Source organism: Dyella sp. GSA-30 (assembly GCF_027924605.1).
Lineage (GTDB): Bacteria > Pseudomonadota > Gammaproteobacteria > Xanthomonadales > Rhodanobacteraceae > GSA-30.
In genome coordinates, this window is sequence record NZ_AP027042.1 from 5,093,567 (window position 1) to 5,208,909 (window position 115,343).

101 protein-coding genes (2 of these 101 running past the window's edge) are annotated in these 115,343 nt (G+C 61.7%); 55 read left to right on the forward strand and 46 right to left on the reverse strand.

Annotation, left to right across the window (positions count from 1 at the left end; all coding sequences use genetic code 11):
• Positions 1-595: the 5' portion of a phospholipase effector Tle1 domain-containing protein gene (locus QMG46_RS22010; protein ID WP_281850037.1), read on the reverse strand. The gene continues 3,707 nt to the left of window position 1, outside the view; only the first 595 of its 4,302 coding nucleotides appear in the window; the start codon lies at positions 593-595; its stop codon lies beyond the left edge, outside the window.
• Positions 596-615: 20 nt separating this feature from the next.
• A complete protein-coding gene (locus QMG46_RS22015) occupies positions 616-1,170 on the reverse strand; it encodes a hypothetical protein (protein ID WP_281850038.1) in 555 nt (184 codons plus the stop codon).
• A 174-nt stretch (positions 1,171-1,344) separates the two neighbouring features.
• Between QMG46_RS22015 and QMG46_RS22020 the strand changes: the two genes are divergently transcribed.
• Positions 1,345-1,800 carry a hypothetical protein gene (locus QMG46_RS22020; protein WP_281850039.1) on the forward strand — a complete coding sequence of 152 codons (456 nt, stop codon included), beginning with the start codon at positions 1,345-1,347 and terminating at the stop codon, positions 1,798-1,800.
• Here QMG46_RS22020 and QMG46_RS22025 read toward each other — a convergent pair.
• From QMG46_RS22025 to QMG46_RS22035, 3 genes are all read right to left on the reverse strand, one after another.
• Positions 1,781-3,397: an MASE1 domain-containing protein gene (locus tag QMG46_RS22025; RefSeq protein WP_281850040.1), complete on the reverse strand. Its 1,617-nt coding sequence runs from the start codon at positions 3,395-3,397 to the stop codon at positions 1,781-1,783. The genes QMG46_RS22020 and QMG46_RS22025 overlap by 20 nt on opposite strands.
• Positions 3,398-3,671: 274 nt before the next feature.
• The gene (locus QMG46_RS22030; RefSeq protein ID WP_281850041.1) at positions 3,672-5,393 is read right to left on the reverse strand and encodes a MobA/MobL family protein; all 1,722 of its coding nucleotides are present in this window, start codon (positions 5,391-5,393) and stop codon (positions 3,672-3,674) included.
• A 458-nt stretch (positions 5,394-5,851) separates the two neighbouring features.
• Positions 5,852-6,100 carry a hypothetical protein gene (locus QMG46_RS22035; RefSeq protein WP_281850042.1) on the reverse strand — a complete coding sequence of 83 codons (249 nt, stop codon included), beginning with the start codon at positions 6,098-6,100 and terminating at the stop codon, positions 5,852-5,854.
• Between the two features lie 353 nt (positions 6,101-6,453).
• Between QMG46_RS22035 and QMG46_RS22040 the strand changes: the two genes are divergently transcribed.
• On the forward strand, positions 6,454-7,506 hold the full coding sequence (locus tag QMG46_RS22040) for a hypothetical protein (RefSeq protein WP_281850043.1): 1,053 nt from the start codon (positions 6,454-6,456) through the stop codon (positions 7,504-7,506).
• Here the strand turns inward: QMG46_RS22040 and QMG46_RS22045 are convergent.
• Both QMG46_RS22045 and QMG46_RS22050 read right to left on the reverse strand, forming a co-directional pair.
• The gene (locus QMG46_RS22045; RefSeq protein ID WP_281850044.1) at positions 7,499-7,747 is read right to left on the reverse strand and encodes a hypothetical protein; all 249 of its coding nucleotides are present in this window, start codon (positions 7,745-7,747) and stop codon (positions 7,499-7,501) included. The two genes, QMG46_RS22040 and QMG46_RS22045, sit on opposite strands and share 8 nt — an antisense overlap.
• A gap of 255 nt (positions 7,748-8,002) precedes the next feature.
• A complete protein-coding gene (locus QMG46_RS22050; protein WP_281850045.1) occupies positions 8,003-9,571 on the reverse strand; it encodes an integrase family protein in 1,569 nt (522 codons plus the stop codon).
• A 376-nt stretch (positions 9,572-9,947) separates the two neighbouring features.
• On the opposite strand from QMG46_RS22050, the gene QMG46_RS22055 reads away from it, so the two are divergent.
• From QMG46_RS22055 to QMG46_RS22065, 3 genes are all read left to right on the forward strand, one after another.
• Entirely contained in the window at positions 9,948-10,478 is a 531-nt protein-coding gene (locus QMG46_RS22055; RefSeq protein ID WP_281850046.1) for a type II toxin-antitoxin system HicB family antitoxin, read from the forward strand.
• 1,254 nt (positions 10,479-11,732) lie between these two features.
• On the forward strand, positions 11,733-12,074 hold the full coding sequence (locus tag QMG46_RS22060) for a hypothetical protein (protein ID WP_281850047.1): 342 nt from the start codon (positions 11,733-11,735) through the stop codon (positions 12,072-12,074).
• Positions 12,075-12,236: 162 nt separating this feature from the next.
• Entirely contained in the window at positions 12,237-12,518 is a 282-nt protein-coding gene (locus QMG46_RS22065) for a DUF3892 domain-containing protein (protein ID WP_281850048.1), read from the forward strand.
• A 368-nt stretch (positions 12,519-12,886) separates the two neighbouring features.
• Here QMG46_RS22065 and QMG46_RS22070 read toward each other — a convergent pair whose 3' ends face one another.
• The 3 genes from QMG46_RS22070 to QMG46_RS22080 all read right to left on the reverse strand — a co-directional run bounded on the left by QMG46_RS22070 (position 12,887) and on the right by QMG46_RS22080 (position 15,925).
• A complete protein-coding gene (locus QMG46_RS22070; protein ID WP_281850049.1) occupies positions 12,887-14,611 on the reverse strand; it encodes an aspartyl protease family protein in 1,725 nt (574 codons plus the stop codon).
• A 217-nt stretch (positions 14,612-14,828) separates the two neighbouring features.
• Positions 14,829-15,227, reverse strand: coding sequence for a GNAT family N-acetyltransferase (locus QMG46_RS22075; RefSeq protein WP_281850050.1), 399 nt, complete (start codon positions 15,225-15,227; stop codon positions 14,829-14,831).
• Positions 15,228-15,340: 113 nt separating this feature from the next.
• Complete coding sequence (locus QMG46_RS22080; protein ID WP_281850051.1) at positions 15,341-15,925, reverse strand: TetR/AcrR family transcriptional regulator; 585 nt, start codon at positions 15,923-15,925, stop codon at positions 15,341-15,343.
• Between the two features lie 113 nt (positions 15,926-16,038).
• Between QMG46_RS22080 and QMG46_RS22085 the strand changes: the two genes are divergently transcribed.
• Positions 16,039-16,665, forward strand: coding sequence for an FMN-dependent NADH-azoreductase (locus tag QMG46_RS22085; RefSeq protein ID WP_281850052.1), 627 nt, complete (start codon positions 16,039-16,041; stop codon positions 16,663-16,665).
• Between the two features lie 202 nt (positions 16,666-16,867).
• On the opposite strand, the gene QMG46_RS22090 is transcribed toward QMG46_RS22085, so the two are convergent.
• Positions 16,868-17,275: an MAPEG family protein gene (locus QMG46_RS22090; protein ID WP_281850053.1), complete on the reverse strand. Its 408-nt coding sequence runs from the start codon at positions 17,273-17,275 to the stop codon at positions 16,868-16,870.
• Positions 17,276-17,494: 219 nt separating this feature from the next.
• Here QMG46_RS22090 and QMG46_RS22095 point away from each other — a divergent pair, with 219 nt between their 5' ends.
• Positions 17,495-17,869, forward strand: coding sequence for a BlaI/MecI/CopY family transcriptional regulator (locus QMG46_RS22095; RefSeq protein ID WP_281850055.1), 375 nt, complete (start codon positions 17,495-17,497; stop codon positions 17,867-17,869).
• A complete protein-coding gene (locus QMG46_RS22100; RefSeq protein ID WP_281850056.1) occupies positions 17,869-19,461 on the forward strand; it encodes a M56 family metallopeptidase in 1,593 nt (530 codons plus the stop codon). Before QMG46_RS22095 ends, QMG46_RS22100 begins: the two co-directional genes overlap by 1 nt.
• 38 nt (positions 19,462-19,499) lie before the next feature.
• Here QMG46_RS22100 and QMG46_RS22105 read toward each other — a convergent pair whose 3' ends face one another.
• Both QMG46_RS22105 and QMG46_RS22110 read right to left on the reverse strand, forming a co-directional pair.
• Entirely contained in the window at positions 19,500-20,354 is an 855-nt protein-coding gene (locus QMG46_RS22105; protein ID WP_281850057.1) for a DUF4952 domain-containing protein, read from the reverse strand.
• A gap of 233 nt (positions 20,355-20,587) precedes the next feature.
• Positions 20,588-22,489 (reverse strand): hypothetical protein, encoded by a 1,902-nt coding sequence (locus QMG46_RS22110; RefSeq protein WP_281850058.1) that lies wholly within the window; start codon positions 22,487-22,489, stop codon positions 20,588-20,590.
• A gap of 571 nt (positions 22,490-23,060) precedes the next feature.
• On the opposite strand from QMG46_RS22110, the gene QMG46_RS22115 reads away from it, so the two are divergent.
• Positions 23,061-25,193 (forward strand): TonB-dependent receptor, encoded by a 2,133-nt coding sequence (locus QMG46_RS22115; protein WP_281850059.1) that lies wholly within the window; start codon positions 23,061-23,063, stop codon positions 25,191-25,193.
• Positions 25,194-25,253: 60 nt separating this feature from the next.
• Here the strand turns inward: QMG46_RS22115 and QMG46_RS22120 are convergent, their stop codons facing one another.
• The gene (locus QMG46_RS22120; protein WP_281850060.1) at positions 25,254-26,867 is read right to left on the reverse strand and encodes an ABC-F family ATP-binding cassette domain-containing protein; all 1,614 of its coding nucleotides are present in this window, start codon (positions 26,865-26,867) and stop codon (positions 25,254-25,256) included.
• A 478-nt stretch (positions 26,868-27,345) separates the two neighbouring features.
• Here QMG46_RS22120 and QMG46_RS22125 point away from each other — a divergent pair, with 478 nt between their 5' ends.
• Positions 27,346-27,732 (forward strand): hypothetical protein, encoded by a 387-nt coding sequence (locus QMG46_RS22125; RefSeq protein WP_281850062.1) that lies wholly within the window; start codon positions 27,346-27,348, stop codon positions 27,730-27,732.
• A 27-nt stretch (positions 27,733-27,759) separates the two neighbouring features.
• Here QMG46_RS22125 and QMG46_RS22130 read toward each other — a convergent pair whose 3' ends face one another.
• The 4 genes from QMG46_RS22130 to QMG46_RS22145 form a co-directional block, all read right to left on the reverse strand.
• The gene (locus QMG46_RS22130) at positions 27,760-27,972 is read right to left on the reverse strand and encodes a hypothetical protein (RefSeq protein WP_281850063.1); all 213 of its coding nucleotides are present in this window, start codon (positions 27,970-27,972) and stop codon (positions 27,760-27,762) included.
• A 423-nt stretch (positions 27,973-28,395) separates the two neighbouring features.
• Positions 28,396-28,740 (reverse strand): hypothetical protein, encoded by a 345-nt coding sequence (locus QMG46_RS22135; protein ID WP_281850064.1) that lies wholly within the window; start codon positions 28,738-28,740, stop codon positions 28,396-28,398.
• Between the two features lie 66 nt (positions 28,741-28,806).
• The gene (locus QMG46_RS22140; protein WP_281850065.1) at positions 28,807-29,028 is read right to left on the reverse strand and encodes a hypothetical protein; all 222 of its coding nucleotides are present in this window, start codon (positions 29,026-29,028) and stop codon (positions 28,807-28,809) included.
• 384 nt (positions 29,029-29,412) lie between these two features.
• The gene (locus QMG46_RS22145; RefSeq protein WP_281850066.1) at positions 29,413-29,607 is read right to left on the reverse strand and encodes a hypothetical protein; all 195 of its coding nucleotides are present in this window, start codon (positions 29,605-29,607) and stop codon (positions 29,413-29,415) included.
• Positions 29,608-29,891: 284 nt separating this feature from the next.
• Between QMG46_RS22145 and QMG46_RS22150 the strand changes: the two genes are divergently transcribed.
• Positions 29,892-30,344 carry a hypothetical protein gene (locus QMG46_RS22150; protein ID WP_281850067.1) on the forward strand — a complete coding sequence of 151 codons (453 nt, stop codon included), beginning with the start codon at positions 29,892-29,894 and terminating at the stop codon, positions 30,342-30,344.
• A 425-nt stretch (positions 30,345-30,769) separates the two neighbouring features.
• Here QMG46_RS22150 and QMG46_RS22155 read toward each other — a convergent pair whose 3' ends face one another.
• On the reverse strand, positions 30,770-37,957 hold the full coding sequence (locus QMG46_RS22155; RefSeq protein WP_281850068.1) for a beta-1,3-glucanase family protein: 7,188 nt from the start codon (positions 37,955-37,957) through the stop codon (positions 30,770-30,772).
• Positions 37,958-38,371: 414 nt separating this feature from the next.
• Between QMG46_RS22155 and QMG46_RS22160 the strand changes: the two genes are divergently transcribed.
• The 10 genes from QMG46_RS22160 (at position 38,372) to QMG46_RS22205 (ending at position 47,913) form a co-directional block, all read left to right on the forward strand.
• A complete protein-coding gene (locus tag QMG46_RS22160) occupies positions 38,372-38,788 on the forward strand; it encodes a PepSY domain-containing protein (protein ID WP_281850069.1) in 417 nt (138 codons plus the stop codon).
• 166 nt (positions 38,789-38,954) lie between these two features.
• On the forward strand, positions 38,955-39,110 hold the full coding sequence (locus QMG46_RS22165; protein WP_281850070.1) for a periplasmic nitrate reductase, NapE protein: 156 nt from the start codon (positions 38,955-38,957) through the stop codon (positions 39,108-39,110).
• 2 nt (positions 39,111-39,112) lie between these two features.
• A complete protein-coding gene (gene napF / locus QMG46_RS22170; protein ID WP_281850072.1) occupies positions 39,113-39,637 on the forward strand; it encodes a ferredoxin-type protein NapF in 525 nt (174 codons plus the stop codon).
• On the forward strand, positions 39,627-39,920 hold the full coding sequence (locus QMG46_RS22175; RefSeq protein WP_281850073.1) for a chaperone NapD: 294 nt from the start codon (positions 39,627-39,629) through the stop codon (positions 39,918-39,920). Before napF ends, QMG46_RS22175 begins: the two co-directional genes overlap by 11 nt.
• Positions 39,917-42,412: a periplasmic nitrate reductase subunit alpha gene (gene napA / locus QMG46_RS22180; protein ID WP_281850074.1), complete on the forward strand. Its 2,496-nt coding sequence runs from the start codon at positions 39,917-39,919 to the stop codon at positions 42,410-42,412. The genes QMG46_RS22175 and napA overlap by 4 nt, the downstream gene beginning before the upstream one ends.
• Positions 42,413-42,422: 10 nt before the next feature.
• Positions 42,423-42,983 carry a nitrate reductase cytochrome c-type subunit gene (locus tag QMG46_RS22185; protein ID WP_281850075.1) on the forward strand — a complete coding sequence of 187 codons (561 nt, stop codon included), beginning with the start codon at positions 42,423-42,425 and terminating at the stop codon, positions 42,981-42,983.
• Between the two features lies 1 nt (position 42,984).
• Positions 42,985-43,584, forward strand: coding sequence for a cytochrome c3 family protein (locus tag QMG46_RS22190; protein WP_281850076.1), 600 nt, complete (start codon positions 42,985-42,987; stop codon positions 43,582-43,584).
• A gap of 98 nt (positions 43,585-43,682) precedes the next feature.
• On the forward strand, positions 43,683-44,612 hold the full coding sequence (locus QMG46_RS22195; RefSeq protein ID WP_281850077.1) for an alpha/beta fold hydrolase: 930 nt from the start codon (positions 43,683-43,685) through the stop codon (positions 44,610-44,612).
• Between the two features lie 214 nt (positions 44,613-44,826).
• Positions 44,827-46,479, forward strand: coding sequence for a M28 family metallopeptidase (locus QMG46_RS22200; RefSeq protein ID WP_281850078.1), 1,653 nt, complete (start codon positions 44,827-44,829; stop codon positions 46,477-46,479).
• A 138-nt stretch (positions 46,480-46,617) separates the two neighbouring features.
• Complete coding sequence (locus QMG46_RS22205; protein ID WP_281850079.1) at positions 46,618-47,913, forward strand: DUF5690 family protein; 1,296 nt, start codon at positions 46,618-46,620, stop codon at positions 47,911-47,913.
• Between the two features lie 215 nt (positions 47,914-48,128).
• Here the strand turns inward: QMG46_RS22205 and phnN are convergent, their stop codons facing one another.
• Genes phnN through phnF form a run of 3 tightly spaced genes read right to left on the reverse strand, consistent with a single transcriptional unit; the run spans position 48,129 to position 50,067 of the window.
• Entirely contained in the window at positions 48,129-48,680 is a 552-nt protein-coding gene (phnN, locus tag QMG46_RS22210; protein WP_281850080.1) for a phosphonate metabolism protein/1,5-bisphosphokinase (PRPP-forming) PhnN, read from the reverse strand.
• Positions 48,677-49,336 carry a DUF1045 domain-containing protein gene (locus QMG46_RS22215; RefSeq protein ID WP_281850081.1) on the reverse strand — a complete coding sequence of 220 codons (660 nt, stop codon included), beginning with the start codon at positions 49,334-49,336 and terminating at the stop codon, positions 48,677-48,679. The genes phnN and QMG46_RS22215 overlap by 4 nt, the downstream gene beginning before the upstream one ends.
• Positions 49,336-50,067, reverse strand: coding sequence for a phosphonate metabolism transcriptional regulator PhnF (gene phnF / locus QMG46_RS22220; RefSeq protein WP_281850082.1), 732 nt, complete (start codon positions 50,065-50,067; stop codon positions 49,336-49,338). The genes QMG46_RS22215 and phnF overlap by 1 nt, the downstream gene beginning before the upstream one ends.
• 128 nt (positions 50,068-50,195) lie before the next feature.
• Between phnF and phnG the strand changes: the two genes are divergently transcribed.
• From phnG to QMG46_RS22260, 8 genes are all read left to right on the forward strand, one after another.
• Complete coding sequence (phnG, locus tag QMG46_RS22225) at positions 50,196-50,642, forward strand: phosphonate C-P lyase system protein PhnG (RefSeq protein WP_281850083.1); 447 nt, start codon at positions 50,196-50,198, stop codon at positions 50,640-50,642.
• On the forward strand, positions 50,642-51,217 hold the full coding sequence (gene phnH, locus QMG46_RS22230; RefSeq protein WP_281850084.1) for a phosphonate C-P lyase system protein PhnH: 576 nt from the start codon (positions 50,642-50,644) through the stop codon (positions 51,215-51,217). The genes phnG and phnH overlap by 1 nt, the downstream gene beginning before the upstream one ends.
• The gene (locus tag QMG46_RS22235) at positions 51,218-52,333 is read left to right on the forward strand and encodes a carbon-phosphorus lyase complex subunit (RefSeq protein ID WP_281850085.1); all 1,116 of its coding nucleotides are present in this window, start codon (positions 51,218-51,220) and stop codon (positions 52,331-52,333) included.
• Positions 52,330-53,169: an alpha-D-ribose 1-methylphosphonate 5-phosphate C-P-lyase PhnJ gene (locus QMG46_RS22240; RefSeq protein ID WP_281850086.1), complete on the forward strand. Its 840-nt coding sequence runs from the start codon at positions 52,330-52,332 to the stop codon at positions 53,167-53,169. The genes QMG46_RS22235 and QMG46_RS22240 overlap by 4 nt, the downstream gene beginning before the upstream one ends.
• The gene (gene phnK / locus QMG46_RS22245; RefSeq protein WP_281850087.1) at positions 53,166-53,936 is read left to right on the forward strand and encodes a phosphonate C-P lyase system protein PhnK; all 771 of its coding nucleotides are present in this window, start codon (positions 53,166-53,168) and stop codon (positions 53,934-53,936) included. Before QMG46_RS22240 ends, phnK begins: the two co-directional genes overlap by 4 nt.
• Positions 53,933-54,637 (forward strand): phosphonate C-P lyase system protein PhnL, encoded by a 705-nt coding sequence (phnL, locus tag QMG46_RS22250; protein WP_281850088.1) that lies wholly within the window; start codon positions 53,933-53,935, stop codon positions 54,635-54,637. The genes phnK and phnL overlap by 4 nt, the downstream gene beginning before the upstream one ends.
• Positions 54,638-54,660: 23 nt before the next feature.
• Complete coding sequence (locus QMG46_RS22255) at positions 54,661-55,803, forward strand: alpha-D-ribose 1-methylphosphonate 5-triphosphate diphosphatase (protein WP_281850089.1); 1,143 nt, start codon at positions 54,661-54,663, stop codon at positions 55,801-55,803.
• Between the two features lie 649 nt (positions 55,804-56,452).
• Positions 56,453-58,705, forward strand: a complete 2,253-nt coding sequence (locus QMG46_RS22260; protein ID WP_281850090.1) for a TonB-dependent receptor — start codon at positions 56,453-56,455, stop codon at positions 58,703-58,705.
• A gap of 50 nt (positions 58,706-58,755) precedes the next feature.
• Here QMG46_RS22260 and QMG46_RS22265 read toward each other — a convergent pair whose 3' ends face one another.
• Together QMG46_RS22265 and QMG46_RS22270 are read right to left on the reverse strand one after the other, a co-directional pair.
• Complete coding sequence (locus QMG46_RS22265) at positions 58,756-59,544, reverse strand: TorF family putative porin (protein ID WP_281850091.1); 789 nt, start codon at positions 59,542-59,544, stop codon at positions 58,756-58,758.
• Positions 59,541-61,091 (reverse strand): BCCT family transporter, encoded by a 1,551-nt coding sequence (locus tag QMG46_RS22270; protein ID WP_281850092.1) that lies wholly within the window; start codon positions 61,089-61,091, stop codon positions 59,541-59,543. Before QMG46_RS22270 ends, QMG46_RS22265 begins: the two co-directional genes overlap by 4 nt.
• 213 nt (positions 61,092-61,304) lie before the next feature.
• Here QMG46_RS22270 and betI point away from each other — a divergent pair, with 213 nt between their 5' ends.
• From betI to QMG46_RS22290, 4 genes are all read left to right on the forward strand, one after another.
• Positions 61,305-61,895, forward strand: a complete 591-nt coding sequence (gene betI / locus QMG46_RS22275; RefSeq protein WP_281850093.1) for a transcriptional regulator BetI — start codon at positions 61,305-61,307, stop codon at positions 61,893-61,895.
• A 44-nt stretch (positions 61,896-61,939) separates the two neighbouring features.
• On the forward strand, positions 61,940-63,412 hold the full coding sequence (gene betB / locus QMG46_RS22280; protein WP_281850094.1) for a betaine-aldehyde dehydrogenase: 1,473 nt from the start codon (positions 61,940-61,942) through the stop codon (positions 63,410-63,412).
• 72 nt (positions 63,413-63,484) lie between these two features.
• On the forward strand, positions 63,485-65,182 hold the full coding sequence (gene betA, locus QMG46_RS22285) for a choline dehydrogenase (RefSeq protein ID WP_281850095.1): 1,698 nt from the start codon (positions 63,485-63,487) through the stop codon (positions 65,180-65,182).
• Between the two features lie 154 nt (positions 65,183-65,336).
• Positions 65,337-65,597, forward strand: a complete 261-nt coding sequence (locus QMG46_RS22290; protein ID WP_281850096.1) for a hypothetical protein — start codon at positions 65,337-65,339, stop codon at positions 65,595-65,597.
• A gap of 257 nt (positions 65,598-65,854) precedes the next feature.
• Here the strand turns inward: QMG46_RS22290 and ybaL are convergent, their stop codons facing one another.
• From ybaL to QMG46_RS22305, 3 genes are all read right to left on the reverse strand, one after another.
• Positions 65,855-67,537: a cation:proton antiporter domain-containing protein gene (ybaL, locus tag QMG46_RS22295; RefSeq protein WP_281850097.1), complete on the reverse strand. Its 1,683-nt coding sequence runs from the start codon at positions 67,535-67,537 to the stop codon at positions 65,855-65,857.
• A 158-nt stretch (positions 67,538-67,695) separates the two neighbouring features.
• The gene (recQ, locus tag QMG46_RS22300; protein ID WP_281852950.1) at positions 67,696-69,513 is read right to left on the reverse strand and encodes a DNA helicase RecQ; all 1,818 of its coding nucleotides are present in this window, start codon (positions 69,511-69,513) and stop codon (positions 67,696-67,698) included.
• 63 nt (positions 69,514-69,576) lie between these two features.
• Positions 69,577-69,915, reverse strand: coding sequence for an MGMT family protein (locus QMG46_RS22305; RefSeq protein ID WP_281850098.1), 339 nt, complete (start codon positions 69,913-69,915; stop codon positions 69,577-69,579).
• A gap of 117 nt (positions 69,916-70,032) precedes the next feature.
• On the opposite strand from QMG46_RS22305, the gene QMG46_RS22310 reads away from it, so the two are divergent.
• Positions 70,033-70,437: a hypothetical protein gene (locus QMG46_RS22310; protein ID WP_281850099.1), complete on the forward strand. Its 405-nt coding sequence runs from the start codon at positions 70,033-70,035 to the stop codon at positions 70,435-70,437.
• Between the two features lie 269 nt (positions 70,438-70,706).
• Here QMG46_RS22310 and QMG46_RS22315 read toward each other — a convergent pair whose 3' ends face one another.
• Positions 70,707-71,828 (reverse strand): inorganic phosphate transporter, encoded by a 1,122-nt coding sequence (locus QMG46_RS22315; RefSeq protein WP_281850100.1) that lies wholly within the window; start codon positions 71,826-71,828, stop codon positions 70,707-70,709.
• Positions 71,829-71,884: 56 nt separating this feature from the next.
• A complete protein-coding gene (locus QMG46_RS22320; RefSeq protein ID WP_281850101.1) occupies positions 71,885-72,514 on the reverse strand; it encodes a DUF47 domain-containing protein in 630 nt (209 codons plus the stop codon).
• Positions 72,515-72,660: 146 nt separating this feature from the next.
• Here QMG46_RS22320 and QMG46_RS22325 point away from each other — a divergent pair, with 146 nt between their 5' ends.
• Complete coding sequence (locus QMG46_RS22325; protein ID WP_281850102.1) at positions 72,661-73,992, forward strand: hemolysin family protein; 1,332 nt, start codon at positions 72,661-72,663, stop codon at positions 73,990-73,992.
• Positions 73,993-74,141: 149 nt separating this feature from the next.
• On the opposite strand, the gene QMG46_RS22330 is transcribed toward QMG46_RS22325, so the two are convergent.
• Entirely contained in the window at positions 74,142-74,909 is a 768-nt protein-coding gene (locus QMG46_RS22330) for an RNA methyltransferase (protein ID WP_281850103.1), read from the reverse strand.
• Between the two features lie 109 nt (positions 74,910-75,018).
• On the opposite strand from QMG46_RS22330, the gene QMG46_RS22335 reads away from it, so the two are divergent.
• Positions 75,019-75,822 (forward strand): inositol monophosphatase family protein, encoded by an 804-nt coding sequence (locus QMG46_RS22335; protein WP_281850104.1) that lies wholly within the window; start codon positions 75,019-75,021, stop codon positions 75,820-75,822.
• A gap of 205 nt (positions 75,823-76,027) precedes the next feature.
• Here QMG46_RS22335 and hda read toward each other — a convergent pair whose 3' ends face one another.
• The 3 genes from hda to QMG46_RS22350 all read right to left on the reverse strand — a co-directional run bounded on the left by hda (position 76,028) and on the right by QMG46_RS22350 (position 79,010).
• Positions 76,028-76,726: a DnaA regulatory inactivator Hda gene (hda, locus tag QMG46_RS22340; RefSeq protein WP_281850105.1), complete on the reverse strand. Its 699-nt coding sequence runs from the start codon at positions 76,724-76,726 to the stop codon at positions 76,028-76,030.
• On the reverse strand, positions 76,723-77,904 hold the full coding sequence (locus QMG46_RS22345; RefSeq protein WP_281852951.1) for an AI-2E family transporter: 1,182 nt from the start codon (positions 77,902-77,904) through the stop codon (positions 76,723-76,725). Before QMG46_RS22345 ends, hda begins: the two co-directional genes overlap by 4 nt.
• A gap of 110 nt (positions 77,905-78,014) precedes the next feature.
• Positions 78,015-79,010, reverse strand: coding sequence for a DUF8605 domain-containing protein (locus tag QMG46_RS22350; RefSeq protein ID WP_281850106.1), 996 nt, complete (start codon positions 79,008-79,010; stop codon positions 78,015-78,017).
• Positions 79,011-79,187: 177 nt separating this feature from the next.
• Between QMG46_RS22350 and purM the strand changes: the two genes are divergently transcribed.
• From purM to QMG46_RS22365, 3 genes are all read left to right on the forward strand, one after another.
• Positions 79,188-80,216 (forward strand): phosphoribosylformylglycinamidine cyclo-ligase, encoded by a 1,029-nt coding sequence (gene purM / locus QMG46_RS22355; RefSeq protein ID WP_281850107.1) that lies wholly within the window; start codon positions 79,188-79,190, stop codon positions 80,214-80,216.
• Positions 80,217-80,272: 56 nt separating this feature from the next.
• Complete coding sequence (purN, locus tag QMG46_RS22360; RefSeq protein ID WP_281850108.1) at positions 80,273-80,938, forward strand: phosphoribosylglycinamide formyltransferase; 666 nt, start codon at positions 80,273-80,275, stop codon at positions 80,936-80,938.
• A gap of 174 nt (positions 80,939-81,112) precedes the next feature.
• Positions 81,113-81,820 carry a DUF3108 domain-containing protein gene (locus QMG46_RS22365; RefSeq protein ID WP_281850109.1) on the forward strand — a complete coding sequence of 236 codons (708 nt, stop codon included), beginning with the start codon at positions 81,113-81,115 and terminating at the stop codon, positions 81,818-81,820.
• 79 nt (positions 81,821-81,899) lie between these two features.
• On the opposite strand, the gene murA is transcribed toward QMG46_RS22365, so the two are convergent.
• Together murA and QMG46_RS22375 are read right to left on the reverse strand one after the other, a co-directional pair.
• The gene (gene murA, locus QMG46_RS22370; RefSeq protein WP_281850110.1) at positions 81,900-83,159 is read right to left on the reverse strand and encodes a UDP-N-acetylglucosamine 1-carboxyvinyltransferase; all 1,260 of its coding nucleotides are present in this window, start codon (positions 83,157-83,159) and stop codon (positions 81,900-81,902) included.
• Positions 83,160-83,203: 44 nt separating this feature from the next.
• Positions 83,204-83,443 carry a BolA family protein gene (locus QMG46_RS22375; protein ID WP_281850111.1) on the reverse strand — a complete coding sequence of 80 codons (240 nt, stop codon included), beginning with the start codon at positions 83,441-83,443 and terminating at the stop codon, positions 83,204-83,206.
• Positions 83,444-83,670: 227 nt separating this feature from the next.
• On the opposite strand from QMG46_RS22375, the gene QMG46_RS22380 reads away from it, so the two are divergent.
• The 12 genes from QMG46_RS22380 (at position 83,671) to ptsP (ending at position 94,166) form a co-directional block, all read left to right on the forward strand.
• On the forward strand, positions 83,671-84,684 hold the full coding sequence (locus QMG46_RS22380; RefSeq protein WP_281850112.1) for a KpsF/GutQ family sugar-phosphate isomerase: 1,014 nt from the start codon (positions 83,671-83,673) through the stop codon (positions 84,682-84,684).
• A gap of 164 nt (positions 84,685-84,848) precedes the next feature.
• Positions 84,849-85,394 (forward strand): KdsC family phosphatase, encoded by a 546-nt coding sequence (locus QMG46_RS22385; RefSeq protein ID WP_281850113.1) that lies wholly within the window; start codon positions 84,849-84,851, stop codon positions 85,392-85,394.
• Positions 85,391-86,053 carry an LPS export ABC transporter periplasmic protein LptC gene (lptC, locus tag QMG46_RS22390; RefSeq protein WP_281850114.1) on the forward strand — a complete coding sequence of 221 codons (663 nt, stop codon included), beginning with the start codon at positions 85,391-85,393 and terminating at the stop codon, positions 86,051-86,053. Before QMG46_RS22385 ends, lptC begins: the two co-directional genes overlap by 4 nt.
• 13 nt (positions 86,054-86,066) lie before the next feature.
• Positions 86,067-86,582, forward strand: a complete 516-nt coding sequence (lptA, locus tag QMG46_RS22395; RefSeq protein ID WP_281850115.1) for a lipopolysaccharide transport periplasmic protein LptA — start codon at positions 86,067-86,069, stop codon at positions 86,580-86,582.
• A 3-nt stretch (positions 86,583-86,585) separates the two neighbouring features.
• Positions 86,586-87,305, forward strand: coding sequence for an LPS export ABC transporter ATP-binding protein (gene lptB, locus QMG46_RS22400; RefSeq protein WP_281850116.1), 720 nt, complete (start codon positions 86,586-86,588; stop codon positions 87,303-87,305).
• A gap of 169 nt (positions 87,306-87,474) precedes the next feature.
• Positions 87,475-88,950 carry an RNA polymerase factor sigma-54 gene (locus tag QMG46_RS22405; RefSeq protein ID WP_281850117.1) on the forward strand — a complete coding sequence of 492 codons (1,476 nt, stop codon included), beginning with the start codon at positions 87,475-87,477 and terminating at the stop codon, positions 88,948-88,950.
• Positions 88,951-89,097: 147 nt separating this feature from the next.
• The gene (gene raiA, locus QMG46_RS22410; protein ID WP_281850118.1) at positions 89,098-89,421 is read left to right on the forward strand and encodes a ribosome hibernation-promoting factor, HPF/YfiA family; all 324 of its coding nucleotides are present in this window, start codon (positions 89,098-89,100) and stop codon (positions 89,419-89,421) included.
• Between the two features lie 259 nt (positions 89,422-89,680).
• Positions 89,681-90,583: an HPr(Ser) kinase/phosphatase gene (gene hprK / locus QMG46_RS22415; RefSeq protein WP_281852952.1), complete on the forward strand. Its 903-nt coding sequence runs from the start codon at positions 89,681-89,683 to the stop codon at positions 90,581-90,583.
• A 12-nt stretch (positions 90,584-90,595) separates the two neighbouring features.
• Positions 90,596-91,498 (forward strand): RNase adapter RapZ, encoded by a 903-nt coding sequence (gene rapZ / locus QMG46_RS22420; protein WP_281850119.1) that lies wholly within the window; start codon positions 90,596-90,598, stop codon positions 91,496-91,498.
• Between the two features lie 49 nt (positions 91,499-91,547).
• The gene (locus QMG46_RS22425; protein WP_281850120.1) at positions 91,548-91,940 is read left to right on the forward strand and encodes a PTS sugar transporter subunit IIA; all 393 of its coding nucleotides are present in this window, start codon (positions 91,548-91,550) and stop codon (positions 91,938-91,940) included.
• The gene (locus QMG46_RS22430; protein WP_281850121.1) at positions 91,933-92,202 is read left to right on the forward strand and encodes an HPr family phosphocarrier protein; all 270 of its coding nucleotides are present in this window, start codon (positions 91,933-91,935) and stop codon (positions 92,200-92,202) included. Before QMG46_RS22425 ends, QMG46_RS22430 begins: the two co-directional genes overlap by 8 nt.
• A gap of 182 nt (positions 92,203-92,384) precedes the next feature.
• Positions 92,385-94,166, forward strand: a complete 1,782-nt coding sequence (ptsP, locus tag QMG46_RS22435) for a phosphoenolpyruvate--protein phosphotransferase (protein ID WP_281850122.1) — start codon at positions 92,385-92,387, stop codon at positions 94,164-94,166.
• Here the strand turns inward: ptsP and QMG46_RS22440 are convergent.
• Positions 94,147-94,728, reverse strand: a complete 582-nt coding sequence (locus QMG46_RS22440; protein ID WP_281850123.1) for a TetR/AcrR family transcriptional regulator — start codon at positions 94,726-94,728, stop codon at positions 94,147-94,149. The genes ptsP and QMG46_RS22440 overlap by 20 nt on opposite strands.
• An 85-nt stretch (positions 94,729-94,813) precedes the next feature.
• Between QMG46_RS22440 and QMG46_RS22445 the strand changes: the two genes are divergently transcribed.
• Positions 94,814-95,281 carry a nuclear transport factor 2 family protein gene (locus tag QMG46_RS22445; protein WP_281850124.1) on the forward strand — a complete coding sequence of 156 codons (468 nt, stop codon included), beginning with the start codon at positions 94,814-94,816 and terminating at the stop codon, positions 95,279-95,281.
• Positions 95,282-95,455: 174 nt separating this feature from the next.
• Here QMG46_RS22445 and QMG46_RS22450 read toward each other — a convergent pair whose 3' ends face one another.
• Positions 95,456-96,334, reverse strand: a complete 879-nt coding sequence (locus tag QMG46_RS22450) for a LysR family transcriptional regulator (protein WP_281850125.1) — start codon at positions 96,332-96,334, stop codon at positions 95,456-95,458.
• A gap of 88 nt (positions 96,335-96,422) precedes the next feature.
• On the opposite strand from QMG46_RS22450, the gene QMG46_RS22455 reads away from it, so the two are divergent.
• Entirely contained in the window at positions 96,423-97,445 is a 1,023-nt protein-coding gene (locus tag QMG46_RS22455; RefSeq protein ID WP_281850126.1) for a YeiH family protein, read from the forward strand.
• A 6-nt stretch (positions 97,446-97,451) separates the two neighbouring features.
• Here QMG46_RS22455 and tsaB read toward each other — a convergent pair whose 3' ends face one another.
• The 9 genes from tsaB to hrpA form a co-directional block, all read right to left on the reverse strand.
• Complete coding sequence (gene tsaB / locus QMG46_RS22460; protein ID WP_281850127.1) at positions 97,452-98,141, reverse strand: tRNA (adenosine(37)-N6)-threonylcarbamoyltransferase complex dimerization subunit type 1 TsaB; 690 nt, start codon at positions 98,139-98,141, stop codon at positions 97,452-97,454.
• Positions 98,138-99,490: a cell envelope integrity protein CreD gene (gene creD / locus QMG46_RS22465; RefSeq protein WP_281850128.1), complete on the reverse strand. Its 1,353-nt coding sequence runs from the start codon at positions 99,488-99,490 to the stop codon at positions 98,138-98,140. The genes tsaB and creD overlap by 4 nt, the downstream gene beginning before the upstream one ends.
• Before the next feature lie 101 nt (positions 99,491-99,591).
• Entirely contained in the window at positions 99,592-101,541 is a 1,950-nt protein-coding gene (locus QMG46_RS22470) for a DNA repair helicase YoaA (RefSeq protein ID WP_281850129.1), read from the reverse strand.
• A 195-nt stretch (positions 101,542-101,736) separates the two neighbouring features.
• Complete coding sequence (locus QMG46_RS22475) at positions 101,737-102,255, reverse strand: tetratricopeptide repeat protein (protein WP_281850130.1); 519 nt, start codon at positions 102,253-102,255, stop codon at positions 101,737-101,739.
• Between the two features lie 4 nt (positions 102,256-102,259).
• Positions 102,260-104,587 carry a penicillin-binding protein 1B gene (gene mrcB, locus QMG46_RS22480; RefSeq protein WP_281850131.1) on the reverse strand — a complete coding sequence of 776 codons (2,328 nt, stop codon included), beginning with the start codon at positions 104,585-104,587 and terminating at the stop codon, positions 102,260-102,262.
• Between the two features lie 133 nt (positions 104,588-104,720).
• The gene (locus tag QMG46_RS22485; protein WP_281850132.1) at positions 104,721-105,566 is read right to left on the reverse strand and encodes an NAD-dependent epimerase/dehydratase family protein; all 846 of its coding nucleotides are present in this window, start codon (positions 105,564-105,566) and stop codon (positions 104,721-104,723) included.
• A 7-nt stretch (positions 105,567-105,573) separates the two neighbouring features.
• Positions 105,574-107,286, reverse strand: coding sequence for a tetratricopeptide repeat protein (locus QMG46_RS22490; RefSeq protein ID WP_281850133.1), 1,713 nt, complete (start codon positions 107,284-107,286; stop codon positions 105,574-105,576).
• A 125-nt stretch (positions 107,287-107,411) separates the two neighbouring features.
• Positions 107,412-109,553, reverse strand: a complete 2,142-nt coding sequence (locus QMG46_RS22495; RefSeq protein ID WP_281850134.1) for a bifunctional (p)ppGpp synthetase/guanosine-3',5'-bis(diphosphate) 3'-pyrophosphohydrolase — start codon at positions 109,551-109,553, stop codon at positions 107,412-107,414.
• Between the two features lie 34 nt (positions 109,554-109,587).
• Positions 109,588-113,616, reverse strand: a complete 4,029-nt coding sequence (gene hrpA / locus QMG46_RS22500; protein ID WP_281850135.1) for an ATP-dependent RNA helicase HrpA — start codon at positions 113,614-113,616, stop codon at positions 109,588-109,590.
• A gap of 109 nt (positions 113,617-113,725) precedes the next feature.
• Between hrpA and QMG46_RS22505 the strand changes: the two genes are divergently transcribed.
• Both QMG46_RS22505 and QMG46_RS22510 read left to right on the forward strand, forming a co-directional pair.
• On the forward strand, positions 113,726-114,193 hold the full coding sequence (locus QMG46_RS22505; RefSeq protein ID WP_281850136.1) for a Dps family protein: 468 nt from the start codon (positions 113,726-113,728) through the stop codon (positions 114,191-114,193).
• Positions 114,194-114,397: 204 nt separating this feature from the next.
• Positions 114,398-115,343, forward strand: partial view of a glycosyltransferase gene (locus tag QMG46_RS22510; RefSeq protein WP_281850137.1) — the 5' end (the start) only. 1,652 nt of this gene lie beyond the right edge of the window; 946 of the gene's 2,598 nt are visible here — the first part of the coding sequence; it begins with the start codon at positions 114,398-114,400; its stop codon lies beyond the right edge, outside the window.

The window sequence follows — 115,343 nt, forward strand, 5'->3', positions numbered from 1 at the left end:
GTTTGACGATGTAGTTTGAAAACCGAGTTTCGCCGGCCGCATCGACGTAGCGGCTTCGCAAATCCGGGACGCCGCGTTCGTCGAGCAACCGCGCAAAGCCGGCCGTCTGGCTCGCCCCGCGACTGAACCCCATCGAGGCAAAGCGAGGTTCCAACGCCGGATCGGTCCGGATGTCTCGGTTGATTTGTCGAACCAGGCGCGCATACGTTTCCTCGATGTTGGGCTCAAACGTGTGCCCACGGATCAAGTCGACGTTGCGTTCGAGCGCCGAGTTCTGTGTGCCCGGCCCCACCTGGTATTCCACGTGGATTTGGCGGCCACCGCCCTGCGCTTTCAGGGTCTCCAGCTGGTCGCTGATCTTGGCGACATTGGTAGCGTGCAGCGGGTCTTTGATCTTGTTGTTGCCCGTGCCATCGAACGCTTGAACGTAAAGTCGTTGATGTGGGTTGGTCGTGTCCAACAACACCGGCGTGCGTAACTGCGCGAGTTGTTCTGCCGCGCGCTCATAGTCCGCCAGTTGCGCGGGGGTGGCCGCCGTGTGCCCCACCCCATCACTGCGAACACCATCGATGGCGACCTCATCCCTAGGGGTCATGCATCAGCTCCTTGCCGTGCTTAGTAGGTTTGGGTCCAGGCCAACATCAAGTCATCCCGCAAGCAACTGTGGGGGTTGCCAGGAATTTGTTCGCGCTCGGTGATGACGACGGCACGCATGTAAACAGAAATCGTGCGGTCGTCGACTGCGAGCAAGATGTCTGGGATGTCCGGTTCGAGGCGGTAACTGTCGAGCCACACCTCGCGCACCTCGTCACGAGCCACCTTGTGAAGCAACAATCGGTCTTTGAAGATGGCATCGAGGTCCACTGACGCCGTGTGCGGGCTGCCATCGAGCGCGGTCCATTGGACGAGCACCGGGCCGGGGAACGTTTTGCCGCCGATGTTTTCCGGCGTGACATTGTGAGAGGCGGACCACTCAGCCAAAAAATGCGCCGGCATGGCCCCTGCAGGCGCATCGCCCGTCAGACGCGTGAAGAGATAATCGTTGTAGACGATGCGGCAACGCTGCGTGTTGAAGTGCGCCGCACTGAAGGCGTGGCGATAAAACTTCAACGGCCATGGCTCTTTGTCGGCCAGTGGACCGGCAAGGCTGGGAGAAACTTTATAACCCATGCGGATATCCTTTCTGCGGTATTGCCGTCATACCTGGCCCACCTACTTTAAATCACTGGGGCACTGAAATGGAAAATGCGGGACAGGCCCCGGTTTGAAGCCATTCTTCGGCATAGATTGGGTGCTAGATTGAGGCGCGTTACACGCCTGTAACGACCTAATTTGAGGGGCATTATGAGCAAGTTGCTTCAGATTCTCGCCATCGCGAGCGTTCTACTATCCGGGGCCGCCTTGGCGGACTCGCCGACGTCCGGCCTGGGCCAGGCCTGGCCCAATGCCACCGACCATAGTTTGAGCCCCCGCTACCACGTCTTTGTTTTCGTCAAAGACGGGGTTCGCTTTGTTCAAATCAACGATGCGGTCGGCCAAGTCCGTGGCGCGGTGGCCACCGCTGGCGGTCAGATCCTCGTCTTGCCGATCGGCACCGGGGCCCAGGTCCTAACCCCGCCCCCGCCGGCCGCGAACACACCCGCCGCCACGCCAGCCGCCAGCACCGAGCCGGTCTATCAGGATGGTCAGGTGACGATCACGGCCCAGCCGCAATCGAACGGAACCCTGCTGCTCCGGGCCATGAGCGATTGCAAAGACCCGGCCGAATGCAACACAAAGGTCACCGCTGCCCCGAACTGAGTGAACGATCCGACGCCAGCCAGGGCATCGTGTCCTGGTTGGCTTGCTCAGCCGGGTCCAACAGCACGGCGGTGATACACCGACCGCCTTCGATCCGCCCCTGGCGCACCCGCCCTTGGTAGGACTTCGCACGATCGGCCGCCGCCGTCCAACTCAGGCCCGCACTGCCGAGGCGAATCCGAACATCGTCGAGACGCACAGCCGCCAATCGGCCCGGCTCGGTCCAGGCCTTCAGCCGCATCCCCACCCAGGCTTGCCCACGCCGCTGACCGGCCCGCAACCGCACCTGGATGTGGGTCGGCGGAAGGTCTTCGCACGCGAGCGTAAGGCACTCGCCCACGAGTCGATACACGGCCAGATGGAGATCCGAGGACACCGGAGCAAAGTTGCCCTGGGCTTGGCACCAGTAACTGATGCCGGCTTCGTCGAGCGCACGGGCCAAGGGACCTTGGCGCAATGCCACGATCAAATCCTTGTCACGCCAGCCGGTCGGGTAGAGCCCATCCGACAACTGGAAAAGTTTGTCTTGGGCGAGGGACGCTTGCCGCTGCAACTGACGACTGTCGGCCGCGGGCAGGTGCCGAAGCTGGGCGAGCATGCGGTCATACCCAACGTGGATGATTTCGCGGACATGCTCCAGGAATTCGGCGGCCACGCGCAACCGGGCTTCACCGATGGTGATGTTGCGCCGGGCAATGACCAAGGCCTCTTGAACCTGGATGCGTTCGGACGCGTCGCGCTGGTTGAGCACGGTGATGCGCGAGCCCATCAACAGCATCGTCGTGATGGCGAAGGCGATGAACACTTCGGCTTGAAGTGCACCTACGTCCTTGGGGCCATTCATGCTCAGCACTTCGGCGATGCTCGCCATGGTGCCGCCGATGGCCGCGCCCTGCCAGCCGTGCCGCAGCGCCAGGAAAATCACAGGCAGGAACATCCCCATCCGCGCTGCCTCGCGCGTGCTCTCGCCGTCAGCGTGACCGGCCAACCAGAGCAGCATGCCCAGGGTAGGGCCGAGCAGGAACACGCTTTCGATGGCCAGTCGGCTGTCCAACAGTCGCGACCACCGCTGCGCCGGCGGCGTGGAGCGCCAGGCTTCGCGGACCGCCACCACCAGTGGCACGAGTGTAAGCATGCCGAGGAAGTTGCCGATGATCCACTTGCCGATCAGGGTGGGGAAACTGAAGGTGTAACCCACCGGCATGCGGGTGACCGCCATGCCCAGCGCGTTATCGGCGGTCCATACGAAGGTCGTGAGCAAGATGCATAACAGCAGCACGCCCATGCGCACGCCACCGCGCGCCGGAACCATGCGCCACACCTGAAGGCACCAGTGGACCACCGGCATGGCGACGACGATAGGGATAAACGCCAAGGTAACGATCGCCCAGATCCAACCGTATTGGGCTTCGCACGTGGCGACCAGATAGGTCAGCGGGATCAGTTCGCCGACGGCAAGCGCAGCCCAATACCGACGCGGCACGAACATCAGGGCAGCCAGGCGAAAGCCGGCCACCAACACCCAATACGTGAAGGTCACTTGGTGCAGCAGTTCATAAGCCAATGCATAACCTGCAACGGCCAGTCCTTGCCTCAACCAAGCTTCCCGTGTTGCTCCTGCCATCCCCCACCCCTTACGTCCAAAGCCTTGACGCGAGCTGCCCGTCGAATGAACTTACGGGCCAGGAATTCCAAAGCCATTAAGGCAATCCGCTCAGCTTACTCGATTTTCAAGGCAAGGCGCCCGGCATTATGTGGGGTGGGTCACGCCGTTAATGGCCTTTGGATTTTTCGTTGCAAATCTGGGGAATGAAACATTCCAGACATACATGCCCACGATTTACCCCTCGGCGACCCACGGAGCGCGAAAGTCACATCTGCGAACCCGGAGATCGGTGCCGTCGTGATCGCCGTTGCGACGGAGCGCTCGGTGACTCCGGCTTTTGGGCCAACTCCGTTCCCTTCTCGACGGCTGATGCACCGACCCCAGGCACTAGCGATAGCGGCACGAGTTTTTCCACCATCGTCCGGCCTCGCGTCGTGAGCACGGCCAGCAGGGTGGGCACGGCCTGATGATCCAGAGCCACAAACCGTTCGACGGCCACCTGCAGGCGGGCTTGCGCACGGTCGTGCCGCACCCGAAGGTGACTCTCCTCCTGCGTCAGCAGATCGACTTCGTCACCCGTGATCTTCTGGGCGGACTTCAGGTCCTGGACCATCCGGTCTTGGAGCGCGGCCGCCTCCTGCATCGCACGCAGCGCTCGTAAACCATCGTGGTTTGGCCCCAGGACCTTCGATGCCATCACGCGCCAACCGTGCGCCTTCGTCCACGTATGGGCCTCCTCCGTTGCAGCCGCGCGTTGTCGGCGCGCCTCATCGAGTTCGAAAAGCCGATCGAGCCGTGCCGACTTCCATCGCATGAGTTGGTCTTGGTGCGCACCTAGCTTCGCCGCCACGGCCAAAGCGTTACGCAAGGCGCGTTGAATTGCTTGCACCAAGTCGGCCAACACGATCAACAATCGCCGCCCAGCCTCATCCTTGGGCGCGGGTGACAGCGCAATAAATCGATCAACCATAGCCGCCCCCGGCACCTGGCCGCGCGCTCGGGCATCGGCCAGTTCATCGGAACGTCCAGACGCGTCCGGACTGCTACCGACTCCCCAAACCTTCGCAGGATCGATCGCAACAGATCGGGGACGCGGCGGCGTGACCTCCTGTGCAGACTCCCGGGACCGATCCAAAACAGCCTGGGCGTGCTGCACGGCCAAGGCGTTCGCATCCATGGGCGGATCGGCGTCCGACGCCAGGACGATTTCTCGCCACCGATCGCCCGGCCGAGTGAAGAATCCCTTCTTTTCCAGCGCGATGGTTGCACGAGAGAGGCTTGGCTGAGGAATGCGATCGATGCCCAGACGGGCGTAGCTGCGATGGTCGAAATCAGGGACAAGGCCCGGCGTTTCGGCAGCCGCCTTGTTTGCCAGCGCCGCCCACTGCTCATTCATCCGCTCGACGATGGCAGAGGACGCGTTTCGATTCGAGAGCATACTGTGCTTTTTGCCAAAGCCATGCTTCGCAGCGAGGCGGCTGTGATCGGCGCCCTCCTGCCCTTGAAGCAGAATTTTCCGGGTCGGGAACAACAGGTGTGCATGCAAGCCCTGTTTTCCTTCCGGCTTGGGGCGACCCCGCAAGTCGGTGTCCGCATCCCGATGCATTCCGACCGAGACCGGTGTTTGCAGGATGCTGCAAATGAAGCGTGCTAGCCCTCGCGCCATCTCCTCGGCGCCTCGGTCATCAAGACCGAGTGGGATCTGCACGACGTAATCCCGAGCAATTTGGGAATTCCGCCGCAGCTCGCATGCTTCAACGCGATTCCACAGCTCTTCTGGGTTGTTCGCCCAATCGGGCGCGCCCAGAGGCACCACGTTAAAGGCAGCCACGATCTCATCGCCGTCCTGCCGCTTGGTGTAGTCGTGCCAGGAGCGGGTCCGGCGATCAAACAATCGAAGCCCGAGTCGATAGGCTGCGGCGCCAACGGCGGAATGGCCATCGGCTCGATTGTGGGTCGTGAGGTGAGGACGAGGATGGATGGGCATGAGTTTCCTGGGGCGGGGAATCGCGGACGTCCAACACTGCCGACGCGATGACCGTGACAGCGGCCTACGGCAGCGCGAACAGCGCGGAGCACGATCGACTCCCCTGATCGAAACAAAAGGGCCATGGATGTCAACGCGTGTTTGGCCGTCCATCCCATGCGCTCTGCGTGGAGGTGCAATGAACGTCACACAATCGGGCAGAAAGTTGCCGCCGAGGAATCTGTGGCTCAGAAGTGAATGTCGAGAGCCGATGAGGTGCCTAGGGTGTGGCTCTCATTGTCGCCGTATCGCCCGGAGTCTCGTCGCGTCCTTGAGATTGCTAAGGCGAGCCCTTTGCGAGTGATACCGACTCTCGCTCCAGGGTGCTACTCGGCCTTTGCACCGCGCCAGAGCCCCTGGCCACGTCCTCATGCGATCTGATCGCGCACCTCAGACTCCGGGGCACGACGATTCGGTGCTCATGACCAAGCATCTGGCCGATTGTTCGACTGCCGTCCTGCACCGAAGTCGTAGGCAGGCTCACGCCTCAACCGCTCAATCGCGTGCAACTCGTTGATGGCGGCCCCCATCATCTGAAGACCGGTCTGCCCCTCGAAATAGGTCTCCAGGGTGCCGTCTTCCCTCATGAAAACCTGACATCCCCAAACGACTGGAGAAGGTGCTCCGCCCTGAGCGTTCCCGTTTGGATTCCACGTGATCTCGGCCATCGAATGTCCTCTGCCAGCAGAGCGCTTCCGCCCCCGCTTTGGCTTGCGCAATAGTTCTGGGGCTCTCCGCTTCCGAAGTACAAGCCCATTGGGACGAAGAACGCTTCCGCTCCGTCCGCATCAACGATCTTGCATTCGCGCTGGGATCGCAACGGGTCACCCAGGCTGCCGACGAGTAACAGGCGCTAGGCCTACAGAACGGACACCCGGGCGCGGGCTACGGAGCGGCAGCAGATATCTTCTCGCGGGCCATCGGTCGGCTGTTCTGATGGATTGAAACATCGACCGCTGTCGCTCATGCTCTGGGCGACATGAACCTTCGGTTCTCACCCGCCAGGCTAAGGATTGCTTCCATGAGTTCATCGGTAAAATCGAATAAGAAGGCAGCTCGCCGGCGTGCGCGACTCTGGGAAGATTCCATCGTAATGGCGATTCGGGATCTCCAGTGGTTGGAAGTGATGCGCAGGAATCCGGCGGCCAAAGTCGAGGGCGAACCAAAGAACTTTGGTGAGCACAAAGGCCTTCGCATCACACGGACCCCCGATGGAATGATCAAACTGGATGGGCGCGCCGAAAGCGCGCTCGGAGATTTGGGGTTCGCTGCTGGAGAACGCCTCTATTTGATAGAGGTGAAGCCGACACCAAAACAGTTTCAGGACGAGTGGTGGCGCGATGGGGAAATCAACCCAAAGCCGCTCTACTCATCGCTTGCGAAGTTGACAGCGAAGTTGAATGCCTGGGGATCAGAAGGTCCCTCGGGCATCGTCCCAAATAGAACGGGCCAAGATGCCCACTCGAACGAAGCCGTTCGGCGTTACCTGCCGTTGAGCCTGCGCGGGCACTTTCTTGCATTCTGGTCCGAGCAGACAGCGGACGGCGGGGACCAAGCTGCTGATCGAGGCAGCGACTACATTTCCGTCTGGCCTTACATCACAGGCATGAATACCAGCGTTAGTTTGGTCCACGATAGCGAGCGCCTGATTCGGAGACTTAAGTTCCGGATTGGGATCCACACATCCTTGGAAGGTGGGATGGGCACCGTCCCTCTTCCTGCGCTGTGGGAGGCTTCCGCGACTGTGAATATGATGTTCCAAAAGTCAGAGGACGTAAAAAGCATTGAAGAGCTCGGGTCCCTCGGGCTCACACCAGACGAGTTCAAGGCCTATGTCCAATGGCTCGTAGAGCAAGCATCCGATGGCGAGCAAACGGATGAACCTATCAACGCGATTGTGCTATCCACCGAGGGCACTTTCTTTCATTGGGTGGGGACGACTGGCGATCTTGCGCGGGTTCTCACCCATCGTTTCGACCTACAGGTGCCAGCCCCTCGGCCGCCGGCACCAAGTGAAGGCCTCACGCCCAAACGTGATCGGCCCACACGCGATCAGAAAATCGACTTCAGCTAACCGGTGGCGTTACGATGATTGACGATAACGCGTGCATGGTCACGCGCCTCCAGTCCACGCCGGAGTTGGCCGACGTCAGGCCGCGCGACCCTATTAGCCCACGGTCGGCCCAGGCTTTGAACGCCGCGGCCTCACGTCTGCCTATCTCTTGGGCATGCGCGCGATCACCATAAGCCAGCATCGCGGCGTCGAATGCCTCGAACCAGACGAGAATCTCAATGTCCTCAACAGTGCGCTCCATCTCGGTCTCCAAATAAGGCAACCTAGGACGTTATTGGAAGCTGTCAAGGCTTCGACGCAAGCGGAAGACGGCCGACCACGGCCGCCGCTTCCTCCTCGTTCAAGTTGGAGAACATTCGGAAGGAGAGGGGGTTGGGCAAACGGCAACCCGAAAGCCCTTAAATCTGTGACTTTTCACTTTGCATGAGGGGGCGAGGCCGTTACATCCGAGCACCCCAAAATGTCGTTTTGGGAGCCCGCAGCGCTCACGATCCCGCTACGCGGTGGCGATCCACTCCAGATATTTCCGCTTGAAGTCCGGGTCTTTCGTCGCTTGCTCGAAGAGATCTTCCGTCTTCAGGCCGTCGAGCGGGGCTGCGCCCGACCGAACGGGTAGACCGGCCAACGCACGCAAGCGGTCTTCCCGCTCTTGGAAGAGCGGCCGCAGCACTTCGACCTTCTTGACGAGGTAGCGCTGGGTGGCGCTGCTGATGCCCCCACGCCCCGGAGTGTGGTGGAGGGCCGCACCCGCCAGCACCAGTTTTGCGGCTTTTTCGATGCTGTCCTTGGTATCCAGTTCGGTCGCCATGGTGCGACGCAGATCGTGAGAGCGAATGGTGAGCCCCGTCTCTTCTTCGAGCGCGACCAAAATGCCACGCGCAGTGCCCAACGGTTGACCGCGCTTGCGCGAAGGAAAGACATACGGGGACGCATCATCAGGGCGCCAAAGCGCATTGAGTGCCTGCCGTTCGCGAAGGATTTGCGCGGCCCACTCCGTCAACGGCACCGTGTCCAACGTTCCGCTTTTCGTGGTATCCGGGCGAAGCCAGACCAGGCCCCGCTTGAAGTCCACATCCGACCATTGAAGAACTGCCGTCTCCGTTTTTCGCGTGCCCCAGAGCAGGACCAGCAGCACCATGTCCACCAACACGCTGGTATGCGGTTTCATGCCCTGGCTTCGGGGATCGGGGCGCACGGCGAACAAGGCGGGATCGTGGGACTTCTCATGCAGGGCGACCAAACCTTTGATCCACGCCTTACCGGTGTCCGTGTCGGTATCCAGGAAGGTGTCCCGCTCGACCGCGGCAGGCCAATCCTGTGAGTCCTTCCACATCGCAAAGGGACTTTCGCCCCGTCCCGTGCCGCCCATTTTCAGATGGCGCGCTGCGCTGGTCCACGCAGCGGCGCTGTAGGCATAGATCTTGTGCAGTGTTCCCGGCGATATCGATTTCGGTCCCCAACCCGGCTTGGGGCTGCGCGGGTCCTTGACCAACGCGAGCAGTGGCCCGAGGCTGCCGGCAACATGGGCCGGGGCAAGGTCGACGACCGGGACACTCCAAAGGGGCGAACGGGCCATCCACTTGGCCACCTTGCCGCGATCGGTCGTCGTGGTGCCCTTGGATTTGGCCGTCGCCGCCGAAACGTAATCGTCGTAAGCCACTCGCATCGTCAAGCGCTCCCGCTCCCGGGCGATTTGGTTGGCGGCGGTTCGCTCTTTCTTCATGGCGAGGGGGTCGATCCCCTGGGTCATGTCGCTGAGCCAGATGCGGGCGATGTTTCGGGCTTGCGCCAACGTCAGGGTGCCCTGGCTCCCTTCCGCATGCAGATGACCCATCGCGCGCTTGGTCCGCCGACCGCCCATCTTCTTCTGCACATACCATGTGGTCGTGCCTCGGGTGAACCGCAGGAACAGCCCCGGCATCCCGGCATCGAGCAGCACCCAGTCATGGACATCGGACGCGGTTTGCTGAAATTTGGGGCGACCCGTGGAGGAAACAGAAACCACCGTCCGATCGAAGGTCAGTTCATCGCAAAGGCGCTGGGTGAGATGGACTTTCGCTGCCATGTGTTGCCCCGACGGCGCCTGTTGCGCCCGGGTCGATACTACCGGAATTGTGGGCCCCCTGTGGGCCCCACTTCTCTGGTATTCACTGGTGTTCAGGGGGCTTCAGCCAACGCCGAATGGCCAGGAAACGGCATATTTTCGTGGCTCATCCGGAGGAAGTTCGTCAAACCAGATATTGAAAATCCCCGTGTCGGCGGTTCGATTCCGTCCCCGGCCACCATTGAATTCAAGGCTTCGCAGCGATGCGGAGCCTTTTTCGTTTTGGCGTCTTCCCTGGCTGCTTACACAAGCGCATTGATTCGTCGTGTGTACAATACACACGCTATTGGATAGCGACGCCCGATCAAATTATTGAATTGAAACAGGCGGGCCTCAAATGAGCCTGCATGCATTGGAGAACATCATGCGTTATCCCATCGCAATCGAACGGGGCGCTAACGACACGGCATGGGGCGTTGTTGTGCCCGATCTGCCGGGATGCTTCTCGGCTGGCGACACCTTTGACGAGGCCATGGACAACGCCGCAGAGGCGATCGCCATGTTCCTGGAAGACGTGATCGATGAAGGCAGTCCCATTCCGATGCCTGGATCGATCGACGACTATCTTGATCAGTACAAAGGATGGATGTGGGCATTTGTCGACGTACCAGCGGAAACCCTGGACACTCGAAAGGAAAGAGTAAATATCACGCTTCCGAAGCGGGTCCTGCGACGCATCGATGCTTATGCCGGAGACGGGCAACGCTCCAGTTTCTTGGCGCATGCCGCGATCATGGCTATGACTACAAATAAGCCGGGCATGACAACTGCAGCCAAGAAGAAAGCAGATATATCCAGGGGCTTACGCCCCTCTGCCAAGGGCCCGGGTAAGAAAACAAAACTGACAGCTCCAAAAAAGAGAGCCTGAAAAACGATTCCATGATTCAAGGAAGGATGTAATGAATACCGTGGAATGTGAAATCGTCTATCGGTACGAAATCTAGGCCAGCTAGTTCCATGGGCGATTCGAATGCCAAACTGTGATTTCTACGCAACGTCTGAGGATCATGGCCTTCTCCTGGACTGGCTATTTGCAGATGGGGCCTGCCATGTCTACGAGCTCTCGTCAGACTTCGAACAACCGCTTAAGCAGTTTCATTCGACTGACGATGTCTTGCGCCAATTCGAGCGCCGTTATCCAGGAGGAGAGCTGTGGCATAGCGTTTATCTGCAGCTTTATGTCCTGGGTGCCGGCCCTCCGTTCAGTGCTCGCCGTATCCAGTTAGATCCACGCGCGTGCAACGGCGCGACATTTAGATACGCGGCAGAGGGTTGGGGTCTGGTGCAACTCTATCTCTCTGTGTTTCGTGCCAATCGCCTAGAAAACTCACATACGAATCACAACTCCGCGAAGCGAGCACAGGCATGGGCACCCATCTGTGGAATTGAGTACGGTCCAGATGCATGGGATTTCCAACGCATCAGTTCGTACTCGTCACGCCTCAATCGACAGATCAGGAAAAATGGCGTTGGCAGGTTCGGTAGTCGCGCCGTGCTACCCGGCGCACTTAAGCTCTGGAACAGCGGAATCTCATTAGCCCCATATGTGCCAGGGAAGGACATCCTTGAACTGCGCACATGAAGTCCCTCGCTTGCGACGCATACTCAAGTAGGCCTAGGAGCCGGAGGCAGCTAGATCACGCACAGGCTCCGGAAAGTTTACGCGCCTCCGCAGCATGCTCGATTAACACCTCCGCCCCCTTTGCACGTCTTCACCGCAGGCAGCTAGCCCAACCTGAGCAGAAAATAAACACTGACTTCACAGCACCATATCGACCAGTGAGACGCAAAAACTTAAGTAATTGATTTATAAACTTATCACGATTCAAAAACTAGACCCGGTTAACACTTTACTTCGCACAAGTAGAGGGGTAACTTCCGGCGTTAGCACTCTCTGATGGGGAGTGCTAGGAGTTCAACCACAAGATGTTGTGGTTGAAAAAATGAAAGGCCGAGCTGTAACTCGGCCTTTCGGTGCGTTTCCCGGAGGGACGCACTGCGCACGCAGTCTAGGGACCCATGCTTGTATCAGATTATCGCGGGAACGCCGTGGTGATCAAGGAACGGCCGGTAACTGGGTGAGCAGCAAGGACCTCCGATTCATGTATTTGGAGCCTTTTTTATGCTCAGCTTCAGCACAGCCAAACCCAACGCATTACTCGCAGCTATTAAGGCGAAAATCGATAACGGTCATATTACGACATGGCGATATGACAACGATGGAGATTTCACTCATGTGCCAGCTCAATGGGCGGGTAAAGCATGGATGCGACCTCAAGTCGTGAATGGCGAGGCACTGAAATTCAATATCATTTATCCGCGAGGCAGAACAGCAGATCGCGAAATTTATGCCGTTTATCACGGCCGTTTTAGCGAAATGATGCTTGCCCATTTCGACAGTGACTTTACCCGTATTACCGCCACAGCACTGCTCGCCGGCGGCGACCAGGCAGCGGCAGCTTAGATGCAGAGATTGAAGGACAGATCACTCCCTCGGTCGTGACTTGTTCCTTCTAATCATGCGCACGTTATAGCCAACCCTAGAAATCTGAGACACCGCGCCGTCACCCAGTAAGTGACGTTTGGCACAACGTGCATGTATTCCGTTTTGCAGAGGATATTTGCCATGGCTGATTGCCAAGTAACTTGTATTACCAAACTCCACCCGAACAGCTCCCACGAACACATCACGCACCTTGGAAACCCACCCACATGGAAGTTGACGCGCGAACAGGTGATCGCCTGCATCGATGAAAAAACGGACACGTTTTATGTCCTTGATCCGTACACCGGCAAGCGGGCCGACGTAGGAGTTGTACGTCCTGCGGGTCGCCCCGCCTTCCTGCGGACCTATGCAGACGGAGACTGGAACGACAACCTGCTGTCCCTCAATCAGTGTCCGATCTGATGACAGCCATTGGACGGCGACTCATAGCCGCCATCCAACTTTTGCGACATTTATCGGCCACCCTTCGAGGTGGCTTTTTTTTGGGCTTCGAACTCTTCCGAACGCCTAATCGCTTTTCGATTTCTGTCAAGCAGAAGGATGTGCATCACTTCTACGTGCAGATGAATCGTCAAGGCTGCAAAGATGTTTCGACCATCACGGGACTATTTCAATCAAACGATAGCCCGTTGACGCCATACGTCATTAACATCCAGCACGTAAAATATGTGGCTCCCCGGGACAAGTAAGAAGCACGCCAATGGGACGGGGGTTTTGAGCGGGATGGCTAGTGCCACAACGCCATCTATGGATAGATAAACCCCTCGCCATTACTCCGCCGAAAGCAGACCCCATTTCGCGATGCGCGTGTCGATGTGCTGGTCCAGAGTACGTGCGGCAGCCAGGTCGGCATGGCCCGCGTCCTTGTCGCCGCTATGGATCTTGGCCAGACCGAGGCCGTAGCGAGCCCATGCCGACATCGGCTTTTGCGCGACGACTTTCTGGTAAGTCTTGATCGATTCGGAATACTGTCCTAGTCGCAATTCGACCAAGGCGAGAGCGTCGAGATAGAACGGGTTCTCGCCATCGCGCCTGATGGCTTTCTTGCAGTCCTGCAGGGCCTCATCGAGCACCTGATTGCTCAAGCCACGCGCCCAGCAACGTTCGGCAAGTGCATCGCCAAGCTTGGCGTCATCATCGTGCCGGCGTATCCAGTTGCCGAGCAACGGCAATGCCGTGAAGGGCTGATCGAGCCGGATGTAAAAGCTGGCAACCGCGCGTTCCAGCGGCGATCCCGGAGGTGCCAGGTCGGCAGCTGCCGTTACGTCCGATGCGGCCCCGGCACGATCCTTGCGGGCGAAGCGAAGGCCGGCCCGCATCATCAATGCATCGGTGTTCTTCGGGTCCAGGCTTAACGCCTTGTCCAGATCGGCGAGCTCGGCATCGAACTGCTTGCCGGCCTCATGGGCCTTGGCACGGGCGACATAGTAAGCCGAGTTATCGGGCGTCAGACGGATCGCTTCGTCCAGATCGGCCTGCGCAGCGTTGGTTTCGCCACGCGACAGATGCGCCTGACCCAACAGGAAATAGTCTTCCGCTGTCTTGGGCTTGTCTCCGCTTTCGTCCACGCCAGCGCCGGCATCGGGTTTATCGCTATCGCTCGACGCGGAAGCGAAGGTAAATACGCGTCCGCCGTTGTAGGTGAAATAAGCTTTCTTTTTGCCGTTGCCGATGAACATATGATGGGCGAGCAGAAAATCCACGCCGAGCAACATGTCGGTGTTATTGCCAATTTTTCCGTCGATAACCTGCATCTGGCTATGCTGGATGGTTTCCGTGCCCACCGAGAATGTATCGATGTTCACGATCCAGCTCTTCATCACCTTCGCACCGATGCCGGAGCTCTTGCCTCCGGCCCTGACATCTGGCGCATTGAGGTCGATGCCAACCCTCTCGGCGGCGTCGCGACCGAGCACCGTGGCGACCGCTCCTGAATCGAGCAGCGCGCGCACTTTTTTGCCATTGATCGTCACGTCGAAGAACGTGCGCCGATCGCCCTTGTGATCGGACGATTCGATATCGGCGACGTTGTATTGGCCGTCCTTCACCCAATAGGCAAGTGATGCCTTGTCACAGTGGTCCGCCTTAAACAGCGTCATCTTGCCGTGCGCCAGATCGATTTCCAGGTCGGCCACATCGAGCAGGTTCGCGCCGAGCAACCCATGTCCGGCATCGGAACCACCAACGATGAAATCAATATTTTCGAGCGTGGTGCCAAGAATGCCGAATTGCTTGACGTGGGCTTGCTGGACACTCGCACTACCGCCGACACCATTAACGCGAAAGCCAAACGGCGCCAATTCCAGCTTCAGCCCAAGCGACAACGCATTCGCATTCGACATGGTGTTGAAGAAAGCGCCGGTATCGAGGATGAAGTGCGTGTCGGCGCCATTGATCTTTACCGTGGTTATGGCGCGATTGCCGATCATTTCCACAGGTAACGTGCCGTACTCCTTCAGCTGACAACCATCAGCCCAGGCTTGGCCAGCAAGCAAGATGCCTATGCAAAAGCAGCAAAAACGCAACATCCCCTTCCCCCTGTTTTCTGTTGCCACACCCTGTCCGTGGCAATGCGCAGAATAAGATTACCGTTTTTTTTGTGGGGAAATGTACTGGGCGCGACCGTGTTTCGATGTCGTGGCGATCGCTAAAACTTTCGACGCAATAGACTGCGGTCCTGCTCATGCGCGACCTGCGCACCTAATCCTGGAATCACGCGGCATGGCGTTGCGGATCAAATTCCATCAAGCGGTAATCCCCGTCTTCGCCGACACCGGATCCGATCTCAATGAAACCGTGATGGGAATAGAACGCCAGCGCGGACACGTTGCGGCTGAGGCATTTGAGCCGGTAACGCGTCGTCGACCAGCCAGGCAAGGCGTGTAGCAATACGCTACCGACACCGCGACGCATCCATGCCGGATCGACGAACAAATGATGGATGAATGCGTCGGGCTGCCACAGTGACAGGAAACCTACCGCGATGCTGTCACGTTCCGCGACAAGGATATATTCGTCCTTTGTCTGCTCATCGAAATCCCCAAGCCGAAACGCATCTGTCGGCCGCCATGGGAATGCACTTGTACGCGAACGAATGAACAGCTCACGCAACGCGGGGCTGTCACTCGCAACAAAGGGGCGTACGAACGTATCGCGCCTCGAAGGGGCGGAAGTAGTTAAATCAGCGGCCATAAGAGAACTGCCGATAACTCACCAGACTTTGCCTATTGCGAAGCACTAAGAAGTATCGGCTTCACCATCACCTCAATCTTTTCGGCCATCTCTTCTGCCGGCACGCGATCGGGTGTCTCAAACCACAGACGCGCAGCCCCGAAAATGGCCCAGGCGACGGTGGTTGCCAGCAACCCCGGATCAACGCCGGGCGCCAAGGGGTGGTCAGGAGAGCCTTCGCGGAATATGCCTTCCACGACCGGGATGATGGAGCCCTCGATGGGCATCTTCGCCAGCTGACCAGGGCAGCCCGAGGTCTCGGAAAGATAGTCGCAGACACCTAGAACGATGGCCCGCAGCCCACCGTCGCAGTCCGTGAAGGACAGGCCACGGCGCTCGACAAGATTGCGAAAGCGCACTGCTGCCATGGCCTGCAGGAGGCTGTTCTTGTCGGGGTAGTGCAGATAGAAGGTGGCCCGGTTCAACGTGGCCTCATCCGCGATCTCCTGGATGGAGATGTCCTCAAACTGCTTTTGAATCAACAGCCTACCCAATGCATCCATCAGCATCCGGCGACTGCGCAGGACGCGGGGGTCGGTGGTTTCTGTCGCAGTTCCGGATGAGATCGTCTTGGCCATGCCAGCTCAGTTTATCGCCTTTCTCGGCAGTCCACGCTTAAACGACATTTGTTGATTTTCTTTTTTAGCCATGTGATGCTTAAACGACACTTGTCGCATAAGGTTCATCCGCCATGACTACGCTTCTGCACATCGACTCCAGCCCGCTGTACGAGCAATCCGTCTCGCGCCAGCTCACCGCCACCTTCGTCACCCATTGGAAGTCCTCCCATCCGGGCGGAACCGTTGTCGAGCGCGACCTCAGCGCGACGGCCATTGCGCCTCTCAGCGCCGAATGGGTGGCAGCCGTGTTTACGCCGGAAGACGCTCGCTCCCCGCAACAGAACGAGCTGCTTTCTCTCTCCGATTCACTGATTGCGGAACTCGAGAATGCCGACGAATACGTCGTCGGCGTGCCCATGCACAACTTCGGCGCACCCTCGGTGCTGAAGCTCTGGATCGACCAGATCACCCGGGTCGGCAAAACCTTCTCTTATGCGGACGGCACACCGAAAGGCCTGCTCGTCGGCAAGAAAGCGACCTTCATCATCGCAACCGGCGGTGTCTACGACGCCCAGACGCAGATGGCGTCGTTCAATTTTGTCGAGCCCTATTTGCGCTCACTGTTCGGCTTCCTTGGCGTGACCGATGCAACCTTCCTCACGGCCGGCGGCACGATGGCACTGAACCATGGCCAGGATCGCAATGCCTTTCTCGCACCGCACCTCGAGGTCGTCCAGACTCATGCGCTAGCGGTTTAACGATCACAAGCTTGTGCTGGCCATTCCTGACCACGGCATTTGGAGACATGCTGTGGTCAGGAACCGAGATAGCTGAATCGCGCGCGCTCTCGAAAATGCACGTATCGCCGAATGCTGCCGCAAGCAGGCAAAGCCCTCTTCGAAGCAAGCGCGGACCAGACTGGGTTATCAAGAAAAATCAATCGTTGTTTGTCGCGCCTCGCTACGCAAAGCGAGAAATGATCGCCACGGCAAAAGTCATCGTCGCCGCGAAACCTGCAAGAAACGCAAGTGTTCGCAGAACAGGGATGCCAGCGGTAAACACGACGTAATGAACGAGACGAGCTACGAGATACACCTTGGCTGCCAAGACGGTCCCTGGCGTCTGGATACCAGCAAGCGTTGCAACAACAACCAATGGCGCAAACACGACCAGGTTCTCGACCGCATTGGCATGAGCGAGCTTGGCGCGCTGCGCCCACGCGGGACCCGACAGGTGACCCGTCTTTGGATTGTCCAGCGCAGGCCACATGCCTTGTGAAAATATTCTTGCGGTCAAGTAGGGAATCCACATCAACGCCGTTGCACACGAAACGAGCGCCAGGAGCCGAAGTTCCGGAGTGAACGCCATGATGATCCTCCAACGAAATGTGATACTTCAGTCGCGCAACCGCGCGTAGTCCTGATGAAAGTCTAGACACCACGGAGCCCTGCACAAACGGTCAAAAGCGACGTTGATAGCATCGTTTACGACATGAAACTTCGCCTCGATCGCGCCATCTACTAAACCTATAGTTGACAACGTCATGGCCCGGCGTATCATCTACTAAAGCTTTAGTAGGTGAACGCCATGAAGATATCCCTGACCGACCGCGAAGCGGACGTCATGCAAGTGTTGTGGGAGCACGGTCCGTCCGTGGTGGCCGAAGTTCGTGAGCGGCTCAGCGACAAGCTGGCCTACACCACGGTGCTCACCGTGTTGCGCACGCTCGAAACCAAAGGCTACGTCGCGCACGACGAGGAAGGCCGCGGACATCGTTACTTCACGACAGTAAAGCAACAGGTGGCGCGCAAGAGCGCCCTGCTCCACCTCACCAACAAGCTGTTCAAGGGCTCGACGGAACTGCTGTTCTCGCACCTCGTATCGGACCAGAAGCTCACGCCAGCGCAGCTCAAGCGCATGCGCCAGATGCTCGCCGAGAAATCCGACGAGGACAAAAGCTGATGCTCGCCTGGATGATCTACGTTGCCGTCGTCACCGTAATGCTGAGCGTAGCCGCATGGCTGGCCGAGCAAGCCTCGCGTCGACGCCGCGCTGCCAGTCGCTGGATCTGGACAAGCGCCATCGTGGCGTCCTTGCTGTTGCCGGGCATGATTGCGTCGGTATCCATCCAGGTCCCCAATCTGTTCAAGCCCGCAGCGTTGTCAGCGCCACTGGCATTGCGTGACGAGACGTCATTGCCTCTGCCCGCCATGATCGCCGAACTTGGCACGGCGGTAGCCGCAAGCGATACATCGACACGTGTCGATATCCTTCCTCTCGTATGGATCGGCCTGTCTCTTGCCATTGCCATGGCGCTGGCGATCAACACGGGCCTGCTGCATCGTCGCAAACGCCAGTGGCAGCAAAGTCATCTTCTTGGCGCTCCGGTCTGGATCGCACCCGATGCGGGCCCCGCCGTCGTCGGGCTCTTTCGGCCACGCATTGTCGTTCCCGCATGGCTGGTGGAAGGCAGCAGCGCGCATCAGCAGATGGCGATGGCACACGAGCAGTCGCACATCCAGGCACGTGATCCGCAGATGCTAGCCATCGCACTGGGCCTTCTTTTGATCATGCCGTGGAATCTGCCGCTCTGGTGGCAACTTCATCGTCTGCGTCGCGCGATGGAAGTAGATTGCGATGCGCGCGTGTTACGCGCCGGGCGCGATATCAACGCTTATTGTGAAACGCTGATTGAAGTGGGCCAGAGCCAATCCACTCATATCGGCGCTGTCGCCGCCATGTCCGAATCCCGATCGTTTCTCGAACAAAGGATCAAGATCATGCTTGTGAAACCCAAGAAATGGGCCGGCGTATCCGCCCTGGCCCTGATCTGCCTGTCGGCGGGCATGGTGACTTTCGCCGCGCAGGTCAGCCCGCCGAACGTTTCCGCGACTGCGCCGGTCATAGTGCCTGACCATAAAAATGCCAGCGACGGTTCGGCACCCGCACCGGTCATCGTCCCGGACCTTAAAAATGCCGGCGAAGCTGTGGGCGACTATCAACTCGCTCCCTATAGCATCATCACGGTCGCGCTCACTGGCACGCAGCTTTCGATACAACTGACAGGCCAGCACCCGCTGGATGTTTTCCCGGCCGACTCCGGCTATTTCGCGGCGAAGACCATCAATGTCCGGATCGGCTTTGAACGCGACGACCACGGTCAGATAAGCGAACTGGTTCTGCTGCAGAATGGTCGGGAGTTGCATGCGCCGCGCATCAGCAGCGCTGCTGCGAGCCAGATCGCACAGGCGCTTTCCGATCGTGTTCGCAATCAGCAGCCTTTTCTCAGCAGCAAGAAAGCGTTGGAGCTGATCCTGGCCGATGACGATAGCGGGCAAGGCATGTCGCCTGAACTTGCTCAAGCCAGGGCACGTCAGAAATCGCAACGCGAGCAATACCTGGCGCAGCTTGGCCCCGTGGTCAACTACCATTTTGCCGGCGTGAACAGCCAAGGCTGGGACAAATACCTGGTGCGACATCAGCAAGGCACGGAAGATGTCGCCTTTGTGCTCGACTCCAACGGCGTCATCGTGGGGGCCATGCGTCATCCTTGAGGAGCGGAGTGACCTGGGCCGCCATCGCGAGCTGCGCCCTAAGGACTTTCCAGATCGACTGTAACGTCGACGTAGAACCAGGGAATCTCGGTCCACGCGTTACGTGAATGAACCACGGTCTCACCCGAGGTCATCGTGACCGCTGAATCGACCTCGATCGGCAGGCGGCCATCGCCAATGGCCTCACCCTTGGCCGGAACCACCTGCCACCCGCAACATAGATAGCGTTGTGCCTCCATGCCGGTGTCGCGCATCAATTGCGATTCGACACCGGCGGCATAAAGGCCCCGTGTTCGATAACGGGCAACCAGAGCGCGGAGTTGGGCATCCTTCCCTTCGTGGCATTCGACGAACTCCAGATGCTCCGGTTTCATGCCGTAGCGCCCGAGGAAATCGCCGCACTGTGGCGTTTCATCCGGCCAGGGCTTTTCCGATGCCTGTGGCCGCGTCATCGCGATAGGGAGCACCACCTTGCCCGTGCGATCGATAAAGCCCCAACGCCCGTCCCGGGATGTATCACCGGACTTGCTGCAGCCCTGACAAACCGCAGCCCGCCCATTCCTGAAAGGCGAGCCATCGGCATAAGGGCCGGCCACCTGGTGGAAATCGGGATCGAAATAAGCGATGCCGCTTTTGACGATGCCGCGCGTAAGACCTTCGGCGAAATAGTCCGCACCGTTGTCAAAGGTAACGACAGGAAGCGTCTCGCCGTTCCGCTTCACGTAGTGCCAGCCGCCGCCATCGCCCAGCACCATCATCTGGCCAAGGCCGTATTTGCCGTACGTCAGACGTTTGCGCATCGCCGGGGCGACATCCAGCCGACCATCGACCAAACGTGCGCACGCCTTGCGCGGCCCCAGCAGTTCCAGCGAGGGCGGATGGCCGATATACATGCAAGACAAATCGAATGGGCTCGCATGGAGCGTCATGGGCAGTAGCAACAAAAAGGCGATCAGTGCCGCAAGCGGATGACACGTCCGTACCAAGGCATATCGCATAATCTGTTTCATGGAAGCATGATGATCCAGTTATCCATTTCAATTCACGCCTCCGCCGGCAACGCCGATTATCCGTCGGCATCGCAGGTCACGCCCGCGATGCCGAGACGATAGAAGACGCCTGCCGATCACCCCGCAAACAAGCTCGAAAACACTCCGCTGCTCTGATCGGTGGTCACCAGCGACCACGACGTAAAGTGCGCCAGCAGATTGATCTGGGTCGCCGATAGCTGGGTCGAAAACGTGCTGTAGTGCGGAAACCCGTTGGCGTTCACCTCTGTCGCCACAAGTTGTTGCACCGAGGGATTGTTTGCGAACTGCGTGGCCCAGTTGCTCGCATAGTTGAGGTACACCCAGACGATCGTGACCGGCTTGCTGCGGGCAGCAACGCCGAACCACGTATTGGCTTGCACGGTAAGGCTCTGCGACAGGATCGCTGGCTGATCCGGATTTACGGCACCGCCCGCCGCTGCCGACAGTCCGGACAGGAATCCGGCGAATTCGCTGCTGTCGAAAACCTGGTTGTTGCTAAATATCTGATGCTCCGGGCTCGCATGCCCGGCCGAGTACAGAACGTAACCTTTCTTGTCGTCGAAGGGTTGATAACCGAACAGGGGTGGCAACGAGCTATCGACCTCGATCAGGGTTCCTGCGATCCAGCCGCCTTTGCCGTCCGGGATACCGACGCTCCTGGCCGCCATCGGGATCTCCGTGTTCACGCAGACGATCACGCTGTCGATGTCGCTGAAAGCAAGCATGCTGGCCAGGCCATTGTTCTCGAGGCTGCCACCGTCGGCGAAAGTATTCGGGCTCTTGTTGGTAGCGCCGTCCCCCGCAGGCCACGAGGGGTAGGCCGGCACCAGCTTGTCGACATCGGGGAAGCTGATATCGGGAAGGGAGATATCGGCGCGCCCCTGTGCCGCAACCGAGCCACGCGCGACGAGGGCGCTTGCCGTTGCGTGCAGTTCGAGTGGCAGATGGCTTTTGATCCAGTCCCAGATCGCCTCCCCTTCTTCCCACATCCACTTGAAGAACAACCACGGGTCGGCTTCCCACTGCTTGATCTGATTCCTGACGGTTTCTGCGAACGCCACACTGCTGGTGCCCATGATGTCGGTCAGCGACCACTGGCGGGTCTGCGTCACCGTTGCGATCTCGGCGGATTGAGAGGTAAACGAAGAGTTGAACGCGAACGATTCGACGCCCCCGCCGCCCACCGCCAGTCCATTGGCATCAGTGGCCTTGGCCGGCGCTCCAACCACGCCCGTCATCAGTCCATTGGACTGCACAGGAGCCAGCATTCCAAATGAAATGCCCGGGACGTCGACGAACATGCTCATGTTGCAGATATGCAGCGGTCGCTGCGTGCGCGAGGCATCGACCTGATCGGCAAACAGATATGCCGTCTCCAATGCCAGGCTGCTGTTTGCGCTCGTGATGGCCTGCAGTGAAGCCTTGGTGGCGGAGAACATGTCCTTGGGCTGGCCACCATCGATATTCCAGTCGAGCAGATGGTAGGAGTCGAGAATGTTTAGACTCATCACCATCTGCCACAGCATGCTTTCCGGCAACGGATTGCTCGGACTCGTCTCTAGAAATAGCTCGTAAAGCAACACTGCGGTTCCCGCGATGCCCTCCAGCGAGAACACGAAGGACGTCATCGGATTGCCGGCGTTGCCGACAGGCAGGCTGGCCAGATCCGCCACCGTCAAGGAAGCTTGATTGGCGTCGTAGGTACCCAGATACGCAGCATCCGTTGGACCCGATGCAGGCATGTATTGATACGGCACGCCCAGCCACGAGCCGCCGGATACGGTCGACATCGCCTTGATCTGCGCGAGCAGGCTGGTGCCGTTGGCCTGGATCGCCGCCAACGCACGCAACTGCCCCATGCCGGCATTGCAGGCACGTGTTCCACCACCGGACAGACACAGCCCGACATTGCCAGGCGTGGAGGCTGGCTTGTAGAGCTGATCGATCGTCAATGGCGGCGTAGCGACTACGGATGCACTTAAGGATGGCGTGGTCATGCGTCTCTCCGTTGAGGGGACTGCGATGAAAAATCCAATGAGTGAAATAGCCGGCATAAAAAACCGGCATCTGGAAATGCCGGCTGTCACATCTCGCCTTTAGGCGATTAACTATGTGCTTTTATTACTATATAAATTTTATTGTGACATTGGATAGTGGGATTCGGCACAAAATAATCTTCCGAAGCACGATTCAAAAAAATCGCCCATTAGCTTGAATCCCTCCAAAACTCCACCAGCCCTTCCCATCTTGTAGGAGCGACTTCAGTCGCGACCCACGGATACGTCACGGCCTGTCGCGACTGAAGTCGCTCCTACAAAAAACAGGCCGCCTTTCGAGGCGCCCCTCAGTCATCCACCCCATGAATTGAACCAAAGCGCCCCCGAGTGGCACTCACGCCGGTTAAAATTAAACGAAAGTCATTCTCATTCGCACTAACTTGCGCATTCACCTGCTCAATTTCAGGAAAAACCCATGCCGCATCAGCGCATAAAGACGCACGCAAATTCCTTCGCCCCCATCCAACGCATCAGGGGAAAATGGCCGATGGGGGCCGCTGCGCTTTTCCTCATGAGCACTCCCTGGGTCAGCCAGCTCGTCAACGCCCAGGACGCGACCAATCTGTCGCCGATTGTTGTGCAGGGTGTTGCGCCAACGGGCTACAGCCAGAGTGATCGTGCCAACGGACCGAAGCAGAAAGCCTCGCTCGGCAAGACAGATACCAAGCTGGAAGACCTGCCCGCCAGCGTGCAGGTGATTCCGCGCGCCCTTCTGTCCGAGCAAGGCGCAAACATGCTCCGCGATGCGGTGTACAACGCCAGCGGCATCAACGCCGGCGGGCAGGATTCAAAGGGCTACTACGATCACTTTCTGATTCGCGGCTTGAATGCGCAGGTCTATAGCGACGGCTTTTCCGATGGCGATCAGCTGAGCGGGCTGTCGCACTCGCTCAATGGCGTCGAGCGGATAGAGATACTGGAAGGCCCAGGATCAGCCTTGTTCGGTAGTGGCCCACCCGGCGGCACGATCAACATCGTGCATTACACGCCATCGTCCACCCTGCACTACGGTGGCAGCTTGCAGGTCGGCTCCTTCGGCACGACCACAGGCAGCGCTTATGTCACCGGTCCGACCGGCGTGAACGGCCTGGACTACCGTATCGATGCCACGGTATCGCACACCGACGGCTTTCGCGATCTCGTTGCGCGCGACCGCGAAGTGCGCCCGGCGTTCCGCTGGCAATGGGGCAACCATGTCACCGATCTGGCGTTCGACCTGCGCGATATTCATGAGACACCGGACTCGTATGGCCTGATCTATTTCAACGGCTCGCCGATCCGCCATGTGTCCGACAACGCCAAGTACTCTTCACCCTTTGCTACGGCGCATTCGGATTTCTTCCGTACGACGCTGAGCGATCAGTGGACAGTAAGCGACTTTCTTACTATCAACAATCGCTTCTCGTTTCTGCATCGCACGCTCGACGCCATCGTCAATGGCGACAGCGCCAGCACCAAGGTCACCAACGGTCAGGTGGTCACCCGTCAGCTGCGCGACCAGGACGACAAGGATCGCAGCATCGACTATCAGTTCGAGCCTGTCTGGAGGTTTACTACGGGCTCGGTTCAACACACCTTGCTGACCGGGTTCGAATACCAGCAACAGAAACTCTCCTCCGAACGTCAAACCGCGGACTTGCCCAATATCCCCGACGCGTTCGCACCCGTGCCGCCGGAAACCTCGCTTTCCCAGGTGCACTTCCTGTGCGATGCCAAGCATTCCTGCGATAACGATCGCTTGGGCGCGCGCTACTACAGCGTCTACGCCACCGATCAGATCGATGTCACCGATGCGCTGAAGATTCGCGCCGGCGTACGTCAGGATGTGTGGAACACCGCGCTGACACCGCGCATCACCGTACCTGGCCGCTTCGGCACGGACGCCAAGCCGCTACTCGCCGGCGTCACGGATTCGCGCAACGACGCGCCGTTCAGTTGGAACCTGGGCGCCTTATACAAGGCACTTTCGTGGATGTCGCCTTATGTCGGCGTCTCCAGCAGTCACCTGACCAATTTCAATTCCGAAAACACACAGAACGGCGTCGGCGCACCGGAATCGGCCCTGCAATACGAGGCCGGCATCAAGTTCGCCTGGTTCGACGATCGTGTGGTGCTGAACACGGCGGCCTTCGACGTCAAACGTAACCACGTAGCCACGGCAACTACCATCAACGGTATCGAAGCGGTCGTGTTCGACAGCCAGAAGACGCGAGGCGAAGAGGCGTCCGCCGATGTGGCCGTGACCGATCAGTGGCACCTGCTCGCCAACGTGACTCACCAGGATGCCTTCATTACCGACAACCCGCAGGGCATAACTTCGGTAGGACATCGGCCGCAAGGGGCACCCGACATGCTGGCCAACCTGTGGTCGACCTATAGCTTCCGCATCGGTGGTATCTCGGGCTTTCGTGTTGGGGCGGGCGTCAACTACCAGAGCAAGAGCTATAGCGACCTGACCAACGTCAACTCGATCCCCTCCTACGCGATCGTCAACGCGCTGGTGGGCTACGAGGCACCGACCTGGGGAGTGAGCGTCAACATTCACAATATCAACGACCGCCGCTATTTCATTGCCGCCAACGTCGCCGGAGCGTACGTGGGCGAGCCGCGCAGCGCGTTCGTCAACGTGCACGCGAATTTCTAAGGGATGGCTGCGCGTATCGTCCGGACAGCTCTACACTGTCCGGACCCGGGTTTCACAAACTTACCAAACCTCCCTCAGCCACTCTCCAGGCTCGATCCGCAAGCGCTCGCCGAGGCCAAGCGCCTGCAGAAAGCTGTGGTCGTGCGAGACCACCATCAACGCGCTGCTATAACTGTTCAACATGGACTCCAGCGCCTGCAGCGACGGCAAGTCGAGGTGATTGCTGGGTTCATCGAGCAGGAGCAGTTCGGCCGGCCGCTCGCTGTACAGAGCGCAGGCGAGTGCGGCCTTGAGCCGCTCGCCGCCGCTGAGCAAATGGCTTGGCAGTCCGATACGCCCGCTGTCCAGCCCCAGCAACGCCAACCGATTTCGCAAGTCATGCTCGCTGGCCACCGGGTTCGCCGCTCGTAATTGAGCGAGCACGGACAAGCCCGGATCGAGCATGCTCAGCTGCTGGTCGAGATAGACCGTGGGCACATGGGTTTGGGCACGTCCCGCCAAGGGTCGAAGCTGACCGGCTAGCACTCGCAACAAGCTGGACTTGCCCGAGCCATTGGGCCCGACCACGCCAATGCGTTGCCGCCCCAGAACAACGGTGTCGAATGCCGCGCGATCGACCGCACCGAATGGCAGCGCCACGCCGTCGAGCGTTGCCACCCGGCGTTGCGCCGCCGCGGGCGAAAGCGGCGCGAACAACATAACGGGAACCTCTTGTTCGATCTGCTGCGTAGCCTCACGCACTCGCTCATCCAGCGCCTCGCCCCGCTCCGCATGCTGGCGCTGAAGCTTTCCCAACGACTGCTCGCTGTTCTGCTTTTGTCGACCAAGGAACAGCGAGTCGTGGTTGGCAGTTTCCGCATACCGCACGCCGCGTGCGCGACGTTGATCCAGCCGTTCACGCTGCTCGTGCAAAGCGCGCTCACCACGCTTGCGTTCCAGCTTGCGCAGTTCCAGCTCTTGCATGGCAGCATCGCGCTCGCGCGCCTTCTGCTCCGCATACAGCGCATAGCCACCACCATAACTGGCCAGGCCACGCGGCGTGAGTTCCACCGTGCGATGCATGGTCCGCAACAGGTCGCGATCGTGACTGATCACCAGCAGCCCACGATTCCATCGCTGGAGCTGTTCCAGCAGCGCTTGTCGGCTTGTCGCGTCAAGGTGATTGGTGGGCTCGTCGAGGATCAGAAAATCCGCGTCGCTCAGCCACGCTCCCGCAAGCGCGACGCGCATGGCTTCTCCACCGCTCAGACTCGCTGCGGACCGTTCGATCGACAAGTGGCCAAGCGCACTGGCCTCCAGCTCCGCCTGCAGGCGCTGACGAATGTCCCAGTGATCGCCTGCCAGATCGAAATCGCGTTGCTCCATGCCACCCGCTTCGATACGCGACAAGGCTTGCAGCACCGGTGCGATGCCCAACAGATGAGCCACCGTCGCGGCAGGATCCGGGGCGACGCTTTGAGGTAGGTAATACACACGGCCGGATCGCACGCAGCGGCCGTTCGTCGGCACAGCACACCCCGCCAGGATATCGGCTAGCACGCTCTTGCCCACGCCATTGCGCCCTACCAGACCGGTAGGCTGCGCATCGAAATGCATATCGAGCTGGGAAAATAGCGCTCTGCCGCTGGGCAGAACATAAGACACGCTTTCCAGCGCAAGGGACGGATTCGTCATACGGACTCCATGGATGCCAGGCTCACGCCACCTTCGACAGGTGGATAAGACGGGCCGTCAAAAGACGGCGGCATCAATGGCGCATGGGACGAATACCTTTGCAGAAGAATAGAACGCAGTGATTATACGCTAGGCAGAGTGCTACGCATGCCGCGTCTGGGCAAGATCCTCGATGCTCTGACGGCGCGCTACGACCTTCCAAACTTTCCCCATGAAGCGAACTGCGACGCCCGCCTCATTTTGCTTGTAAGGGAAACCTTACAAAGCCTCTGTTGATCGCACTTTATTTTGCCTTTTCTGTCCTTAGAACTTAGCATTCCAAGAGGGAACGCGCGCGCCGCAAAGCGTCGCCAACCTACATGCCTTACAGGGGAAGCCTTCATGTCGTTTCGCAGACTTGCTGTTTGCAACTGCTGTTGCTTTTCCCTTCGCATTTGTTCGCTGCATTGACGCTCAAGACTCAAGGGAGAAGTTGTCCATGATGAAAATCAAATCGGTCGTATTCCTCGCATCGCTGGCACTGATGGCCGGCTATGCTCCGTTGTCCTTCAGCACCGGCGCTGGCGCATCGGACGAGGTCCAGGTTATCGGCACCCCTGCCCCCGACAGCAAGTTCGCCAAAGTCCATTCCGGCATGTATTCGAAGGAAATTGTGGACCTGATCGGCCCGCCCACCGACCAGAAGATGTTCCAGACCGGCAAGGCATTCATCCCCTTTCATTTCGGCGGCGACAACTACCGCACCGAATATCATTACAAGGGCGAAGGCGTACTGACCTTCTCCGGCGGCGGCATGAACGCCACCGGCTCACTCAAGCTGATCAAGGTCGAAGTTAACCCGCAGGAATCGGGCTACATCCACTGAGCCCAAAACAGCTCATGACGTAAATCATCATGCCCGGCAAGTGCTGATCTCGGGCAGCGACATGACGGCGGTCTTCGGGCCGCCGTTCTTTTCAAAGCAGTTCGGCGACAACAATGCTTTCGCACCGCGTTGGCCAGCCATCAGTTCTGGGCGGTTCCGCCGAATGATGTCGATATTAAGTATGAAAGAACAACTCGACGGGGTGGCCAATAAGTCACCCAGATAGGCCGAGTCATGCATGTAGCCCATGCGGACCAAGTTGCGTAAATGCGACAGGCCGACAACCGTAGACAGTGGCACGAACCCCGCGATCACGAGCAGCGGGGCTTTGCTGCGTCTTCTTCGTTATGAACGTTGAATACGTTGCCTTCTCCGTATATCTCTTCAAGTGCCCTCCGTGCTGCGCTGCTACTCTCAGCAAACATCGTAGCCCTCTTCCCCGGTACGGCCGGGTCATCCGCCCAAATCACTGCTTTGTATTCCCGTTCTAAATTGCTCATTGCTACAACCCTTTGCAATGCCCTATTGCGGGCATGAACCAGCTCTCTTATTTTGTTTCAATGCCTCGAAGGCGGCGCCGTCGACCCACTGCTATCCAACCGATCGACCCGCAGCCTCGGCGAAAAAACCCAGGACTCCAGAACAATCGCTTAAATCCAGCATCTACATATCTTTAAATGGATCCCAGAATATATCCCGATCATGCTCATTCATCTTTACTCCAGCGGCGACAATATAGTAAGAAGAACCATCACTACTCAAGGTAAAAACAAGGTCCTTTTCTGATATTTTAGAGCTCTTTATGAAATTGAATTGCGACTCATTCCACTCACCTTCATCAACGGAAAGACCTATTAAATACCTTGGCACCGAAATATATTTTAACCCATGAAATACCAAGTCGATCGTACCCTCGCCAGCGCCACCTGGACTTCGGATTAAAAGCATCCCATGACTCACCGTATAGGACCATAACTGAAAATCTCTGCTCGACTCAAACTTCTTCATTTTTGAAAAGGCCCCGTTACCTGAGATCCGTTTTTCCAATATTGAATATTTGGAAAATATGGATTTTTATAGAGCTGCAACAACCCCCATCCGTTGTCCCCTCCCTGCGGAGGCTCGCTGAATACCTGCCCAAGGGTCAACCCCATCTAAATTGAACATTACCTTGGTGTTGGGATCCATGAGCTTATCAAGGACACCGGATTTCCATTGTTCAACATCTTCAAATTGTTTCCAGGTTGTGGCCCCATGCTGTTCCGCGAACTCGTCCAAGAAAGGATCGATATCCATAGCAAACGGCCTATTTACTGGACAGGTCTTCGTGCGGAACGGCGAGCATCGGTAGCCGAATCGGGCTAGCGCACTGTTCCAGGCACACCCTAGTACTGCGCCCGCGCAAGATGACACTCCTGCTGGACCTCAGCCTGAGCGCTGCACGGCCATGGCATATCTTTAGCCACGTTTTAGTCAGTAGACGTTATCGGAGCCACGCATGCCGATCGCGCTTTCCGAACCCCAGAGGATTCGACAAGCGCGCTTGATTCCGGTTACCCGGCTGGCTTCGTGCTGCGGTTGACACTGAGCGGCGGGCACGTGGTGCTCGAATTTCCACTCAACCACCTGTCGTTCAAGCAGCTGCCGCCCGGTTGGTGGACCAACGCGGCTCGAGCCGACTCAGCCCAGGCTTTCGGTTGTAACCACCGACTCCTGGCGGAAACGCGCCAACTCGTCTTCACGGCGGGTACGAGCCTTGCCGTTCCAGCTGACCAGCGGTGCGTGCGTGTCTTGTTGCGGCTTGCGCCGCGGTGCCGCGACCGCAGGACTGCGGGTCACGTCAAGCAAAGCAGAAAGAATTTGAGGAATGGTCATTGTCACAGCCCCCTGTCGACGCTGCGACTATAGCGTTCCGTGAGCGGATGAAAAGGGGTTGTGCACGAAATTTTGTGATTTTCTTCATATACCTACGCTGCACTGCAACGTGAGTTGTCATCTTGACGCACGGCTTTGCCGGTAACTCAAATACTTACGGGACAAAGCTACTGTCGCCCGGGCCGGATAGGATTTTTTCCGGTTGAGGCCGCTGGGACGCGCAAATTGCATCAAACAGGTGGAGAATAGCCCGCTTCATGCCAGCGGCAAGGGGAGCCGGAGCAATGGACCACGTCGAGTCACATAACGATGCGATCGCGCAACTGCTGGCAGTCGCCCGCAGCTTTGCAGAGCTGACCCATCGTGCGATGTCCGATAGCGAGATTTCACTGGCAGCGGCGGACATGATGGGTTTCGCCGCACGGCAAGCAACCAAGCTGCTTGAAGAGTTCATCGCTTCGCATGCACAAAAGGCCCACAACGCACTAGCGTTTGCGCATACGCCATTAAGCGCGGAACTCGACAAGGCCTACGCCGATTTCGAGTGCCTGATGGATGCGGCAGGCATGATTCGCCTCCACGGCATCGGCTCGCATTACACGACGCATCTGACATATTTGATGCGCTATGCGGCCGAGTCCGCTTGCGAACATCTCGATCGTGCGGAGCAGACGCTGGCGACGTTGCCGCCACAGGAGCTGGTCGCGATGCTGCAGCGGCACGCGGAAGTACCCTGACCGGGTCAGGCCTTGCCATAGCCGACCGTACGGCTGACTTGTGAGGTTGCGGTCGCGACTGAAGTCGCTCCTACAAAATTGGATATGCACCGCTAGCTTGTAGGAGCGACCTCAGGGAACCTCGAATAACCTCAGTTTTAGTTCTCGTCATCCCGGCGTAGGCCGGGACCCAGTGGCATCGGTTTTTAGTTTTCGCGATAGAGCTGACTTTTGCGGGGGCCGTTGCGATGACCGATCAAAAGGCCACTGGGTTCCGGCCTACGCCGGAATGACGATTAGGAAAGGTTTTTAGAGGTTCCCTTCAGTCGCGACCGCAACCTCTAGACATGCCAAGCGCGCGGTTATCGCCCTTCCCTCCAGCCACAAAAAAACCGGCCTCCCCTAAGGAAGGCCGGTCTTAATTTCTACTGCTTTAGTTCAGGCGATTACCAACCGATGCCCAGTTCCATGTGTTCGGGCTTGTCGGTATGGATGGTCGAGCTCTGGCTGGACACGTCGTCGTAGGCAAAGCCATAGGCCAGGCCGTTGACGCCATGCGTGTGCCAGAACTTGGCGTAGTAGTTCGCCGGGGCGCCGAGGTACCACGCCGAGGGCACGGCCCACAGCGTGCTGTCTTCCATGACGTGACGGTTGAACGCCGCGCAGATCTGCGCCTCGATGGCCAGCTCCGTACTGTTGCCCGTAGCCAGCGTGCCCTTGCCTTCCAGGATGTCCTGGGTGGTCGGCTTCTGCACGATGTACGGACCACCCGCCACGACGTTACCCGAATCATCCAGCTCGGTGAACGACAGGCTGCCATTGACGACCTGGCCGCTGAAGTGGCGACCGCCTACCTCGATGTTCAGAGGGGTGTTGCTGTACATCTGCCAGATCTGATTCACATAAGCATCGAAGTAGTGCGCGTTGGTTTGACCCACGTCGAACGTGGACTTGCCCGGCGCCATGATGCGCAGCTGGTTCTGCAACGACACCTGGAACTCAGCCGGCACTTCGGTGTTGTACGCCGCAAACAATGCGTCGTGCGTCTGGGTCAGACCCGTCTGCTGATGGAAGTTCTTGCTGTCGCCCCACACGTCGAGCAGGAGCGGCAGGCCGAAATCGTCCACCTGGGTCGTGTTGATCCACACGCCACCGTCGTTGTACGTGAACTCGTACCAGTCGTAACGCACGCCGATATTCGGATCGGTCCCGTTAAGCGGATTGGGGCCGGCGAAACCGACGTTGCCATTGGCATCCGTCAACGTCGTCATGTACAGCGGTTCGCCGAGCGAGATAAAGATGCGACCGGAATCCATCTCGGGCAGCTTCATCAGCTTCGCTTGCGCCAACGTAAAGGCGTAGTTCGGATAGTTCTGGCCGTTCTTGGTCAGATGGCCGGATGCGTTGTTGTCGGCAGCGGACATATGCGTGAACGTGCCGTCCGGCTTCAACCACGAGAACACGTGCGTGGCCGGATCCTGCGCGATGACTTCCACGTAGACCTGGTCGTCCGTGTAGGCACCATGGGTGTTGTTCACCAGCGTCGTGCCGATGAAGCCCGGGTACACCGTGTAGTCCGGCGTCTGGCCCGAACCGCTGCTGCCACCAGTGCCGGTGCCCGGATCGGTGCCGCCCGGCTGACCCGGCTGGGTCGGTGCCGTGCTGCCGTCACCGTAGATCTCCATTTCCCACAACGAGTAGCCGTACTGCGTATTGCGCTTGGTGCCATACATGCGCACGTAGCGGGCGGAGGTGGACGGGAAGGTCACGGTTTCGATGCCGCCCTGCCCGTTCGGCTGGTCGGATGCAACGGCCCAGTTCTGCTCATCCGTGGAGACCTGGATCTGATACGCCGTGGCGTGTGCATTTTCCCAATTGAGCACCACGCGATTGACCGACTGCACCGAGCCGAGATCGATCTCGACCCACTGCGGATCGGCGAAGGCCGACGACCAACGCGTACCGGTGTCGCCATCGTTAACGTTGGCGCCCTTGAAGGCGACATCGTTTTCGGTACCCGACACCTTCACCGGCATGTTGAGTGCCAGGTTGGTGCCTGCCGGCTGCTGGCCACCCGTGCTGCCGGTGCCCTTACCGCTGCTGCCGCCTGTGCTGCCACTACCGTTGTTGCTGCCGGCGTTGCTGCCACCGGTGTTGTTGGTCCCGGTATTGCTGGCTGCCGTCACGGTGAGCGTAGCCGGCTGACTCGTAGCGGTGTTGCCGTTGCCATCGGTGATGACCACGTCGAACGAGGCGCCGGAATCGGCCTGCGCAGTGACAAAGCCATACGTGGCCTGCGTGGCACCATTGATGGCGGCACCGCCGCGACGCCACTGATAGGTCAACGGACCGGCCGCTTGCACACCCACACTGAACTGCACACTCTGGCCGGCCACGACAGACTGCGTCTGCGGTTGCGTGGAAACGACCGGACCGGCCGTTGCGTAGATCTCGAACTCGTACAGCGAAACACCGTACTGCGACGAGCGGGCGAAGCTATGCATACGTACATAACGCGCCGTCTGCGGAGCGAAGCTGATGCGCTCGGTGCCACCCAAACCCGGATTCTCCGAGTAGAACGGCGTCTTGGTGTTCCAGGTCACACCATCTACCGACGTCTCCAGCTGGTAGTTGGTCGAGAACGCACGTTCCCAACGAAGGACCGCGTGGTCGAAGGTATGCACCGCACCCAGATCCACCGCAATCCACGTCTCGTCCTCGAACTCCGAAGACCAGCGCGTGTTGGTGATATCACCATCGAACGCCTGCGCGGAATCCAGATAGCCCGCGTCCGCACCGTTGTTGCCACTCTCACTGCCACTTGCACTGGCGGTCTTGCCCAGCGCGAGGTTCACGCCGTTGTGGCCGTCACCCGGGGTGTTGTCGTTGTTCTGACCACCGCCCGTGTTGCCGCCACCGTTATTGCCACCACCGTTATTGCCGCCACCATTGTCACCGCCCGGATTGCTGGCGTTGTTGTTATTGGTGTCGGGCGCAGGCACGTTGCCGTTGGTGGAGTTGTCGACCGCCACGGTAGCCGCGGTACTGGCCACGGTCAGGCCCTGGGCACTTGTCACCTGGACCACGTAGCTGTCGTTGGCACCGAGCACGCCGGCCGGCGTGTCGTAGAACGCGTCGGCCGTTACGAACACCGACTTGCCATTGCGGAACCACTCGTAGCTGAGGGGACCGGTGCCGGTAGCGGCCACGGTCAGATGCGCACTGCGACCCGCACCCACGGTCTGTGACACCGGCGAGTTCACGATTACCGGCGGCAGTACCTGCGCACCGCTGACGCACATCGCCTGACCGGGGAAGTTGGTGGCCACTTCGGTATTGACGATACCCGCCGACGACACCACCAGACCGTTGTTGGCGTTGTTCGGATCGGTTTCCGACGTCCACGTATTCCACTGCGACGGGAAGGCACAGGTCACGGCGTTGGCGCCGCTGATCGCCTGGGCTTCGGCCACGCTGGGCAGACGTGCACCGATACCGGCGCAGTACTGAGCCGCCTTGTCCTGGGTCAGCTGTGCCGAGACGTCCGCCGGGATGTGCGGCGTGCGTGTCCAGATCAGCTGGCTCAGGTTATCGGTGGCCGTTTCCGTGTCGTTGACCGTGAAGCGCTCGTTCGTCGTGCCCGCGGCACCGCAATTGGCACCGTCGTACACCTGCATCTCGAGCAACGAATAGCCGTACGCCGTACCGCGCTTGATGCCCTGCATGCGCACATAGCGAGCCTGCACACTCGGGAAGGTCTTGTCTTCGGTACCGCCCGTGCCGACAGAATCGCAGTTGGTACCGTCGCCTTCGCAGAACGCATCCGTCCAGGTCTGGCGATCGTTGGAGTACTGCAGCTTATAGGCCGAGCCGTAGGCCGCTTCCCATTCCAGCACCACGCGATTGAAAGTACGCACCGAACCGAGGTCGATATCGAGGTACTGGTTATCCGGGTCGGCCACATTGTTGAACGCCGAACCCCAACGCGTGATCGGCGTGCCGTTCTGACCGTCCTGGCCATCGTTGGCATACTCGCCGCGCGTACCGCCGACACCCGTGTTTTCTTCACTGGAGTCGAAGGTCTTCTTGTTGAGCGCAAGGTTGGCGCCCGGAGGTGCCAGCTTGAGCGTCGCCGGCTTGCTGACCGCGGTCTGGCCGGTGATGTTGGTCACCGAGACCTGGTAGCTGCCGGTGTCGCTGGGTGCGACCTTGGCGATCGTCAGCGTCGACGAGTCGTCACCGACAATCACGCCATCCTTGGACCACTGGTAATGGAACGGCGCCGAACCATTCACAGCCACGCTGAAGGTAGCGGGCTGGCCCGGGTTGGAGACGACACTGGCCGGATCTTGCGTCACCACCGGCGGACGCGCCGCATTGACGGTCAACGTGACCGGCGTAGTGGTGATCTGATTGACCGGGTTGGTGACGGTCACCGAGTAGCTGGCGTTGTCCGTGGTGGCGAGCACCCCGGTATCGAACGTCGGGCTCTGCGCACCAGCAATCGCCTGATTGTTTTTCAGCCACTGATAGCTGACCGTCGGCGAGCCGGTGGCCACCACCGCGAAGTGAGCCGACTGGCCCGCATCCACGTTGACCGCCTGCGGCGCCTGCTGGATCACCACCGGTGCCGGAGCGAAGACGTGCAAGACCGCCTGCGACGACAGCTGGTCGCCCAGCCCGTTGACCACGTCCACCGTGTAGATCGCGCCATCGTCGGCCTGGGTGGTCGCATCCGTCGTCAGTACCGCGGTGTTGCCGCCCACCGGCTGGTTGTTCTTGAACCAGTGGAAGCTCATCGGCTGTGCGCCCGACGCGGCCACGCTGAACTGCGCCGGCTGGCCGGCGGTGACGTCCTGCTCGACCGGCTGCGCGATGATCGACGGCTTGCCCAGCGTCACGACCGGGTTGGGAACCGGGTCGATATTGAAGCTGATCTGCGTCGAACCCAGACCCGGCGCACTTGCCGTGACGGTCACCGGACCGGTCTGGAACAAGGTACGCATCGCGATCTTGGTCAGGCCGCCCTCGGTCTGCAGCTCATGATCGCCCGGGGCGTGATAGTTCAGGCCCTGGCCCGGCGTCACCAACTGCTCGGAACCGCCGTGATACTCGACCGGGCCGTCCACCGCAAAGGTGACGTTGACGTTGGAGCCGTCGCCGGTCATGACCAGGTTGTTCTGCGCATCGGCGATACCGACGACGACAAAGGCCGCGTCCGAGCCGTTGGCAGTCAACTGGAACGAGGTGCCATCCGGGCGCACCAGTTCGTCGACCACCTTCAGCACGATGTGATCGGCCTTGCCCGACGTGCTCAGCGTATCGGAAGCCTGCACAGCGCCCGTGTCATCAAGACACTGCGCGGTGATCTTGCCGGGCTGGAAGGTCGTGTCCCAGAACACCTGACCTGGCAGCTTGGTGGTCTGCTGGGCCTGCTGCACATCGGCCGGAACCGGCGCCCGCGTCGGATTGCCTTCCAGGTCGGTGCCCGCCTGCGCGGTGCCGACCAGGCCGCTATCGGCGGTGGTATCCGAATCCCAGCTATTGGGCGTCTTTGGACCTTGGAACGGCGTGCCATTGATCAGCAGCTGCACCGAGGGGCAGTTACTGAAGGCGTTGATGCGCGTCGCGCCTGCCGGGCGGTTCCAGGTACCGGCCAGCTTGATCGACTTGATCTGCGGGTAGTTCGACCAGTTCGCCTGATAGATGTAATAGAGCAACCGCGGGAAGCGATTCATGTCGACCATCGACTGGCCCATCGAACGCACCAGCGTCTGATCGGTGCCGTCCACGAATTCGAAGATCTCACCCGGGCTATCGGCAAAGTACCACTGCGTCATGCCGAAGGTGTTCGCCTTGCGGCCCTGCATCCAGGGCGTCAGGTACTGCAATGCGAACGCCAGTTCGTAGTCGTAGGACGTACGCTGCACACCCCAGTTGGACCAGTACTCCGCACCGTAGGTCGGCTTGCTGGCCGCATCGTGCTGATGCAGGTTCACTTCGCAACCGGCACCGTCGCAGGAGATCACGTCGCCGTTGTTGACGTCCGGCGTGCGATCGGTCTGCGCGCGGCTGTTGATCGAATCCCACTGCAACGAGATCTGCTTGAGCCCCGCGGCGAAATCCTCGTGCATGGTGCCATTGTTGGCCTCCCAGGCGAGGATCGACGGATGGCTGCGGTCGCGAATGATCATGTCGCGATGCAGTTCCTTCTTCAGCGTTTCCTTGTCCACGCACTGCTGGACATTGTCCGTGCCAGGACACGGGTTGGCGAAACCGTTCTCGCCATCGCCCGAGGGCTGCACAATGAACACGCCGTACGCGTCGGCAGCCGCAACAAACTCGGGGCTGGCCGACGAATGACCCGGACGCCACAGGTTGCCACCCGCGGCAGCCAGCTGCGCGAGGTCGCGCCACTGTTGTTCTTCCGGCACCGACGAGGCGAGGCCCGGATAGTCGTAGCGACCAGCCGCGCCCCACAAGTAGTGCTTGTGACCATTGATATACGGGAAATCCTTGTCCCAGGTAATGACGCGGATACCCAGCGTGCTCTGCTTGGCGTCGATCACCTGGCCATTGATGCTGACCGTGTGGAACACCTTGTAGAGATAGGGTTTGCCCCAGGTGCTGTTGTTCGGATACCAGAGCGTCGGCTTGGTCACCGTCAGCGTCTGGTCGAACACCGGCGTCTCGTCGGTACCGGGGATCGAATGCGCCGGCAGGCTCTTCTGATCTTGCTGGGTCGCCACGACCTTGCCGCTGGCGTCTACGATCTGCGTGGTCAACGTGGCGGTAACGGTGGCGTCCGACTCATTGGCGACATTGGTCTGTACGCGCACCGTCGCCTGGTCATCGCTGGCGGCGACGGTAGCGACATAGGTGCCCCACGACTTCTGGCCGGAATAAACGTTCTCCGGGATGTAGACCTTGTCGGTCACATGCAGACGCACCGGACGGAAGATGCCGGTATCGGACTGGCCGAAGCGGAACGAGCCGGAGATCTGCGGATCCTCGAAGAAGTCGCCATTGCGGGCAACCTTGACCGCCACCGTGTCGGTGCCGTCGAAATGCAGATATGGCGTGAGGTCGACGATGAACGGCAGGAAGCCGTTCACGTGGGTCGCCGTCGCATCCTTGGCCACCGCACTGGTGGTCGGGACGAACGTGCCGTTGACGTAGACCTGGGCACCCATATGGGCACCCTCGAACTCGACGGTGACTTTCTTGCCGACGTAGTTCGCCGAGTCGGTCAGCTTGGTGCGGTACCAGCCGATGGTCCCGTGCAGCTCGCCGTCACCGCCACCGGACTTCTCGTTGATGAAGGTGGTGAACTGGGTGGTCGAGTAAGGCAGGCCAACGCTCTGCCAGCCCGAATCGTTGAAGTTGACTGCCGCCGCGGGCGGAGGCGTCGAGGCGTTGTTGCCGTCGACTGCGTTGTTTCCGTTGTCCTCGGAAAGGAACTTCCAAGGTTGCGCGCCGAGATTGATCTCGGTGCGTTGCGAGGGTGCCAGCGTCACCGCGTCCGCGAACGCGGGAACGGTACTGGCCATAGCCAACGCGGCACTGACGATGGCGCCCAAATGGCGCCATCGCCTGCCACGCAGCCGATTTGCGACTACGACAGGGTAGTTCATGGAGAGCCCCTAATGCCCAGGGAGTGGGTGCGCGGATCATCCGCGTTGCATATGAACGTAGCAATGCACGAAATGAATTGGCGCACGCAAAAATCGCGCGACTTTTTGATATTGCGATACGGTTGGTGTTTTCGCTGACTTATTGATAGGACAAACTGATCGCAGCGATAGGCCGAACAAATTCCACCGGCAACTAAATAGACGGCTATACGCCCATTCAGTACTTAGACGTTTTATTGGAAACGTCAAATTCGTCCAAAGCCGTTACATTCGATTACTTTCGAATGAATAAGCAAACGAATGAAAGTTGTTATAGCAGGATGAACGATTAAGCAAACCGACAGCTGTTTTTCACCCGAGGTTGATCCCCTTCAGCGAAAACTTTCAGCTCCACGCAAGCTTGAGAGGTATCCCATGAAAAAGATCGCTCCTTTGATCGTTGCGCTGGCACTGGGGGTTGCCGGGGTTGCCGTAGCGCAGGACGCGTTGACGGAGCGCCAGGTACGCGTGCAGCTGGAACAGCAGGGCTACACCAAGGTGCACGACCTCAAATTCCGCGATGGCATGTGGAAAGCCTATGCCCGTAGCGGTGACGGCACCAAGGTCACCGTGCGTATCGACCCGAAGACCGGCCAGGCCTTTCCGGACGCCCAGGTATCGCGCCTGAGCGAACGCGACGTACGTGCCTCGCTTTCCTCCGAAGGCTATACCCACGTACACGACGTCGATTACCGCGATGGCATGTGGCGTGCCCGCGCCGAGAACAACGCCGGCAAGGACGTCAAGCTGCAGATCGACGCCGAATCGGGACGTGTGGTCGGAACCGATTGACCTGTCCATCACAGTTATTTGCGATAACCTCGACATGGCTCGATTCAACGTCGGACCAGCCGTGGCGAGGTTACCGCAACTGTCTGATACCTCACGAAAATCAAGCATGGGGGCATGCTAGCCTCGGGGCGAGCCAGGTTCAGCAGCCGCGTTATCTGGGGGATGGATGGATTCGTCACTCGAACTCAAGCGCACCGAACGCAGGGCATTCCTGCTGCTGACGATCGCGCTTTTTCCCATGCTGGCCATCGCCATCGTGGTGACCTACGGTTTTATCGTCTGGTTCTGGCAGATGTTCATTAGCGGGCCACCGGGAGTTTGACTGTGGCCGCTCGCGCTCCCGATCCCATGCGTCGAGCACTGCTGCGGGGAAAAGCACAACCGAGCACGGTGATCCGGCCGCCATGGGCGTTGGCGGAGCCCGAATTTCTCGATGCGTGCAGCCGATGCAACGACTGCATCGACCGCTGCCCTGAGCAGGTGCTTGCGCCGGGGTCGGGCGGCTACCCGGTATTCGATCCCTTGCGCGGCGAATGTACCTTCTGTGGCGAATGTGCGAGTGCCTGCTCTACCCAGGCTCTCGATCGCCAGGCCGTACGCCCTCCGTGGCATTGGATCGCCGACATCAGCGGTGACAGCTGCCTTGCCCAACGCGGCGTGGTCTGCGCCAGTTGCCAGGATGGGTGCGGCGAACGCGCCATTCGATTTCAGCCCGCGCTCGGCGCCGTGCCCACCCCCATCATCGATGCCACGCGCTGCACCGGCTGCGGCGCCTGTGTCGGGCTGTGCCCGACGCAGGCGATCGCCCTGAAGAACATGCCCTGGAAGGAGTCAAGCGATGCCACGTGAACTGCATATCTCCAGCCTGCTCATCCAGCACCGTCACGATGCCCTGCCCCGACTGCAGGCCTTGATCGATCGACACGCCGAGCTCGAGATCGCACTGCAGGAGGCGTGCCGCTGCGTCGTGTTGTGCGAGACCGACGACCAGCGCGGCTTAATGGACCACATCGACGCCATGCAGGAATTGAGCGGCGTACTGAGCGTATCGCTGATCTATCACCACGCCGAGCCTCGCGCGGAACTGGAAAAGCCGCTGCATAAGGTGTCCCCAGCAGGAGCCAACGTATGACGATGACGCGACGGGAATTCATCCGCAATACGGCCGTTGCCACCGCGGCGAGTGCCGCCGGCATGACCTTGCCGGCCAACGCCACCAACGTACTGCTCGAAGGCGACCAGACCCAGCTCAAATGGGACAAGGCGCCTTGTCGCTTTTGCGGCACCGGCTGCGGCGTCAATGTTGCGGTCAAGGACGGGCGCGTAGTCGCCACGCATGGCGACGTGCATGCCGAGGTCAATCGTGGCATCAACTGCGTCAAGGGTTATTTCCTGTCCAAGATCATGTACGGCACCGATCGCCTGACCCAGCCGATGCTCCGCAAGCGCAACGGCGTCTACGCCAAGGACGGCGAGTTCGAAGCGGTTTCGTGGGACGAGGCGTTCGACGTGATGGCCGCGCAATTCAAGCGCGTTCTCAAAGACAAAGGCGCTGACGCTATCGGCATGTTCGGCTCCGGCCAGTGGACCGTGTGGGAAGGCTACGCCGCCAACAAGCTGATGAAGGCAGGCTTTCGCAGCAACCACATCGACCCGAATGCACGCCATTGCATGGCGTCGGCGGTGATGGGCTTCATGCGCTCCTTCGGCATGGACGAACCGATGGGTTGCTATGACGATATCGAAGCGGCCGATGCCTTTGTGCTGTGGGGCTCGAACATGGCCGAGATGCATCCGATCCTGTGGACGCGCGTTACCGATCGACGCCTTTCCAATCCCAAGGTCAAGGTCGCGGTGCTATCGACCTACGAGCACCGCAGCTTCGAGCTGGCCGATATCCCGATCGTCTTCACGCCGCAGACCGATCTGGTGATTCTCAACTACATCGCTAACCACATCATCAAGAGCGGGCGCGTCAACAAGGACTTCGTCGACAAACACACCGTATTCAAGCAGGGCGTGGACGATATCGGCTACGGCCTGCGCCCGGACAATCCGCTGGAAGTCAACGCCAAACACGCCAAGAACCCGGGTGACTCGCGTCCGATCGATTTTGCTCAGTTCGCGGCCTTTGTCGAGCCGTATACGCTGGAAAAAACCATTGCGATGACCGGCGTGGACCGCGGCTGGCTCGAACAGCTCGCGGAGTTGTATGCGGACCCGAACATCAAGGTCATGTCGTTCTGGACCATGGGTTTCAATCAACATACACGCGGCGTGTGGGCCAACAATATGGTCTACAACCTGCATCTGCTGACCGGCAAGATCTCCACCCCCGGCAACAGCCCGTTCTCGCTGACCGGACAACCTTCCGCCTGCGGCACGGCGCGCGAAGTGGGTACCTTCAGCCACCGCTTGCCAGCCGACATGGTGGTGACCAACCCCGAACACCGCAAGCATGCCGAAGAGATCTGGAAGATCCCCCACGGCATCATCGTCGAGAAACCGGGTTATCACGCGGTCGAACAAAATCGGGCATTGCGCGATGGCAAGCTCAACGCGTACTGGGTCATGGTCAACAACAATATGCAGGCCGGCGCGAATCTCCTCGAAGAGACGTATCCGGGCTACCGACGCCCGGGCAACTTCATTGTTGTTTCCGACGTATACCCGACCGTGACCGCGCAGGCTGCCGACCTGATTCTTCCGGCGGCCATGTGGGTGGAAAAGGAAGGTGCCTACGGCAACGCCGAGCGGCGCACGCAGTTCTGGCACCAGCTGGTCAAGGCGCCCAACGATGCGCGTTCGGATTTGTGGCAGCTGATGGAATTTTCCAAACGCTTCACGACCGACGAATGCTGGCCCGCTTCGATCCTTGCGGCCAATCCCGCATTCAAGGGGAAAACGCTCTACGAGGTGCTGTACAAAAACGGCAAGGTGGATCGCTTCCCGGTATCGGACATCGAGGCGGGCTATCTCAACGACGAAGCCGCGGCGTTCGGCTTTTATCCGCAGAAGGGTCTGTTCGAGGAATACGCCGAGTTCGGTCGCGGACACGGACACGACCTGGACAACTTCGATGCCTACCATCGCGCACGCGGTATTCGCTGGCCGGTGGTCAAGGGCAAGGAAACACTCTGGCGTTATCGCGAAGGCTCCGACCCCTATGTCAAGGCCGGTAGCGGCTTCGAGTTCTATGGCAATCCGGATGGACGCGCGGTGATATGGGCCTTGCCATATGAGCCACCCGCCGAGTCGCCCAACGACGAATACGATCTTTGGCTGGCGACCGGCCGCGTGCTCGAACACTGGCACTCCGGCTCGATGACGATGCGAGTACCGGAGCTCTATCGCGCCGTTCCCGCGGCCGTGGTGTTCATGCATCCCGATGACGCGGTGGCACGTGGGCTCAAACGCGGCGACGAAGTGCGCGTGGTGTCGCGACGCGGCGAAATGCTCTCGCGTATCGAAACGCGCGGGCGCAACCGGATGCCGCGTGGCGTGGTTTTCGTGCCCTGGTTCGATGCCGGCCAATTGATCAACAAGGTGACCTTGGACGCGACCGATCCGATCTCCAAGCAGACCGACTACAAGAAGTGTGCCGTCAAGGTCCTGGCCGTCTAGGAGCACAGCCATGAACAACAAACCCTTGATCGTTGGCGGCCTGTTGATCGTGCTGGTTTCGGCCTTCGTCGTCGGACTGATCGCCGGTCGGACCTCCGAACTGCACTCGGGCATGCCCGCACCCGAACCGGCGCAGGCACCGCCGTTGCCTGCGGTAGCGATCGTGCCCGGGCCGGCCAGCCAGCAGATCGACGCTATTCGCCGCGGCGTGCCGATCGACCAGGAAGCCGCACCACCGGCCATGGCACGAGTGGAAAACACGGATATCAAGCGCAATCGCGCGTACCCGATGCAGCCGCCGACCATTCCGCACAGCATCGACAATTACCAGGTCGACAAGAACTCCAACCGCTGCCTGCTCTGCCATTCGCGCGCCAACGCGGACAAGTTCCAGGCGCCACCGATCAGTGTGACGCATTACATGGATCGCGACGATCAGTTCCTCGCGACGATTTCGCCGCGACGTTATTTCTGCAACCAATGTCATGTCGTGCAGACCGACGCCAAGCCGCTGGTCGAAAACGGCTTCCAGGACATCGACACCGTGTTGTCCCACGGAAAGGCCAACTGACATGTGGCGGCGACTCAAGGCATGGCCGCTTTCGTTCTGGCACACGCTGCGCCGGCCCAGCGTGCATTACAGCCTGGGTTTTCTCACCCTTGGAGGATTTATCGCAGGGGTGATTTTCTGGGGTGCGTTCAATACCGGCCTCGAGGCCACCAATACCGAAGCCTTTTGCACCGGTTGCCACGAAATGCGCGACAACGTTTTCCAGGAACTGAAGACCACGATTCACTACAGTAACCGTTCGGGCGTGCGTGCCACCTGCCCCGACTGCCATGTCCCGCATAAGTGGACCGACAAGATCGCCCGCAAGATGCAGGCGTCCAAGGAGGTATGGGCGAAGGTGTTCGGCACGGTCGATACGCGCGAAAAGTTTCTCGATCACCGGCTGGTGCTCGCCGAACACGAATGGGCGCGATTGAAAGCCAACGATTCGCTCGAATGTCGAAACTGCCACAACTACGCATCGATGGACCTCACCCGGCAGTCGCCCCGCGCGGCGCAGATCCACAAGCTCTGGTTGGGGACCGGCGAAAAGACCTGCATCGACTGCCACAAAGGCATCGCCCACCACTTGCCCAACATGGCCGGGATACCGCAGGGTTGAGAAAAGTCGCTCGCCACCATGTAAAGGACACTTGACAGGCAGAAAACGGAAGCCTAGCCTGCGCATGTCAAGCGACCTTGACACACACGGAGATCCAAATGCGTAGCTTCGCCCGCCTTGTCCATGTAGTCGGCAGTGCCCTGCTTGTCGCGTCCTTCCTCGTCGGCGCAAACGCTTTTGCCGCCGGCTCGCCGCAAACCATCACCTCTGGAAGTTTGAAGATCGAGCGCCACGGCAATCATGGCAGCCCGATCGTGCTGATTCCCGGGCTGGGAGGCGGCCCGTGGGTCTGGCAGAACACCATCGACAACATGGAAAAAAATCATGTCGTCTATGCGCTCACCCTGGCCGGCTTCGACGGTATGCCGATGCCCAAACAGGGCGGCAACCTGTTCGACCTGGCCGACCAGTCGCTCGGCAACTGGCTGCAGAGCGCGCATATCGGCAAACCTATCCTGGTCGGTCACAGCCTGGGCGCCACGCTCGCGCTGCGCTTTGCCAGCGAACATCCGGAGCTGATCGCCGGTGTCGTCGCCGTCGACGGCCTGCCGCTGTTCCCCGGCATGGATCGCGTCAGCGACGAACAACGCAAGGCCATGGCGACCATGATGCAGAAACATATGACGTCGTTCACGCCCGAGCAGTTCAAGGCGGAACAGCTGACCTATATGCGGCAGACCGGCATGATCGATCAGGAGCAGGCCGAGCACTATGCGTTCTTGAATGCACGCAGCGACATACAGGCAACCGCGCAATACATGGCCGAGGATCTCTCCAGCGATCTGCGCCCTGGCCTGAAGAATGCCACGGTGCCGATCTTGGAAATCTCGCCTTACAAAGAGTCCGATTTCAGCACGGGCCCGATGAAAATGAGCGAGCAGCAGAAGGCCGATTACTACAAGAGTCTGTTGGCCAATGCGCCCAATGCCAAGGTCGTGTCGATCTCGCCGGCTCGGCATTTCGTGATGCTCGATCAGCCGGTGAAGTTTCAACAGGTGCTGGATCAATTCATCGCGTCGGTGCATTGATTGGGGCGAGAGCCCCCCTCACCCCAACCCTCTCCCCCGGCAAGCCAGGGGAGAGGGAGCCAAGAGCCACGCATCATTCAAACTTGCCTCACCGTGCCCCCCTCTCCCCTGGCTAAGCCGGGGGAGAGGGTTGGGGTGAGGGGGACACAAGAGGCGATGCGAAGCGAGCCTAAAGCTTTACTATCGGCCAGTAACCACAAAGAGGTAGCCGACAGTGCAACGACTCGCCTTAACCCTGCTTGCCTTCTCCATCGTCTCGGCCGTGTACGCCGCCGACGCACCGACCATCGATCCCCAGCGTCTGTCGTCGGACGTCAAGACGCTTTCCTCCGATGCGTTCGAAGGTCGCGGCCCGGATACGGCCGGTGAGACCAAGACCATCGACTTCGTCGTCTCCCAGTTCAAGGCCGAAGGTATCCAGCCCGGCGGCGATCTGAAAAACGGCAAGCGCGAATGGACCCAGGCGGTGCCGCTGCTGCGCACCGAGATCGTCGGCACGCCGGCGCTCAGCTTCAACCTGGCAGGCAAGACACAGGCCCTGACGCAGGGCGAACAGATTGCCTTGCGCGCACCGCTGGACGGCAGCAAGAGCGTGTCGATCAAGGATGCGCCGCTGGTCTTCGTCGGCTACGGCGTCAGTGCGCCGGAACGCAAGTGGGACGACTTCAAGGGCGTGGATCTGCACGGCAAGATCGCCGTGGTGTTGATCAACGACCCCGATTTCGAAACCGGCCAGGGCGATTTCGGCGGCAAGGCCATGACCTACTATGGCCGCTGGACCTACAAGTTCGAAGAAGCCGCCCGTCTGGGCGCGCTCGGCGTGATGGTGGTGCACGAAACCGCACCGGCATCGTACGGCTGGGCCACGGTGAAGAACTCCAACACCAATGCGATGTTCGACATCGTGCGCGACAAGCCGTCGAGCGTGCATCCGCAGATCGAATCGTGGATCCAGCGCGATCAGGCTGTCGCCATGTTCAAGGATGCCGGCCTGGATTTCGAAGCCTTGAAAAAGCAGGCGCAAACGCGTGAATTCAAGCCGGTGGTGTTGAAGGGCGAAAGCTTCTCCGCGTCGTTCAAGGTCGATTCGAAAGTGATCACCTCGCACAACATCGTCGGCCGCATCGAGGGTAGCAAGTATCCCGATCAAACGGTGATCTACAGCGCGCACTGGGATCATCTCGGCGTCGGCGCGCCGGATGCCAAGGGCGACCGTATCTACAACGGCGCGGTCGACAACGGCACCGGCACCGCTTCGCTGATCGAATTGGCGCGTGCATTCGCCAAGGCGCCCAAGCCGGAACGATCGATCGTGTTTCTCAATGTCACCGCCGAGGAAAAAGGCCTGCTCGGCTCGGAGTACTACGCGAACAAGCCGCTCTATCCGCTGGGCAAGACCGTGGCGGTGATCAATATGGACGCGCTCAGTCCGAACGGCCCGGCGCGCAACTTCGCCATCTCCGGCAATGCCAAGCTGGATCTGCTGGACCAGCTCACCGCGACCGCCAAGCGCTGGAACCTGACCTACTCGCCCGATCCACGCCCCGAGGCCGGCGGCTTCTTCCGCTCCGATCACTTCTCGTTCGCCAAGCGCGGCGTGCCCGCCTTGTCGTTCGAATCGGGTGACGACTGGGTCGATGGCGGCGTAGCGGCCGGCAAGAAGGCAGCGGAGGAATACACCACCAACCACTATCACCAGCCCTCGGACGAATGGCAGGCAAGCTGGTCGTTCACCGGCATGGCGCGCGATCTGCAGATTCTCTACACGCTGGGTAGCGATCTGGCCAATTCGAACGCCTGGCCGAACTGGAGCTCCGATTCGGAGTTCCGCTCGGCGCGTGACGCGTCCGCGGCGGATCGGAAGTAAACGGCGCTGCAAGGCGGGGCGGTCAGACGCCTCGCCTTGTTTCCGGGGCCACCAACACCGGCCACTCGCCTAGCCCGCGCCACAGCACTGTAACCTCCGCCCGCCACCCTGCCGGCATCCTTTCGACGGATTGCCCGCGTGCCCGGCTCACTGTTCCGCCTGCGACACCACCCACTCGCCACCAGCCTGCTGGCCGGCGCCGCGGCGTTTCTTGCCTACGCGTCGATGTATGCGTTTCGCAAGCCGTTCACCGCCGCCTCCTTCGACGGCATGCACTTCGCCGGTGTCGACTACAAAGTCTGGCTGGTGATCGCACAAGTGTTCGGCTACATGCTTAGCAAGTTTCGCGGGATTACCTGGATCGCCCAGATGCAGCGCGAAAGCCGCGCGCTGGCGCTGGCCAAACTCATCGGCGTGGCATGGCTCGCCCTGCTCGGCTTCGCCTTGACGCCTGCACCATGGAATATCGCCTTTCTATTCTTGAATGGCCTTCCGCTAGGCATGGTATGGGGCGTGATCTTTGGCTATCTCGAAGGCCGCCGCGGGACCGAGCTGATGGCAGCCTGCATGTGCGCGAGCTTTATCGTCGCCTCGGGCGTCGTCAAATCGGTGGCCATGTGGTTGATGGTGTCGCATGGCGTAAGTGAGTTCTGGATGCCGTTTGCTACCGGCATGCTGTTCGTACCACCGCTGTGCCTCGCCACGTGGTTGCTCGAACGGTTGCCGGCCCCGGATGCGCGCGATATCGCCGAACGCCATGTGCGCGTGCCGATGGATGCCGCGGCGCGGCGCGCGTTCCTGGCGCGCTTTCTGCCTGGCGTGGCCATGATCGTGGTGGCGTATATCGCGCTGACAGTGGCGCGTGATTTCCGTGACAACTTTGCCGCCGAAATCTGGGCCGATCTCGGCTACGGCGGCGACGCATCGATCTTCAGCAAGACGGAAATTCCCATCGCCATCGCCGTGCTGCTGATCACCGCCGCGACCATGGCGGTGCGCGACAACTTCAAGGCGCTGATGCTCAACCATGTGCTGATCTTCAGCGGCTTTGCCATCGCCATTCTCAGCACCTGGCTGCACAGCCATCGCCTGATCAGCCCGCTGCTGTGGGTCGGCGGCAGCGGCTTCGGCCTGTATCTGGCGTATGTGCCTTATAACGCCACGTTCTTCGAACGCATGCTGGCCAGCTTCAAGGTCGCCGGCAATGTGGGTTTCGTGATGTATATCGCCGATGCCAGCGGCTACCTGGGCAGCGTCGCCGTGGTACTGCTCAAGCAGTTCAGTGGCCTGCAGCTTTCCTGGGCCACGTTCTACGCACAGACCGTCATGGTGCTGTCGAGCCTGGGCCTGCTGGTGACCTTGGCGTCGATGCTCTATTTCAGGGCAAAGGCGCGCAGCGCCACCTCGGCCCTGCCCCTGCCTGCCGCCGCCTGACCGTTAGCGCCGCGGCGCTACCGGTACATCAGGGCAGCTGTAAGACCTCTCCTATTCGTCATTCCGGCGCAGGCCGGAACCCAGTGGCTTCGGTTCGCGGTCTTCGCGATAGAGCAAATCCTTGATGGCGCTCGCGACAACCGGCCACCAAGTCACTGGGTCCCGGCCTACGCCGGGATGACGATGGGAAAAACTGAGGTTGTTCGAGGTGCCCTTCAGCTCGCGTGACGCATCCGTATCGTATCGAGCAGCAAGGAACCCGCATGGGCCAGGCTGCCATCGTTCTGGATCACCAGCGCCCCCGGCGGTACCGCGTAGGCCGCGCTACGCGCCACACGTGCGTCGATCTCCGCCTGGCTCTCGCGGCCTCGTGCGCCAAGACGCGCGGCGAGGGTCTCTACATTGGCGGTAATCACCACCGGCTGCAGATTCGGAAAGCGCTTCAGCGCGTCGGCAAACGCGCCGCGTGAACCATTCACCAGCACATCCGCTCCGCGGTTCATCCAGTGCTCGATTTCTCGACCGATGCCATAGCGCAGGCCATGTGCCATCCACGTCAGTACGAACAGGCCGCGTTGCTCGCGCGCGGCAAATTCCTGCTCGCTGAGGGCGACGTGATTCTCGCCGCCGGCCAGGGCCGGACGAGTGATGTAACGATGTGCACACACCACGCCCAATGGCACGCCATGTTCGCGTACCCAGCCCAGCACGCTGTCCTTGCCGGCGCCAGAGGGGCCCATCACGTAGTAGAGACGTCCGTTTGTCATGCCGCTTCCTTGATGGCCAGGGGTATCTGTTCCAGTTCTTCGAAATCCGCGCCCGGAAAAGGTTCGCAACAAATCGCCAATGCATCGATATGCGCTATCGCAGCATCCATGCCATGGGCGGCGATGGCGACGCGCAAGGCACGCTCTTCCGGCGGAGACGCGGGCGCGGCCAACGTCATGTGGAAACGATAACGGTCCAGCACATAGGGGTAACCGTAACGACGCAGCAGTTCGCGCTCGACCGGATCCAGGCCATGCGCACGCCGACGACGCGCCTCCTCGTCCAGCGGCGCGCACAGTGGATGCAGGGCATGCAGGCAGGTGGCCGCCAGCGCCTCGATGCGCCCGCTGGCGCTCTCCGGCCGCAAGGCGAGAAAGCCGGCGAGCGAGTCCAGGCGCAGCGGCAAGTCGAAGGCGTGCATGGTGTTGGCGATCGACACCACCACGCGCCGCAGATCGTCGAACGTGTGCCCGGCCATGAGGCTGAAAGGCGCGCGAATCGTGGCGTGCCAGCCATAACGGCGTGCATCGCGCAGAAGTTCGTCCAGGCGCTGCGGCGCGATGCTGGCAACTCTGGCATGGGCGCTCAGCCACGCCTGGCCCATGCTCGCCAACGCGGTCCCTGCTTGCGGACAGTAGTAGATCGCGTAGCGCATCAGTCGTCGGCCATCAGCACCAGTTGCACCCAGTCTCCGGAAAAGCGCGTCACGCCGTATTGCACCGGCATGCCACGGGTATCGGCATTGATCGACTGCACATGGAGCACCGGGCGGCCGATCGGCTGCTTCATCAATTTGGCTGCGTGTGCATCGGGCAGGCGAGCACAGACGCGGGTGTGCTTGCGCACGTAATCGACGACACCGAATTCTCCCAGCGTGCGCGTTACCGATTGAAGACGCCTGTATACAGTTGGCAGACCCGGAAAGCGTGCCGCCGGAAAGTAAGCCGTGCTGTAATCGACGATATGGCCATCGGCATGGCTGAGCGTCTCGATGCGGTAGACGTACTCCTTGCGCCCCAGGCCCAAGGCCTCGGCCACTTGTGACGGCGGTATTTCACGGATGTCCTCCAGTACTTCGATATCCGCCTCGACATTGAGGTTGCGCATGTTCTGGGTGAATCGCGTGCGCCGGCTGATGGCATAGTCCAGCGCCTGCTCCTGCACGAAGCTGCCGCGCCCCTGTTCGGTACGCACCAGGTTGCGCTGTTCCAGCGCGGCAATGGCGCGCCGCACGGTGTGGCGGTTCACATCGAATCGCGTGGCCAGCTCCTGCGCCGACGGCAATTGCTGGCCCTGTGGCAGGCGCCCCTTGAGGATGTCTTCGGCCAGGATGTCGCCGATCTGGCTCCACAGCGCTACGCCGCGGCCCCGTTCTACCTCGCTCATACCACTTCACCCGCCTGTCTAGTCATCGTCATGGCAGCTGCACGCTCCGTTGCTTGAATGCTCAGGCCGGAGCCTGCGTTTCGGTCTGTCTAGATAACTAGACATTTGTTACAAGCCCGGGAACAGACATGTACACCCTCCCCCACATGGCTCGTGCGCAATGGATGTCCTTGCTCGCGCAAGCCCCGCTGACCGAGCTGGCCGACGCCATGCGCGGCCTGGAACAACCCGCCGACGCCACCTGGCTGCGACCGCCGCAAACCGGTCTGTACATGCTGCGCGGGCGCATCGGCGGCTCCGGCGCGCCGTTCAACCTGGGCGAAGTCAGCGTTACCCGCTGCAGCCTCCAGCTTGGCGACCGCATCGGCCATGCCTGGGTACGCGGCAGCGACCGCCGGCATGCCGAACTGGCCGCACTGGCCGACGCTCTGCTGCAAGATCCCGCTCGGCACGAACAGATCAGCAGCCAGGTGCTGGCGCCGCTACAGCAATCCCTGCAAGCGCGACGCGAGGACCAGAGCCGCAAGGCCGCCGCAAGCAAAGTCGAATTCTTTACCGTCGTGCGAGGCGAATGATGCTGGCTGCTTTTGAACATCCGGTTTTCGAGGCCCAGGCCACTTTTCGCGAGCTGCTGCAGGCCATGGCCCGTCCCGCCCAGCCGCGCACGCTGCCGGCGCTGCCGCCGTCTCCTCCACCGATAACACCGGCCGTCATGGCTGTGCTGCTGACCCTGTGCGATGCCGACGTCACGCTGTGGCTGCAGCAAGCCGACGCGCAGGCTCTGCACTACCTGCGCTTTCATACTGGCGTAAAGATCGTGCCCGATCACGCGCAGGCGGATTTCGCCCTGGTCACCGTGCCGGAGGCGATGCCTGCGCTGGACAGCTTCTCGCTGGGCGACCCGTATTACCCGGACCGCTCCACCAGCTTGATCGTGCAGGTCCCCGCCATGCATGCCGGCCAGGGTGATCGCTTCAGCGGCCCCGGCATCGAGCACGAACAGCGACTGGCGATCGAAGGGCTGCCGGCTTCGTTCTGGCAACAACGCGCCGCGCTGACATCGCGCTCGCCGCTGGGCCTGGATATGTATTTCGCCGATGCCACCCGGGTTGCCGCCTTGCCGCGCACCACTCATCGTCTGGAGAGTTGAATGTACGTAGCCGTCAAAGGTGGCGAACGCGCCATTGCGCGTTCGCTCGATCTGCTTGCCGAGGCGCGACGTGGCGACACCGCGCTTGCCGAGCTGGGCATTGCGCAGATTCGCGAGCAGTTGCGCCTGGGCGTCGCGCGGGTAATGCAGGAAGGCTCGCTGTACGACGAAGAACTTGCCGCTCTGGCGATCCGCCAGGCCGCGGGCGACATGCTGGAGGCGATCTTCCTGCTGCGCGCCTACCGCACCACGCTGCCACGCTTCGGCTACACGTTGCCGATGGATACAGCCGCCATGCGCGTGCAACGCCGCGTCTCGGGTACGTTCAAGGACGTCCCGGGTGGCCAGGTACTGGGGCCCACGTATGACTACACGCAGCGGCTGCTCGACTTTCAGGCCACGGGCGAGGTCTCGATAGAACGCGCGGACGAACCGCTGGCCGAACGCATGCCGCGCGTGCTCGACCTGCTCGACGCCGAAGCCCTGATCGAGCCGGTCGATGCGCAAGGCGACCCGCAACCGGTCGACCTCACCCGTGAGCCGCTGATGTTCCCCGCCGACCGTGCCACGCGTCTGCAGAACCTCGCACGTGGTGACGAAGGCTTCCTGCTTGGCATGGCCTACTCCACCCAACGAGGCTACGCCGAGAGCCACCCGTTTGCCGGCGAGATACGGATGGGCGAAGTCGATGTGATCATCTGCCCGGAAGAACTCGGCTTCGATATCGAGATCGGCAGCATCGTGCTGACCGAATGCCAGATGATCAATCAGTTCCAGGGCGGCAACGGCCTGCCGCCGCAATTCACGCGCGGCTATGGGCTGAGCATGGGCGAAGGCGAACGCAAGGCGATGTCGATGGCCCTGGTCGATCGCGCGCTGCGCTGCGACGAACTGGGCGAAAGCGAGCAAGCCCCGGCGCAGAACCAGGAGTTCGTGCTGTCGCATTCGGACAACGTAGAGGCGTCCGGTTTCGTGCAACACCTGAAGCTGCCGCACTACGTCGATTTCCAGGCCGAACTGTCGCTGCTGCGCACATTGAGCGAACAACACACCCGACAGACAACCAACGTGCCCGAACCGAAAACCGTGCGAGAACCGGCGGAGGCCGCATCATGAGCCACGATTACAACTTCGCCTTTCTCGACGAAAACACCAAGCGCATGCTGCGTCGCGCGCTGCTCAAGGCCGTGGCCATTCCCGGTTACCAGGTACCGTTCGGCAGCCGTGAAATGCCATTGCCCTATGGCTGGGGCACCGGCGGCATCCAGGTCACCGCCGCCCTGCTCGGCCCCGATGACGTGCTCAAGGTGATCGACCAGGGGGCGGACGACACCACCAACGCGGTCAATATCCGGAAGTTTTTTTCCCGCGTGGCCGGCGTGGCCACCACCGAACGCACCGGCGAGGCCACGGTGATCCAGACCCGCCATCGCATTCCTGAAACACCGCTGCGGGAAGATCAGATCCTGGTGTTCCAGGTCCCCGAGCCCGAACCGCTGCGTACGCTGGAGCCGCGTGAATCCGAAACCCGCACGATGCACGCCCTGGCCGACTACGGATTGATACACGTGAAGTTGTACGAAGACATTGCCCAGTACGGCCATATCGCCACCAGTTACGATTACCCGGTGCTGGTCAACGGACGGTTCCTGACCTCGCCCTCGCCGATCCCCAAATTCGACAATCCAAAACTCGACCGCGCGCCCGCGTTGATGCTGTTCGGCGCCGGACGCGAAAAACGCCTGTACGCCATCCCGCCATATACCCGCGTGGAAAGCCTGGCGTTCGATGACCACCCTTTCGAAGTGCAGCGCTGGAAAGAACGTTGCGCCCTGTGTGGCTCGGGCGAGAGTTATCTCGATGAAGTGGTCACCGACGACCGCGGCACGCGCATGTTCGTCTGCTCCGATACCGACTATTGCGGCCAACGCCGCACGGAGGCGGCGGCATGAGCGCATTGCTTGAAGTACGCAACCTGAGCCGTCACTACGGCGACCGCATCGGCTGCGAGCAGATCGATTTCGATGTACACCCCGGCGAACTGCTATGCATTGTCGGCGAGTCCGGATCGGGTAAGTCGACCTTGCTCAACACCGTCGCAGGCCAGCTCGCACCCACGATGGGCAGCATGCGCTATCGACAGCGCGATGGCGGTTGGCTCGACCTGCATGATCTGAGCGAGGCCGATCGGCGGCGCCTGTCGCGCGAGGAATGGGGTTTCGTCACGCAGAATCCGCGCGATGGCCTGCGACTCAATGTCAGCGCCGGCGCGAATGTCGCCGAGCGCTTGATGGCACTGGGCTCGCGCCACTATGGCCAATTGCGCGACACCGCCATGCAGTGGCTGGAGCGCGTAGAGATCGATCCTGCGCGTATCGACGATGCGCCGAGCAGCTTCTCCGGCGGCATGCAGCAGCGCTTGCAGATCGCCCGCACGCTCGTAACGCAGCCGCGCCTGGTATTCATGGATGAACCGACTGCCGGGCTGGATGTGTCGGTGCAGGCACGCATTCTCGACCTGTTGCGCCGTCTGGTCGGCGAGCTCGGACTGGCCGCCGTCATGGTGACGCACGATCTGGCCGTGGCGCGCCTGCTTGCCGCCCGCACGATGGTGATGCAGCGTGGCCGCGTGGTGGAAACCGGCCTGACCGACCAGATCCTCGACGACCCGCAACACCCCTATACGCAACTGCTCGTTTCATCGGTGCTGACTACATGACCCCTTCGTATCCACTGCTCGAACTGCGCAGCCTGGGCAAACACTTCGAGCTGCATCATCAGCACGATACACATATCAACGTGCTCGAAGACCTCGACCTGCAGCTTTTCCCCGGCGAATGCGTAGTACTGGCCGGACCCTCCGGTGCCGGCAAAAGCACCCTGCTGCGGGTGATCTATGCCAACTACCGCATCTCCAGTGGTGCGCTGTTCATTCGCCATGACGGCGAACTGCTGGACATGGCCACCGCCTCACCACAGCAGATCATCGATGTGCGCCGACGATCGCTGGGCTATGTGAGCCAGTTCCTGCGTGTCATCCCGCGCGTACCGGCGCTGGACATCGTTGCCGAGCCACTGATCGAAAGCGGTTGCGATATCGCCCAGGCACGACAGCAAGCCGGCGCATTGCTGCATCGGCTCAACGTGCCCGAGCGGCTGTGGCAGCTGCCACCGGGAACCTTCTCCGGCGGCGAGCAGCAGCGGGTAAACATCGCACGGGGGCTGATCGTGCCGCGTCCGATCCTCTTGCTCGACGAACCCACCGCCTCGCTCGACGCCGCCAATCGCCATGTCGTCGCCAGATTGCTGGAGGAAGCTCGCGCGAAGGGCGCGGCCATCCTCGGCATCTTTCACGACGAGGACATGCGCGACCGCGTTGCCACCCGACTGTTTTCCATGCGCCCGCTCGAAGCGGCCTGACCTATTTCTTGCCGATCATCATGATGAATGACCTGATTCTTACCAACGCCCATATCGTGCTCGACGACAGCGTGATACGCGGCACGCTGCATATCCGCGACGGCCGCATCGCGCATGTCGACACCAGCCAGACTCAGACTGCCGGTGCTATCGACTGCGAAGGCGACTACCTGATCCCCGGCTTGATCGAACTGCATACCGACAACCTCGAAAAACACCTGATGCCACGTGCCGGCGTTATCTGGCCGTCTTTGCCCGCAGTGCTCACGCACGACGCGCAGGTCGTCGCCGCCGGCATCACTACCGTATTCGATGCGCTTTCGGTCGGCGACCTCGAAGAAGAAAGCGTGCGCATCGAAACGTTGCGCAGCACCTATGACGCCATCCTCGATGGTCAGCGCAGCGGCGCCTTGCGCGCCGACCACTGGATACACCTGCGTTGCGAACTTGCGTACCCACGTCTGCTCGAAGCGCTGGAGCCTCTACTCGATCACGATAGCGTGCGCCTGATGTCGCTGATGGATCATACCCCCGGCCAGCGCCAGTACCGCGACATCCAGCAGTACCGCAAGTACTACAGCAAGCACCACGCGAGCTGGACCGAAGAGCAATTTGCCGATGTGGTGGAGCGGCGCCTGCAGCAACAGCAGACCTATAGCGACAAGCACGAGCGTGCGGTGCTCGATCTGTTGAGCGACAGGCAGGTGATACTGGCCAGCCACGACGACACCGAACTGGCCCACGTGGAGCATGCCCACGGTATCGGCATCACCATTTGCGAATTTCCTACGACTGCCGAAGCCGCCACGGCAGCGCATCAGCGCGGCATGAGCACGGTCATGGGCGCACCCAATGTCGTACGCGGCGGCTCGCATTCGGGCAATGTCGCCGCACTGGATCTGGCCAGACTGGATCGCCTGGACATGCTCTCATCTGACTACGTCCCTGCCAGCCTCTTGCACGGTGCGTTCATGCTGCACAGCGAGGCGGGCTGGTCGATGCCGCGTGCCATCGCCACCGTTACCGCCAATCCTGCACGCGCATTGGAACTATCCGATCGCGGCGCGCTTGCAGAAGGCCTGCGTGGTGATGTGGTTCGCATGAAGGTGATAAACGACTTGCCGATCATTCGGCAGGTATGGGTTGAAGGCGTGCGCGGTTTCTAACTCCACCAAGAGCCCCCTAACCCCAACCCTCTCCCCCGGCAAAGCCAGGGGAGAGGGAACGCGCAATACCGAGGCACCCTCAGTCAGCCCCCTTCCTGGTTTCGCCGAGGAGGCGGAACGCTTTAAGTCCTCACCGCCACGACGCCTCGCGCACAAATCCAGCGCACCTCAGAAGCGCCAGAAGTGTCCCCTGACGATTCGGGTAGGCGGTCCGAACGGTTTTATCTCTCAATGCTGCTCAGAGCTCTTGATCCACAGGCCATTTCTCTTGGGTTACTTTCTCTTTGGGCCAGCAAAGAGAAAGTGACTCGCTCGCCGGCAGGCGAGTGAAACGCCCGCTGCGTAAGCGGCCAGATCGCGAAAGCACACAGGCAAGAACCAAACACTGACGCGACTGGGTTCCGGCCGACGCCGGAATGACGAAATAGAGAAGTTTCGGGAATGAATGAAGCCGGCGTTCACTCAGAAAACATCCTCACCCCCAACAAAACCCATCTAGACAACTAGCCACCCCTGTCGCCTCCGCGCCCAACGCCCGCAACGCCCCCTAAACCATCATGCAACCCGCACTCGTTGAAATGGGTGCCATCCCGTGCCGCGCCGCCAAGCCGACGCGCACATGACATCTCACCACTCCAGGGTCTGCCCCATGACGTTGTCCCGTACGCCTATCTGCCTGGCGCTGCTGCTGGCTTTTCCGCTGCTTGCCCACGCTACCGATGACGCACCCGCCACCGCCGCGGCCACTACCGATAGCGCAAAAACACTGGACACGATTTCCGTCGTCGGCCAGAACGCAACGCGCCAGGTACAACAGCTCGACAAAGCCCAGATCGACCAACAGACGCCGGGCACCAGCCCGATCCAGATGCTTGCAAAAATGCCGGGCGTGCATTTCGTATCCGACGATCCGTTCGGCACCGACGAATGGTCTTCGCGCATCAGCCTGCGTGGCTTCAACCATACCCAGCTCGGCTACACGCTCGATGGCATCCCGCTCGGCAATACCGACTATCACACCGGCGACGGCCTCAGCGTGACACGTGCATGGATCGGCGAGAACCTTGGCGAAATCGAACTCTCGCAAGGTGCCGGTGCGCTCAGCACCGCCTCGACCAGCAATCTTGGCGGTACGGTGCAGGTGCATACCGACGACCCCAGCAAACAGGCCGGCGTGCGCTTGAATGCCACGGGCGGTTCGTACGGCTTTCGACGCGGTTATCTGCGTGCGGACACCGGTGACCTCAATGGCTTCAGCGGCTATGTCGCGGGCATGTATGTCGACGCACCAAAGTGGAAAGGCGACGACGAGCAGCGCCAGCGGCAATTCAATGCCAAGGCTCAGTACGAGTGGAATGGCGGCCGCATTACCGGCATCGCCGATGTGGTGCGTCGCGTTGAACAGGCCTATCTGGACCTGTCGCTCGATTCGCTCAAGCGTTGCGGCTACAACTTCGACTACATCGCACCCGACTGGCAGCAAGCGGTCAATATCGCCAACGGTAAATACAGCGGCTGCGTGAAATCAGCCGACGATACCTATTTCAACGGCAACGGCATCCGCAACGACGAGATCGGCTCGATCAAGGGCGAGTTCTTTCTCAACGACCGCCTGACCTTGAATGTGCAGCCGTACTACCACCATGACCTTGGCCAGGGTCACTGGTATTCGCCAGCCTCCGACCTGCCCTATACACCGGCACCGGGCGACGCGCCGATCGCACTGCGTCTCTCGCACTACCTGATGACTCGCGGCGGCGCAGTCAACTCGCTCAGCTACGATCTCGATCAGCATCATATCGAGGGTGGCTTCTGGTTCGAAAACAGTCATTACACGATCGCTCGCAGCTTCGAGCCGATTCCGGCCGATGGTGGCCCGATCAACCAGAACATCATCTACGACACCTACTACAACACGATCTTCCGCCAGCGTTTCGAAACCTTGACGCGCCAGTGGTATCTGCAGGATACCTGGACGGGTCTCGATGACGCGTTACGCATCGAGGCCGGCTTCAAGGGTCATAACGTGAGCACCAATGCGATCGCGCTGCTGCCGGGCCGGGCCAGCGGCGCACTGACCGCGAAGAGCAACTTCCTGCCGCAGATCGGCGCCAACTACAAGCTGGGTGGCGGCTGGGAAACATTCGCATCGTTTTCGATGAATCAGAACGCGTACGAACCGGGTGCCAACGGTGCATGGTCGTCCGATCAGGCAACCTTCGACGCATTGAAAAATCACCTGCGTCCGGAACGTTCGGCCAATAGCGAATTGGGCGCGCGATATATCGGCGACACGATCCAGTCCTCGCTGGCCTTGTACAACATCGATTTCAAGAACCGCCTGCTGGTGATCGTGCCTTGCGCCGGCGTGGTCAGCTGCCCCAACCAGATCGCCAATGTCGGCAAGGTCAATTCGCGCGGCGCCGAACTCACCTTTCTGTGGCAGGCCACGCAGAACCTGAGCTGGTTCAACTCGGCCACTTACAACGATGCCAAGTACAAGGACAACTATCTCGATGGCGGCCAGCTGATCGACACCAAGGGCAAGACCGTCGTCGATTCGCCCAAGGAAATGTTCGCCAGCGAGCTGCAATACCAGTTCGGTGAGTTCCACGCCACGCTCGGCACCAAGTACACCGGCGCCCGCTACTACACCTACGTCAACGACCAACGCATCGCCGGTTACTGGTTGTGGGACACGGGCCTGTCGTGGGAGCGCAAGAACCTTAGCTTTGCCAAGCGCCTGAAGGTGTCGCTGACGGTGAGCAACCTGCTCAACAAGAAATATATCGCCACGATCGACAGCAATGGTTTTACCACCAGTGACCCGAACGGCACCTTCCAGAGCTTGCTGGTCGGCGCACCCCGCCAGGGTTTTCTGACCGTGGATATGTCGTTCTAAACCAAGTGTGGGTTTTCCGAGGGAGCGGCCTTAAGCGCTCCCTCGGCTTTTTAGAACGTGCGACCGACGGTGAGTATCCAGGTGCCGGCGATCGGATAGGACGTACGGATGCGGCCTTGCGCGTCGGGCACGCCGGTGGTGTAGTCGCGAAACACACCGGCGCTGTTCCAGCCGCGCGAGTAGCTGGCCGTCACGTCGAAACCGGCGAATGCCCGCGATACGCCGATGCTGGCATCGGTCCAGCTGTACGAGCTGAAGTGATTCACCCGTTGCCAGCCGTAGTGCAGCGCCAGCGCGTAGCCGTGACCGAGATCGAAGTGACGACCTGCGCTCAGATAGCCCGAGCCACGTGAATGCGAACGCTGGCCCAAGCCCAGCGTCTGGCTGTTGTAGCCAAAGAAATCGCGCGTCACCGTGAGCGAGTAATCCAGCGACCAATCGTGCCAGTCGATGCCCAGTACCACCTCACCGTAGTTCATGCTGGTTCGTGTCGCGCTGACTTCGGCACCCGGGTAGCGGTAGTAATACAAGCCCGCCTTGTAATGGAGATCGCCATAGCTGGCGGCATAACCGCCATAGAGATCCCACTCCACATGACCGCCCTCCACGAAGTACGGGCTCACCGTGGACGCCCAGGTACCGGCGAACCAGCCACTGGGCGACGCGTAGTCGATGCCGCCTTGCAACGCCGGCTGACCCCAGCTTTGCCGAAAGCCACGCGATACGTACTGCGATGCCACAGCGACGTTGCCGCTCCATGCGGAGGGCGCGACCTCCTGGGCATGCGCTTGCGGCGCAAGGGCGAGCCCAAGCGCGACGCCGACCACGGCCCATCTCATGGGTTGATCTGTACGCGGCTGTGTTCTTCGTGCAGTGCCTTTTGCAAGCCGCGCATATACAGCAGCACGACGAACGAGAACGGCAGGCCGCACAACACCACCGCCGTCTGCATCGCATCGAAATTGCCGGCGCTGTACAGCAGGCCGATCGTCACCACGGTGGTCGCCGCCGCCCAGAACACGCGCAGCCAGATCGGCGCATCGTCTTCGCCGTCGCCGCCCTTGGTGCAAAGCGAGGCGATCATCAAGGTGCCCGAATCGACCGGCGTCAGGAACAGCACAAAACCGATCAGCACCGTCACCGCAGCGACGAATCGCGTCGCAGGCAGATACGTCAACAACTGGAACAACGTATCGGGCGGATCGTTCTTCGCCGCCTCGGCCAGTACGGTCGCGCCATGATTGAAGACCAGCTCGATCGCTGTGTTGCCGAAGATCGATAGCCACGCGAGCGTGAAACCGAGCGGAATCAGCAGCACGCCGACGACCAGCTCGCGAATGGTGCGGCCTCGCGAAATACGCGCGATAAACATGCCTACAAACGGCGCCCAGGCGATCCACCAGACCCAGTAGAACAGGGTCCAGCGCCCCAGCCAGTCGCGCGCGTGGCTGTAAATGTAGAGATCGAAGCTATTGCCCGCCACCGAGGTGAGGTAGTCGCCCACGTTCTGCACCAGGCCATCGAGCAGGTGCAGCGTCGGCCCAAAGACGAAGACGAACAGCAGCAAGGCGCAAAGCAGTCGGACATTGAGATTGGACAGAAAGGCGATGCCCTTCTCCACGCCGGTAACCGCCGCGATCGTCGCCACGATCATCATCACCACGACCAGCATGACCAGCGTGGTCGGTGTCTGCGGGATCGAGGGAAACAGGAAGTGCAGGCCGGACTGCAGGATCAATGCGCCGATGCCCAGATTGGTCACCATCGAGACCAATGTCGCGAGAATGCCGAAACCATCGACGAGATGACCGATCGGCCCGTGGATCCGCTCGCCGAACAAGGCGTGCAAGGGCGAACGGAGTGCCAGCGGCAGGCCGCGACGAAAAGCGAAGTAGCCCAGCGCGATCGCCATCAATGCATATAGCGCCCAGCCATGCAGGCCCCAATGCAGGAAGGTGATTTCCATCGCCTTGCGTGCTGCTTCGGTCGTGCCGCCTGCGCCTTCGGGCGGTGCAAGAAAATGATCGAGCGGCTCGTACGCGCCGTAATAGAGCAGCGCGATGCCGATGCCCGACGAAAACAGCATCGAAGTCCACGCGGCATAGCTGAAGCTGGGGCGTTCGTCGTCCCGGCCGAGCCGCACGTGGCCATAACGCGAGGCGGCCAGCCAGAACACGAAGATCATGGCGGCAACCATCACCACCATGTAGTACCAGCCGAACGCGCCGGAAACCCATTCCTGGGCGGCGGCAAGCCACTGCATGCTGGCTTGCGGGTAAAGCACGGTCAGGCCGGCAAGCAAAAGAATCACCGCCGCCGAGCAGAAAAAGACCGGCGGGTTGAGCCGCACCCGAGAGTGCACGGCGGGGGTATGGGGCTGGTCCATGGCGACAGCTTCCAGGGGAAAGGAGCGCATCCGGTCGCTTCGGGGATCAGGCCAGGGCGGGGAAACCCAGGCGCAGAGCGGAATCCGGACACGGTGGCGAAGTCTATCGTTTTATAATTGAACGTTCAATCAAAATAAACTATGCTGTTCCGACCCAAGCCAGGGCGAAGCGGTCCCAGCCTTGGCTCCTCCCCATGACGCGAGGCCGTGACGATGCCCAAGCTCGGCATGCAACCGATCCGGCGCGAGCAATTGATTCGCGCTACTTTCGAGACGATCGAACAGGTCGGGCTTGCCGATGCGACGATCGCGCAGATCGCGTCGCAGGCGGGCCTGTCGACCGGCATCGTCAGTCACTACTTCGGCGACAAGGACGGCCTGCTCAACGCGGCGATGCGTCATGTGCTGCGGCAGCTGCGCGACGCGGTAGCCGAATGCCGCACTCACGCCGGCAGCGACCCTCGTGCGCAGTTGCACGCGATCATCGACGGCAATTTTCATGAGACCCAGGTCAGCAGCACCGCCATGCGCGTATGGCTGACCTTCTGGTCGGCCAGCATGCATCACGCCGGGCTGCGCCGCCTGCAACGCGCCAACGACAAGCGCCTGTACTCCAACCTTACCTATCAGTTCCGCCGCGTCCTGCCGGCGGAACAGGCACGCGCGGCCGCCCTCGGCCTCGCCGCGATGATCGATGGCTTGTGGCTGCGCGGCAGCCTCGCCGGCGGCGAGTTCGACGATGCGCAAGCGCGCCGCCTGGCCTACGACTATCTCGACCACCACTTGCCGCCGGATGTCTCCTGAAGTCTCAAGGACGCACCGACGGCCGTACGTATGGAAGCACCATCATGGCTAAGTTCGACCTTCAAAAACTCTATGTTCACGGTGCGCTGGTCGATGCGACCAGTGGCGAAACCTTCAAGACGATCAACCCCGCCAACGGCGAGATTCTTGCCGAAGTGCAGATCGCATCGCAGGCCGACGTCGAGCGCGCGGTCGAAAGCGCCGAAGCCGGCCAGCGCGAATGGTCGGCCATGACGGCGATGCAGCGCTCGCGCATCCTGCGCCGGGCAGTCGAGCTCCTGCGTGCGCGCAACGAAGAACTGGCGCTGCTGGAAACCTTTGACACCGGCAAGTCGTTCTCGGAAACCTCGACCGTCGACATCGTCACCGGCGCCGACGTGCTGGAGTACTACGCCGGCCTCGCTCCCGCCATCGAAGGCGAGCAGGTGCCGCTGCGCGAGTCGAGCTTCTTCTATACCCGCCGCGAACCGCTCGGTGTCGTCGCCGGTATCGGCGCCTGGAATTACCCGATCCAGATCGCCTTGTGGAAATCCGCGCCGGCACTGGCCGCGGGCAACGCCATGTTGTTCAAGCCCAGCGAAGTCACTCCGCTGACTGCGATCAAGCTGGCCGAGATCTACACCCAGGCCGGCGTCCCGAACGGCGTGTTCAATGTGCTCAACGGCCAGGGCCGCAACGTCGGCCAGTGGCTCACCGATCATCCGCGCATCGAAAAGATTTCCTTCACCGGCGGCGTCGCTACCGGCAAGAAGGTGATGGCCAATGCGGCGATGTCGTCGTTGAAGGAAGTGACGATGGAGCTGGGTGGCAAGTCGCCGTTGATCGTATTCGACGATGCTGATGTCGCACGCGCGGCCGACATTGCCGTGATGGCGAATTTCTTCAGCTCCGGCCAGGTCTGCACCAATGGCACCCGCGTGTTCGTGCACAACACGATCAAGCCGGCGTTCGAAGCGGCCGTGGTCGAGCGCGTCAAGCGCATCCGCCTGGGCGACCCGGTGCAGCCGGAAACCAATTTCGGCCCGATGGCCAGCTTCCCGCACATGGAAAAAGTCCTGTCATTGATCGAATCGGGCAAGAGCGAAGGTGCGCGACTGCTGATCGGCGGCCGACGCGAAACCGCTGGCGAGTTCGCCAAGGGTGCCTACGTGCAGCCGACGGTGTTTACCGATTGCCGCGACGACATGACCATCGTGCGCGAAGAGATCTTCGGGCCAGTGATGAGCATCCTGGGTTTCGACGACGAAGCGGAAGTCATCGCGCGCGCCAACGACACCTACTTCGGCCTGGCCGCCGGCGTGGTCACGCCCGACCTGTCGCGCGCACATCGCGTCATTCATCAGCTTCAGGCCGGCATCTGCTGGATCAATACCTGGGGCGAATCGCCGGCGGAAATGCCTGTCGGCGGCTACAAGCAATCGGGCGTCGGCCGCGAAAACGGCATCAGCACGCTCGCTCACTACACGCGTATCAAATCGGTGCAGGTCGAACTCGGCGCATTCGCGTCGGTGTTCTAAGTCTCGACCTTGAAGCCAAGGGCCGGCCGCATCCCCACGGCCGCGCCCGCCTTTTCCCTGGAGTTCTCCCTTATGTCCTCGTCCACGTTCAAGGAATACGACTACATCATCATTGGTGCAGGCTCGGCCGGTAATGTGCTGGCCACCCGTTTGACCGAAGATGCCGGCGTCAGCGTGCTGCTGCTCGAAGCCGGCGGCCCGGATTATCGACTCGACTTTCGCACGCAGATGCCTGCCGCGCTGGCCTATCCGCTGCAGGGCCGCCGCTATAACTGGGCGTATCTGACCGATCCCGAGCCGCATATGAACAATCGTCGGATGGAATGCGGACGCGGCAAGGGCCTGGGTGGTTCGTCGTTGATCAACGGCATGTGCTACATCCGCGGCAATGCGATGGACTACGACCACTGGGCCAAGCGTCCCGGCCTGGAAAACTGGACCTACGCGGACTGCCTGCCCTACTTCAAGAAGGCCGAAAACCGTGACATCGGCGCCAACGACTACCACGGTGCCGGCGGCCCGGTGAGCGTGACTACGCCCAAGGCCGGCAACAACGTGCTGTATCACGCGATGGTCGAGGCCGGTGTGCAAGCGGGTTATCCGCGCACGGACGACTTGAACGGCTACCAACAGGAAGGCTTCGGCCCGATGGATCGCACGGTGACACCGCAGGGCCGCCGCGCCAGCACCGCACGTGGTTACCTGGACCAGGCGCGTTCGCGCTCGAATCTCACCATCGTTACGCACGCCGTGACCGATCGCATCCTGTTCTCCGGCAAGCGTGCCATCGGCGTGGCTTGGCTGCACCGCGGCGAGCAGAAGATGGAGGCGCGTGCGCGCCGTGAAGTCTTGCTGTGCGGTGGCGCGATCGCCTCGCCGCAGATACTGCAGCGCTCCGGTGTCGGTCCCGCCGACCTGCTGCGCAGCCTCGACATCCCGGTCGTGCACCACCTGCCGGGTGTGGGCGCCAATCTGCAGGACCACCTGGAAATGTATCTGCAGTACGAGTGCAAACAGCCGGTGTCGATCGCGCCTGCGCTCAAGCTGCATAACCAGGCGAAGATCGGTGCGGAGTGGTTGTTCTTCGGCACTGGCCTGGGTGCCAGCAACGAGTTCGAAGCTGGGGGCTTTATTCGCTCGGAAGAAGAATTCGAGTGGCCGAATCTGCAGTATCACTTCCTGCCGATCGCGGTGAACTACAACGGCTCCAACCCGATCAAGGTACACAGCTTCCAGGCGCACGTCGGCTCGATGCGTTCGCCCAGCCGCGGCCGCATTCATGTGCGCTCGCGCGATCCGAACGAACATCCGAGCATTCTGTTCAACTACATGTCGCACGAACAGGATTGGCGCGAATTCCGCTCGGCCATCCGCATCACCCGCGACATCTTCCGCCAGAAGGCCATGCAGCCCTACACCGGCCGTGAAATCTCGCCCGGCGCCGACCTGACTACCGATGCAGAACTCGACGCCTTTGTGCGTGCGCACGCGGAAACGGCCTATCACCCGTCGTGCTCCAACCAGATGGGCGACACCGACATGTGCGTTGTCGACGGCCAGGGGCGCGTACATGGCCTGCAAGGTCTGCGCATCGTCGATGCTTCGATCATGCCGCAGGTGATTACCGGCAATCTGAATGCACCGACCATCATGATCGCCGAAAAGATGGCCGATGCGATTCGTGGACGTCCTGCGCTTGCACGTTCCAAGGCGGCTTATTACAAAGCCAACGGCGCACCGCTACGCCGCACCGAAGCTGTACCGGCATAAATGGCTGGATGGAACTATGGGCCTCGATTTTGGTCGAGGCCCATATTTTCTTAACAGCCTGAACCGCGAAATTAAAACGTCACCCTCTGCTGACAAATTAGTCACACGCGATGCGTAAAGTACGCCGGCCCCCAAAGCCAAAGACGTACCCGCTGTGCTGGCTCAATATATTTATCCCGCAAAAACCGGATTGTTCCGCATCGTGCAACACGGTCGCCGCTGGCGCAGTCTGTGCGACGAACAAGAAATCGGCCGTCACGATTCGCTGGACGCTGCGCTTGCATCGTTGCGCAACGATTGGCCACAGGCCCGTCTTCCGCAGGACATCGCCGCGTGGCGCCACCTGCCTGCGCTGGCGCTGACTCACTCGCGACCCGCCGATGAACCGGTGATGCGCTGGCAGCTCGCTGGTTGAAGGGTTCCTCGACGAATTCCTGTCTTGTAGGAACGACTTCAGGGAACCTCGAAAACCTTTCCTATTCGTCATCCCGGCGCAGGCCGGGATCCACTCCTCAGCGCAGATGCTTGCCACACGCTACCTGACAAGCGACAACTGAGGAATGGATCCCGGCCTGCGCCGGGATGACTATAAAAACTGAGGCTGTTCGAGGCTCCCCTCGGTCGCGGCTGAAACTGCTCCTACAGAGAATAGTCGGCGCTTCGGTAACGCCATTACGCCATGACAGGCTGCGGTTCAGGCCCCGAAGGCGCTTCGAGCTGGCTGACCATGACCCGCGCAAGTTCGCGTTCCATCAGCAGCACCACATTGGCACCTTGCGCGTCCAGATGCTCGAAACATTCCTGCGAATCGGCACGCGCGATGATGCGCAGCTCCGGATTCAACGTGCGCGCCGCACGCACCACCTCACCGCTTTCGAACGCATCGGGCAAGGTCACCAGCAGCGCACGTGCGTGGCCGAGATTGGCCGCATCCAGCACATCGTCGTGCGAAGCGTTGCCGGGAATCGTTTCGATGCCACTGGCATTGAGCAATTCGAGCCGGTCTTCGCCCTCTTCCAACACCAATAGAGGTTGGCCGCTGGCCCGGATCTTGTCGCCGAGCAACTGGCCCAACCGCCCATAGCCGGCAATCACCACATGCCCGGTCTGAGTGGTCTTGTGCCATACCACGGCCGCCTTTTCGGGAATCGCATCAGCCATGGCTGCATCACGCGCGTCCATGCGGCGGTCCAGCCACTTGAACAGGAAGGGATTGATCAGGATCGAAAGGATGGCCGCGGCCAGCAGCACGTCCTGCGCCTCGCGCGAGACCATGTTCTGCGTCACGCCCATGCCAATCAAGATAAACGAGAACTCGCCGATCTGCGCCAGACTGACGGCAATCGTCAACGCCGTACGCAACGGCCGCTTGAACGCCAGCACGATACCGAGCGCGGCGGCCGACTTGCCGATGACGATAATGCCCAATGCTGCCAGCACTACAAACGGATGCTCGATCAACACGTGGTAATTGAACAGCATGCCGATCGATACGAAAAACAACACGGCGAACGCGTCGCGCAAGGGCAATGTCTCTTCGGCCGCGTCGTGCGCCAGCTTGGATTCGCCCATCATCATGCCGGCGAAGAACGCGCCCAGCTCGAACGACACGCCGAACAGCCCTGCCGCACCGAACGCCACGCCGAGCGCGATCGCCAGCACGGCAAGACGAAACAGCTCCCGCGAGCCCGTGCGCGATACCGCCGCGAGCATCCAAGGAATCAGCCGCTTGCCGACCACCAGCATCAGCACGATAAACAGCGCGACCTTGCCCAGGGTGATGCCGACGGTTTCGAGCAGCGCGAGTATCGACGGGGATGCCTGCCCATCGCCCGATGCCGCGCCGATGGCCGGCAGCAGCACCAGCGCAAGCACCATGGCGAGGTCTTCGACGATCAACCAACCGACCGCCAGCCGGCCGCGCTCGGTGTCCATGAGGTGCCGCTCTTCCAGTGCACGCAGCAGCACCACGGTACTGGCCACCGATAGCGCCAGACCGAACACGAAGCCCTGCGCGAACGGCCAGTCCAGGGCCCAGCCAAGCGCCATGCCGAGCACGGTCGCCACGGCCATCTGGCCGAGCGCACCGGGGATGGCGATGCCTTTTACGGCCAGCAGGTCTTTCAGGGAAAAATGCAGGCCGACTCCGAACATCAGCAGCACCACGCCCAGCTCGGCCAACTGGTGCGCCAGGGCACCATCGGCGACAAACCCCGGGGTGAAGGGGCCGGCCACTACACCGGCAAACAAATAGCCGGCCAGGACCGGCAGCTTCAGCCGATGTGCGATCGCGGCAAAGATAAACGCCAGCACGATGCCACCGACCAGGGTCAAAATCAGCGGGGCGTCATGCATGGCGTCGGTCCTTAAGGGGTGGGCGCTAAGTGCAAAGCCGACAGCGACATCATCCTGTGCCGGCTTGAGTTACATCACTTAGTGTTTTAAGGCCGAACACCTTCAGATACAAGCGTCAGGCTGAAGCGCGAATTCAGATTGATGCCCGTACGCCGCAACTATTCGGCCTCGGCGTTGATCACGGCGAGAAAATCCTTGCCGTAGCGTTTCAATTTCGCCTCGCCCACGCCGCTGACCGATGCCAGCTCCTCTTCGTTCGAAGGCAGCGCACGCAGCATGCCGAGCAAGGTCGCGTCGTGGAAGATCACATAAGCCGGCACGCCGTGCTGCTTGGCCAACTGTGCACGCAGGGCACGCAACGCATCCCACATCGGCTGCTCGTAGGCTTCGATCCCAAGGCTGCCACCGGTCACCAACTTGCTGTCGGCGCGACGGCGCGAACGGCGCTCGGGCCGCATATCCTCTCGCAGCAGCACACGCTGGTTGCCGACCAGTACGTCTCGGCTGGTCTTGGTCAGACGCAGGGTGCCATAGCCTTCCGCGTCGGCCTCCAGCAGGCCCGCGGCCAGCAGCTGACGCAACACCGAACCCCATTGCTTGGCATCCATGTCGGCACCAATCCCAAACGTGCTCAGGCGATCGTGACCCAGCTGGGACATCCGTGCATTGTCCACGCCGCGCAGAATGTCGATGACATGGCCGGAGCCATAACGCTGTCCGCTACGATAAACGCACGACAGGGCTTTTTGCGCAGGCACCGTGGCGTCCCAGGTCTTGGGCGGTTCACGGCAGTTATCGCAATTGCCGCATGGGCCTTGATAGGTTTCGCCGAACGCGCCCAGCAACAGTTCGCGGCGGCAGTGCGTGGCTTCCGCATAGGCCAACAGCGATTCGAGCTTCTGACGCTCGACGCGCTTGCGTTCGTCGGCCGACTCGGACTGCGCGATCATCTGACTCATCGTCACGACATCGGACAGACCGTAGATCATCCACGCTTCGGCCGGCAGGCCATCGCGCCCGCCACGTCCGGTCTCCTGGTAATAACCTTCCATGCTGCGCGGCAGATCGAGATGCGCGACGAAGCGTACGTCGGGCTTGTCAATGCCCATGCCGAACGCCACCGTCGCCACCATCACCACGCCGTCTTCGCGCAAAAAGCGCTGCTGATGCGCCGCACGTGTCGGCGCATCGAGACCGGCGTGATAGGGCAACGCGGCGATGCCCTCGGAGGCTAACCACTCAGCGGTTTCATCCACTTTGCGCCGGCTGAGCGCGTAGACGATGCCGGCTTCCCCGCGATGACCTTCGAGAAAATCCAGCAGTTGTCGCTTGGCGTTATCGCGCAGCGCGACCTTGTAGCGGATATTGGGTCGATCGAAGCTCGAAATAAATTGACGCGCATTCTGCAGCGCAAGGCGTTCGACGATCTCTTCGCGCGTGCGTGGATCGGCAGTGGCGGTGAGCGCAATGCGCGGCACCTCGGGAAACCGCTGATGCAGCACCGCCAGCTCGCGATACTCCGGACGAAAGTCGTGTCCCCATTGCGATACGCAATGCGCTTCGTCGATCGCAAACAATGCGACTTCCGTACGTTCAAGCTGGCTCAGGAAACGCTGGGTCAGCAGGCGCTCGGGCGCGACATACAGCAGGTTCAGTTCGCCCGTCAGCAGACGGCGCTCGACCTCGCGCTGGTCCTCCGCGCTCAGGCTGGAATTGAGGTAGGCCGCCGCGACACCCGCTTCGCGCAAAGCGTCGACCTGATCCTGCATCAAGGCGATCAAGGGCGACACGACGATGCCGGTGCCTTGACGCAACATGGCAGGGATCTGATAGCACAGCGACTTGCCGCCGCCGGTCGGCATCAGCACCAGGGCGTCGCCGCCTTCGGCTACCTGATCGACGATAGCCTGTTGCTGATCGCGAAAATGCGCGTAACCGAAAACGCTTTGAAGAATGTCCAGAGGTGAGGCGTGCATCGTGTCCATGCTAACAAATCGATTCGGGCGGCCTGTCCGACATGCCGTCGGCACAGCGCAAGATCAATCCACCATCCCCCATAGGGCTCGGTCGACATCCGCATCCAGGCCAAAGCGCGACAAGGGCACGCGCCCATTCTTGACCTCCACACCTTCCGCACGCAGCAGGCGGCTCTGCTCGCGGAAACCGCGACTACCCGGCGGGAACGCGATCTGGCCACTGGAGCGCAGCACGCGGAACCAGGGCAGCACCATGCCGTCGGGCACCTCGCCCAGCAGCTTGCCGACCAGCCGGGCACGCCCTGGCAGGCCGGCCCGTTGGGCGATGGCGCCATAGCTGGCCACCCGCCCGGGGGGAATTGCGGCGATCGCGGCAAAGACGCGGGCATGAGCTTCGTTCATAGCCGCACATCGTAACCCTAACCATTCCAAAGCGAACTCGTGGCACAGTTCGCATGTTGTCGCAGCCGCCGGGGCTCGCGTCAGCTCAGATTCCCGCAAGTTTCAGGATGTCACACCATGCGCCACTTCGAAGCCGTACGCTCGCACATCGGCAGCCAGCATCAGTTGCAACATAACGACCCCTATTTGATCAGCTTCGACCTCACCCTGCCGCAGGATCGCCACCAGGGCATCTATCTGGCCGAGCTCGAGGACGAATCGGGACGCCGCTTTCTGCGCATATCCACCCCGATCGGCCCGCTCGCCGGCGCCGATGCGCGCCGCTGCCTGCGTTTCAACTGGGAACAGCGCACCGGCTTTCTGGCCGTCACCGACCTGGACGGCTCGCCGTTTCTGCACCTGTGCGAGAACCGCCCCTACGATCTGCTCAATGCCGCCGAGTTGAAGCGGGTGATCGAGGAATTGGGGGATTTGGGGGATCAGTTGGAGCAGTTGGTCGCGACCGGGGGCGACGACCTCTGAGGTCTTTGCAGGAGTGACTTCAGTCGGCCTCGAAAAGCCCTTCCTACTCGTCATTCCGGCGTAGGCCGGAACCCAGTGGCTTTGCAATCGGTTATCGCAGAGAGTCTGCAAAACTCGGCTCTACCGCGAAAGCTGAAAACTGATGCCACTGGGTCCCGGCCTGCGCCGGGATGACGACAATCAGTACTGAGGTTATTCGAGGTTCCCTTCAGTCGTGACCTGCCGTGACGTAACCGCGGGTCGCGACTGAAGTCGCTCCTACAAACTAGCTACTGGGTGAAGAGCTGAGAGGCCCGCACCAGCCCGTAAGCCAGCAACGCCGTCACCGGCAGCGTGAGGATCCACGCCCATACCATCCGCTCCACGATCGACCAGCGGATCGCGTTCCAGCGCTTGGCGGCGCCCACGCCCATGATCGACGCGGACACGTTATGCGTAGTCGACACCGGAATGCCCAGCACCGAAGCGGTCAGGATCACCGCCGCCGAGCTGCCTTCGGCCGCAAAACCGTTGATCGGATGCAGCTTGACCATCTTGTGGCCAAGCGTCTTGATGATGCGCCAGCCGCCACCGGCGGTACCGGCCGCCATGGTCAGCGCGCAAACCACCTTGACCCAGATCGGCACGACAAAGCCACCGTGCGAGTCGCCCTGGATGCGCAGGAAATCCAGCCAGACCGGCAGATGATCGAACTGCCCGGCCGCAGTGGCCCCGGCCAGGGCGAGCGCGATGATGCCCATGCTCTTCTGCGCATCGTTCATGCCGTGCGCCAGACCCATCGCACTGGCCGACAGGATCTGCGCCTTGCCAAAAAAGCCGTTGACGAAGGGCGTGCGGCCGAAGCGATGCAGAAACCCCTTCTGGCTGGAGAACCAGCCCAGCAAGGCGTAAAGCGCCCCCATCAACAGAAACCCCATGACGAAGCCAAGGAACGGCGACACCACCATCGGTACGATCACCTTGGGGATCACGCCCTTGCCCGCCCACCAGTGCGCGCCACCCTGAAACCAGATCACCGCGTTGAAGTTATTCGCCGAGGCGGCCACGGCCGCGCCCACCAGCGAACCGACCAGGGCGTGGCTGGAACTGGATGGCAGACCCAGCCACCAGGTGAACAGGTTCCAGATCGTCGCACCGAGCAGCGCGCAGATCAGCAACTGCGGACCGACGTCGATGATGCCGGTATCGATCAGACCCGAGGCGATCGTCACCGCCACCGCGGTGCCCCACAACGCACCGATCAGATTGGTGATGGCCGCCATCAGTACCGCTTGCCCCGGCGTCATCACCTTGGTCGCCACCACGGTGGCGATGGAGTTGGCGGTATCGTGAAAACCGTTGATATACGTGAAAGCGAGCGCGATCAGCACCACGATGAGAACCAGGCTCATGCGCTAACTCCAGCAAGCTGGCATCGACAATCGGCGAAAAGCATCGGTCGGCGCCTTCAGGAGTTTTTCAACACGATCGAGTAAACGATGTTGCCGACATCGCGGCACTTGTCGATCGCTTTCTCCAGCAGCTCGAACAGATCCTTGGCCAACATCGCGCGCATCGCATCGTTGCCTTCCACGTACAGCGTGCGATACGGCGACAGCAGCATGCGGTCGCCCTCGGCTTCGAGTGTCTGCAAGCGGTCCTGCAGCTTCTTGACCGGATCGATGCGTAAACCGCGACGCAGCTCGCCGATCATCTCCTCGACCACAGCGGCGGAACGCTCCAGCACCAGCGAGCGCGGCGCGAAGTCGATGTCGGCAAGGCGGTCGCCGACGATGTCGTAGCGCTCGGCAAACTTCTCGATGGTCTTGGGAATCTTGTACAGCGCCGAGTTGAGCGCCTCGATATCCTCGCGATCCAGCGCGGTGACAAAGGTATTGACCAGCTCTTCGCTGATCTGCGCGGCCAGTGCCTTTTCCCGGGCCCGGCTGGCCGCGAAGGCGGTCATGACCGGAGCATGGTCCTTGCGCGACACCAGGTCGTGCAGTGCCCTGGCGCTCTCCCGGGCCGCCTCGGCGCTCTGTTCGAGCAGGCCATAGAACTTGTCGCCTTTGCCGAAAATGGTTTGCAGTGAAAACATGTTGCACGGTCCGGGGAGAGGGTAAATATGTCCAATATGTTACAGGACCGCGCCCCGGGGCCGCATCCCGACGCCCTTCCGGCCCTTGAGCCTGCGCCCGCTGCCTTTACACTTATCCCCATGTCTCCGAAACCACAGCCGCCGCGATGCTGACCGAAATCGCGCTAGTCATCGTCCTCGCGCTGTGCAACGGCTTTTTCGCCCTCTCCGAAATGGCGCTGGTGGCCTCGCGCAAGAGCCGTCTTAAGCAGATGGCCAAGACCAGCCGCCGCGCGCGGATAGCCCTGCGCCACGCCGAGGCACCGGAATACTTCCTTTCCACGGTGCAGGTCGGCATCACCCTGGTCATGCTGGTCACCGGTGCGGTGGCCGGCGACGCCCTGGGCGGGCATATCGCCGATGCGCTCCACGGCGGCCGGGCCGCCTGGCTGGAGCCCTACGCCCGCATCATCGGGGTGGTGCTCAGCTTCGTGCTGATTTCCTTTATCCAGATCGTGATCGGCGAACTGGTGCCCAAGCGCCTGGCGCTGGCCTCGCCCGAGCGCGCCTCCGGCTATGTCGCCATGCCGATGCTGGTGCTCTCGCGCATAACCGCCCCCTTCGTCTGGCTGCTTAACGCCTCCAGCAACCTGCTGCTGCGGCTGCTCGGCATCAACCGCATCAGCCGTGAGGCGGCCACGGAAGAGGAAATTCGCCTGCTGGTGGCCGAAAGCGCCGAGCAGGGCGTACTCGACCGCGACGAGCACAACATGGTCAACCGGGTCCTGCGCCTGGGCGACCGCAGCGTCGACAGCGTCATGACTCCGCGCATGCGCATCGCCTGGCTGGATATCAACGCACCGGCGGCCGAGAACGACGAAGTACTGCGCGATACGCCTTATTCGCGCTACCCGGTCTATCGCGGCGACGAAAGCGATGTCGTGGGCGTGGTCGAAGTGAAAAACCTGCTGCGCAATTACCGCGGCGGCCACCCGGACATGTTTGCCAAGATGGCCAAGCCGCTGTTCGTGCCGGCGACGGCGCGTGCGCTGGATCTGCTCGAAGAGTTTCGCGACGCCGAGACGCCGATGGCGCTGGTGGTCGACGAATACGGCGATATCGAAGGCCTGGTAACGCTGAACGACCTGCTCGCTGCCGTGGTGGGCGCTACCCAGCTCGGCCACGGCCATGGCCACAAGAACGAAGAAAACTCGCCCATCGTCGAGCGAGGCGATGGCAGCTGGCTGATCGACGGCTCGCTGTCCAGCGACGACCTGCGCGAACTATTGGGCCTGGATAATCTGCCGGGCGAGGAAGAACACGAATACCGCACCGCCGCCGGCATGGTGATGGCGGCACTGGGCCATATCCCGCAGACCGGCGAGGTGTTCGCCTGGCAGGGCATCCGGTTCGAGGTGATCGACCTGGATGGGGCGCGTATCGACAAGCTGTTGGTCACGCCGCCGTCGCGCAATGGCCCCGCCGAAGACGAGCAGTAGGGCGGGGAGTGAGTGGAGAGGAGTGAGAGTTAGAGCGTTGCTCGCTTCGCTCGCCTGCGCTTCTAAAACCAGCGCACTATCATCGCCCACAATGAATGCGCCGCTCTGCTCCAACGAGAGCCGCAGACACAACTCTCACTCCTCTCCACTCACTCCTCGCTCTTGCCCCGCGCCAGCCTCGCCATGCGCTGCGCATCCGCAAAAATCCCATGCAACATGCGCAGCTCGCGCTCATCCATCTGCGCGCGCTGAAACAGCTTGCGCAAACGCAGCATGATCGTCGTCGGTGCACGGCCTTTGTGGAAGTCGATATCGTCCAGCGTCTGCAGCAGGTGCTCGTAGAAGCGTTCCATCTGTGCCGCGTCGGCCAGCGGCTCGGCGTCCTCGCGCGGCGGCGGTGCCTGCGGTGCGTCGCCCAATTGCGCCATGCGCACTTCGTACGCCATGACCTGGACGGCCTGCGCCAGATTCAACGAGCTGAAATCGTCGACGCTGGGGATACGTACCATGGCGTGGCAGCGGGCCAGCTCCTCGTTCTCCAGGCCGGTGCGTTCGTTGCCGAATACCAGCGCCACCTGCTCGCCGCGCGCAACTGCGGCCAAGGCCTGGCTGGCAGCTTCGCGGGGGGAGATTTCCGGCAGGTTCACACCGCGGCGGCGGGCCGATAGACCCAGCGCCAGGCTGCAGCCCGCCAGACCATCGACCAGTTCGTCGTGCACCCCGGCGCTGCCAAGCACGTCGTCCGCGCCAGCGGCGAGCGCCGAGGCCTCGGCATGGGGAAACCGGGAGGGGGCGACCAGCTCCATTCGCGAAAAGCCCATGGTTCGCATGGCTCGGGCCGCACTGCCGATATTGCCTGGGTGCGAGGTGCGGACGAGGACGAAGCGAAGGAGATCGGCGGAAATGACGGCTGACATGGCTGCGGAGACAGGGCTGGGGCGGCAAGGATAGCGGCCCTTACTCCTCGACGCATTGTCCTCTGCTAGAATCACCGGCCGTAACCCGCTCTTTTGAAAGCCCAAAGCCATGCCAAGACCCGCCGTTAACGTCGCGGTGCGCGCCGCACGCGCCGCTGGAAACGTGATCCTGCGCTATATGAACCGCATCGACGGCCTCAATGTCGTTGAAAAGCAGCGTATGGACTTCGCCTCCGAAGTCGATCGCATGGCCGAAGCCGAGATCATCAAAGAGCTGCGCCGCGCCTACCCCACCCACGCCATCCTCGCCGAAGAAAGCGGCTCGATCGGCAAGGGACCGCTGGTCTGGGTGATCGACCCGCTCGACGGCACGCATAACTACCTGCGCGGCATCCCGCATTTCTCCGTCTCGATCGCCCTGCTCGACCGTGGCGAGCCGGTCTATGGCGTGGTGTTCGATCCGCTGCGCGACGAGCTGTTTACCGCCAGCAAGGGCGATGGCGCCTACCTCAACGATCGCCGCCTGCGCGTAGGCAAGCGCGAGAACCTGGGCGGCGCAATGATCGCCACCGGCTTCCCCTTCCGCCAGCGCGAGCACCTGACCCCGCAACTGGATATCACCCGCGTCATGCTTGGCCAGGCCGAAGATATCCGCCGCTCCGGTTCGGCCGCGCTCGACCTGGCTTATGTCGCCGCCGCGCGCTATGACGGTTATTTCGAGATCGGCCTGAAGCCGTGGGACATGGCGGCCGGTGTGTTGCTGGTACGCGAAGCGGGCGGGCGCTATTGCGATTTCGCCGGTCGCGAGGGCATTCCGGAAAGCGGCAATATCGTCGCGGCCAACCTCAATGTGGCGCAGGCGATGCTCGATGCGATCGGCCAGCAGGCCACGCCAGCGTTGCTGAAGGCATAAGGCACTCCTTCCTGTAGGTAACCTCGATAGACCTCGGTTTTCATCGTCGCCCCGGCGAACGCCGGGGCCCAGCGTCTTTAACGCGTGAGGCGTAAGGCACTGGATGACCAGCTTCGCTGTTGTAAAGCGCTTCCGGCCTTCGCCGGGATGACGACTAGGAAAGGTCTTTTGAACTTCCCTAAAGTCGCACTCTAAGTCTCTTTAGTCAGCTTTGCTCTTGCTTCAACAACTCACGCAAGAACGGCACCGTCACCCGGCGCCGTGCCGCCAGCGACGCCTGATCCAGCCGATCGAGCAGATCGAGCAAGGCGCCCAGGTCGCGCACATAGCGCGCAAACAGCCAATCCAGCACGTTGTCGTCCAGCTCGATGCCGCGTGAAGCCGCCTGCGTCTTGAGCACGAGTCGCCGCTCCTGATCGTCGAGCGGCTTGAGCACGGCCTGCTGGCAAGCACCGAGGCGCGAGCGCAGATCGGGCAAGCTCAAACCCAGTTGTGTCGGCACGTTTTCGGCCGCAAACACCATCGCCAGTCCGTCCGCGCGCATGCGGTTGTAGACGTCGAACAAGGCATGCTCGGCTTCGCGATCGCCTGCGATGGCATCGAGATCATCCAGCGCGAGCAAGTCGCTGCCGGCCACGCCACGAATAGCGGCAGCACGGTCGCTCAATCGCGACAGCGGCAGGTATTGCACCGTGCGGCCCAGTTCATTGGCCGCCTGGCAGGCAGCCATCAATAGATGGCTTTTACCGCTGCCAGCCGGGCCGCTGACATAGAGCCATGCCGCACCCGGCTCGTGGGCCAGCGCTTCGAGCGAAGCGACCGCGGGAGCGTTTGCACCGGCATAAAAATGTTCAAATCGCTGGCGACGTGGCCAGCGCAAGGCAAGCGGCAACTGCGGAATCATGGCGAGGACTTGCCATCCTTGTTGTCGCCTTCCCTGATGACGGTGGTTTCGGTTTCGACGTCGCCAGTTTTTGTATCGACGGTGACATCGACTTCGGTAATGACCGGATCCTGCGCACCTTCGACCGTATACAACTCGCTCTGTCGATAACGCTCGCCGAGATAGCGCAGCAGCACCATGATCACCGACGCCGCTGGCAAGGCCAGCAGCACGCCGAGAAATCCAAACAGGTAACCACCGGCAAGCACCGCGAAAATGACCGCCACCGGATGCAGGCCGATTTTTTCGCCAACCAGGCGCGGCACCAGCACATAGCCTTCAAGCAGCTGACCGACCACGAACACGCCAACCACGATCAGCAGATGCGTCCAGTCGCCGTATTGCACCAGCACAGCGATCACCGCCGAACCGAAACCGACGATAAAACCCAGGTAGGGCACGAAGCTCAATAGACCGGCGACCATGCCGATCAATGGCCCCACCGACAAGCCGGCTATACCCAGCGCGCCGCCGTAAAAAATGCCCAGCGCCAGCATCACCAGCAACTGGCCGCGCACGAAGGCGCCCAACACCTTGTCCGATTCGCGCGCGAGATAGGCAATCGTCGGCTCGATCGAGCGCGGCAGCATCTGGTCGATCCAAGCCGTCAGGCGGTCCCAGTCGCGCAATAGATAGAACGCCACCACCGGGATCAGCACCAGATTGGTCAGCCACATCACCACGCCGATGCTGGAGCGGGATATCTTGCCCAGCACGGTGGAGGCGACACCGCCGATCGAATCCATGTGCTCCTTGATCGTCTGCACCAGACGCTGGGTATCGAAGACATCCGGATCAAGACGTAACCGGTGCTGTATCCATGGCAGTGCCGTATCGCGGATCCACTCCACATAGCGCGGCAGGTTCTGAACCAGGTTCTCGACCTGACGAGAAATCAGCGGTATCAACAGCAGCAAGGCACCGACGGCAAGCAGCGAGATCACGACAAAGACGATCGTGACGGCGAGCGTGCGGCCCAGACCGATGCGTTCGAGGCGGTCGGCAAGCGGATCGCCCAGATAGGCCAACATGCCCGCGACAGCGAACGGCATCAATACTGGCGCAAGCAACCACAGCAAATAGCAGATCACCGCCGCAATGGCCAAGATCTGCCAGCGGCGGGAAACGTCCTGATTCATCGGCGAGTGAGTCGACACACGGCGTCCTTACGCAAGAAAAACAACGTCGGACCGTTGCGGCGCGATCATGGCCTCCGCATCAACGATCCGCTGCAAATCATGACCAGCGATCAATGCAGCCAACGCAGGCTGGCATCGGCGCCATCGTGGGTTTCACCCTGTAACAGGCGCCCACCGGCAGCGAGGTTGGCCGACAAGGCATCCATCGGCAGGCCGGCCTTAACCGCGAACAGCATGCCGTCACCCTTTGCACTCAGCGTGGTCACCTGGCGCACCATCGGATCGGCACGCAAGGTGGAAAGCAAATTCGCATAGTCCATCGCCGTATTGAGCCCGGTGATCCACAGCTTGCCGTCGACGTTGGCGGTGCCGATCGTATTGAGCTGCTTGCCCAGACGATCGGCAAGATTGTTGCCCGCATCGGCCTGCATCGCATTTCCATCGGCCGCCTTGGTCGTCCAGCGCTGCTGCGGACCGCCCGACACCAGGTTCCAATCAGCTGTATTGCCATGAACCTGACCGACCAGCATGAGGCCGGTACGGTACTGCTTGGCCAACGCCATCACTTCTTCGGCATCGACACTGGACACGGTGGGCGTATCGCCGACTTTCTCCGGATCGGCCAGCACCGCGCCGTAGCCGCGGGTCGAGATGGTCTGGGTCAGCGTCGCCAGCGCGTCCTTGCCCAGCACCTTGTTGTCGTCGCCGCGTACCACCAGCAGGATCGGCGGCTTCACGCCGGCGCTGGCCACGCCCATCTGCGATACGGCGCGCTGCACCGCGGCCTGATCGAACGTCACCGACAAACTGAGACCGGTCGCCACGCCGGGGGCGCCGCGCTGATAGCGATACTGCTGCACCAGGCCCGGCGCGCCCTTGATGACGTCACCATAACCGGCGCGACTACGCAGATCTTGCCCACCAGCGACGCGCGTCAGTACCTGGCCCAGCCCCTCGCCAAACGCCTGGTCACGCACCGGTTCGGTGGTGTCCTTGACCGGCACGACCACCGTGTACGGCGACACCTGGGACTGGGCGTGGACCGCCGACAGCAGCATGAACAGGCTCAGCACGAAGCCGACGAGGAGCTGGCGAGGGAAGCGCATGGGGAGGGCTTGATCCAGTGGGAAACGTGGAGAGTCTGCCGAATCTGGGCGTGAGCGTCCAATGACGGCTGGAGAACAGGGAATGGGAAACAGGGAACGGAGGCGGCAAATTCGGCCGCCGGACATCCCCCTCTGCTAATATTGACCGTTTCCCAGCCACCCTCGCCGGAACCCGTCATGTCCGACGCCCTTACCTATCGCGCCGCCGGTGTCGATATCGATGCAGGCAATGCCGTCGTCGAGCGCATCAAACCTCTGGTCAAGCGCACCTTCCGCCCTGAAGTCATGGGCGGCCTGGGTGGTTTTGGCGGCCTGTTCGACCTGTCCGGTCGCTACAAGGAGCCGGTGCTGGTCTCCGGTACCGACGGCGTGGGCACCAAGCTCAAGCTGGCCCAGCAGTTGGGGCGCCATGACACGATCGGCATCGACCTGGTCGGCATGTGCGTCAACGATGTCCTGGTACAGGGCGCCGAGCCGCTGTTCTTCCTCGATTATTTCGCCACCGGCAAACTCGACGTAGACACCACCGTTGCAGTCGTCGGCGGCATCGCCAAGGGTTGCGAACTGGCCGGGTGCGCGCTGATCGGCGGCGAGACCGCTGAAATGCCGGACATGTATCCGCCGGGCGAGTACGACCTGGCCGGCTTTACCGTCGGCGCGGTCGAAAAATCCGAGATGCTCAGCGGTGAGGGCATCGTCGCGGGTGATGTCATTCTTGGCGTCGCCTCCAGCGGCCCGCATTCGAACGGCTATTCACTGGTGCGCAAGATCGTCGAACGCGCCGGCAGTCCGCTCGAGCTCGACCTTGGCGGCGTCAAGCTGGTCGATGCCTTGATGGCGCCGACCACGATCTACGTCAAGCCGATCCTGGAGCTGATGAAGTCCGTGCAGGTTCATGGCATGGCGCACATCACCGGCGGCGGCCTGAAGGAAAACATCATCCGCGTGGTGCCGGACGGGCTGGCGCTGAAGCTCGATGCGTCGGCGATCGTGTTGCCGCCGGTATTCGACTGGCTGATGCGCGAAGGCAATGTCGCTCGCGAAGAAATGTGGCGCACCTTCAATTGCGGCGTCGGCTTCACGGTGATTCTGCCGTCCAGCGCGGTTGCGGCAGCGGCCGATTTGCTTAAGAAGCACGGCCTCGTCACCGCGGTGATCGGTGAAGTTGTCGCCGCTTCGGGCGACGAACGCGTCCATATCGGCTGATTCGACCGCCTGTCATCCCGGCCACGGCCGGGGTCCAGCGCCTTCGACACCACAGCATGCCGACACCTTTGCGTATAGCCGTCCTTGCTTCGGGACGCGGCAGCAATCTGGCCGCGCTACTGGCCGCGCGCGAGCGTGGCGAGTTGGCGATCGAACCCGTCCTGGTCGCCAGCGACAAGCAAAGCGCCGGTGCGCTGCGTCTTGCCGAAGCGGCCAACATTCCGACGGTGGCGCTCAATCCACGCAGCTACGCTCAGCGCCGCGATTTCGATGCGGATCTTTTTACACGCGTCGCCGACAGCGGCGCGGAGTTGATCGTGCTTGCCGGCTTCATGCGCATCCTCGACGGCGACACGTTGCGTCCCTGGGTCGGGCGCATGATCAACATCCACCCTTCACTACTGCCCAAATACCGTGGCCTGCATACGCATCGACGTGCGCTGGAAGCGGGCGATACCGAGCACGGTGCCAGCGTGCATTACGTCACCGCCGAACTCGATGGCGGCCCGGTTATCGCGCAGGCGCGTGTTGCCATCACGCCACAGGACGATGAAGACAGCCTGGCGCAGCGGCTGCTGGCGCATGAGCATCGGCTGTTGCCTGCGGTGGTGGACTGGATTGCGCGGAGGCGCCTGGCTTTAGGCGAAGCCGACCGCGTCATGCTCGATGGCGTGGCGTTGTCTGCCCCTCTGAGGTTGCTTGACCGCCACCTGCAGGTGTAGGAGCGGCTTCAGAACGCTCCAAAAGACCCCTTCTTATCTCGTCATCCCGGCGCAAGCCGGGATGACGATAGGAAAAACTGAGGTTAGTGACATAAAGATCTCGCGGCGTTTTCGCAGAACGCTACGGCCATTCACATTGTCTGTTCAGGATCGCCGCGTAGACTCCTGAACCTTATGAAGACACCTAACCGCGTTCGTATTATCGCCGCCGGCATCCTGCTGGCGTTCACCACCACCGCCGCCATGGCGGCCACGCCCGCGCCGTTTACCGCCAGGTATCAGGTATTGCAGGGTGGCCAGGCCATCGGTGAGGCAACCATCTCCCTGAAGTCCGCCGGCGGTGGCAGCTGGGTCTACAGCAACGACGTGAAAAGCACCGGCGGCCTGGCCGCGGCGCTGGGTGCCAGCTCGAACGAGAGTTCGCGCTTCCGCATCAACCAGGGCGCACCGGAAACCCAGGTCTACGACTCGACCGTCAAGGCGCTCAAGACCAAGACGCGCCATGTCGAAGTCGACGCGAATCACCAGGTCAGCATTGATGAAGGCAAGGGCCCGTCGACCTACGCCGGCACCGCGGGCATGGTCGACCGCAACCTCGCCCCGCTCGCCGTGGGCTGGGCGCTACGCGACGGCAAACAGGCGGTCACGCTGCCAGTCGCCGTAAAGCGCAATGTCGAAAACCAGCAATTCAAGGTCACCGGCAAGGAAAGCGTGCAAGTCCCCGCCGGCACCTTCCAGGCCGAACGCGTCGAACGCACCGACGCCGATAAGGCTTTCAGCGCATGGTACGTCCCGCAGAAATATCCGGTGCCGGTAAAGCTCGCGCAGAGCGACGGCGGCGACCTGACCCTGCAGCTGATCAGCTACCAGGGCGGCAAATAACGGGTTGAGAGTGGGAAGGAGTGAGAGAACAGCAGTAACGTCACGGCGTACCGCACTCACTCCTCACCACTCATTCCGATCATGACGGCAAGCGGCGAATCTTCGCGCCCAACACGCCCAACTTCTCTTCGATGTTCTCGTAACCACGATCAATGTGATACACGCGGTCGACGGTGGTATCACCCTGCGCGACCAGACCGGCAAGCACCAGACACGCCGAAGCGCGCAGGTCGGTGGCCATGATCGGCGCACCGCTCATCTTTGCCACGCCCTGGATGATCGCGGTGTTACCTTCGAGGCGGATGTCCGCGCCCAGACGCTGCAGCTCATGCGCGTGCATGAAGCGGTTTTCGAACACGGTTTCGGTGATGACGCCAACGCCCTCGGCGATGCAGTTCAACGCGGTGAACTGCGCCTGCATATCGGTCGGGAATGCCGGGTAAGGCGCCGTGGTGATGTTCACCGCCTTCGGGCGACGGCCCTGCATGTCCAGCTCGATCCAGTCCGGACCGGTGGAGATGTGTGCGCCGGCGTCTTCAAGTTTGGACAACACGGATTCGAGCGTGCTGGCCCGCGCATTACGCGCACGGACCTTGCCGCCGGTCATCGCGGCACCGACCAGGAAAGTACCGGTTTCGATGCGGTCCGGCAGCACTTCGTATTCGGCGCCATGCAGGCGCTCCACGCCATGGATCACCATGGTCGAGGTGCCGGCGCCTTCGATCTGCGCGCCCATCGCGATCAGGCAGTTGGCCAGGTCGACGACTTCCGGTTCCTGCGCGGCGTTTTCGATGATGGTGGTGCCCTGGGCCAGGGCCGCGGCCATCATGATGTTCTCGGTACCGGTTACGGTGACCATGTCCATGGCAATGCGCGCGCCCTTCAGACGCTTGGCCTTGGCCTTGATGTAGCCGTTCTCGACGACCACCTCGGCGCCGAGCGCCTCCAGGCCGCGGATGTGTTGGTCGACTGGGCGCGAGCCGATCGCGCAGCCGCCCGGCAGCGAAACTTCGGCCTCGCCAAAGCGGGCGACCAGCGGCCCAAGCACCAGGATCGACGCACGCATGGTGCGCACCAGGTCGTACGGGGCGAAGTAACGGTCGGTCGAGCGCGGGTCGACCTGCATCTTCATGCGGTCGTCCAAGGTGAGCTGGGTGCCCATCTGGCCGAGCAGTTCGATGAAGGTGGTGACGTCGTGCAGGTGCGGCACGTTGCTGATCGCTACCGGCTCGTCGGCCAGCAGACAGGAAGCGAGGATCGGCAACACGGCGTTCTTGGCACCGGAAATGCCCACTTCGCCATGGAGCGGCTCACCACCGCTGATCAGAATCTTGGCCATCAAAAGTCCTTAAAGAGAATGTCTGGAGGGCGGTAGCGCGGTCGTCAGCGACGCGCGGCCACTTCCTCGGGCGTATAGGTTTTCAGCGCCAGGGCATGAATGGCCCCGCCCATCAGGTCGCCGAGGGTCGAATAGACCAGGCGGTGGCGGGCCAAAGGCAACTTGCCGGCGAACTGGCTGGCGACCACTTCGGCCTCGAAGTGCACGCCGTCGTCACCGCTGACATCGGCGCGCGCGCCGGGCAGGCCGGTTTCAATCATTGCCTGAATAGTGGCTGCGTCCATGGGGTTCCTGCTTGGAGCTGATGCGGCGACGCCTGCGATAGAAGTGCATACTTCCATCCAACGCGCCGTCATATAACGGTAAAATGCGAATATGCCATGGTAATGGAAATCTTCTGTCGCAGAAACGACAGCGGTGTCCGCTTCAGCCCGGCACAAAGGAGTGAGCCGAGCAGCCGATCCCCCGGTCGGCAAGCTTACGGACCGCCGATCCTAGCCCCCGAGGACGCATGAACGCCCATATCGCACGCCCCAGCCAGCCCGCCTTGATCGACGCAGACGCCATCATCCATAGCGCCCGCACCGTGATCGCCACCGAGGCGGACGCGATCCGGGCGCTCGAGCCGCGTATCGGCCAGGATTTCGTCGAAGCCTGCCGGCTGATCCTCGGTTGTGCCGGCCGCGTGGTGGTGATCGGCATGGGCAAATCCGGGCATATCGCCCGCAAGGTGGCCGCCACACTCGCCTCGACCGGCACGCCGGCGTTCTTCGTCCATCCGGGCGAGGCCAGCCATGGCGATCTGGGCATGATCCTGCCCCAGGACGTGGTGCTGGCATTGTCCGCCTCCGGCGAAACCGACGAAATCCTGTTCATCCTGCCGGTCATCAAGCGCCAGGGCATCCCCCTGATCGCCATGACCGGTAACGATCAATCGTCCCTGGCCAAGCAGGCCGACCTGCACCTGGACACCAGCATCTCGGTCGAGGCCTGCCCCCTCGGCCTGGCGCCCACCGCCAGCACCACCGCTGCCCTGGTGATGGGCGATGCGCTGGCCGTGGCCCTGCTCGAAGCCCGTGGCTTCACCTCTGAGGACTTTGCCCGTTCGCATCCGGCGGGCAGTCTGGGCCGGCGTCTGCTGCTGCATATCAGCGACATTATGCACACCGGCGACGGCATCCCGACCGTGGCGCCCGACGCCAGCCTGACCCAGGCGTTGGTGGAAATGACCCGCAAACATCTGGGCATGACCGCGGTGATCGATGCCGACCGCCGCCTGCTCGGCGTGTTTACCGACGGCGACCTGCGCCGCGCCCTGGACGACGACGACGTGGACCTGCGCGGCGCCAGCGTCGCCGAGGTGATGACCCGTGGCCCCAAGACCATCGGGGCCGACAAGCTGGCCATCGAAGCGGCTCAACTGATGGAAAAGCATCAGATTCACGCCCTGCTGGTGGTCGATGAGCAGCAAAAAGTGGTCGGCGCGCTTAACATTCATGATCTGCTCCGCGCCCGCGTGGTGTGATGGGGTGATATCTGGGGATGGGAAACGGCTTGTGGGGGCGCTAGATGTAGGCCACCGCGAGCCTCGTGCGTTAACAAGCTGCCGCAAGGCCTGAGCCTGGCGTCCCCACTACCCGTCTCCCATCTCCATCAAGTTGTCTTCGTCCCAGCCAGGCTATCGTGAACGTGTCTACCTATCTCGCTGACGTCCCCGCCGAAGTCCTCGCCCGCGCCGCCAAGATTCGCCTGGCCGTGTTCGACGTGGATGGCACGCTGACCGACGGCCGGCTCTGGTACGGCGAAGACGGCCATGAGGCGAAGATTTTCCACGTGCACGACGGTCTCGGCCTAAAATTGTTGCAAAACAACAGCGTACAGGTAGCGATTCTGTCCGCGCGGATCAGCCATCCGGTTGCCCTGCGCGCCGAAGAGCTCGATATCGCCCACGTCTACCAGGGCCAGAACGACAAGCGCGCCTGCCTGAATCAGCTGATCGATGCGCTGCAGCTGAGTCCGGATCAGGTCGCCTTTGTCGGCGACGACCTGCCCGACCTGCCTGCCATGGCCATCTCAGGCCTGGCGGTAGCAGTAGCCAACGCTCACCCATGGGTGGCCGAACGCGCCCACTGGCAAACCCGTCGAAGCGGCGGCCAGGGTGCGGCGCGCGAAGTGGCCGATCTGATTCTTCTCGCCCAGGGCCGCGTCGCCGCGGAACAGGAGCGCTGGCGATGAGATTGCCGGGGTTTCTGCGCGATCGCGGCACGCCAGCGCTGATCGTGCTGCTTGCGCTCGGCATCGCCGCCGCGCAAGGCGTGTATTGGTGGCTGGCGCCTTCACCCAAGGTGAGCGACTTCGTCGGCCCGCCGCGTTCGGGCTATGTGCTGACCAACTTCCGCTTGTGGTCCTACGACGAGGACGGCCAACCGAGCTTCGGCATGAATGCGCCGCACCTGGAGCGTCGCGAGGGCGACGAGTCGTTGTATATCAACGCGCCCAAGTACGACCTGCCCTCCAACCAGCCCGGCGTGCCGGACTGGTCGGGCGATTCGACCTATGCCTGGGTCGACAAGGCCGGCACCCTGCTGAAGCTGCAGGGCGCGGTCTATATGCACCGCCCGGCCTTTGCCGATACGCCGCCGGCTGATCTGCATACGTCCGAAGTGACCGCCTGGCCGAAAGAAAATCGTATGCAAACCGACGCCCCGGCACAGTTGACCCAGGGCGACAGTAGAATGAACGGCATCGGCATGCGTGCCAACCTCAACGACAATCATCTGGAGCTCCTCAATGACGTCCACGGCACATTCGTCCCGCGCCCGCGGAGTCGTCCGGTACAGCCTGCTGCTCCTGGGGCTGCTCGCGCTGCAACCGGCGCTGGCAAGAAAGGATGACCGCGACAAGCCGATGAACGTCGAGCACGCCAATTCGTTCGACGGCTTCAACGCGCCCAACAGCATCACCACCCTCACCGGGAACGTCGTGATCACTCAGGGCACGATGAAGGTCACCGGTAATCTGGCCAAGATCTATTTCGATGGCGACCAGAACGTCAGCCGTATGGTGATGACGGGTACGCCCGCGCACATCCAGCAGATCGACGATTCGGGCAACCTGATGACCGGTGACGCCACGCAGCTGGACTACGACAACATCAACGGCATTGCCGTGCTTACCGGCAATGCCGTGGTCAAGCAGCAGGGCCGTGGCGAAGCCCACGGCGACAAGCTCACCTACAACACCCAGACCAGCCAGATGAATGGCGAGAGCGGTGGCGACGGACGCGTGGCGATGACCTTCGTACCCAAGCCGCGTACCGACAAGGGCGCCAAGCCGGCGACGCCACCGGCCAAGCCTGCGAGCAGCGCGTCGGCACCGGCGCCCGCCCAATCCACGTCGACCAAGCCGCAGGGGCAACCGTAATCCATGCTTTCTGCTGAAGGTCTGCAAAAGAGTTTCCGTACCCGTCAGGTCGTGCGCGACTTTGCCTTCTCGATTCGCGAAGGCGAGGTCGTCGGTCTGCTCGGCCCGAACGGCGCTGGCAAAACCACCTGCTTCTACATGATCGTCGGCCTGATCGAGGCCGATGCGGGCTTGATCAAGCTCGACAAACAGGACATCACCGGCCTGCCGATGCATGCCCGCGCCAAGCTGGGTATCGGCTATCTGCCGCAGGAAGCCTCGGTGTTCCGGCGCCTGACGGTGTCAGACAACATCATGGCGGTACTGGAATTGCGCGAAGGTCTGGATCAGCGCCAGCGCAATACCGAGCTGGAAAGCCTGCTCGATGAGCTGAAGATCGCGCACATCGCCGAACAGAAAGGCATCAGCCTGTCGGGCGGCGAACGCCGACGCGTGGAAATCGCCCGCGCATTGGCCGCGCAGCCGCGTTACATGCTGCTCGACGAACCGTTCGCCGGCGTCGATCCGATTTCGGTAGGCGAAATCCAGCGCATCGTCCGTCATCTGAAAGAGCGCGGCATCGGCGTGCTCATCACCGATCATAACGTTCGCGAAACACTCGGGATCTGTGACCGAGCCTACATTCTCAACGATGGCGAAGTGCTATCGCGTGGCACACCGGCACACATCCTGGCCGACGAGAAGGTACGTGAAGTCTATCTGGGCCGCGAATTCCGGTTGTAATCCGAATACCTGCCCGTTTTGCAGGTGCTCGTCATGACACGACGTTTTAACGTAACCCTGATCCAAATCACATTCGACTGTACGCTCTAGCCTCCCCTGGCGACTAGGGCTATGGTCGCACCCGTTTATAGGGGTTAGGATGACCCCAGTTCATCTTTTCCCGGCTGGCATGAAAACCGGACTGCAGTTTCGCCTCAATCAGCAACTTACGCTCACGCCTCAACTTCAACAGGCTATCCGCCTGCTGCAGCTGTCGCAGTTGGAGCTGGAGGCCGAGCTGCGCCAGATTGCCGAGAGCAATCCGCTGCTCGAGTTCTCCGAAGAATCCACCGACAACGAAAACGCCGAAGACGGCAGCTTCGAAAGCGCGGTCGAAGTACCGGTGCCGTCCAGCACCAAGAGCAGCGACGATAGCGGCCCGGGCGACGACGCCGAAGCGCCAGACTGGAGCGACGGCCCCGGCGATCAACCGATCGACTTTTCCAGCAGCGGCAGCGCCAGTTCCAGCCGTAGCAACGGCAATGGCGACGAAGACGGCTTCGAGCCGCAAAACGCCGCGCCGGAAACGTTGCACGAACACCTGATGTGGCAGCTGAATCTGACGCACATGACGCCGCGTCAACGCACCATCGCAACGGTGCTGATCGATGCGGTCAACGCCGACGGTTACCTCAGCGAAGGCCTGGAAGCCGTCGCTGCCGCCATTCCAGCCGATTTGAAGGCGAGCCTCGACGAAGTCGACGGCGTGCGCCGCCTGCTGCAGCGTTTTGATCCGACCGGCGTGGCGAGCCTGGACTTGCGCGATTGCCTGCGGGTGCAGCTGGAACAGTTCGACCCCGACACGCCGCATATCGAACTGGCGCTGCGTATCGTCGACAACGAACTCGAATTGCTCGCTCGCAACGACGTCAGCAAGCTGGCGCGCCGTCTGCGCGCCGAGCCGGAAGAGGTTTCCGCCGCGTCCATGCTGATCCGCAGCCTGGATCCGCGCCCTGGCGCGTCGATGGACCCGACACCGGTGGAATACGTTGCGCCCGACGTGTACGCACGCAAGGACGGCGGCCGCTGGCGCGTAAGCCTCAATCCCGATTGCCAGCCGCGCCTGGGCCTCAACCAGCACTATTGCAACATGATCGCGCAGGCCCGCGGCGAAGACGCCAGCTGGATGCGCGGGCAACTGCAAGAAGCGCGCTGGCTGATCAAGAGCCTGGAGTCGCGCGCGGAAACCTTGCTCAAGGTCGCCGAAGCCATCGTGCGGCGGCAGAGCGCCTTTCTCGACTACGGCCCCGAAGCGATGCACCCCCTGGTGCTGCGCGAAGTCGCCGAAGAAGTCGGCATGCACGAATCGACGATTTCCCGCGTGACCACGCGCAAATACATTCATACGCCGCGCGGAACGTTCGAACTCAAGCACTTTTTTTCCAGTGGTGTTTCCACCGAAGACGGCGGCAGCGCATCGGCCACGGCCATTCAGGCGATGCTGCGCAAACTCGTCGACGCGGAAGACACACGCAAACCTTTATCGGACCAGGCGATCGCCGAAGAATTGCGCCGCAAGGGCATTCAAGTGGCGCGTCGCACGGTTGCCAAATATCGGGAGGCCATGCGCATACCAAGTTCGAGCGAGCGCCAACGCGCCAATTGATCGGTACGTGAGAAATAAATTCGCGCTTGCGGGAACTTGATCGCGCCAGGAATGTTCCCAGCTTATGACTGATGGTGTTTCCTCGACACCCGAGGATGCATCCAACCCAAGCCGCGAAACGCGGCCAGCATCATGAGGAGGCGCAACATGCAATTCCAACTCAGCGGTCAGCAGATCGAAGTCACCCCGGCCCTGCGCGAGCACGCTACCGCCAAGCTCGACCGCCTTACCCGCCTCGACGAAAAGATATTGAGCCTCAATATCGTTCTCTCGGTCAGCAAGCTGCAGCAGAAAGCCGAAGGCAATCTATCGGTCAATGGCAGCGTGCTCCACGCCGAGGCCGTCGAATCAGACATGTATGCCTCCATCGATGTCCTGTTCGACAAGCTCACCGCGCAATTGCGCAAACACCGCGACAAGATCTGCGACAAGCACCAGCGTGAAGTGCGCGCTGAGCGGCAGTACGGTTGATCTTCTGGGGGCCGGCTAGGCCAAGAGCCCCCTCACCCCGCCCCTCTCCCCCCGGCAAAGCCAGGGGAGAGGGAGCAAAACCCGGTCCTCTCCCAGCCCATGCCTTGCGCCCCGGTATCTTTCGGGGCGCGTCCTTGTGCTGCAGGGCACAAATGGATCCAAACTGGCACAATATCGCCAGGTGCCGCTCGCGCGGCCAAAGGGACTCCGCTTGGACCGCCTCACCGCTCGACAACTCTACGATGGCGTACACGAACGCATGGCCTTGCGCTGGGTGTCGGGCATGCGTGGGGAAGCGCGCGTGCTCGAACATGGCGTCACGATCAGCCGACGCCCGTCGCTGATCGGTTACCTGAACGTCATTTACCCCAACAAGATCCAGATCATCGGCACGGAAGAGCTCAACTTCCTCGATGGGCTGGATTCGCGCCAGCGCTGGGAAGTGATCAACAAGATCGCCGCTTACCAGCCGGTAGCGATTATCGTGACCAAGGATCAGGCGATCCCGTCCGATCTGCGTGAAGTGGCCGAAGAGACCAATACGCCCTTGTGGATCAGCTCCAAGCGCGGCCACGAGCTGCTGACCTGGATGCAGTACTACTTGGCGCGCATGCTGGCCCCGCGCATCACCTTGCACGGGGTTTTTCTCGAGGTCTTTTCGATCGGCGTGCTGATTACCGGCGAGTCCGGCTCGGGCAAGAGCGAACTGGCGCTGGAACTGATCAGCCGCGGCCATCGGCTGGTGGCCGACGATGCCACCGAATTCACGCTGATCGCGCCGGATGTCATCGACGGCACCTGCCCGGAACTGCTGCAGGATCTGCTCGAGGTCCGCGGCCTGGGCGTTCTCAACGTACGTGAGATGTTCGGTCACACCGCGGTGAAGCCCTCGAAGTATCTGCGCCTGGTCGTGCATCTCAAGCCACTGCGAGACGGCGAGGACACCGATGGCATGACCCGCCTGACCGGCGACGTCGGCCGCCGCGAGATCCTGGAAGTGCAGGTCCCGCTGATCACCATCCCTGTGGCACCGGGTCGCAACCTGGCGGTCCTTGTGGAAGCGGCTGTGCGCAGCCATGTATTGAAGAGCAAGGGCATCGATCCGGCACAGACCTTCATCGACCGCCAGGCGCACCAGATGCGCCGGTTGCCGCCCTGGTAACAGAGAACCTTCATGAGCGATTCCCCGCAACTGGTTCCTAGTATCGAACCTGACGAAACCCACCTGATCGTCCTGACCGGCATGTCCGGCGGTGGCAAGACCGTCGCCCTGCGCGCGCTGGAGGACCTGGGGTTCTATTGCGTCGACAACCTGCCCACCGCCTTGCTGCACGAACTGGTGCGCACGGTCATCAAGAACGACAAGAGTGGGCAGCGCCGACATATCGCTGTCGGCATCGATATCCGCAACCGTGGCGACGATTTCCGCCAGGTGCCGGAGGTGATGTCCGAGCTGGCATCGGCCGGCGTGCAGGTGCATCTGATCTTTATCGATTGCCGCGACGAGATCCTGATCAAGCGCTATTCGGAAACGCGCCGCAAGCACCCGCTTTCGGCGCGCGGGCTGTCGCTGGCCGATGCGATCGCCGAAGAACGCCGAATTCTGCGTCCGCTGTCTTCGCTGGCCGAAAAGGTCATCGATTCGAGCGAACTCAACGTGCATCAGCTGCGCCGCCTGATCGCCACCGGCTACGCCGAGGCGACCAAGGGCCTGACCCTGATGTTCGAATCGTTCGCCTATCGCCGTGGCCTGCCGCCGGACGCCGACTTTGTTTTCGACGCGCGCTGCCTGCCCAACCCGCACTGGGACGCGCGTCTGCGCCCCTATTCAGGCAAGGATGCACCAGTACGCGAATTTCTGGACCAGCAACCGCTGGTAGGTGAGTATTTCGCCGATACCAGCCGCTGGCTGGACAATTGGCTGCCGAGATTCGAGCAGGACGACCGCAGTTATGTGACTATCTCCATCGGATGCACCGGGGGACGCCACAGGTCGGTGTATCTGGCCGAGAAACTGGCCGCGCATTACCGCACGCAACGAGAAAACGTGCTGATCTTCCACCGCGAGCTTGAGTAGTAGTAACCATCATGCACGCCATTGAAAACCACCAGGGGACACTGCGGCCATGAGCGTCGGAGTGATGTTGATGACGCACGAGGCCGTAGGCCAGGCGTTGATCTCGGCGGCACACCACGTGCTGCCCAAGTTGCCGTTGAACATCCAGGCCGTGGAAGTTCCAGGCCAGGCCGATCCGGATGTCATGCGCACGCTCACCGAGCGGCATGCGCGCGAACTGGATCAAGGCGAAGGGGTGCTGGTTCTGGCCGACCTGTATGGCGCCACGCCGTGCAACATCGGTCTGTCGCTCAGCCCGCTGGGCGTTCGCTTGCGTTGCGTCTCCGGCCTTAATCTGCCGATGCTGCTGCGCGTACTCAATTACGCGGAAAAACCACTGGACGAGCTGGCGGAAATTGCCGCGAGTGGTGGCCGCGGAGGGATTTTCATCGATCATGCTTGAGAAAGACATCGTTATATCGAACAAGCTCGGCCTGCACGCACGCGCCTCGGCCAAACTGGTACAACTGGTGCAGGGTTTCAAATCCACCGTGTGGCTGGTCAGCAGAGGCCGTGAAGTCAACGCACAAAGCATCATGGGCGTGATGATGCTCGCCGCCGGCCTCGGTACACCACTGACGATCCGCGCCGACGGCCCGGACGAACAGAATGCATTGGAGGCGGTGGTCGCATTGTTCGATCGAAAGTTCGACGAAGGGGCGTAAGGGATGAAGCGGGGAACGGGAAGTGAAGGGTGGGGAACGGAACGGCCACGCTCGCCGGGGCTTGAATTCTTACGCTTCGTTCCAACTCTTTACGCCGTAGTTTGCATGCGAACCAATGCACGCTCGCGTAGTCTCACAGTTCCACGTCCCCTGTTCCTCGACCCCCGCTCCGAAGGAGCCCCATGAGGCATCTGTTGCCTGGCACGACCGCATCACGAGGCATGGCATTGGGTCGTGCGCGACTGGTACAGCCGAGCCGTTATCTGGTCGACACCCGCCCGCTGGGCGAAGATGAAGTCGACAGCGAAATCGAAAAGCTGCACCGAGCGCTCGACACGGCGCGTCTGGAGCTGCGCGAACTGCGCGGCAAACTGCACGGCGCACTGGCACGCGAAGTCAGCGAGTTTATCGACGCACATACCTTGCTGCTGGACGACCCCGAGTTGCTGCGCGGGCTCGACGACCTCGTGCGCATCGGCCATTACCGTCCCGGCGCGGCACTGAAGAAACAACGCGATCGCCTCGCCGCCATCTTCGAGGCGATGGACGATCCTTACCTGCGCAGCCGCAAGGAAGACATCGACCAGGTCATCAACCGCGTGATCTCGGCGCTGCAGCGCCAGACCAGCGTGGAAGAGCGCAAGATCGCCGCGCGCGTGGGCGAAATCCTGATTGCCGACTCGATCGCGCCGGCCGACATGGCGCACCTGGCCGGAAACGGCCTGCTGGGTGTCGTCGCCAGCTCGGGCAGCCCGTATTCGCATAGCGCGATTCTCGCGCGCAGCCTCGACCTGCCCATGCTCGTCGGCGTGCGCGACGCGCTTTCGACCATTCACGATGACGACCTGATCCTGCTCGACAGCGAGCGGGGCGAAGCGGTCGTGCATCCGACCGCGCAGGATCTCTCACGCTACCGTGCGTGGCAGCGCGAAGCCGCGCAAGAAGGTCGTCGTCTTGCCACACTGGCGAACGCGCCCACGCGCACCCGCGACGGCGTGGATATCCGGCTGTACGCCAACGCTGAAATGGCGCCCGACATCGCCTCCGCGCGTGCACGCGGCGCCGATGGCGTGGGGCTTTATCGCACCGAATTCCTGTTCTTGCGTCACAAGGGCCTGCCCTCCGAAGACGAACAGTTCATCGCCTATCGCGATCTCGTGCTCGGCATGGGCGGCCTGCCGGTCACCATTCGCACACTCGATCTGGGTGCCGACAAAGCCGATGCGGCCGGACTGGCGATCCGTGGCGAAGAAAATCCCGCGCTCGGCGTGCGCGGTGTGCGCCTGTCGCTACGCTATCCCGCTGTGTTCACCACGCAGATTCGCGCGATCCTGCGTGCGGCGTGCTATGGCCCGGTCCGCGTGCTGGTGCCCATGGTGACCCAACCGGATGAGTTGATCGCCGTACGCACACTGTTCAAGCTCGCCCGTCAGGAACTGAAGCGCGAGAACGTCGACCTGCCGGAGAAGCTCTCGCTCGGCGCCATGATCGAAGTGCCCGCTGCGGCCATCAACGTGCGCGAGCTGCTCGAACATGCCGACTTTCTTGCGATCGGCACCAACGACCTGGCGCAGTACGTGCTCGCTGCCGACCGTGGCAACGACGCGCTGGAAAATATCTATAACCCGCTGCAACCTGCCTTGCTGCGCCTGATCTCGCACGTGCTCACCGCCGGCCGGCGTGCCAGGAAGCCAGTCAGCCTGTGTGGCGAAATCGGCGGCGATGTGAACTTCACGGCGATGCTGCTGGCGTTGGGCTTGTGCGAATTCAGCATGCATCCGGGCCAGTTGCTGCTGGTACGCGATCGCATCGCATCGCTGGATTTCCATATGCTGCGCAAGCATGCACCGAAGCTGATACGCGCGCGTTCGCATGAAGAAGTGGCCGAGATGCTCGGCAAGATCATGCTTGCCTCGCAAGCGGTGTGCAGCGAATCGATCAGCGTCAACGCGCCGGTGCTGTGACCGGCGTAAATGCAGCCAATAGCTTCTTCAGCGCCTTGAGCGCCGCTTTGGGTGTTTCGTCGTACTGAGCACGAATGATCGCGCCGTCGATCGCCACGGCGATCGCGACGGCGTCACCCGCGCGGCGTGAGGCAGTCGGCAGATACCGGGCTATCGCATCGACCATCGACTGCTTGTGCCCTCGTGAGACCTCCAGCACATCGGGCAGGCTGCCGCCCAGCTCCACCACGCTGTTGATGAAAGCGCAGCCGCGAAACGTCTTGGACTCGAACCATTCCTGCATGGCGGCGATGACCGCGGCTGCCATCTTGCCCTCGCCCGCTCCGTATCTGGCCAAGGCGTCGACAAACCAATTCATCCAGCGCTCGTGACGATAGTCGAGAAACGCGCGAACCAGATCGTTCTTGCTGGGAAAGTGACGATAGAAAGTCACTTTCGTCACGTCCGATTCGGCAATCACCCGATCGATACCGGTCGCGCGTACACCTTCGCTGTAGAACAGGTCGTGGGCGGTCGTGAGGATGCGCTCGCGGGCGGCGGAAACTGGGGTCTGGGTTGCCATGTCCTGGATAGTAGACAGATCTGTCTACATTAGCTAGCCTTGCCATGTAGACAAATCTGTCTACCTACCTTTATGGATTCCCGCCATGACCACCAAGCCACCTGTGCCGCCATTCACCGAAGAAACCGCCAAACAGAAAGTGCGACTTGCCGAAGACGCCTGGAACAGCCGAGATCCCGAGCGGGTGTCCTTGGTCTATACGACCGATACGCATTGGCGCAACCGCGCTGAATTCGTCGATGGGCGCGAGGCGGTGCGTGCGTTTCTCGAGCGCAAATGGAATAAGGAACTGGACTATCGGTTGATCAAGGAGCTGTGGGCCTTTGCCGGCAACCGGATTGCAGTGCGATTTGCCTATGAGTGGCATGACGATTCAGGGCAGTGGTATCGCAGCTACGGCAACGAGAACTGGGAGTTCGATGCGGATGGGCTGATGAAGTTTCGCCATGCGAGCATCAATGATCAGCCGATCAAGGCTGAGGAGCGGAAGTTTCATTGGGCGCAGGGGCGGCGGCCGGATGAGCATGTGGGGTTGAGTGAATTGGGGTTCTAGAGCCCCCCCTCACCCAACCCTCTCCCCCGGCAAAGCCAGGGGAGAGGGGGTAAAAGCGCGTAGCGTTGACAGCTTGCCTCTGTGTGCTCCCTCTCCCCTGGCTTTGCCGGGGGAGAGGGCTGGGGTGAGGGGGCCAGGTGCTCGCGAAATACTTTCCTGCACCGCTCTAAAACCTCACCGATCAACCGACGCCAGAAACGCCTCCAGCAGCGCCCCGCGATACTTCCCCTTATGCAACAACAACGACAGTTTCCGGTGCAGGTCCAGGAACGGCGTCTTCAACACTTTCAACCGGCCAGCCGCTACCGCATCGACCACTGCAACCTGCGGCAGGCACGCGATGCCCAAACCCGCAACGACGCTTTGCTTGATCGCTTCGGTCTGATCGAGCTCCAACACCGTTTCGCCCGGCGGCAACTGCGCCAGTGCGCGTTCGCTGGTGACACGGGTTGCCGAGCCGGGTTCGCGCAATACCCAGCGCGCACCGGCAAAGTCGGCGGGTAGCAAGCGGCGTTTGCGGGCAAGTGGATGGTCAGGTGGCGCACAGACGACAAGATCGTCGTCGCGCCATGGGCGCAGTTCCAATGATGGGTGTGCCACCGGACCCTCGACACAGCCGATATCCAGCGCGTGCTCCAGCAATGCATGCGCGATCGCATCGGTGTTGGCTACTCGCAGGCGCACTGCAACCTGCGGATGCTTGCGCACAAAATCGCCCAACAACTCGCCGACGCGGTAATTGCCCACCGTATTGCTCGCGCCAATACGTAATTCGCCGCCCAACGTGGCTTCATGACCACTACGCCGACCGAATTCAGCATGACGCTCCAGCAGTTCCTGCGCCAAGGGCAGCAGTTCCCGTCCACGCGCATTGAGATGCAAACGCCCTCGCTCACGGGCAAACACGGGAGATCCGAGCAGACGCTCCAGCTCGGCCAGCGCCATGCTCGCTGCGGGTTGGGTGAGATGCAGCGCATCGGCGGCGGCGCGCAGGCTGCCGTGCAAGGCGGTCTGTACAAAGACTTCGAGCTGGCGCGGGCTGATATGAAGCATAAGCTTATCTTATGATATCTATCAGTAATTCCAAGTTTTCTTGATAAGTGGCGCGCAGGACAATGGCAGCGTCTCCAAGGAATCTCCGATGTCAGCCCCCGCAGCGTCCCTTCCCCTTCCCAATCTCGGCCAGCGTATGCCGGGACTCGTTCTCGCCATCGTTGTCGCCCTCATCGCCCTGGGACTAGGCCGCCTGATGCCGTTGGTCGGCGGCCCGGTGTTCGGAATCGTGCTGGGTATCCTCATCCGCAATCTGGTCGCGCCCGGAGCGCAATTCACGCCAGGCATCCAGTTCGCCGGCAAGCAGATCCTGCAGTGGTCGATCATTGCGCTCGGCTTCGGCCTGAGCCTTAACCAGGTGGCCAAGACCGGGCTGGAATCGCTGTCGGTGACCCTGGTGACGATGACCGTGGCCTTTCTCGCCGCCTGGGGTCTGGGTCGCGCGCTTAAGGTGCACGACAAGCTGAAGATTCTTATCGGTGTGGGCACGGCCATTTGTGGCGGCTCGGCGATTGCTGCGGTGACGCCGATCATCAAGCCGGACGAGCACGACACCGCCTTCGCGATCTCGACGATTTTCCTGTTCAACCTGGTCGCCGTGCTGCTGTTTCCCCTGCTCGGCCACCTGCTGCACCTGTCCGACCTGGGCTTTGGCCTGTGGGCAGGTACCGCGATCAACGATACCTCGTCGGTCGTCGCCGCCGGTTACAGCTTCAGCAAGGAAGCGGGTGACTACGCCACGATCGTCAAGCTGACGCGCGCCACGTTGATCATCCCGGTATGCCTGGCGCTGGCTTTTGCGGTGGCCTGGCGCGAAAAGAAAAAGGGCAGCACCGACTTCAGCCTTCGCCGCATCTTTCCCTGGTTCATCCTGTGGTTCCTGGTCGCCTCGGCGATCCGCACGGCTGGCCTGGTGCCCGCGACGATCCTGCCGGCGATTCACGTACTGGCCGAGTTCCTGATCATCGTCGCGCTGACCGCAATCGGCTTGTCGGCGAACCTGCGCAAGATGGCATCGACCGGACTGCGTCCGATCCTGCTCGGCCTGGGTGTGTGGGCTGCCGTATCGATCAGCAGCCTGCTGGTACAGCTGGCCATCGGCCAGCTGTAAAGGGTTTTAAGCGCGGCCCTGTTCGACCAGGGTCAGCGCTACCTTGTCGCGCAGATAGACCGGCAAAGCGAGCTCAGGCGCATGCGCATGGCCGGCCTGAAACTCGCGTACGGCAAGCTCCGCCACGTGACGCGCCTGCGGATAACGCGCACCATCGGCCCACACGGGCGCCGAAGGTAAGCGCTCGCGCAATACGGCCTCATACGTTGCCCAACCGCTTCCCACGACCTGCCACTGTGCCGCTTCAGGCAGGCTGAGCGTATCGGCGGTGCCGACACGCTCCGTATCGAGCGATACCAGGCCACCTTGCCCATCATTGCGATAGCAGGCCGCATAGATCTCGCCCATGCGGGCGTCGATCACCGCGAGAATAGCGGCATCGTCATGCTCGGCCTCCAGCGCCAGGGCCGCCAGCGAGGACACTGTAATCACCGGGCAGTCCAGCGCCAGCGCCATGCCCTGCGCCAGCGATACGCCCAGGCGTACGCCGGTAAACGCACCCGGACCACGACCGACCGCTATCGCGTCGAGCGCATGACGCCCCAGGCCGGCTTCGGCCAGCAGGGCGTCGGCCATCGGCAACACCAGCTCGGCGTGTCGGCGCGGTGCCAGCTCGCTGCGCGCGATGATTTGATCCCCGTGCACTAGGGCGACGGAACAGGCTTCGGTGGCGGTTTCGATGGCAAGCAGGTTCATAGCGTTTCCATGGTAGCCGGATCGGGGCGTGCGGCGGAAATCGGCGCGTAGGCATACCAGTCGATGCGACGGGTCAAATACATCATCAAAGCGACCGCAGCCAGCAGGGCGAAGGCACCGACCAACAGGGCGTATTGCTCGGCGGCAATCAGCCCATAGAGCAAGGTATAAACCAGCGCCAACGCGCCGCCGAGCAACAGGCCGGCACGCCGCGCACGTAGCACCGCGGCAGCATAGCCGCCAACAATGACAACCACGGCTACAGCGGCCAAGGCGTAAGCCAGCGCAAATCCAATCTGCTCGGACAGCGCCAGCAGCACCACATAGAAGGTCGCCAGCGCCGCACCGATCAACAAGTATTGCACCGGGTGCACGCGTAGTCGCTTCAGCACTTCGAACAGAAAGAACACCACGAAGGTCATGCCGATAAACAGCAGACCATATTTCACCGCGCGCTCATTGCGTTGATAGATATCCACCGGTTGATACAGCTGCACACCGAACGCCGAGGCACTCATGGCCTGCCCCACGCCGACGTCGCTGTATTCCCAATGCTGACCGTAACTGCGATTGAGATCGGAAGCGTGCCAATGCGCGCTGAAGTTCTTTGCCGACACCTCACGCTCCACCGGCAAGGCGGCGCCGATAAAACTCGGGTCGCCCCACGGGGCATGTATCGTCAGGTCGCTATTGCGCCCCAACGGAAGCACCTGCAACGACTCGGTACCTGCCAATTGAAGCTGCAACTCGAATTCGATCGGCTGATCGCCCAGCGCATCGAGATCGATCGGCACGACCACGCTGGACAGTTCGCTCATGCGCTCGGCCGATGAAGCAAAGCGTGCGGGCTTGCCGTTGATGCGCAGATCGCTGGCGTCACGCAATCCACGCAGATCGCTCAGGAGCAGCCGTACTTCCGCCTTGCCAGGCTGCCACTGCGACGCACTGGCCTGGCGCGCCTTGAGCAGATCCTCCGGCAAGAAGCGTCCACTGATATGCACGGACGACAGGTAGACCGGCGCGGCATAGATGCCATAGCTGCGCGTCTGTACTTGCATCGTCACATCGGTTTTCAATGTGTCGGGCAGCACCGCGTCCGTGGTGGCGATCATGCGCGTCGTTTGGTTGTCCGCCAGCAACGCCGTGCGTTGCCCTGGTACCGCCAGCAACAAACCGCCAAGCACCTGGCGGCCACCCCATCCCTGGGCAATCTGGGTGACTGCCGTTTCACGCAGTGCTTGTCGCTCGGTCACCAGAGTCTGCACCTGGCCAAGCGGAATCAGCATCAACAATGCCAACAACCCGACTCCCAGGACCTTGGCAGTAACGGTATGAAACCAGCTTTTCACGATGCGACCCCATTCCTTGTTGGAAACGATCGCATCACATCACGCCCATCCGTCGCCAGCCGGGCCTGCCCTGGCAGCGCGCGGCGCGACAAGGGGCAAAGTTATGGCGCTGCGTCCCCGTCGAGCAGGGGCGCGGGAGTGCGGGCAAAAAACGCCTGCACGTCGGCAATCTCGCGCGTACGCGGCATGGGCGGCAGGCTGGCCAGAAAAAGCTTGCCGTAGCCTTTGCCGGTAAGGCGCGGATCGCACAGCACCAGCACGCCGCGATCGCGCACATCGCGAATCAGACGCCCGGCACCCTGCTTGAGCGCGATGACCGCGCTGGGCACCTGCCAGCCCATAAAGGGATTGATACCCGATTGCTCGAGTGCTTCCAGACGCGCCTGCAATACAGGATCGTCAGGTGCCGCAAACGGCAGCTTGTCGATGACGACGACCGAGAGCGCCTCACCCTGCACGTCGACGCCTTCCCAAAAACTCGCCGCACCGAGCAACACGCCATGACCGCTGGCGCGAAACTCTTCCAGCAGGCGGTGGCGCGGTGCATCGCCCTGGACGAACAACGGCCACGGTACGCGTTCGCGCAACAAATCTGCCGCGCGCCGCAGGGCACGATGCGAGGTGAACAGCAGGAACGCGCGGCCGTTCGATGCTTCCAGCACCGGCATGACCGCATCGATGACGCGTTCGGTGTAATCGCGCGCGGCCGGGTCGGGCAAGCCCGGCGGGAGATAGCACAGCGCCTGCTCGCGATAATCGAACGGACTTTCCAGACTCAACGTCTGTGGATCGTCCAGGCCGAGCTGGCGCGCGAAATGTCCAAAGTCACCAGCGACCGAAAGCGTGGCCGAAGTATGGATCCATGCCGCCTGGGTACGCTCACGCAAACCGCGCAGCGGTGCGGCAAGATCCAGCGGCGTGGCATGCAGCGCAAAGCCGCGCGGGAACTGCTCGTACCAGCGCACGTCCTGTTCGCCATCGCCTTCGGCGATACGGTCGAAACGCTCGCTTAGCGTAGAGGCACGCTCGTAGACGTTGGCAAAGCCGCGCGAGCGTTCGGCCTGGGACGCCAGCACGTCGGCCAGCGCGGCGATCAACTCGCGCACGTCGCGCATCGCCTCACGCACATTGGCGTAGCTTTCGAGCAGATGGAACGGACCACGCTGTGGCAATGGGTCCAGGGTCAGGCGTAATCTGCGCACCGCATCCTGCACCGCTTCGACTGGCTCGAGCACGGCACCGATCGCGCCGGTGATGCCGTTGCATTCGTTCAAGCTGTCCTGCGCCAGCTCGGTCAACTGGCGCGCACTGATGCTCTGCGAAAAGAACTGTCCGGCCAGCTCGGGAATCTGGTGTGCTTCATCCAGAATAAAAGCCTGCGCGCCAGGCAGGATTTCGCCGAAGCCTTCCTGCTTCAAGGCAAGATCGGCGAACAGCAGATGATGATTGACCACCACGATGTCCGCTTCCTGTGCATCCCTGCGTGCCTTGATCACGTGACAGTCATCGTAGAACGGACACTCCACGCCCAGGCAGTTTTCCGGTGTGGACGTTACGCGCGGCCATAGCGACGATTCCTCGGGAACTTCGGCCAACTCCATCCGATCACCGCGCCGCGTGCGTGCGGACCAGGCACGTATCGATGCGAGCTGCGATGCCTGCGTGCGATCGAAGGTGGCACCTTCGCGCACCGTCTGATCCAGCCGATACAGGCACAGATAGTTGGAACGCCCCTTGAGCAAGGCAGTTTTCAGATGAGTCCCCAGCACCGAATGCACGCGCGGCAGATCGCGAAAATACAGCTGGTCCTGCAACGCCTTGGTGCCGGTCGATACGATCACGCGATCTCCCGACAGCAAGGCTGGCACGAGATACGCATAGGTCTTGCCAGTCCCGGTGCCCGCCTCGGCGATCAGGATGTCGCGCTCGGCGATGGCGTGCTGCACCGCCCGCGCCATCACCTGCTGCGCTTCGCGCGGCAGGAAGTTCGGCAAGTCGCGGGCGAAGGGGCCGTCCGCACCGAGTAGTGCGGAGATATCCGGGTCGGTCATCGGGCTAGTATCGCCGATTTGGGGGTGGCCGCTAATGCAGCAACTTCAAGGAACCTTGAAGAACCTCAGTTTTCATCGTCATCCCGGCGTAGGCTGGAATGACGGAGAGGTTGTTTGGCGTGGCTTGCTACTAAGTCACGAGCCGGTCGCGACTGAAGTCGCTCCTATAAATACCTCCAAGCGTGCACTACGCCATCAATAACGCGGCACGCCCTCGACATGGCACTTCTGGACCCATTTGCGCGCGCTGGCGGCAGCGGCCTGGTCGCCCGCACGATCGCGCAGCTCGACGATGGTCTGCCAGTTGCGTGCGCATAGCGGCCCCAGGCGCGGACCCAGCTCCCACGAGTGATGGGCCAGTTTTTCGGCGCCGGCATAATCATGCAGCCGGATCGCTACTTCGGCACGATCCTGCAACAAATCCGGCGAGTCGGGGCTGAGTTTAATCGCCTGATCGAGCTTGGTCGCCGCGTCGGCATAGCGACCGGCAAGCACATCGGCGCTGGCACCGTCCTGCAGCGAGGTCACGCCGGGTTCGCGCAAGGGATTGACGTCGATGATCGACTTTTCCTTGTCGCCGGCGGCCTTGATCGACGCAATGATCAAACTATCGGCACGCACCTGCGGGGCCGGCGGCGCGGGTGGCTCGGGCGTTGCGCAGGCTGCAAGCAGCAGTGCGGCGAGAGCCAGCGGGACATGTTTCAGTAAAGACATGAGGTCAATCTCGTGCGGGTGCAGTGGAGGCCGAGGCGGGCTGATCCTGACCGCCGCCGAACAGATTTTCGACATGTTGCCAGAAGCAGCCTTCCGTGTTGGCGGCCAGCGTACCGGCAACCACCGCAAATTGTCGTGCACCCTGGCAGGAAGGGTCGGTCCGCTTGCCTTCCTGCGGATTGATCCAGGCCAGCTCCAGGTTTTCACCCACCGCGGCCGGCAACGGCCGCGTCGGCAATTTACGGAACAGTTCCTGCCACACGCGCAGGCTGCCGGTGGCGCCGTACAGGCCGCTCGGCTTGTTGTCGTCGCGGCCCATCCAGAACACCGCCAGATGATCACCGGTGAAGCCGGCGAACCAGCTATCGCGCTGATCGTTGCTGGTACCGGTCTTGCCTGCTGCGTTGAGCACACCGAGGCTGGAATTGCCGATCGCCGCCGCCGTGCCCGAGCGCACCACCTGCTGCATCGCCCAGGTCGTCAGTCGCACGGCGTCCTGGTATTCGCCCTTGCCGCCCTTCACTTCATAACGCTTGATGGTGCGACCGTCGCCGTCGACCACGCCACGCACCGCGAGCAACGGCAGCGCATGGCCATCGGTGGCGATGTACTGGTAGAGCTGCGCGACTTGCAGCGGCGACAGATCCTGCGCACCCAGCAGCAACGACGGACTGGGGTTCACATCCTGCAGGCCGAACGACTCCAGGAAAGCCTTGATGCGCGGCACGCCGACATCCATGCCCAGATGGATGGTCGCCAGGTTCCACGAATGAATGAGACCGTCGACCATCGGCACCAGGCCATGGACATCGTGTTCGTCGTTCTGTGGCGTCCACATCGTGCCGTCCGGCTGACGCATCGCCACCGGCGAATCATCGATCAGCGTTGAAAGATTCCAGCGCGACGGATCGGTCAGTGCCACCAGATACACGAACGGCTTCATCAGCGAACCGATCGGGCGACGCGCATCGATGGCGCGATTGAAGCCCTGATCGCCCGGCTCCTTCGAGCCGACGATCGCCAGCACATTGCCGGTTTGTGCATCGGTCACCACACCGGCCGCCTGCGCCGCGTCGCCGCGCTTGCCCAATGCCTTGGCGGTGGTGGTAATGGCCTGTTCGGCGTAGAGCTGCGCGGCCGGATCAAGCGTGGTGAAGATGCTCAGATTGCCGGCGCTCAACGTGTCGTCGTCGAAATCGCTGGTGATCTGCGCACGTACCAATTGCATGAAGGCTGGGAACCGGTTGTGCGGAAGCTGCCCCGCGCTGGCCAACCCAAGCGGCGTCGCTTGCGCTGCCTTGCCCTGCTCGGCCGTCAACAAGCCCGTGTCGACGAACTGTTGCAGCACCAGGTTGCGGCGCGACAACGCATGATCGGGGTAGCGACGCGGATCGTAGTAGCTCGGTCCCTTGACCATGCCCACCAGCAAGGCCACTTCCTGCGGACGCAGGTCTTCCATGCGGCGGCCGAAATAGAATTCCGACGCAGCAGCAAAACCATGCACCGCCTGCCCGCCTTGCTGGCCAAGGAAGACCTGGTTGACGTAGGCCTCGAGAATGCGGCTCTTGTCGTAATGCGCTTCGATCAGGATCGACATCAGCGCTTCGTTGAACTTGCGCGTGAAATTCTGATCGCGATCGAGGAACAGATTGCGCACCAGCTGCTGGGTCAACGTCGAGCCGCCCTGCACCGTGTGTCCGGCGCGCAGATTGGCAAAACTCGCACGCAGGATCGCCGACAGGTCGATACCGAAATGATGCTTGAAGTCGCGATCCTCGACCGCCTGCAAGCCACTGAGCAGCAGCGGCGGCACATCGGCGAGGCGCACGATGCGGCGCTCTTCCTGCGACGCGCCGTACAACGTGGCAATACGCGCGGGATCGAGATGCACCGTATCGACCGGCTTGCCGCTGGCCAGATCCTTGACCGACAGGATCTGGCCCTTGCCGAAGACGACGCGAACGCGTCGCGGCAACTCACCGCCGTCAGGGCCGGCATAGCCACGCGAATCGATCACGTAGGCGGAGCCATCCTTGGTCCAGCTGCCGGCGACGTCACCGCGCTCATCACGGGTATAGCCGGCGAAGGTCAGCTCCAGTTCCAGCGCGGCCGGGGTCATCGGCGTATTGGCCGCCAATGGCAAGGGGCGTGCGTAGACACGCGTCGGCACCGCGAAAACCAGGTCATTGAAGCGATCCTGGACGCGCTTGTTGAGGATGACCGTGTACGGCAGGACGAAGCCGAACAAAAGCCCCATGCAGACCCAGAATGGAATGCGTATCCAGGGCCAGCAGGCGCGAGCGAACGAGGAAAGTCGGTTCAGAAAGGCCAACGCGGGGAGATCCCTAGCTGCAAAGTGTCAGGGATCATAGGGCCTGCTGGCCGGCGGGCGTCTGAACGCCGGGCCGGGATTCGTGACTATTTGCGGGCATGAGAGGGCGAAACGCTGCTATCAAGACCCTGGGCTAGCTTTTCTTGTCATATCCCCAGCAGGTCGGATCGGGCCGGAACGGCCGTGGCCGCACGCCGAGGCGACGCTCCAACTCACTGTTGTCGGCCACCAGATCCACCTGGAAACGCGACAGGGCACCGCGAACGCTATGCACCATATAGCGCAACACGCGTAACACCCGCATCGGGACCGGCAAGGGCAAGGTCCAGCCGGGAAGGCTGCTGCGAATGCGCGCGAACATGTCGTGCACGCTCAGGCGTTCGCCACCGCCGATCGGCAGCACATAGCCAGAGGCTTCGCGATGATCGAGTGCGGCGATGATGGCCAGCGAGATATCTTCGGCGTGTACCGGCTGACGCAATCCCTTCCCAGCGAGCAGGGGAAACACTCGGGTGCGCATCGCGCGTCGTGCGATCGGCGTCAGACTCTTGTCCATGCCGACGCCATAGATCATGGTCGGCCGCAACACCGTCCAGGCACAACCGTTACGTTCGCAGACACGCGCTAGCCGCGCTTCGCTGTCACGCAGGCTTTGCGCCAGCTCGCGCTCGCTGCGCAGTTCCGAATCGAGCTTGGTCTGCGCGCTCATCGAGCTGGTGGCAATCACACGCGGTCGCGAACGCAGATCGACCCTGCCCAGCCATTCGTCGAAACCGACCAACGGGCCCATGCTGATGATGGCGCTGATCGGTCCTTCCGGCAGCGACGCAACGGCCACGTGCCCATGCAGCCAGCGTACGCCTTCGATCGGTGGCTGCTCGTTACGACTGAACGCAACTACTTGTTCGCCACGAGCCAACAGGCTCGGTAGCAAAAAGCGGCCGATCTGGCCGCTACCGCCAAACACCACCACCGTCATGCCGACCTCACCGCCCTGCCGACAAACGTGCCTGCAATTGCTGCAGCCTTGCGTTGCCCGTCGCCAGCTTGCCGGCGTGATTGAGCGATTGCGTAGCACCAGGACGATCGCCGCGCCCCAGTTGTTGCTCGGCCTGATCCATCCAGGCACCGGCCAGACGCTGGCGCAACTGATCCTGGCCGGCATCGCCCGGCGCCAGGTCGGAAAGGTCGCCGAGGAAACCTTCGGCCTGCACCAGATTGCCGTTGGACATGGCCTGGTTGAACTGGCGCGACACCAGGTTCGGCAGCTCCTGCAGCCCACGTCGCGCGGCTTCGTTGTTGCCATCAATGGCCAGTGCGCCGCGATACAGATCGTAGGCACTGTCGCCCGGCGGCAACATGATCTGGCCGCGCTTGGCGGCGATATCCGCGTTCTGCAGCATGCGTGCGATCTGCGCGCTCTGCTGCGGTGTCAGTTGCGCCGGCGACGCCTGCCCCACATCGCCGTCTTCGCCGGCGGCCGTGGCGGTGAGATTGGTATTGGCGGTGGCGCGTTTGTTCAGATCGCCAAGACGAGCACGTGCGGCAGCAAGGTCGGCCGACTTGGGCGCAAACGATGCGGCGCGATCCAACAGTTGTGTGGCGTGTGCGCTGTCGTTCGCATCGATCGCCGCATTGGCCTGCACGATCAAGGCCTGCGCGACCTGTCCCAGGCCGGCCTTGGCCTCGGCATTGTCCGCGTCGATCGCCAGTGCCGACTTGAAATACGCCAGCGCAGTGTCTTCGCCGTCGCCGTCGATACGACCGGCGCGCAACGCATCCTGACCTTGCTTGAGGTCATCGGCCAGCTCGCCGCTGTCCTGTTTCTGCGCCTGCACCAATGCAGCGCGCAACGACGGCAGCTCACCGTAGTTTGGCAAGAGCACGGCCAGCTTGTCGACGATCGCTGCCGCGGCGTTACGGTCACCCGCATCGAGTGCCTTGCGTGCCTGGGCGGCCAGGCCATCGGCAACCTTGTCCATGCCGTGCAGGGCGATCGCGTTATTCGGATCGATCGCCAGCACCTGCCGATACAGATTGCCGGCGCCGTCGTCGCCATCCAGACGGCCGTCGGCCAGCGCCTGCTGCGCACGTTCGATCAAGCCATCCGGCTGCACATTGGCGCTACGCGCCTTGCTGATCTGCTGATCCAGCCGCTCGACATCGGCGCCACCGCCAAGCAGTTCGCGCGCAGCGTTCAAGGCCAGCGCGGCCTCATCGAGCTTGCCGTCGCGTACAGCCGCATCAGCACGGGCGATCTCAGCCTGACCGACCTGACGCAAACCATCGCGAGCGCGATCATTGTCCGGCTCGAGCGCGCGTGCGGCCTCGTACAGCTCGCGCGCACTCTTGCCATCATTGCCGTCCAGATGGCCGTCATGCAGCGCCTGATCGGCGCGGCCAAGTACGTCGTTGAGTTCGGTGCTGGGCACCAGCCCGCGCAAGCGGTCCTGCTCGACCCAGGCAAAGGCCACCACGCCGATGACCACCAGCAGCAGGACCGGCAACAGCCAGCCACGCTTGCTCGACTTGGGCGCACGCGGCGGCGGCGCGCCATGGCGGCGGCGATCGGGGTCGACGCCGAAATGCGGCAGCTCGTCGCGCGGCGCCTGCACTTGCGGCTTGTCCCAACCGTCCAGATTGCCCAGGCGTGGCTCGGTGCGACCACCCTGGTCATGCTGATCTTTGCGTCCGCTCATAGATAGATAGCCTCAAGGCAACGGGCGAAAGCTTAACATCGCGCCATGAACGCCACCGGCTCGGACCGGCGCGTGGTTCAACCGCCAGAAAGGCCCGCCGGGCCGCGGCCGACACCTTTGTCGGGCTACTTGCCGCCCACGCGGCGCGCGTCTACCACGTTGGGCAGTGCGGTCAGACGGCCGAGCAGGATCGACAGCTGCTCGAAATCGCGTACGCGCAAGGTAAAGCGCATCTCGACCTCGCCGGTCCGGGTAAAGACCCGGCTCGAGGAGGCAATGATGTGGGTGCCGAAGTTGCTGATCAGGGCGGTGACGTCTTTCTGCAAACCCTTGCGATCATAGCCATGCAGCTCGATGTCGACCTCGTAGGCCTGTGCGGCCACCCTGCCCCACTCGACGTCGATCACCCGATCCGGATCGCGCCTTGCCAGGCGCGCCAGGCTGATGCAATCGGCGCGGTGCACCGAGACGCCGCGACCGCGGGTGATAAAGCCCTTGACCGGATCGCCCGGCAGCGGCTGGCAGCACCGCGCCAGCGTGGTGAGCAGATTGCCGACGCCCTCGATGCTGAGCGCACTGTGCTCGATGGTGGCGTGCCGCGAGGTGACCGGCAACGAGGACTGCGTCACCTCTTCGGCCGGCGGCGCGGCGGCCTCCTGCAGGAACCGCGTGATCTGGCCCGGGTTGATCTCGCCCAGCGCCAAGGCGATCAGCAGCTCGTCATGGTTCTTCAGATGAAAATGCGCCGGCAACTTCGACAGATCGGACGAAGACACCGCCATGCGGCGCAGTTCGCGCTCGAGCATGCTGCGACCGACCGCCAGGTTGGCCTCCTGTGCCACACGGCGGAACCATACGCGCACCTTTTCACGCGCGCGCGAGGTGTGCAGATAGCCGTGATGCACCGATAGCCAGTCGCGACTCGGCTCGGCCAGCTTGGCGGTAAGAATCTCGATGCGATCGCCGCTTTGTGGCTGGAACGTCAGCGGCACGATGCGGCCATTGACCTTGGCGCCACGGCAACGGTGACCGACTTCCGTGTGCACGTGATAGGCGAAATCCAGCACGGTCGCACCGCGCGGCAAGTCCACCACTTCGCCACGCGGCGTCAGCACATAGACACGGTCTTCGAGCAGTTCGGTCTGCAGGCCGGCGGCCAGTTCGCTATCGCTTTCGCTCTCGCCACGTGGTTCGAGAAGGCGACGCATCCAGGCGATCTTCGCTTCGAACTCGCTGTCGCCGCTGCCACCCTCCTTGTAGCGCCAGTGTGCCGCCACGCCGAGCTCGTTGATGCGATGCATTTCGAACGTGCGGATCTGTACTTCCAGCGTCTTGCCGTGCGGCCCGATCACCGCGGTGTGCAGCGAACGGTAGTCGTTGCCCTTGGGCCGCGCGATGTAGTCGTCGAATTCGCCCGGCAGATGCGGCCACAACGTATGCACGACGCCGAGCGCGGCATAGCAGTCGGCCACGCTGTCGACCAGCACGCGCACCGCGCGGATGTCATAGAGATCGGAAAAATCCAGCGACTTGCGCTGCATCTTTTTCCAGATCGAGTAGATGTGCTTGGGCCGCCCGGCAAGATCGGCACGCACGCCGGCCGATTCCAGCGCCAGGCGAAGCACCGACAGCGACTCGGCGATAAAACTCTCGCGATCCGCGCGGCGCTCGTCCAGCAGCTTGGCGATGCGCCGATAGGTGTCCGGCTGCAGATAGCGGAAGGAAAGATCCTCCAGCTCCCACTTCAACTGCCAGATACCGAGCCGGTTGGCGAGCGGCGAATGGATGTCCGTCGTCAACTGCGCCAGCAGGCGGCGTTGATCTTCGGGCAGGGCGCTGGCCGCACGCAGCTTGGCGAGCTGGCGTGCCAGCAGGATGAACACCACGCGTACGTCGCGAATGATCGCCAGCAGCAGACGACGCAGGCCCTCGCTGCCGCTGCCAGGCGCACGCTGCGCATGCAACGCCCAGACCTGTCCGGCGGCGGCCTGACCGGCGACCAGCTTCTGCATTTCCACCGGGAGCTTCGCCTTGTGCACCGCCCAGGCGTCCGGGTCTACTTCGCTCAGCTCGAACCACAACGCGGCAGCCTGCGTCTGCGCGTCGCAGCCCAACATACCCAGCAGATCGAGCACATCGACGCATTCGGCCATCGCAACGGCCTTGTGCTCGCACGCTTCGAACGCATCGGCCAGCACGCGCGGAAGCTCCCGCGCACGCCAGGCGGCGAAGCGGTCGGAAGCGGAAAGGTCAGCAGCTTGGGCCATGCCGCTATTTTAGCGGCTAAGGCGGCCGAAACGCTTAACCGAGCGCTTCGACCGCCCTGGCCAGCCGCTTGGCGGAGACCGGCTCGGCGGTTTTCAGCTCCTGCGCGAACAGCGACACGCGCCATTCCTCGATCAGCCAGCGCAGCTCATCGAGCGGGCCGGCACCTTCGGCACGCAGCTGCAGATACTGGCGCCAGTACGGCAGCACCTGCAGCATGCGTTGCTGGTCCTTGGTCGGATCCTGCCGCAAGCGTTCGGCGCGCAGACGCATAGCCTTTAGATAACGCGGGAAATGCGCCAGCCGGGAGGTCGACAGGTCGCGCAGGAATCCGGGAGTCAGCAGGGCGTCGAACTGCTCGCGCAGATCGTCGTAGCTGGCGCGCGCAAAACCCATTAGCGGCGGCTCGAGCCAGGGCTTCAGATCCGCTTGCGCATCGACGATCGGTTCGGCCAGTTTCAGGCGCTCGACCGCTGCGGCGAATACCTCGCGCGCCATCTGCGTGTGCAAGGTCTCGAACGCGGCCGCGGTTCGCACATCCAGGTTGTGGCGCTCCAGCAGATCGGTAAAGCCGCCTTCGACCAGGTCTTCGCGCAAACCGTCCACCCCGCCCAGCGGCGCATACTTCAGGGCCATGGCATTGCCTACCGGCAAGCGGCGACGGGCCTGCTTGATATCGCTGGCGATCGCGTTGCGCAGCAAGCGCACGACGCCGCCACGGTGAGCCTCTCGGGCTTCGTCGGCACGCTCGAACACACGCAAGGCCACCGTCTCGCCGAGATCGACCAGTGCCGGGAAGGCCATCAGGCCGCCATCGGAACGCACCTGTGCAGGGATCTCGTCGAAATCCCAACCGGTGACTTCCTCGCGCGTTAGCTCGATATCCGTCTTGCGCGAGAACGCTTCGCGTGCACGCCCTTCCCATTGCGCACGAAGTTCGGCGAGATCGCGGCTGGTTGCCAGGGTCTGGCCGCGACCGTTCTTGTCGTCGCCATCGAACAGGCGATAACGCATCAGGAAATGCCGCGGCAGCTCGATGCCGGCAAACTCATTGGCGTCGATATCGACGCCGGTGGCGTGCTTGAGGAAAGCGGCCAACGCCCTGGTCAGCGACTCGTCACGCGGGCTTTCGGCTTCGATGAAGGCACGCGCGAAGTCCGGCGCAGGCACGAAATTGCGCCGCAACGCCTTGGGCAGGCCGCGAATCAGCTCGGCGACTTTCTCACCCAGCAAGCCGGGCACCAGCCACTGGCAGCGCGCCGTCGGTAGTGCGTTCAACATCGCCAACGGCAGATGCAGCGTCACGCCATCGGCTTCATCGCCGGGCATGAAGCGGTATTCCAGGCGATAGCGCTGTGGCGGGATATCCAGACTTGCCGGGAACGCCTTGGGGTCGAGTCCTGTACCGCCGACCAACACATCGTCCAGCGACCAGCGCAACGCCGCCTGCTCAGCCGGGCGTGCTTGCCGATACCAAGCGTCGAGCGCGCGGCTGCTGGCCACCTCTTCGGGCAACTTGCCCTCGAAGAACGCGGTCAGGTCGTCCTCGTGACGGATCAGGCCCTCGCGGCGCTGCTTCGCCTCGATGCCTTGTGCGTCCTCCAGCACCCGCTGATTGGCGCGAATGAAATCGGTGCGCGTATCGATATCGCAGCGTGCCAGCGCCTCGCGCAGGAAAATCTGATGCGCCAGTGCAGGATCCTGCTTCTGGAAAGTCACCGGGCGACGCTCGACCAGGATCAAACCAAACAAGCTGACCTGCTCGTAGGCAACCACGGTGCCGCGCTTGCGCGACCAGTGTGCTTCGCGGCAACTGCTGCGCAACAGATGCTCGGCCTGCTGTTCGATCCATAGCGGTTCGACGCGGGCGCACATCATGCCCCATACGCGACCGCCGACATCGAGAATCTGTGCGGCAAAGACCCAGGCGGGCGGCACCTTGGAAAGCGCCGATCCGGGGAATACCTGGAAGCGACGTTCGCGTGTGCTGCGGTAAACGCCTTTTTCGTCCTTGTGCCCCACCTGGGTCGGCAGACCGGCGAGCAGGCTGCGGTGGACCGATTCGTACAAGGCTTCGCCTTCGTCACGCGCAACCGCTTTTTCTGCCGGAGCCGCCGGTTGCGGTTTATCCGCAGGCTTGCGACGACGCCCGGTTTGCTCGCGTGATGGCGATGGAGCCTGCTGCACCCGTTCCTGCGAGGGCGTTTTCGCGGCCAGACTCCAACCCAGCTCCTGAGTGACCAACAACAGCTGCCGATGCAACTCGCGCCACTCGCGCATGCGCATGAAACTGAGGAAATGGCGAGAACACCAGTCACGCAGCTTCGACTGCGTCAGGTCTTCATGGGCCTTGGTGTATTCGCGCCACAGATTCAGCACGCCGACGAAATCCGATTTCGGATCGGCAAACAGCGCATGTGCCGCATCGGCTTGCTGGCGTGCATCTGCCGGCCGCTCGCGCGGATCCTGGATGCTCAGGAAAGACACGATCGTCAGCAGCTCGCGCAGGCTGGCGCGCTGCTGCGCTTCGACCAGCATGCGCGCCAGCTGGACATCGATTGGCAGGCGCGCCAGGGTGCGGCCGATCGCGGTCAGATGGCGCTTGTCGTCGATCGCGGAAATTTCGGCCAGGCGGCGATAACCGTCGGCGATCACGCGGGGATCGGGTGCCTCCAGGAACGGAAACTCATCGACCTCGCCCAACTGCAGCGACAGCATGCGCAAAATGACGTTGGCCAGGGACGAGCGCAACAGTTCCGGATCGGTATAGGCGGCGCGGCTGTTGTAGTCGGCCTCGTCGTATAGACGAAAACAGATGCCCGGACCGACGCGACCGCAACGGCCCTTGCGCTGGTCCGCTGCCGCCTGGGAAATCGGCTCGACATGCAGGCGCTCCAGCTGGCTGCGCTGGCTGTAGCGCTTGACACGCGCCTGGCCGCTGTCGATCACGTAGCGGATGCGCGGCACGGTCAACGAGGTCTCGGCCACATTGGTGGTCAAGACCACGCGTCGCTTGTTGCCCGGCTTGAACACACGGTCCTGGTCGGCGGCCGATAGGCGCGCGTACAACGGCATGATTTCCGTTTCGCGATACTGGCGGCGCGACAGCAGCAGATGCGCGTCGCGAATTTCGCGTTCACCCGGAAGAAACACCAGCACATCGCCACGCGGATCGTCGTGGCTGATCTCGTCGAGCACGGCAGCGAGATGTTCCGCACCGCCCTGTTGCATGTCGCCGGCCTTCTGGCCCCGGCGTGCGTTGATCTCGTCGATGCTGCGCCAGCGAACCTCGACCGGATAGGCACGGCCTTCCACCGACACCACCGGCGCGCCGCCGAAATGTTCGGCAAAGCGCCCGGTATCGATCGTGGCGGACGTCACGATGATCTTCAGCTCCGGTCGCTTGACGATCAGCCGCTTCAGATAGCCGAGCAGGAAATCGATATTGAGGCTGCGTTCGTGCGCCTCGTCGATGATGATCGTGTCATAGGCCGACAGCCAGGGATCGCCCTGGGTCTCGGCCAGCAAGATGCCGTCGGTCATGAACTTGATCAGGCTCTGCTCGGAGACCTGATCGTTGAAACGCACCTGGAAGCCGACCTTGTCGCCCAAGGGAGTGGCCAGTTCCTCGGCGACACGGCGCGCCACCGAGCGGGCCGCCAGCCGGCGCGGCTGGGTACAGCCGATCATGCCGGCCTCGCCGCGCCCTGCCGCCAGGCACAGCTTAGGCAGCTGGGTGGTCTTGCCCGAACCGGTCTCGCCGGCGATCACCACGACCTGATGCTCGCGGATCAGCTTGACGATTTCATCGGCGCGCGCGGTGATCGGCAACGATTCGTCCAGGCGAATCGGTGGCTTGGCCGCGACACGGGCGCGGCGTTTGGCCGCGGAGGTTTCGATGTCGGCGGCGAGCGCCTCGAGCTTTCTTTCATCGGGCTGGCGTTGCTGACCACGCCAGCGACCGAGCAGGCGGCCGAAATCGCGGCTGCTAACGCCGTTGAGTGCCTTGCGCAGGTTGCGCAGGCGATCGTGGTGGAGGGATGCGTTGGCGGATGGGGTATTCATCGAGCCGCATATGATAGCCGGAGCCTATCGGCGAGATCGGCAACTTTCATTTCTTCCTAACAACTGCGGCCGCTAAGCTCTAAAACAGAACCCTCTGAAGGAGCAAATCATGGCCATTTCCATCGGTATCGCCAAAAAGGACCGCGAACAGGTCGCCCAGCAGCTGTCGCAGCTGCTTGCCGATACGTACTCGCTTTACCTGAAGACCCACAGCTTCCACTGGAACATCACCGGCCCGCAGTTCAACAGCCTGCACACGATGTTCGAGACCCAGTACAACGAACTATGGCTGGCCGCCGACGAAGTCGCCGAGCGCATCCGCACCCTGGACGTGTTCGCACCGGGCTCCTACAGCCAGTTCGGCAAGCTCACCTCGATCAAGGAAGAGCCGGGCGTGCCGGAGTGGAAGGAGATGGTCGGCCAGTTGGTCGAAGGCCATGAAATCGCCGCCCATACGGCACGCCAGACGATCAAGGCTGCCGACCAAGCCGGTGACGAAGGCACCGCCGACCTGGTGACCGGCCGCTTGATGGAGCATGAGAAGACGGCCTGGATGCTGCGTTCGCTGCTCAAATAAGCCCCGGGAGCGAGCAGCCAGGGGTGAGAAACGAGTGAGAGCAGTTAGGGCGCTTTACTTTTTTCTTACTCCTGCCCGCTCGCCAATGGCCCTACCCCTGACCTCTCGCTGACCCGTTTTGATCATCTTTATTGAGCCTTACGCCCTGCGTTAGTAAGCTCCTCGGGCTTTTAGGCCTCGTGTGAGGCACCCACGGGGACCGTTTTGAGCTCGACACCAGCTATTCAGGACAGCCGTCATCCATTCATCGCAGCGGTTTTGCTCGCCATCGTGGTGGCCGCGATGAACGTGGGCCTGTGGTGGTGGAGCAACCTGCCGCGCGGTCCCGACGACTGGCACGGGCCGATCGGCGGCTTTGCCCTGTCGGCTTTTCAGCGCTACCAGAATCCGCTGAAGCAGGATTTCCCCAGCGACGACGAGGTCGATAGCGACCTGAAGCTGTTGCGCCAGTACAGCCCACGTATCCGCACCTACGCGATGCTGGAGAACCCGCAGGTCTATCGCCTGGCCGAGAAGGAAGGCCTGCAGGTGATGGCCGGTGCGTGGCTGGACAACCGCCTGGACAACAACGAGAAAGAGATCCAGGCGCTGATCGCCCAGGCACGCCGCTACCCGAATACGATCACCCGCGTCATCGTCGGCAACGAGGTGTTGTTCCGCAACAACATGTCGCCGGAACAATTGATGGCCTACGCCGACCGCGTACGCGCAGCGGTGCATCAGCCGGTGTCAATTGCCGAGCCGTGGCATATGTGGGCACGCTATCCGGAGCTGGCGCAACACGTCGACTTCATCACGGTGCATCTGTTCCCTTACTGGAACGGCATTCCCCGTAGCGCCGGTGTCGGGGCTGCGTTGGGCAGCTACAACTCGCTCAAGCAGATGTTCCCGGACAAGCCGATCGTGATCGGCGAAATCGGCTGGCCGTCCAATGGCAACCGCTTCCAGTACGCCGACCCGTCGGTGTCGAACGAGGCGATCTTCCTGCGCGACTGGTTCAACATCGCCAAGAAGGAAAAGATCGACTACTACATCATGGAAGCCTTCGATCAGCCCTGGAAGGAACAGCTGTCCGGGCGCACCGAGGCCTACTGGGGCATGTTCAATGCCGATCGCCAGCTGAAGTTCCCCTTCACCGGGCCGGTCACTG

Bases quoted from the DNA above. Each gene is read 5' to 3' on its own strand.
- QMG46_RS22015 (WP_281850038.1), bottom strand. From the start codon at position 1,170: ATGGGTTATAAAGTTTCTCCCAGCCTTGCCGGTCCACTGGCCGACAAA.
- QMG46_RS22020 (WP_281850039.1), top strand. From the start codon at position 1,345: ATGAGCAAGTTGCTTCAGATTCTCGCCATCGCGAGCGTTCTACTATCC.
- QMG46_RS22030 (WP_281850041.1), bottom strand. From the start codon at position 5,393: ATGCCCATCCATCCTCGTCCTCACCTCACGACCCACAATCGAGCCGAT.
- QMG46_RS22035 (WP_281850042.1), bottom strand. From the start codon at position 6,100: ATGGCCGAGATCACGTGGAATCCAAACGGGAACGCTCAGGGCGGAGCA.
- QMG46_RS22040 (WP_281850043.1), top strand. From the start codon at position 6,454: ATGAGTTCATCGGTAAAATCGAATAAGAAGGCAGCTCGCCGGCGTGCG.
- QMG46_RS22045 (WP_281850044.1), bottom strand. From the start codon at position 7,747: ATGGAGCGCACTGTTGAGGACATTGAGATTCTCGTCTGGTTCGAGGCA.
- QMG46_RS22050 (WP_281850045.1), bottom strand. From the start codon at position 9,571: ATGGCAGCGAAAGTCCATCTCACCCAGCGCCTTTGCGATGAACTGACC.
- QMG46_RS22055 (WP_281850046.1), top strand. From the start codon at position 9,948: ATGAGCCTGCATGCATTGGAGAACATCATGCGTTATCCCATCGCAATC.
- QMG46_RS22060 (WP_281850047.1), top strand. From the start codon at position 11,733: ATGCTCAGCTTCAGCACAGCCAAACCCAACGCATTACTCGCAGCTATT.
- QMG46_RS22065 (WP_281850048.1), top strand. From the start codon at position 12,237: ATGGCTGATTGCCAAGTAACTTGTATTACCAAACTCCACCCGAACAGC.
- QMG46_RS22080 (WP_281850051.1), bottom strand. From the start codon at position 15,925: ATGGCCAAGACGATCTCATCCGGAACTGCGACAGAAACCACCGACCCC.
- QMG46_RS22085 (WP_281850052.1), top strand. From the start codon at position 16,039: ATGACTACGCTTCTGCACATCGACTCCAGCCCGCTGTACGAGCAATCC.
- QMG46_RS22090 (WP_281850053.1), bottom strand. From the start codon at position 17,275: ATGGCGTTCACTCCGGAACTTCGGCTCCTGGCGCTCGTTTCGTGTGCA.
- QMG46_RS22095 (WP_281850055.1), top strand. From the start codon at position 17,495: ATGAAGATATCCCTGACCGACCGCGAAGCGGACGTCATGCAAGTGTTG.
- QMG46_RS22100 (WP_281850056.1), top strand. From the start codon at position 17,869: ATGCTCGCCTGGATGATCTACGTTGCCGTCGTCACCGTAATGCTGAGC.
- QMG46_RS22105 (WP_281850057.1), bottom strand. From the start codon at position 20,354: ATGTATATCGGCCATCCGCCCTCGCTGGAACTGCTGGGGCCGCGCAAG.
- QMG46_RS22110 (WP_281850058.1), bottom strand. From the start codon at position 22,489: ATGACCACGCCATCCTTAAGTGCATCCGTAGTCGCTACGCCGCCATTG.
- QMG46_RS22115 (WP_281850059.1), top strand. From the start codon at position 23,061: ATGAGCACTCCCTGGGTCAGCCAGCTCGTCAACGCCCAGGACGCGACC.
- QMG46_RS22120 (WP_281850060.1), bottom strand. From the start codon at position 26,867: ATGACGAATCCGTCCCTTGCGCTGGAAAGCGTGTCTTATGTTCTGCCC.
- QMG46_RS22125 (WP_281850062.1), top strand. From the start codon at position 27,346: ATGATGAAAATCAAATCGGTCGTATTCCTCGCATCGCTGGCACTGATG.
- QMG46_RS22130 (WP_281850063.1), bottom strand. From the start codon at position 27,972: ATGCATGACTCGGCCTATCTGGGTGACTTATTGGCCACCCCGTCGAGT.
- QMG46_RS22135 (WP_281850064.1), bottom strand. From the start codon at position 28,740: ATGAAGAAGTTTGAGTCGAGCAGAGATTTTCAGTTATGGTCCTATACG.
- QMG46_RS22140 (WP_281850065.1), bottom strand. From the start codon at position 29,028: ATGGATATCGATCCTTTCTTGGACGAGTTCGCGGAACAGCATGGGGCC.
- QMG46_RS22145 (WP_281850066.1), bottom strand. From the start codon at position 29,607: ATGACCATTCCTCAAATTCTTTCTGCTTTGCTTGACGTGACCCGCAGT.
- QMG46_RS22150 (WP_281850067.1), top strand. From the start codon at position 29,892: ATGGACCACGTCGAGTCACATAACGATGCGATCGCGCAACTGCTGGCA.
- QMG46_RS22155 (WP_281850068.1), bottom strand. From the start codon at position 37,957: ATGAACTACCCTGTCGTAGTCGCAAATCGGCTGCGTGGCAGGCGATGG.
- QMG46_RS22160 (WP_281850069.1), top strand. From the start codon at position 38,372: ATGAAAAAGATCGCTCCTTTGATCGTTGCGCTGGCACTGGGGGTTGCC.
- QMG46_RS22165 (WP_281850070.1), top strand. From the start codon at position 38,955: ATGGATTCGTCACTCGAACTCAAGCGCACCGAACGCAGGGCATTCCTG.
- QMG46_RS22175 (WP_281850073.1), top strand. From the start codon at position 39,627: ATGCCACGTGAACTGCATATCTCCAGCCTGCTCATCCAGCACCGTCAC.
- napA (WP_281850074.1), top strand. From the start codon at position 39,917: ATGACGATGACGCGACGGGAATTCATCCGCAATACGGCCGTTGCCACC.
- QMG46_RS22185 (WP_281850075.1), top strand. From the start codon at position 42,423: ATGAACAACAAACCCTTGATCGTTGGCGGCCTGTTGATCGTGCTGGTT.
- QMG46_RS22190 (WP_281850076.1), top strand. From the start codon at position 42,985: ATGTGGCGGCGACTCAAGGCATGGCCGCTTTCGTTCTGGCACACGCTG.
- QMG46_RS22195 (WP_281850077.1), top strand. From the start codon at position 43,683: ATGCGTAGCTTCGCCCGCCTTGTCCATGTAGTCGGCAGTGCCCTGCTT.
- phnN (WP_281850080.1), bottom strand. From the start codon at position 48,680: ATGACAAACGGACGTCTCTACTACGTGATGGGCCCCTCTGGCGCCGGC.
- QMG46_RS22215 (WP_281850081.1), bottom strand. From the start codon at position 49,336: ATGCGCTACGCGATCTACTACTGTCCGCAAGCAGGGACCGCGTTGGCG.
- phnF (WP_281850082.1), bottom strand. From the start codon at position 50,067: ATGAGCGAGGTAGAACGGGGCCGCGGCGTAGCGCTGTGGAGCCAGATC.
- phnG (WP_281850083.1), top strand. From the start codon at position 50,196: ATGTACACCCTCCCCCACATGGCTCGTGCGCAATGGATGTCCTTGCTC.
- phnH (WP_281850084.1), top strand. From the start codon at position 50,642: ATGCTGGCTGCTTTTGAACATCCGGTTTTCGAGGCCCAGGCCACTTTT.
- QMG46_RS22235 (WP_281850085.1), top strand. From the start codon at position 51,218: ATGTACGTAGCCGTCAAAGGTGGCGAACGCGCCATTGCGCGTTCGCTC.
- QMG46_RS22240 (WP_281850086.1), top strand. From the start codon at position 52,330: ATGAGCCACGATTACAACTTCGCCTTTCTCGACGAAAACACCAAGCGC.
- phnK (WP_281850087.1), top strand. From the start codon at position 53,166: ATGAGCGCATTGCTTGAAGTACGCAACCTGAGCCGTCACTACGGCGAC.
- phnL (WP_281850088.1), top strand. From the start codon at position 53,933: ATGACCCCTTCGTATCCACTGCTCGAACTGCGCAGCCTGGGCAAACAC.
- QMG46_RS22255 (WP_281850089.1), top strand. From the start codon at position 54,661: ATGAATGACCTGATTCTTACCAACGCCCATATCGTGCTCGACGACAGC.
- QMG46_RS22260 (WP_281850090.1), top strand. From the start codon at position 56,453: ATGACGTTGTCCCGTACGCCTATCTGCCTGGCGCTGCTGCTGGCTTTT.
- QMG46_RS22265 (WP_281850091.1), bottom strand. From the start codon at position 59,544: ATGAGATGGGCCGTGGTCGGCGTCGCGCTTGGGCTCGCCCTTGCGCCG.
- QMG46_RS22270 (WP_281850092.1), bottom strand. From the start codon at position 61,091: ATGGACCAGCCCCATACCCCCGCCGTGCACTCTCGGGTGCGGCTCAAC.
- betI (WP_281850093.1), top strand. From the start codon at position 61,305: ATGCCCAAGCTCGGCATGCAACCGATCCGGCGCGAGCAATTGATTCGC.
- betB (WP_281850094.1), top strand. From the start codon at position 61,940: ATGGCTAAGTTCGACCTTCAAAAACTCTATGTTCACGGTGCGCTGGTC.
- betA (WP_281850095.1), top strand. From the start codon at position 63,485: ATGTCCTCGTCCACGTTCAAGGAATACGACTACATCATCATTGGTGCA.
- ybaL (WP_281850097.1), bottom strand. From the start codon at position 67,537: ATGCATGACGCCCCGCTGATTTTGACCCTGGTCGGTGGCATCGTGCTG.
- recQ (WP_281852950.1), bottom strand. From the start codon at position 69,513: ATGCACGCCTCACCTCTGGACATTCTTCAAAGCGTTTTCGGTTACGCG.
- QMG46_RS22305 (WP_281850098.1), bottom strand. From the start codon at position 69,915: ATGAACGAAGCTCATGCCCGCGTCTTTGCCGCGATCGCCGCAATTCCC.
- QMG46_RS22310 (WP_281850099.1), top strand. From the start codon at position 70,033: ATGCGCCACTTCGAAGCCGTACGCTCGCACATCGGCAGCCAGCATCAG.
- QMG46_RS22315 (WP_281850100.1), bottom strand. From the start codon at position 71,828: ATGAGCCTGGTTCTCATCGTGGTGCTGATCGCGCTCGCTTTCACGTAT.
- QMG46_RS22320 (WP_281850101.1), bottom strand. From the start codon at position 72,514: ATGTTTTCACTGCAAACCATTTTCGGCAAAGGCGACAAGTTCTATGGC.
- QMG46_RS22325 (WP_281850102.1), top strand. From the start codon at position 72,661: ATGCTGACCGAAATCGCGCTAGTCATCGTCCTCGCGCTGTGCAACGGC.
- QMG46_RS22330 (WP_281850103.1), bottom strand. From the start codon at position 74,909: ATGTCAGCCGTCATTTCCGCCGATCTCCTTCGCTTCGTCCTCGTCCGC.
- QMG46_RS22335 (WP_281850104.1), top strand. From the start codon at position 75,019: ATGCCAAGACCCGCCGTTAACGTCGCGGTGCGCGCCGCACGCGCCGCT.
- hda (WP_281850105.1), bottom strand. From the start codon at position 76,726: ATGATTCCGCAGTTGCCGCTTGCCTTGCGCTGGCCACGTCGCCAGCGA.
- QMG46_RS22345 (WP_281852951.1), bottom strand. From the start codon at position 77,904: ATGAATCAGGACGTTTCCCGCCGCTGGCAGATCTTGGCCATTGCGGCG.
- QMG46_RS22350 (WP_281850106.1), bottom strand. From the start codon at position 79,010: ATGCGCTTCCCTCGCCAGCTCCTCGTCGGCTTCGTGCTGAGCCTGTTC.
- purM (WP_281850107.1), top strand. From the start codon at position 79,188: ATGTCCGACGCCCTTACCTATCGCGCCGCCGGTGTCGATATCGATGCA.
- purN (WP_281850108.1), top strand. From the start codon at position 80,273: ATGCCGACACCTTTGCGTATAGCCGTCCTTGCTTCGGGACGCGGCAGC.
- QMG46_RS22365 (WP_281850109.1), top strand. From the start codon at position 81,113: ATGAAGACACCTAACCGCGTTCGTATTATCGCCGCCGGCATCCTGCTG.
- murA (WP_281850110.1), bottom strand. From the start codon at position 83,159: ATGGCCAAGATTCTGATCAGCGGTGGTGAGCCGCTCCATGGCGAAGTG.
- QMG46_RS22375 (WP_281850111.1), bottom strand. From the start codon at position 83,443: ATGGACGCAGCCACTATTCAGGCAATGATTGAAACCGGCCTGCCCGGC.
- QMG46_RS22380 (WP_281850112.1), top strand. From the start codon at position 83,671: ATGAACGCCCATATCGCACGCCCCAGCCAGCCCGCCTTGATCGACGCA.
- lptC (WP_281850114.1), top strand. From the start codon at position 85,391: ATGAGATTGCCGGGGTTTCTGCGCGATCGCGGCACGCCAGCGCTGATC.
- lptA (WP_281850115.1), top strand. From the start codon at position 86,067: ATGAACGTCGAGCACGCCAATTCGTTCGACGGCTTCAACGCGCCCAAC.
- lptB (WP_281850116.1), top strand. From the start codon at position 86,586: ATGCTTTCTGCTGAAGGTCTGCAAAAGAGTTTCCGTACCCGTCAGGTC.
- QMG46_RS22405 (WP_281850117.1), top strand. From the start codon at position 87,475: ATGAAAACCGGACTGCAGTTTCGCCTCAATCAGCAACTTACGCTCACG.
- raiA (WP_281850118.1), top strand. From the start codon at position 89,098: ATGCAATTCCAACTCAGCGGTCAGCAGATCGAAGTCACCCCGGCCCTG.
- hprK (WP_281852952.1), top strand. From the start codon at position 89,681: ATGGCCTTGCGCTGGGTGTCGGGCATGCGTGGGGAAGCGCGCGTGCTC.
- rapZ (WP_281850119.1), top strand. From the start codon at position 90,596: ATGAGCGATTCCCCGCAACTGGTTCCTAGTATCGAACCTGACGAAACC.
- QMG46_RS22425 (WP_281850120.1), top strand. From the start codon at position 91,548: ATGAGCGTCGGAGTGATGTTGATGACGCACGAGGCCGTAGGCCAGGCG.
- QMG46_RS22430 (WP_281850121.1), top strand. From the start codon at position 91,933: ATGCTTGAGAAAGACATCGTTATATCGAACAAGCTCGGCCTGCACGCA.
- ptsP (WP_281850122.1), top strand. From the start codon at position 92,385: ATGAGGCATCTGTTGCCTGGCACGACCGCATCACGAGGCATGGCATTG.
- QMG46_RS22440 (WP_281850123.1), bottom strand. From the start codon at position 94,728: ATGGCAACCCAGACCCCAGTTTCCGCCGCCCGCGAGCGCATCCTCACG.
- QMG46_RS22445 (WP_281850124.1), top strand. From the start codon at position 94,814: ATGACCACCAAGCCACCTGTGCCGCCATTCACCGAAGAAACCGCCAAA.
- QMG46_RS22450 (WP_281850125.1), bottom strand. From the start codon at position 96,334: ATGCTTCATATCAGCCCGCGCCAGCTCGAAGTCTTTGTACAGACCGCC.
- QMG46_RS22455 (WP_281850126.1), top strand. From the start codon at position 96,423: ATGTCAGCCCCCGCAGCGTCCCTTCCCCTTCCCAATCTCGGCCAGCGT.
- tsaB (WP_281850127.1), bottom strand. From the start codon at position 98,141: ATGAACCTGCTTGCCATCGAAACCGCCACCGAAGCCTGTTCCGTCGCC.
- QMG46_RS22470 (WP_281850129.1), bottom strand. From the start codon at position 101,541: ATGACCGACCCGGATATCTCCGCACTACTCGGTGCGGACGGCCCCTTC.
- QMG46_RS22475 (WP_281850130.1), bottom strand. From the start codon at position 102,255: ATGTCTTTACTGAAACATGTCCCGCTGGCTCTCGCCGCACTGCTGCTT.
- QMG46_RS22485 (WP_281850132.1), bottom strand. From the start codon at position 105,566: ATGACGGTGGTGGTGTTTGGCGGTAGCGGCCAGATCGGCCGCTTTTTG.
- QMG46_RS22490 (WP_281850133.1), bottom strand. From the start codon at position 107,286: ATGAGCGGACGCAAAGATCAGCATGACCAGGGTGGTCGCACCGAGCCA.
- QMG46_RS22495 (WP_281850134.1), bottom strand. From the start codon at position 109,553: ATGGCCCAAGCTGCTGACCTTTCCGCTTCCGACCGCTTCGCCGCCTGG.
- hrpA (WP_281850135.1), bottom strand. From the start codon at position 113,616: ATGAATACCCCATCCGCCAACGCATCCCTCCACCACGATCGCCTGCGC.
- QMG46_RS22505 (WP_281850136.1), top strand. From the start codon at position 113,726: ATGGCCATTTCCATCGGTATCGCCAAAAAGGACCGCGAACAGGTCGCC.